General features: G+C 70.2%; 98 protein-coding genes, 4 pseudogenes and 1 riboswitch (1 of these 103 cut by a window edge). Of the genes and pseudogenes, 31 read left to right on the forward strand and 71 right to left on the reverse strand.

Going from position 1 to position 114,616, the window contains the following annotated elements; genetic code table 11:
* Window positions 1–333 precede the first annotated feature (333 nt).
* The 3 genes from AB0L71_RS20870 to thyX all read right to left on the reverse strand — a co-directional run bounded on the left by AB0L71_RS20870 (window position 334) and on the right by thyX (window position 3,938).
* Entirely contained in the window at window positions 334–2,019 is a 1,686-nt protein-coding gene (locus tag AB0L71_RS20870; RefSeq protein ID WP_365244899.1) for a ribonuclease J, read from the reverse strand.
* Window positions 2,020–2,148: 129 nt separating this feature from the next.
* Window positions 2,149–3,048 (reverse strand): 4-hydroxy-tetrahydrodipicolinate synthase, encoded by a 900-nt coding sequence (gene dapA, locus AB0L71_RS20875; protein ID WP_365244902.1) that lies wholly within the window; start codon window positions 3,046–3,048, stop codon window positions 2,149–2,151.
* A 152-nt stretch (window positions 3,049–3,200) separates the two neighbouring features.
* Window positions 3,201–3,938: an FAD-dependent thymidylate synthase gene (gene thyX, locus AB0L71_RS20880; protein ID WP_365244905.1), complete on the reverse strand. Its 738-nt coding sequence runs from the start codon at window positions 3,936–3,938 to the stop codon at window positions 3,201–3,203.
* A 185-nt stretch (window positions 3,939–4,123) separates the two neighbouring features.
* Here thyX and AB0L71_RS20885 point away from each other — a divergent pair, with 185 nt between their 5' ends.
* Window positions 4,124–4,363, forward strand: a complete 240-nt coding sequence (locus tag AB0L71_RS20885; protein WP_365244907.1) for a hypothetical protein — start codon at window positions 4,124–4,126, stop codon at window positions 4,361–4,363.
* A gap of 94 nt (window positions 4,364–4,457) precedes the next feature.
* Complete coding sequence (locus AB0L71_RS20890; protein WP_365244909.1) at window positions 4,458–5,009, forward strand: hypothetical protein; 552 nt, start codon at window positions 4,458–4,460, stop codon at window positions 5,007–5,009.
* Between the two features lie 68 nt (window positions 5,010–5,077).
* Here the strand turns inward: AB0L71_RS20890 and AB0L71_RS20895 are convergent, their stop codons facing one another.
* From AB0L71_RS20895 to eccD, 6 genes are all read right to left on the reverse strand, one after another.
* Window positions 5,078–5,566 carry a hypothetical protein gene (locus AB0L71_RS20895; RefSeq protein WP_365244911.1) on the reverse strand — a complete coding sequence of 163 codons (489 nt, stop codon included), beginning with the start codon at window positions 5,564–5,566 and terminating at the stop codon, window positions 5,078–5,080.
* A gap of 12 nt (window positions 5,567–5,578) precedes the next feature.
* On the reverse strand, window positions 5,579–6,331 hold the full coding sequence (gene dapB, locus AB0L71_RS20900; RefSeq protein WP_365244914.1) for a 4-hydroxy-tetrahydrodipicolinate reductase: 753 nt from the start codon (window positions 6,329–6,331) through the stop codon (window positions 5,579–5,581).
* Between the two features lie 21 nt (window positions 6,332–6,352).
* Window positions 6,353–7,732: a pitrilysin family protein gene (locus AB0L71_RS20905; RefSeq protein ID WP_365244917.1), complete on the reverse strand. Its 1,380-nt coding sequence runs from the start codon at window positions 7,730–7,732 to the stop codon at window positions 6,353–6,355.
* Entirely contained in the window at window positions 7,729–9,942 is a 2,214-nt protein-coding gene (locus AB0L71_RS20910) for a polyribonucleotide nucleotidyltransferase (RefSeq protein ID WP_365244920.1), read from the reverse strand. Before AB0L71_RS20910 ends, AB0L71_RS20905 begins: the two co-directional genes overlap by 4 nt.
* Window positions 9,943–10,274: 332 nt before the next feature.
* The gene (gene rpsO, locus AB0L71_RS20915; RefSeq protein WP_365245323.1) at window positions 10,275–10,565 is read right to left on the reverse strand and encodes a 30S ribosomal protein S15; all 291 of its coding nucleotides are present in this window, start codon (window positions 10,563–10,565) and stop codon (window positions 10,275–10,277) included.
* Between the two features lie 208 nt (window positions 10,566–10,773).
* The gene (eccD, locus tag AB0L71_RS20920; RefSeq protein WP_365244923.1) at window positions 10,774–12,255 is read right to left on the reverse strand and encodes a type VII secretion integral membrane protein EccD; all 1,482 of its coding nucleotides are present in this window, start codon (window positions 12,253–12,255) and stop codon (window positions 10,774–10,776) included.
* A gap of 185 nt (window positions 12,256–12,440) precedes the next feature.
* Here eccD and eccCa point away from each other — a divergent pair, with 185 nt between their 5' ends.
* Together eccCa and AB0L71_RS20930 are read left to right on the forward strand one after the other, a co-directional pair.
* Entirely contained in the window at window positions 12,441–16,400 is a 3,960-nt protein-coding gene (eccCa, locus tag AB0L71_RS20925; protein ID WP_365244926.1) for a type VII secretion protein EccCa, read from the forward strand.
* Between the two features lie 133 nt (window positions 16,401–16,533).
* On the forward strand, window positions 16,534–16,767 hold the full coding sequence (locus AB0L71_RS20930) for a DUF397 domain-containing protein (protein ID WP_329813693.1): 234 nt from the start codon (window positions 16,534–16,536) through the stop codon (window positions 16,765–16,767).
* Between the two features lie 70 nt (window positions 16,768–16,837).
* Here the strand turns inward: AB0L71_RS20930 and AB0L71_RS20935 are convergent, their stop codons facing one another.
* The 4 genes from AB0L71_RS20935 to eccB form a co-directional block, all read right to left on the reverse strand.
* Window positions 16,838–17,143 carry a WXG100 family type VII secretion target gene (locus tag AB0L71_RS20935; protein ID WP_365244929.1) on the reverse strand — a complete coding sequence of 102 codons (306 nt, stop codon included), beginning with the start codon at window positions 17,141–17,143 and terminating at the stop codon, window positions 16,838–16,840.
* A gap of 50 nt (window positions 17,144–17,193) precedes the next feature.
* The gene (locus tag AB0L71_RS20940) at window positions 17,194–17,544 is read right to left on the reverse strand and encodes a hypothetical protein (protein WP_365244932.1); all 351 of its coding nucleotides are present in this window, start codon (window positions 17,542–17,544) and stop codon (window positions 17,194–17,196) included.
* A gap of 275 nt (window positions 17,545–17,819) precedes the next feature.
* Window positions 17,820–19,055 (reverse strand): type VII secretion-associated serine protease mycosin, encoded by a 1,236-nt coding sequence (gene mycP / locus AB0L71_RS20945; RefSeq protein WP_365244935.1) that lies wholly within the window; start codon window positions 19,053–19,055, stop codon window positions 17,820–17,822.
* Window positions 19,056–19,099: 44 nt separating this feature from the next.
* The gene (gene eccB, locus AB0L71_RS20950) at window positions 19,100–20,650 is read right to left on the reverse strand and encodes a type VII secretion protein EccB (RefSeq protein ID WP_365244938.1); all 1,551 of its coding nucleotides are present in this window, start codon (window positions 20,648–20,650) and stop codon (window positions 19,100–19,102) included.
* Window positions 20,651–20,875: 225 nt separating this feature from the next.
* Between eccB and eccE the strand changes: the two genes are divergently transcribed.
* From eccE to AB0L71_RS20990, 8 genes are all read left to right on the forward strand, one after another.
* Entirely contained in the window at window positions 20,876–22,210 is a 1,335-nt protein-coding gene (eccE, locus tag AB0L71_RS20955; RefSeq protein WP_365244941.1) for a type VII secretion protein EccE, read from the forward strand.
* Complete coding sequence (locus tag AB0L71_RS20960; protein ID WP_365244944.1) at window positions 22,210–22,932, forward strand: hypothetical protein; 723 nt, start codon at window positions 22,210–22,212, stop codon at window positions 22,930–22,932. The genes eccE and AB0L71_RS20960 overlap by 1 nt, the downstream gene beginning before the upstream one ends.
* A 315-nt stretch (window positions 22,933–23,247) precedes the next feature.
* Window positions 23,248–25,821 (forward strand): SCO5717 family growth-regulating ATPase, encoded by a 2,574-nt coding sequence (locus AB0L71_RS20965; protein WP_365244947.1) that lies wholly within the window; start codon window positions 23,248–23,250, stop codon window positions 25,819–25,821.
* A gap of 196 nt (window positions 25,822–26,017) precedes the next feature.
* The gene (locus tag AB0L71_RS20970) at window positions 26,018–27,889 is read left to right on the forward strand and encodes an ABC transporter substrate-binding protein (RefSeq protein ID WP_365244950.1); all 1,872 of its coding nucleotides are present in this window, start codon (window positions 26,018–26,020) and stop codon (window positions 27,887–27,889) included.
* A gap of 99 nt (window positions 27,890–27,988) precedes the next feature.
* Window positions 27,989–29,071, forward strand: a complete 1,083-nt coding sequence (locus tag AB0L71_RS20975) for an ABC transporter permease (protein WP_365244953.1) — start codon at window positions 27,989–27,991, stop codon at window positions 29,069–29,071.
* Window positions 29,068–30,009: an ABC transporter permease gene (locus AB0L71_RS20980; protein WP_365244956.1), complete on the forward strand. Its 942-nt coding sequence runs from the start codon at window positions 29,068–29,070 to the stop codon at window positions 30,007–30,009. The genes AB0L71_RS20975 and AB0L71_RS20980 overlap by 4 nt, the downstream gene beginning before the upstream one ends.
* Entirely contained in the window at window positions 30,006–31,169 is a 1,164-nt protein-coding gene (locus tag AB0L71_RS20985; protein WP_365244959.1) for an ABC transporter ATP-binding protein, read from the forward strand. Before AB0L71_RS20980 ends, AB0L71_RS20985 begins: the two co-directional genes overlap by 4 nt.
* Window positions 31,166–32,161: an ABC transporter ATP-binding protein gene (locus tag AB0L71_RS20990; protein WP_365244962.1), complete on the forward strand. Its 996-nt coding sequence runs from the start codon at window positions 31,166–31,168 to the stop codon at window positions 32,159–32,161. The genes AB0L71_RS20985 and AB0L71_RS20990 overlap by 4 nt, the downstream gene beginning before the upstream one ends.
* A gap of 196 nt (window positions 32,162–32,357) precedes the next feature.
* Here AB0L71_RS20990 and AB0L71_RS20995 read toward each other — a convergent pair whose 3' ends face one another.
* From AB0L71_RS20995 to rimP, 9 genes are all read right to left on the reverse strand, one after another.
* Window positions 32,358–33,311, reverse strand: a complete 954-nt coding sequence (locus AB0L71_RS20995; protein WP_365244965.1) for a bifunctional riboflavin kinase/FAD synthetase — start codon at window positions 33,309–33,311, stop codon at window positions 32,358–32,360.
* Window positions 33,312–33,353: 42 nt separating this feature from the next.
* Window positions 33,354–37,076 (reverse strand): trypsin-like peptidase domain-containing protein, encoded by a 3,723-nt coding sequence (locus tag AB0L71_RS21000; RefSeq protein ID WP_365244968.1) that lies wholly within the window; start codon window positions 37,074–37,076, stop codon window positions 33,354–33,356.
* 194 nt (window positions 37,077–37,270) lie between these two features.
* On the reverse strand, window positions 37,271–38,224 hold the full coding sequence (gene truB / locus AB0L71_RS21005; protein ID WP_365244971.1) for a tRNA pseudouridine(55) synthase TruB: 954 nt from the start codon (window positions 38,222–38,224) through the stop codon (window positions 37,271–37,273).
* Window positions 38,221–38,673: a 30S ribosome-binding factor RbfA gene (gene rbfA / locus AB0L71_RS21010; protein ID WP_365244973.1), complete on the reverse strand. Its 453-nt coding sequence runs from the start codon at window positions 38,671–38,673 to the stop codon at window positions 38,221–38,223. Before rbfA ends, truB begins: the two co-directional genes overlap by 4 nt.
* 25 nt (window positions 38,674–38,698) lie before the next feature.
* Window positions 38,699–38,995 (reverse strand): DUF503 domain-containing protein, encoded by a 297-nt coding sequence (locus AB0L71_RS21015; RefSeq protein ID WP_365244976.1) that lies wholly within the window; start codon window positions 38,993–38,995, stop codon window positions 38,699–38,701.
* Between the two features lie 135 nt (window positions 38,996–39,130).
* Window positions 39,131–42,196: a translation initiation factor IF-2 gene (gene infB / locus AB0L71_RS21020; RefSeq protein WP_365244978.1), complete on the reverse strand. Its 3,066-nt coding sequence runs from the start codon at window positions 42,194–42,196 to the stop codon at window positions 39,131–39,133.
* A 147-nt stretch (window positions 42,197–42,343) separates the two neighbouring features.
* On the reverse strand, window positions 42,344–42,622 hold the full coding sequence (locus AB0L71_RS21025) for a YlxR family protein (RefSeq protein ID WP_365245326.1): 279 nt from the start codon (window positions 42,620–42,622) through the stop codon (window positions 42,344–42,346).
* Between the two features lie 163 nt (window positions 42,623–42,785).
* Window positions 42,786–43,826: a transcription termination factor NusA gene (nusA, locus tag AB0L71_RS21030; RefSeq protein ID WP_365244981.1), complete on the reverse strand. Its 1,041-nt coding sequence runs from the start codon at window positions 43,824–43,826 to the stop codon at window positions 42,786–42,788.
* A 2-nt stretch (window positions 43,827–43,828) separates the two neighbouring features.
* Window positions 43,829–44,326, reverse strand: coding sequence for a ribosome maturation factor RimP (gene rimP / locus AB0L71_RS21035; protein WP_365244984.1), 498 nt, complete (start codon window positions 44,324–44,326; stop codon window positions 43,829–43,831).
* A 177-nt stretch (window positions 44,327–44,503) separates the two neighbouring features.
* On the opposite strand from rimP, the gene AB0L71_RS21040 reads away from it, so the two are divergent.
* From AB0L71_RS21040 to AB0L71_RS21050, 3 genes are read left to right on the forward strand one after another with little or no spacing between them, the layout of a single operon-like run.
* On the forward strand, window positions 44,504–45,040 hold the full coding sequence (locus tag AB0L71_RS21040) for a hypothetical protein (protein WP_365244987.1): 537 nt from the start codon (window positions 44,504–44,506) through the stop codon (window positions 45,038–45,040).
* Window positions 45,037–45,555 carry a ferritin-like domain-containing protein gene (locus AB0L71_RS21045; RefSeq protein ID WP_365244990.1) on the forward strand — a complete coding sequence of 173 codons (519 nt, stop codon included), beginning with the start codon at window positions 45,037–45,039 and terminating at the stop codon, window positions 45,553–45,555. The genes AB0L71_RS21040 and AB0L71_RS21045 overlap by 4 nt, the downstream gene beginning before the upstream one ends.
* A 28-nt stretch (window positions 45,556–45,583) precedes the next feature.
* Window positions 45,584–46,489, forward strand: a complete 906-nt coding sequence (locus AB0L71_RS21050; protein ID WP_365244993.1) for an aminoglycoside phosphotransferase family protein — start codon at window positions 45,584–45,586, stop codon at window positions 46,487–46,489.
* A gap of 63 nt (window positions 46,490–46,552) precedes the next feature.
* Here AB0L71_RS21050 and AB0L71_RS21055 read toward each other — a convergent pair whose 3' ends face one another.
* The 8 genes from AB0L71_RS21055 to AB0L71_RS21090 all read right to left on the reverse strand — a co-directional run bounded on the left by AB0L71_RS21055 (window position 46,553) and on the right by AB0L71_RS21090 (window position 57,210).
* Window positions 46,553–48,253 carry a proline--tRNA ligase gene (locus AB0L71_RS21055; protein ID WP_365244995.1) on the reverse strand — a complete coding sequence of 567 codons (1,701 nt, stop codon included), beginning with the start codon at window positions 48,251–48,253 and terminating at the stop codon, window positions 46,553–46,555.
* 37 nt (window positions 48,254–48,290) lie between these two features.
* Entirely contained in the window at window positions 48,291–48,893 is a 603-nt protein-coding gene (locus AB0L71_RS21060) for a GNAT family N-acetyltransferase (protein ID WP_365244998.1), read from the reverse strand.
* A gap of 63 nt (window positions 48,894–48,956) precedes the next feature.
* Complete coding sequence (locus AB0L71_RS21065; RefSeq protein ID WP_365245001.1) at window positions 48,957–49,802, reverse strand: GNAT family N-acetyltransferase; 846 nt, start codon at window positions 49,800–49,802, stop codon at window positions 48,957–48,959.
* A gap of 185 nt (window positions 49,803–49,987) precedes the next feature.
* The gene (ispG, locus tag AB0L71_RS21070; protein ID WP_365245004.1) at window positions 49,988–51,142 is read right to left on the reverse strand and encodes a flavodoxin-dependent (E)-4-hydroxy-3-methylbut-2-enyl-diphosphate synthase; all 1,155 of its coding nucleotides are present in this window, start codon (window positions 51,140–51,142) and stop codon (window positions 49,988–49,990) included.
* 191 nt (window positions 51,143–51,333) lie between these two features.
* On the reverse strand, window positions 51,334–52,644 hold the full coding sequence (locus AB0L71_RS21075) for a site-2 protease family protein (RefSeq protein ID WP_365245007.1): 1,311 nt from the start codon (window positions 52,642–52,644) through the stop codon (window positions 51,334–51,336).
* On the reverse strand, window positions 52,641–53,894 hold the full coding sequence (gene dxr, locus AB0L71_RS21080; protein ID WP_365245010.1) for a 1-deoxy-D-xylulose-5-phosphate reductoisomerase: 1,254 nt from the start codon (window positions 53,892–53,894) through the stop codon (window positions 52,641–52,643). Before dxr ends, AB0L71_RS21075 begins: the two co-directional genes overlap by 4 nt.
* 236 nt (window positions 53,895–54,130) lie before the next feature.
* Window positions 54,131–56,077, reverse strand: a complete 1,947-nt coding sequence (locus tag AB0L71_RS21085) for an acyl-CoA dehydrogenase family protein (RefSeq protein WP_365245013.1) — start codon at window positions 56,075–56,077, stop codon at window positions 54,131–54,133.
* A 581-nt stretch (window positions 56,078–56,658) separates the two neighbouring features.
* Entirely contained in the window at window positions 56,659–57,210 is a 552-nt protein-coding gene (locus AB0L71_RS21090) for a hypothetical protein (RefSeq protein WP_365245016.1), read from the reverse strand.
* 245 nt (window positions 57,211–57,455) lie between these two features.
* On the opposite strand from AB0L71_RS21090, the gene AB0L71_RS21095 reads away from it, so the two are divergent.
* Window positions 57,456–58,820: a helix-turn-helix transcriptional regulator gene (locus AB0L71_RS21095; protein ID WP_365245019.1), complete on the forward strand. Its 1,365-nt coding sequence runs from the start codon at window positions 57,456–57,458 to the stop codon at window positions 58,818–58,820.
* On the opposite strand, the gene cutA is transcribed toward AB0L71_RS21095, so the two are convergent.
* From cutA to AB0L71_RS21115, 4 genes are all read right to left on the reverse strand, one after another.
* Entirely contained in the window at window positions 58,817–59,146 is a 330-nt protein-coding gene (gene cutA / locus AB0L71_RS21100) for a divalent-cation tolerance protein CutA (RefSeq protein ID WP_365245022.1), read from the reverse strand. The two genes, AB0L71_RS21095 and cutA, sit on opposite strands and share 4 nt — an antisense overlap.
* A gap of 283 nt (window positions 59,147–59,429) precedes the next feature.
* Complete coding sequence (locus AB0L71_RS21105) at window positions 59,430–60,875, reverse strand: aldehyde dehydrogenase family protein (protein WP_365245025.1); 1,446 nt, start codon at window positions 60,873–60,875, stop codon at window positions 59,430–59,432.
* A gap of 169 nt (window positions 60,876–61,044) precedes the next feature.
* Complete coding sequence (locus tag AB0L71_RS21110) at window positions 61,045–62,643, reverse strand: PucR family transcriptional regulator (RefSeq protein WP_365245028.1); 1,599 nt, start codon at window positions 62,641–62,643, stop codon at window positions 61,045–61,047.
* Between the two features lie 123 nt (window positions 62,644–62,766).
* The gene (locus tag AB0L71_RS21115; protein ID WP_365245031.1) at window positions 62,767–65,154 is read right to left on the reverse strand and encodes an ATP/GTP-binding protein; all 2,388 of its coding nucleotides are present in this window, start codon (window positions 65,152–65,154) and stop codon (window positions 62,767–62,769) included.
* Between the two features lie 299 nt (window positions 65,155–65,453).
* On the opposite strand from AB0L71_RS21115, the gene gabT reads away from it, so the two are divergent.
* From gabT to AB0L71_RS21130, 3 genes and pseudogenes are all read left to right on the forward strand, one after another.
* Window positions 65,454–66,794 (forward strand): 4-aminobutyrate--2-oxoglutarate transaminase, encoded by a 1,341-nt coding sequence (gene gabT, locus AB0L71_RS21120; RefSeq protein WP_365245034.1) that lies wholly within the window; start codon window positions 65,454–65,456, stop codon window positions 66,792–66,794.
* 149 nt (window positions 66,795–66,943) lie between these two features.
* Window positions 66,944–67,152, forward strand: a pseudogene (locus AB0L71_RS21125) (phosphoesterase); the annotation flags it as partial.
* A gap of 196 nt (window positions 67,153–67,348) precedes the next feature.
* Entirely contained in the window at window positions 67,349–68,065 is a 717-nt protein-coding gene (locus AB0L71_RS21130) for a phosphatase PAP2 family protein (protein WP_365245037.1), read from the forward strand.
* On the opposite strand, the gene AB0L71_RS21135 is transcribed toward AB0L71_RS21130, so the two are convergent.
* The 7 genes from AB0L71_RS21135 to AB0L71_RS21165 all read right to left on the reverse strand — a co-directional run bounded on the left by AB0L71_RS21135 (window position 68,016) and on the right by AB0L71_RS21165 (window position 77,292).
* Window positions 68,016–69,842 carry a glycoside hydrolase family 18 protein gene (locus AB0L71_RS21135; RefSeq protein WP_365245040.1) on the reverse strand — a complete coding sequence of 609 codons (1,827 nt, stop codon included), beginning with the start codon at window positions 69,840–69,842 and terminating at the stop codon, window positions 68,016–68,018. The two genes, AB0L71_RS21130 and AB0L71_RS21135, sit on opposite strands and share 50 nt — an antisense overlap.
* Window positions 69,843–70,123: 281 nt before the next feature.
* The gene (locus tag AB0L71_RS21140) at window positions 70,124–71,539 is read right to left on the reverse strand and encodes an FAD-binding oxidoreductase (RefSeq protein WP_365245043.1); all 1,416 of its coding nucleotides are present in this window, start codon (window positions 71,537–71,539) and stop codon (window positions 70,124–70,126) included.
* Between the two features lie 21 nt (window positions 71,540–71,560).
* Window positions 71,561–72,364 (reverse strand): ABC transporter permease, encoded by an 804-nt coding sequence (locus tag AB0L71_RS21145; RefSeq protein WP_365245046.1) that lies wholly within the window; start codon window positions 72,362–72,364, stop codon window positions 71,561–71,563.
* On the reverse strand, window positions 72,364–73,290 hold the full coding sequence (locus tag AB0L71_RS21150; protein WP_365245048.1) for an ABC transporter permease: 927 nt from the start codon (window positions 73,288–73,290) through the stop codon (window positions 72,364–72,366). Before AB0L71_RS21150 ends, AB0L71_RS21145 begins: the two co-directional genes overlap by 1 nt.
* The gene (locus AB0L71_RS21155; protein ID WP_365245051.1) at window positions 73,287–74,435 is read right to left on the reverse strand and encodes an ABC transporter ATP-binding protein; all 1,149 of its coding nucleotides are present in this window, start codon (window positions 74,433–74,435) and stop codon (window positions 73,287–73,289) included. The genes AB0L71_RS21150 and AB0L71_RS21155 overlap by 4 nt, the downstream gene beginning before the upstream one ends.
* A gap of 52 nt (window positions 74,436–74,487) precedes the next feature.
* Window positions 74,488–75,738 (reverse strand): spermidine/putrescine ABC transporter substrate-binding protein, encoded by a 1,251-nt coding sequence (locus AB0L71_RS21160; RefSeq protein ID WP_365245054.1) that lies wholly within the window; start codon window positions 75,736–75,738, stop codon window positions 74,488–74,490.
* Between the two features lie 39 nt (window positions 75,739–75,777).
* Window positions 75,778–77,292, reverse strand: coding sequence for a gamma-aminobutyraldehyde dehydrogenase (locus tag AB0L71_RS21165; protein ID WP_365245057.1), 1,515 nt, complete (start codon window positions 77,290–77,292; stop codon window positions 75,778–75,780).
* A gap of 205 nt (window positions 77,293–77,497) precedes the next feature.
* On the opposite strand from AB0L71_RS21165, the gene AB0L71_RS21170 reads away from it, so the two are divergent.
* A complete protein-coding gene (locus AB0L71_RS21170) occupies window positions 77,498–78,046 on the forward strand; it encodes an NADAR family protein (RefSeq protein ID WP_365245060.1) in 549 nt (182 codons plus the stop codon).
* Between the two features lie 107 nt (window positions 78,047–78,153).
* Here the strand turns inward: AB0L71_RS21170 and AB0L71_RS21175 are convergent, their stop codons facing one another.
* Entirely contained in the window at window positions 78,154–78,894 is a 741-nt protein-coding gene (locus AB0L71_RS21175; RefSeq protein WP_365245063.1) for a DUF4190 domain-containing protein, read from the reverse strand.
* 132 nt (window positions 78,895–79,026) lie between these two features.
* Between AB0L71_RS21175 and AB0L71_RS21180 the strand changes: the two genes are divergently transcribed.
* Together AB0L71_RS21180 and AB0L71_RS21185 are read left to right on the forward strand one after the other, a co-directional pair.
* Window positions 79,027–80,061 (forward strand): adenosine deaminase, encoded by a 1,035-nt coding sequence (locus tag AB0L71_RS21180; protein ID WP_365245066.1) that lies wholly within the window; start codon window positions 79,027–79,029, stop codon window positions 80,059–80,061.
* Window positions 80,062–80,082: 21 nt separating this feature from the next.
* Window positions 80,083–80,787, forward strand: a complete 705-nt coding sequence (locus AB0L71_RS21185) for a glycerophosphodiester phosphodiesterase (protein ID WP_365245069.1) — start codon at window positions 80,083–80,085, stop codon at window positions 80,785–80,787.
* A 61-nt stretch (window positions 80,788–80,848) separates the two neighbouring features.
* Here the strand turns inward: AB0L71_RS21185 and AB0L71_RS21190 are convergent, their stop codons facing one another.
* The 3 genes and pseudogenes from AB0L71_RS21190 to AB0L71_RS21200 form a co-directional block, all read right to left on the reverse strand.
* Window positions 80,849–81,394 carry a hypothetical protein gene (locus tag AB0L71_RS21190; RefSeq protein ID WP_365245072.1) on the reverse strand — a complete coding sequence of 182 codons (546 nt, stop codon included), beginning with the start codon at window positions 81,392–81,394 and terminating at the stop codon, window positions 80,849–80,851.
* A 275-nt stretch (window positions 81,395–81,669) separates the two neighbouring features.
* Window positions 81,670–82,008 carry a GNAT family N-acetyltransferase gene (locus tag AB0L71_RS21195; RefSeq protein ID WP_365245329.1) on the reverse strand — a complete coding sequence of 113 codons (339 nt, stop codon included), beginning with the start codon at window positions 82,006–82,008 and terminating at the stop codon, window positions 81,670–81,672.
* 36 nt (window positions 82,009–82,044) lie between these two features.
* A pseudogene (locus AB0L71_RS21200) lies at window positions 82,045–82,935 on the reverse strand (pirin family protein); the annotation flags it as partial.
* A gap of 172 nt (window positions 82,936–83,107) precedes the next feature.
* Between AB0L71_RS21200 and AB0L71_RS21205 the strand changes: the two are divergent.
* The 3 genes and pseudogenes from AB0L71_RS21205 to AB0L71_RS21215 form a co-directional block, all read left to right on the forward strand.
* Window positions 83,108–83,605, forward strand: coding sequence for a carboxymuconolactone decarboxylase family protein (locus AB0L71_RS21205; protein WP_365245075.1), 498 nt, complete (start codon window positions 83,108–83,110; stop codon window positions 83,603–83,605).
* 110 nt (window positions 83,606–83,715) lie between these two features.
* A complete protein-coding gene (locus AB0L71_RS21210) occupies window positions 83,716–83,949 on the forward strand; it encodes a hypothetical protein (protein WP_365245078.1) in 234 nt (77 codons plus the stop codon).
* Window positions 83,950–84,000: 51 nt separating this feature from the next.
* Window positions 84,001–84,192, forward strand: a pseudogene (locus AB0L71_RS21215) (IS701 family transposase); the annotation flags it as partial.
* 300 nt (window positions 84,193–84,492) lie between these two features.
* Here AB0L71_RS21215 and AB0L71_RS21220 read toward each other — a convergent pair.
* Entirely contained in the window at window positions 84,493–85,161 is a 669-nt protein-coding gene (locus AB0L71_RS21220) for an SDR family NAD(P)-dependent oxidoreductase (RefSeq protein WP_365245081.1), read from the reverse strand.
* Window positions 85,162–85,240: 79 nt separating this feature from the next.
* On the opposite strand from AB0L71_RS21220, the gene AB0L71_RS21225 reads away from it, so the two are divergent.
* Window positions 85,241–85,657: a helix-turn-helix domain-containing protein gene (locus AB0L71_RS21225; protein WP_365245084.1), complete on the forward strand. Its 417-nt coding sequence runs from the start codon at window positions 85,241–85,243 to the stop codon at window positions 85,655–85,657.
* Window positions 85,658–86,123: 466 nt separating this feature from the next.
* Here AB0L71_RS21225 and AB0L71_RS21230 read toward each other — a convergent pair whose 3' ends face one another.
* The 4 genes from AB0L71_RS21230 to AB0L71_RS21245 all read right to left on the reverse strand — a co-directional run bounded on the left by AB0L71_RS21230 (window position 86,124) and on the right by AB0L71_RS21245 (window position 89,364).
* Complete coding sequence (locus tag AB0L71_RS21230; RefSeq protein ID WP_365245087.1) at window positions 86,124–86,327, reverse strand: hypothetical protein; 204 nt, start codon at window positions 86,325–86,327, stop codon at window positions 86,124–86,126.
* Window positions 86,309–86,572, reverse strand: a complete 264-nt coding sequence (locus tag AB0L71_RS21235; RefSeq protein ID WP_365245090.1) for a hypothetical protein — start codon at window positions 86,570–86,572, stop codon at window positions 86,309–86,311. Before AB0L71_RS21235 ends, AB0L71_RS21230 begins: the two co-directional genes overlap by 19 nt.
* Before the next feature lie 10 nt (window positions 86,573–86,582).
* Window positions 86,583–87,770, reverse strand: coding sequence for a spermidine/putrescine ABC transporter substrate-binding protein (locus tag AB0L71_RS21240; protein ID WP_365245093.1), 1,188 nt, complete (start codon window positions 87,768–87,770; stop codon window positions 86,583–86,585).
* 154 nt (window positions 87,771–87,924) lie between these two features.
* Window positions 87,925–89,364 (reverse strand): gamma-aminobutyraldehyde dehydrogenase, encoded by a 1,440-nt coding sequence (locus tag AB0L71_RS21245; protein WP_365245096.1) that lies wholly within the window; start codon window positions 89,362–89,364, stop codon window positions 87,925–87,927.
* A gap of 180 nt (window positions 89,365–89,544) precedes the next feature.
* On the opposite strand from AB0L71_RS21245, the gene AB0L71_RS21250 reads away from it, so the two are divergent.
* From AB0L71_RS21250 to AB0L71_RS21265, 4 genes are all read left to right on the forward strand, one after another.
* Window positions 89,545–90,036 (forward strand): Lrp/AsnC family transcriptional regulator, encoded by a 492-nt coding sequence (locus AB0L71_RS21250; protein WP_365245099.1) that lies wholly within the window; start codon window positions 89,545–89,547, stop codon window positions 90,034–90,036.
* Window positions 90,021–91,406 (forward strand): aspartate aminotransferase family protein, encoded by a 1,386-nt coding sequence (locus AB0L71_RS21255; protein ID WP_365245102.1) that lies wholly within the window; start codon window positions 90,021–90,023, stop codon window positions 91,404–91,406. Before AB0L71_RS21250 ends, AB0L71_RS21255 begins: the two co-directional genes overlap by 16 nt.
* 174 nt (window positions 91,407–91,580) lie before the next feature.
* Window positions 91,581–92,318, forward strand: a complete 738-nt coding sequence (locus AB0L71_RS21260) for an ATP-binding cassette domain-containing protein (protein ID WP_365245105.1) — start codon at window positions 91,581–91,583, stop codon at window positions 92,316–92,318.
* A complete protein-coding gene (locus AB0L71_RS21265; RefSeq protein ID WP_365245108.1) occupies window positions 92,300–93,475 on the forward strand; it encodes a hypothetical protein in 1,176 nt (391 codons plus the stop codon). Before AB0L71_RS21260 ends, AB0L71_RS21265 begins: the two co-directional genes overlap by 19 nt.
* 42 nt (window positions 93,476–93,517) lie before the next feature.
* On the opposite strand, the gene AB0L71_RS21270 is transcribed toward AB0L71_RS21265, so the two are convergent.
* From AB0L71_RS21270 to rpsB, 10 genes are all read right to left on the reverse strand, one after another.
* Window positions 93,518–93,970, reverse strand: coding sequence for an SRPBCC domain-containing protein (locus AB0L71_RS21270; protein WP_365245111.1), 453 nt, complete (start codon window positions 93,968–93,970; stop codon window positions 93,518–93,520).
* Between the two features lie 234 nt (window positions 93,971–94,204).
* Window positions 94,205–95,233 carry an ABC transporter ATP-binding protein gene (locus AB0L71_RS21275; protein WP_365245114.1) on the reverse strand — a complete coding sequence of 343 codons (1,029 nt, stop codon included), beginning with the start codon at window positions 95,231–95,233 and terminating at the stop codon, window positions 94,205–94,207.
* Window positions 95,234–95,235: 2 nt separating this feature from the next.
* Window positions 95,236–96,849 (reverse strand): iron ABC transporter permease, encoded by a 1,614-nt coding sequence (locus AB0L71_RS21280; protein WP_365245332.1) that lies wholly within the window; start codon window positions 96,847–96,849, stop codon window positions 95,236–95,238.
* Between the two features lie 161 nt (window positions 96,850–97,010).
* Complete coding sequence (locus tag AB0L71_RS21285) at window positions 97,011–98,123, reverse strand: thiamine ABC transporter substrate-binding protein (protein ID WP_365245117.1); 1,113 nt, start codon at window positions 98,121–98,123, stop codon at window positions 97,011–97,013.
* 73 nt (window positions 98,124–98,196) lie between these two features.
* Window positions 98,197–98,313, reverse strand: a riboswitch (TPP riboswitch).
* A gap of 41 nt (window positions 98,314–98,354) precedes the next feature.
* Window positions 98,355–99,461: a 23S rRNA (adenine(2503)-C(2))-methyltransferase RlmN gene (gene rlmN / locus AB0L71_RS21290; protein ID WP_351083138.1), complete on the reverse strand. Its 1,107-nt coding sequence runs from the start codon at window positions 99,459–99,461 to the stop codon at window positions 98,355–98,357.
* 104 nt (window positions 99,462–99,565) lie between these two features.
* Window positions 99,566–100,651, reverse strand: coding sequence for a phosphatidate cytidylyltransferase (locus AB0L71_RS21295; protein ID WP_365245120.1), 1,086 nt, complete (start codon window positions 100,649–100,651; stop codon window positions 99,566–99,568).
* On the reverse strand, window positions 100,651–101,208 hold the full coding sequence (gene frr / locus AB0L71_RS21300) for a ribosome recycling factor (protein WP_365245123.1): 558 nt from the start codon (window positions 101,206–101,208) through the stop codon (window positions 100,651–100,653). The genes AB0L71_RS21295 and frr overlap by 1 nt, the downstream gene beginning before the upstream one ends.
* 181 nt (window positions 101,209–101,389) lie before the next feature.
* On the reverse strand, window positions 101,390–102,166 hold the full coding sequence (gene pyrH, locus AB0L71_RS21305; protein ID WP_365245126.1) for a UMP kinase: 777 nt from the start codon (window positions 102,164–102,166) through the stop codon (window positions 101,390–101,392).
* Between the two features lie 160 nt (window positions 102,167–102,326).
* A complete protein-coding gene (gene tsf, locus AB0L71_RS21310; RefSeq protein WP_365245129.1) occupies window positions 102,327–103,181 on the reverse strand; it encodes a translation elongation factor Ts in 855 nt (284 codons plus the stop codon).
* 99 nt (window positions 103,182–103,280) lie between these two features.
* Window positions 103,281–104,150 carry a 30S ribosomal protein S2 gene (rpsB, locus tag AB0L71_RS21315; protein ID WP_365245132.1) on the reverse strand — a complete coding sequence of 290 codons (870 nt, stop codon included), beginning with the start codon at window positions 104,148–104,150 and terminating at the stop codon, window positions 103,281–103,283.
* A gap of 437 nt (window positions 104,151–104,587) precedes the next feature.
* Between rpsB and AB0L71_RS21320 the strand changes: the two are divergent.
* Window positions 104,588–105,163, forward strand: a pseudogene (locus AB0L71_RS21320) (M23 family metallopeptidase); the annotation flags it as partial.
* Window positions 105,164–105,243: 80 nt separating this feature from the next.
* Here the strand turns inward: AB0L71_RS21320 and AB0L71_RS21325 are convergent.
* The 11 genes from AB0L71_RS21325 to lepB (AB0L71_RS21375) all read right to left on the reverse strand — a co-directional run.
* Window positions 105,244–105,810, reverse strand: a complete 567-nt coding sequence (locus AB0L71_RS21325) for a helix-turn-helix domain-containing protein (RefSeq protein ID WP_365245335.1) — start codon at window positions 105,808–105,810, stop codon at window positions 105,244–105,246.
* Window positions 105,811–105,927: 117 nt separating this feature from the next.
* Window positions 105,928–106,764, reverse strand: a complete 837-nt coding sequence (gene whiG / locus AB0L71_RS21330) for an RNA polymerase sigma factor WhiG (protein ID WP_365245135.1) — start codon at window positions 106,762–106,764, stop codon at window positions 105,928–105,930.
* A gap of 241 nt (window positions 106,765–107,005) precedes the next feature.
* Window positions 107,006–108,142 carry a DNA-processing protein DprA gene (gene dprA / locus AB0L71_RS21335; protein ID WP_365245338.1) on the reverse strand — a complete coding sequence of 379 codons (1,137 nt, stop codon included), beginning with the start codon at window positions 108,140–108,142 and terminating at the stop codon, window positions 107,006–107,008.
* 182 nt (window positions 108,143–108,324) lie between these two features.
* Window positions 108,325–109,947 (reverse strand): YifB family Mg chelatase-like AAA ATPase, encoded by a 1,623-nt coding sequence (locus tag AB0L71_RS21340; protein WP_365245138.1) that lies wholly within the window; start codon window positions 109,945–109,947, stop codon window positions 108,325–108,327.
* The gene (locus tag AB0L71_RS21345; protein WP_365245141.1) at window positions 109,947–110,306 is read right to left on the reverse strand and encodes a YraN family protein; all 360 of its coding nucleotides are present in this window, start codon (window positions 110,304–110,306) and stop codon (window positions 109,947–109,949) included. The genes AB0L71_RS21340 and AB0L71_RS21345 overlap by 1 nt, the downstream gene beginning before the upstream one ends.
* Before the next feature lie 127 nt (window positions 110,307–110,433).
* Entirely contained in the window at window positions 110,434–110,742 is a 309-nt protein-coding gene (locus AB0L71_RS21350) for a DUF2469 domain-containing protein (RefSeq protein ID WP_008745401.1), read from the reverse strand.
* A 63-nt stretch (window positions 110,743–110,805) separates the two neighbouring features.
* Complete coding sequence (locus AB0L71_RS21355) at window positions 110,806–111,294, reverse strand: NUDIX hydrolase (RefSeq protein WP_365245144.1); 489 nt, start codon at window positions 111,292–111,294, stop codon at window positions 110,806–110,808.
* Window positions 111,284–112,030 carry a signal peptidase I gene (gene lepB, locus AB0L71_RS21360; RefSeq protein WP_365245147.1) on the reverse strand — a complete coding sequence of 249 codons (747 nt, stop codon included), beginning with the start codon at window positions 112,028–112,030 and terminating at the stop codon, window positions 111,284–111,286. Before lepB (AB0L71_RS21360) ends, AB0L71_RS21355 begins: the two co-directional genes overlap by 11 nt.
* A gap of 51 nt (window positions 112,031–112,081) precedes the next feature.
* The gene (lepB, locus tag AB0L71_RS21365; RefSeq protein ID WP_365245341.1) at window positions 112,082–112,996 is read right to left on the reverse strand and encodes a signal peptidase I; all 915 of its coding nucleotides are present in this window, start codon (window positions 112,994–112,996) and stop codon (window positions 112,082–112,084) included.
* Window positions 112,893–113,963 carry a signal peptidase I gene (gene lepB, locus AB0L71_RS21370; RefSeq protein WP_365245150.1) on the reverse strand — a complete coding sequence of 357 codons (1,071 nt, stop codon included), beginning with the start codon at window positions 113,961–113,963 and terminating at the stop codon, window positions 112,893–112,895. The genes lepB (AB0L71_RS21365) and lepB (AB0L71_RS21370) overlap by 104 nt, the downstream gene beginning before the upstream one ends.
* Window positions 113,956–114,616: the 3' portion of a signal peptidase I gene (lepB, locus tag AB0L71_RS21375; protein WP_365245153.1), read on the reverse strand. It continues 110 nt past the right edge of the window; only the last 661 of its 771 coding nucleotides appear in the window; its start codon lies off the right edge, out of view; the stop codon is at window positions 113,956–113,958. The genes lepB (AB0L71_RS21370) and lepB (AB0L71_RS21375) overlap by 8 nt, the downstream gene beginning before the upstream one ends.

Below are 114,616 nucleotides of genomic sequence, written 5' to 3' on the forward strand. Positions count from 1 at the left end.
CGTGTCCGATTCCCGGTCGAAGCGGGTCAATCATTTTCCGCCTTCCGGTTCCTCGCTTTCGCGATTTCCCTTTCGGCGGCTCCAACCTTACCAGACTCTTTCCGTCCCGATTCCGGTCCGAATTTGAATTCTGATGGCTGTTGGAGTGGCCTTTGCCTTTCGGCGGGACCGACTTTATCAGAGTTTCTGAGTCGGAATTTCCGCCACCCCTGGGTGCCGCTGCACATGGATGCGCCGCGGTGCTTCCCTCTGAGGCGGAGCCGCCAACGTACTGGAGCGGGGCGCCCCGATGCAAATCGGGGCGCCCCGCTCCGGAGTTCAGACCTGCCGGGGTCAGACCTCGACGACGACAGGAAGGATCATCGGCCGCCGACGGTAGGTGTCGGAGACCCACTTGCCCATCGAACGGCGGATGAGCTGCTGGAGCTGGTGGGGCTCCAGCACGCCGTCCTGCGCGGACCTGTTGAGCGCGTCCTCGATCTTCGGCACGACGGCGTCGAACGCGGAGTCGTCGATACCGGAGCCACGAGCCTGGATGTAAGGGCCGCCGGTGATCTTGCCCGTAGTGCTGTCGACCACGACGAAGACCGAGATGATGCCCTCCTCACCGAGGATGCGTCGGTCCTTCAGGGAGGTCTCGGTGACGTCTCCGACCGACAGGCCGTCGACGTAGACGTAACCCGCCTGAACCTTTCCGACGATCTTGGCCCTGCCGTCGACGAGGTCGACCACGACGCCGTCCTCGGCGATCACGATGTGGTCCTTGGGCACACCGGTGAGGGCGCCCAGTTCGGCATTGGCCCTGAGGTGGCGCCACTCACCGTGGACCGGCATCAGGTTCTTCGGCTTGCAGATGTTGTAGAAGTACAGCAGTTCGCCGGCCGAGGCGTGGCCCGAGACGTGGACCTTGGCGTTGCCCTTGTGGACCACATGGGCGCCCCAACGGGTCAGCCCGTTGATCACGCGATAGACCGCGTTCTCGTTGCCCGGGATCAGCGACGACGCCAGGATCACGGTGTCGCCCTGGACGATGCGGATCTGGTGGTCGCGGTTCGCCATGCGCGAGAGCGCGGCCATCGGCTCGCCCTGGGAGCCCGTGCAGACCAGCACGACCTCGTCGTCCGGCAGATCGTCGAGGGTCTTGACGTCGACCACCAGGCCCGCCGGGACCCTCAGGTAGCCGAGGTCGCGGGCGATGCCCATGTTGCGCACCATGGAGCGCCCGACGAAGGCGACCCGGCGGCCGTACTCGTGTGCCGCGTCGAGAATCTGCTGGATGCGGTGCACGTGGCTGGCGAAGCTGGCCACGATGATGCGCTTTTGGGCGTTGGCGAAAACCGTGCGCAGGACGTTGGAGATGTCCCGCTCGGGCGGTACGAAGCCGGGGACCTCTGCGTTGGTCGAGTCCGAGAGCAGAAGGTCGATGCCTTCCTCGCTCAGCCGGGCGAACGCGTGCAGATCGGTGAGCCGGCCGTCCAGCGGGAGCTGGTCCATCTTGAAGTCACCGGTCGCCACGGCCATGCCCGCAGGCGTGCGGATGGCGACCGCGAGCGCGTCCGGGATGGAGTGGTTGACCGCGACGAACTCGCAGTCGAACACACCGATGCGCTCCCGCTGGCCCTCGGCGACTTCGAGGGTGTACGGACGGATGCGGTGCTCCTGGAGCTTCGCCTCGATCAGCGCCAGGGTCAGCTTGGAGCCGATCAGAGGGATGTCGGGCTTCAGGCGCAGCAGATACGGGACGCCACCGATGTGGTCCTCGTGGCCGTGCGTGAGGACGATGCCCTCGATGTCGTCGAGACGGTCCCGGATCGTGGTGAAGTCCGGCAGGATCAGGTCGATGCCGGGCTGCTCCTCCTCCGGGAAGAGGACGCCGCAGTCGACGACGAGCAGGCGGCCGCCGTACTCGAAGACCGTCATGTTGCGGCCGATTTCACCGAGGCCACCGAGCGGGGTGACCCGGAGGGCGCCCTTCGGGAGCTTCGGCGGGGCGCCGAGTTCGGGATGCGGATGGCTCAAAAGACTCTCCTTACCACGCACGCCACGTACCGCTTGGGCACGTGGCGCGCATGTCATTCGTGCACTTGCTGTTGTCTGTGATGTCGCTCTTGCGAGTGTTCTTCGCTTATTCAGTTGTGAAGTCTGTGGCTACAGCTCTACCCCGCCGGCGGCGAGATCGATCTTGAGCTGCGCCGTTTCCTGTGCGGTGAGTTCCACCAGGGGAAGCCGCAGCGGGCCCGCGGGAAGGCCCTGGAGGGCCAGTGCGGCCTTGGTGGTGATCACGCCCTGGGTGCGGAACATGCCGGTGAAGACCGGCAGGAGCTTCTGGTGGATCTCCGCGGCCTTCTGGACGTCGCCGCCGAGGTACGCGTCGATCAGGGCACGCAGGTCGGGGGTGACGACATGACCGACGACGGAGACGAACCCGACGGCGCCGACCGAGAGGAGCGGCAGGTTCAGCATGTCGTCGCCGGAGTACCAGGCGAGGCCGGAGCGAGCGATGGCCCAGCCGGCGCGGCCTAGGTCGCCCTTGGCGTCCTTGTTCGCGACGATGCGCGGGTGCTCGGCCAGACGTACGAGGGTTTCCGTGTCGATCGGTACACCGCTGCGGCCGGGAATGTCATAGAGCATCACCGGCAGGCCGGTGGCGTCGGCAATGGCCGAGAAGTGCTGGAAGATGCCTTCCTGCGGCGGCTTGTTGTAGTACGGCGTCACGGCGAGCAGGCCGTGGGCCCCGGAGCGTTCGGCCGTGCGCGCGAGCTCGATGCTGTGGCGGGTGTCGTTGGTGCCGATACCGGCGACGACGTGGGCCCGGTCCCCCACTGCTTCCAGTACGGCCCTGACGAGCTGGTCTTTCTCCGCGTCGCTGGTGGTCGGAGACTCGCCGGTGGTGCCGTTGATGATCAGGCCGTCGTTGCCTGCGTCCACCAGGTGGACGGCGAGCCGCTGGGCGCCCTCGAGGTCGAGTGCACCGTCCGCCGTGAAGGGCGTGATCATAGCGGTGAGGACCCGCCCGAAGGGGGTCTGCGGAGTGGAGATCGGAGCCATGGGTAACACGCTACTCGCTGCTCAGCGCCCAATGCCCCCTCGGGGGGACACGCCGTAGGAGCCCGGCACTGCCTGCTCGGGGGTTCAAGCAGTGCCGGGTCCGTTTGATCAGCCTAGATGAACTTCATGAAACGCCGCAATACGGACACCGCTCACGGGGCTACACGTCCGTTCCTGTTGAAGGCGGCGTGGGTGAGCGGCATGAGGCGGGCCCAGTGCTCCTCCATCTGCTCGCCGACCATCTCGATCTCCCGCTGGGGGAAGGACGGCACCTTCGCCAGCTCGTGCTGGGTACGCAGACCGAGGAAATGCATGAGCGAACGGGCATTGCATGTGGCGTACATCGAGGAGAACAGGCCGACGGGGAGCACCGCACGGGCGACCTCCCGGGCCACTCCGGCGGCGAGCATCTCCTGGTACGCCTCGTACGCCTGGCGGTACGAGTCCTCCATGACGCGGCCGGTGAGCTCCTGCTGGGCCCGGGTGCCCTCGACGAACTCGTACTTGCCGGGGCGGCCCTGCTGGACCAGCTTGCGCGACTCGCCCGGGACGTAGAAGACCGGCTGGAGCTCCCTGTAGCGGCCCGATTCCTCGTTGTACGACCAGCCGACGCGGTGCCGCATGAACTCGCGGAAGACGAAGATCGGGGCGCTGATGAAGAAGGTCATCGAGTTGTGCTCGAACGGGCTGCCGTGCCGGTCGCGCATCAGGTAGTTGATGAGCCCCTTGGAGCGCTCGGGGTCCTTGGTGATCTCGTCCAGGGACTGCTCCCCGGCCGTGGAGACACGGGCCGCGAAGAGGACGTCGGAGTCGTTCGCGGCGTGTTTCACCAGGTCGACGGTGACATCACTACGGAAGCTGGGCTTTGCGGGCTCGGGGGTCTCGGTCACCGGCGGGGTCCTTCCAATTGCGTCGCTCGGGCGGCGCCCACTCTACGGGCCGCCGCTGACAGCGAGGGCAGGACGGGGCGTCTGGGGACTTCTTCGACGAATTCGGCGTTTCGGGCACCGAACGGGGCTGTCGTACGTCTGACTCAACAGCAACACCCCTGAAAGAGTTCAAGGAGAGCTTCCTCATGTTCCGCCGGCGGGAGTCCGTCCCGTTCTCGTTCGTGGCCGAGGCCGACCGGTTCCGCAGCAACGTCACCCCGCCGCCGCGGGAGCGCGCCAGCGTCTCCCGCCTGGCCGGACGGTCCCTCGTCGGGCTGACGGTCGTCGCAGGTCTGGTCGGGGCGCTGGTTCTCGGCATGCCCGCGCTGAGCCCCGCCCAGGGGCCCTCGCACACCCAGCAGACCGAGGCCGCCCACGGTCACTGACTCCTACGGGCCCCCTGGAGTGGTCGGGGCGGTGGACTCCTCGGTAGCCTCACCGGGCACAGCAATCGAGCGTGTTTGTGAGTGAGGATCAGACGTGCCCCTGCCCTTCCTGACGGCCGACCGCGCGTTTCACGCGGGTGCTGAGGACGTTGCGCTGTCGTCCGACGACCACGCGAGCTGGCGGCGTCCGTACCGCCCGGGCCCCTGGCGGGTCGCAGCCGGGGCCTCCCTGCTGCTGCTCGCTTCGTTTGTCATGCTCGCGGGAATGGTGATCGCGTTGGCCGGCGCGGTGTCGGGCGCCGTCGTGTGTCTGACGCTCGCCGCCGTGCTCATCGGCTGCGCCCTGCGGCTGCTGCGGATGGGTGCCTGGGTGAGCCGGCACGGTGTGCGCCGGGTCGGCTTCTTCATGACGACGACCGTGCCGTGGCGACGGGTCACGGCCATCCGCACGGTGCAGCAGCCGGTGAAATGGCTCGGGTTCCCCCGCACGGTGCAGGGGCAGGCCCTGATCGTCGTACGCCAGGGAGGCGCGCCGATCGAGCCCCTGCTCACCGACAACAACGCGGATTTCCTGACACGGCGCGAGGCGTTCGACCGGGCGGCCGACACGGTCGAGGCGTGGGGGGACGAGTACCGGCGCCGATGAGGCACAGGGGTACCAGGACCGCCCGGCGGCCGTGTGTCGCCGGGCGCCCGAAGGGCCGGGGCGGGGTCTCAGTCGCCGGGCGGCCGTGATGATTCGGCCGACGCGGTCCGTCCCGGTACCGGCTTCGCGTGCAGGGCGATGGCGCGCTGCATGGCCTTGCGGGCGCGAGGGGTGTCCCTGGCGTCCTGGTAGGCGACCGCCAGGCGGAACCAGCAGCGCCAGTCGTCCGGCGCGTCCTCGGTCTCCTCACGGCGCCGTGCGAAGACCGCGTCCGCGGACTCACGGTCGATGCGGCCCGACGGGGTGCGGACGAGTTCGTCGACCGGCAGACCGCCCTCCGCGTCGAGCTCCGCGGCCAGCGCGTTGGCCCGTGCCACGAACTGGGTGTTCTTCCACAGGAACCAGACCCCGATCACCGGCAGGATCAGCACCGCGATCCCGAAGGCGACCGTCAGCAGTGTGCCGTGCCGGATGAGCAGGACGCCACGGCTGCCGACCAGGACGAAGTAGAAGACGAGGACGGCAGCGGTGACGAAGTACGTGATCTTTGCGCGCATGGCGGGGCTCAGTCAGTTCAGGTCGAGGAAGTGTTCCAGGCCGAACGTGAGGCCGGGAGTGGTCACCACGCGGCGTGCGCCGAGCAGGATGCCCGGCATGAAGCTGCTGTGGTGCAGGGAGTCGTGTCGGATGGTGAGGGTCTCTCCCTCGCCACCGAGCAGCACCTCCTGGTGGGCGAGGAGGCCACGGAGCCGGATCGCGTGGACCGGGACTCCGTCGACGTCCGCACCGCGGGCGCCGTCCAGGGCGGTGGTGGTGGCGTCCGGCTGCGGGGCGCAGCCGGCCTCCCTCCGGGCCTCGGCGATCAGCTGCGCGGTGCGGGTGGCGGTACCCGAGGGGGCGTCGGCCTTGTTCGGGTGGTGCAGCTCGACGACCTCGACGGATTCGAAGTAGCGCGCGGCCTGCTGCGCGAACTTCATCGTGAGGACGGCGCCGATGGAGAAGTTCGGCGCGATGAGCACGCCGGTCTCCGGTGAGCCGGCGAGCCAGGTGTTCAGCTGTGCGAGCCGTTCGTCGGTCCAGCCCGTCGTGCCGACGACGGCGTGGATGCCGTGCCGGACGCAGAAGTCCAGGTTGCCCATCACCGACGCCGGGGTGGTGAGTTCGACGACGACCTGGGCACCGGATTCCGTGAGGGTCTCCAGCCGGTCGCCACGCCCCAGGGTGGCCACCAGTTCCATGTCGTCGGCCGCCTCGACGGCTCGTACCGCCTCGGATCCGATGCGGCCCTTGGCGCCGAGAACGGCCACGCGCAGCTTGCTCATTGCTCTGTTTCCTTACGGGGGTTAGGAGACCGCTTCGTCGAGACGGCCGGCCTGCTTGTCCTTGAGCGGGCCGATGACGGAGAGCGAGGGACGGTGTCCGAGGACGTCGCGCGCGACCGCGCGGACGTCATCGGGGGTGACCTGCGCCATCCGGGCCAGCATGTCGTCGACCGACATCTGGTCGCCCCAGCACAGTTCGCTCTTGCCGATGCGGTTCATCAGCGCACCGGTGTCCTCCAGGCCGAGCACCGTGGAGCCGGAGAGCTGGCCTATGGCGCGCCCGATCTCCTCGTCGCTCAGGCCTTCGGACGCCACCCGGTCGAGTTCGTTCCGGCAGATCTTGAGCACGTCGTGGACCTGGCTGGGACGGCATCCCGCGTACACGCCGAAGAGTCCGCAGTCGGCGAAGCTGGAGGTGTAGGAGTAGACGCTGTAGGCGAGGCCGCGCTTCTCCCGCACCTCCTGGAAGAGACGTGAGCTCATTCCGCCGCCGAGGGCGGTGTTGAGTACGCCGAGTGCCCAGCGGCGGTCGTCGGTGCGGGCCAGGCCGGGCATGCCGAGGACGACATGGGCCTGCTCGGTGCGGCGGTTCTGCACCTCGACGCGCCCGGCGGCACGCAGGCTGCGGGAGCCCTGACGGGGGGCGACCGGGACGGCGTCGGTACGGGACAGGGCGCCCGCACGCTCGAACGCCTTGCGGACCTGGCGTACGACCGTGGCGTGGTCGATGTTGCCCGCGGCGGCCACGACCAGGTGCGTGGGGTCGTAGTGCTTCTTGTAGAAGCGGGCGATCCGGCCGCGGTCGAGCGCGTTGATGGTGTCGACGGTGCCGAGGACCGGGCGGCCCAGCGGGGTGTCGCCGAGCAGGGTGTGCGCGAACAGGTCGTGCACGCAGTCGCCGGGGTCGTCCTCGGTCATCGCGATCTCTTCGAGGATGACGCCGCGCTCGGCGTCGACGTCCTCGGCGGTGATCAGCGATCCGGTCAGCATGTCGCAGACGACGTCGATGGCCAGCGGCAGGTCGGTGTCGAGGACCCGCGCGTAGTAACAGGTGTACTCCTTCGCCGTGAAGGCGTTCATCTCGCCGCCCACCGCGTCGATGGCGGCGGATATGTCGAGGGCGCTGCGCTTGGCCGTGCCCTTGAAGAGGAGATGTTCGAGGTAGTGCGTCGCACCGTTCAGGCTGGGGGTCTCGTCGCGTGATCCGACGTTGGCCCAGATCCCGAAGGTGGCGGAGCGGACCGTGGGCAGCGTCTCTGTGACGACGCGGAGACCGCCCGGAAGGACGGTGCGGCGGACCGTGCCGGTGCCGTTGGTGCCCTTGAGAAGCGTTTGGGTACGGGCGACGGCCCGCGCCTTGGAGGAGGCGCGGGCCGTCGTCACGGAACTACGGGACGTCACTTGGCGGCGTCGTCCTTCTTCTCGTCTTCTTCGCCCTCGATGACGGGGACGAGGGAGAGCTTGCCGCGGGAGTCGATCTCGGCGATCTCGACCTGGACCTTGGTGCCGACGCCGAGCACGTCCTCGACGTTCTCCACGCGCTTGCCACCGGCGAGCTTGCGGATCTGCGAGATGTGCAGCAGACCGTCCTTGCCCGGCATGAGGGACACGAACGCACCGAAGGTGGTGGTCTTGACGACCGTACCCAGGTAGCGCTCGCCGACCTCCGGCATGGTCGGGTTGGCGATCGAGTTGATCGTGGCACGGGCGGCCTCGGCGGCCGGTCCGTCGGCGGCACCGATGTAGATGGTGCCGTCGTCCTCGATCGTGATGTCGGCGCCGGTGTCCTCCTGGATCTGGTTGATCATCTTGCCCTTGGGGCCGATGACCTCACCGATCTTGTCCACCGGGATCTTGACGGTGATGATCCGCGGGGCGTTCGGGGACATCTCGTCCGGGACGTCGATGGCCTCGTTCATCACGTCGAGGATGTGGAGGCGGGCGTCGCGGGCCTGCTTCAGCGCGGCGGCCAGGACCGAGGCGGGGATGCCGTCGAGCTTGGTGTCGAGCTGGAGCGCGGTGACGAACTGCTTCGTACCGGCGACCTTGAAGTCCATGTCACCGAAGGCGTCCTCCGCACCGAGGATGTCGGTGAGGGCGACGTAGTGGGTCTTGCCGTCGATCTCCTGGGAGATCAGACCCATGGCGATACCGGCGACGGCGGCCTTGAGCGGCACACCGGCGTTCAGCAGCGACATGGTGGAGGCGCAGACCGAGCCCATGGACGTCGAGCCGTTGGAGCCCAGCGCCTCGGAGACCTGGCGGATCGCGTAGGGGAACTCCTCGCGCGACGGCAGCACCGGCACGATGGCGCGCTCGGCGAGCGCACCGTGGCCGATCTCGCGGCGCTTGGGCGAGCCCACGCGGCCGGTCTCACCGACGGAGTACGGCGGGAAGTTGTAGTTGTGCATGTAGCGCTTGCGGGTCACCGGGGAGAGGGTGTCCAGCTGCTGCTCCATGCGGAGCATGTTGAGGGTGGTGACGCCCAGGATCTGCGTCTCGCCACGCTCGAAGAGCGCCGAACCGTGCACCCGCGGGATGGCCTCGACCTCTGCGGCGAGCGTACGGATGTCCGTGACGCCACGGCCGTCGATGCGGACCTTGTCCTTGATGACGCGCTCGCGGACCAGCTTCTTGGTCAGGGCGCGGTACGCGGCGGAGATCTCCTTCTCGCGGCCCTCGAAGGCCGGGAGGAGCTTCTCGGCGGCGATCTCCTTGACGCGGTCCAGCTCGGCCTCGCGGTCCTGCTTGCCGGCGATGGTGAGGGCCTGGGCCAGCTCGGACGTGACGGCGGCGGAGAGGGCCTCCAGGACGTCGTCCTGGTAGTCCAGGAAGACCGGGAACTCGCCGGTGGGCTTGGCGGCCTTGGCGGCGAGGTCCGACTGGGCCTTGCAGAGGACCTTGATGAACGGCTTCGCGGCCTCGAGACCGGAGGCGACGACCTCTTCGGTCGGGGCCTCGGCGCCGTCCTTGACGAGCTGGATGGTCTTCTCGGTGGCCTCGGCCTCGACCATCATGATCGCGACGTCGCCGTCCTCCAGGACGCGACCGGCGACGACCATGTCGAAGACGGCGTCCTCGAGCTCGGTGTGCGTCGGGAACGCGACCCACTGGCCCTTGATCAGGGCGACACGGGTGCCGCCGACCGGGCCGGAGAAGGGCAGGCCGGCCAGCTGCGTGGAGCAGGAGGCGGCGTTGATCGCGACCACGTCGTAGAGGTGGTCGGGGTTGAGCGCCATGACCGTCTCGACGATCTGGATCTCGTTGCGCAGGCCCTTCTTGAAGGAGGGGCGCAGCGGGCGGTCGATCAGACGGCAGGTGAGGATCGCGTCCTCGGAGGGCCGGCCCTCACGACGGAAGAAGGAGCCGGGGATCTTGCCGGCGGCGTACTGCCGCTCCTCGACGTCCACCGTCAGGGGGAAGAAGTCGAGCTGGTCCTTGGGCTTCTTGGAAGCGGTGGTGGCCGACAGCACCATGGTGTCGTCGTCCAGGTACGCAACGGCGGAGCCGGCGGCCTGCTTGGCCAGGCGGCCCGTCTCGAAGCGGATGGTGCGGGTGCCGAAGGTTCCGTTGTCGATAACGGCCTCGGCGTAGTGGGTCTCGTTCTCCACTAGCGTTTTCTCCGATACATATCGTCTTCCCGCCCCCACGCCCGTGTGGCGAGGGACGGTTGCGGAGAAGCCCTCCATCGGCGGGCCGGTCTTCGATCGAAGCACCCGGGTCGATGAGTCCGGGGGCCACTACCGAGGACCGGCGGCGGGGAGTCTTCTTCTCGCTCGTCTGTGGGATGTCCTTCGACCAGGTTACTGAGATTCGGCTCAGCTTGGCATTCCGGCCGTGCGGGCGGGCCCGCGACATCCCGCACATGCGTACGTACGCACAATCGTGCGTACACCAAAGGGAGCGGCCCCCTGGACGTGGGAACCGCTCCCTTCACGGCGTATTACTTGGCGCCGCCGGCCGCACCGCGGCGGATGCCGAGGCGCTCGACCAGGGCACGGAAGCGCTGGATGTCCTTCTTGGCCAGGTACTGCAGAAGGCGCCGGCGCTGGCCGACCAGGATCAGCAGACCACGGCGGGAGTGGTGGTCGTGCTTGTGCGTCTTGAGGTGCTCGGTGAGGTCCGAGATGCGGCGGGAGAGCATGGCCACCTGGACCTCGGGGGATCCGGTGTCACCCTCCTTGGTGGCGAACTCGGCCATGATCTGCTTCTTCGTAGCGGCGTCGAGCGACACGCGGTACTCCTCTTTGGTGTTCGATGCGTCCACGAGCGCCCCTGGTCTTGGCCTCAGGGGGTCTTCCGTTACTCGTGGGCGAAGGTCCGATGGGCGCAGCTCCCAGGATGATCCGGGAGCGCGTACACAAACGGCCGTCACACAGGGTACCAGTCCCTGCCGGACGGGCCTGCAGGGAGCCGGGCGGCCGAGGCCGGGACGGACTCCGTCAGCTGGTGAGGGCCCTGGCCCTGGCGAAGACGTCCAGCACGGCCAGACAGAGCGGGACCAGAGAAAGGAGCACAGTGCTCTCGGCCAGGTCGAGGAGGCGACCCCAGAACGGGGACAGGCCCTTGCTGGGAATGATCAGGCCGATCGCGGTGAGCAGGGAGGCCCCGGCTGCGACGGCCACGGAGAGCCAGATCGTACGCAGATCCAGGGAGCCGCGGTCGCCGTATCGGACCAGCTCGAACAGCAGATCCGACGGGGGGTTCAGGGAGAGGCCGAGGACCAGCAGGGCGACCGCGCCGATGCCCGCCACCAGGACGCAGGCAACCTGCGAGGTGTAGCGGAAGAGGCGGGCGCGCATCAGCATCGCGAGTCCGGCGGCCAGTGCCAGGAACTGGCCCCAGATGTTGTCCGAGAAGCCGAGGACGGCGGCGCAGCCCACGACGACCGCCGCGCACCCGCCGACCAGGCCGAGCAGCATCTCGTGGCCGCGGCGGGCCTGGGCCGCGATGCGGTCGGCGTCGACGGGCGTGCCCTGTGCCCGGGATTCCGCGTCCGCGTCGGCGAAGCTGTCGTCGTAGCCGCCGGGCGCGCTGCGCGGCGAGGCGTAGCCGATGGGCAGCCGGGCGAAACGGGCAGAGAGACCGGGCAGGAAGGCGACGAGGCCGAGGGCGACCGGGGCGCAGACCGCGGCGGTCTCGGTGGCGGAGGCCTCGGTGAGGATCGCGACGAAGGTCGCCAGGGTGCCGACGGTGGCGAGGAAGGTCGCCGCGACGAACGGGGCGTCGCCGCTCGGTGTGAGGACGACCAGTGCGACCGAGGCGACGAGCACGGCGACGCAGCCCAGCAGGAACTGCAGTCGGCCGGGCCCCTGCCCGGCGTCCGGACCGATGATGCCGGAGCCCGCGATCAGTACGAGAGGCAGTGCGCCGAGACCGAGGGCGACGGCGGTGGCCCGGTCCGCGTAGACCCGGGCACGCACGCCCGCGAACGCGGTCAGCAGCAGTCCGGCGGAGCCGGCGACGATGCCGGGCAGACTGTGCATGTCGTGCCGTACCGGGTCGGCGAACCAGAGCACGAAGCCCATCAGGACGAGCAGCAGCACCCCGCCGACCAGGCCGGCCGCGCGCAGCAGTTCGTCGCTCCACAGATGGCGGTCGCGGGTGACGGCCGAGGCCACGGCGTCCGAGACGTCGTCGAAGACGGCCGGCGGCAGCGACTGGGCGAAGGGGCGCAGGCTGAGGATCTCGCCGTCCAGGACCTGCTGGGCGGCCAGGGTGCGCGCACCGTCGAGGACCGTGCCGTCGCGGCGGACGAGATGGTATCCAGTGGGAGTTCCGACCGCCTCGGTCTGGCCGGTGAGGCGGAGGATCTCCGGATGGACATCCGCGACCGCGAGATCCTCCGGCAGAGCCACATCGATCCGACTGTCGGGCGCCACGACAGTCACACGGCAGAAGCCCGTCGCTGCGGTCGAACTCACCTGTCTCGTCCCCCTGGTTCGCGGTTGCGCACGGCACGCGCCACCCTACCGGGAGAAGGACGGGACCTTGGCAAGTAGGATCGCGGTCTCGCGGAGGGACCGTCCGCAGACAAAGGCAGCCACGGGGGCTTCGGTGCACCATCGGCCGGCCATGCGCCCATCCGTACCGAGGGATTGATGTTTCGGTGACCCAGATCGTCGTGAAGCGACCTCCGCGAGCCCTGCCGCCGGAAGTCCCCATGGACGAGTTGACGTTGGAGTCCCCGCCCGAACTGCCGCGCGGGCAGCAGGAGGGCATGCTGATGCAGATCCTGCCGGTGCTCGGCATGGGTTCGTCGGTGGTCTTCTTCTTCTCGCCGCAGGCCGCTCCGTTCATGCGGATCATGGGTGTTCTGATGCTGGTGTCCACCGTCGGAATGGTGATCGCCCAGCTGGTTCGCCACCGGCGCGGCACACAGGGGCAGATGGCCGATGTCCGGCGTGATTACCTCAAGTACCTGGCGCAGACGCGTCGTACGGTGCGCCGGACGGCGCGGCGGCAGCGGGACGCACAGCTGTATCTGCAGCCCGCGCCGGACCAGTTGTGGTCGGTGGTCGCCGAGGGCAGCCGGGTGTGGGAACGGCGAGTGGGCGACGGGGACTTCGGGCAGGTGCGGGTCGGGCTGGGGGCGCAGCAGCTGGCCACTGCCCTGATCGCACCCGACACCGCTCCGGTGGACGAGCTGGAACCGATGTGCGCGGGTGCGATGCAGCGATTCCTCGCGGTGCACGGGTCGTTGGACGGGTTGCCGATGGCCGTGTCGATCCGGGCCTTCTACCACGTGACGGTCTCCGGTCAGCCGGAGGCGGCCCAGTCGGCGGCGCGGGCGCTGGTCGCACAGCTGGTGACGCTGCACTCCCCCGAGGATCTGGTGGTCGCGGTGGTGGCGGCGCGGGGTGCGGTGCCGCGCTGGGAGTGGACGAAGTGGCTGCCGCATGTGCAGGCGCCGGGGCAGGTCGACGGGGCGGGTACGAAGCGCCTCTTCGGGGATGACCTGGGCGAGTTGGAGCAGCTGCTGGCGAGCCGGCTCGACGGCCGGCCGCGGTTCGCGCGGGAGGGGCAGCCGCTGCTGGACCAGCCGCACATCGTGGTGGTGCTGGACGGTGGGATGGTGCCGCCCGATTCGCGGTTCGCGGCGGCCGAGGGGCTGCAGGGTGTGACGGTCGTCGAAGTGGTGCCGGGGGAGCTCGGCGAGCCCCGCGGCGGTCTCTCCGTGGTGGTGCGGCCGGGACTGCTGCGGCTGGAGTCCGGCTCGGGGCTGGCGTACGAGGGTGTGCCGGACGGGATCTCGCTGCCGGTGGCCGAGGCGCTGGCCCGGCAGCTGGCGCCGCTCCGGATGGGCGGCGGCGACGATGACGAACCTCTGCTGGCCAACCTGGACTTCACGGATCTGCTGAACCTGGGCGATGCGGATTCGGTCGATGTGGCACGAACCTGGCGGCCCCGGTCGGTCTCCGAGCGGCTCCGGGTGCCGATCGGTGTCGGCGAGGACGGCCTGCCGGTGATGCTGGACCTGAAGGAAGCCGCGCAGGAGGGCATGGGCCCGCACGGGCTGTGCGTCGGTGCCACGGGTTCCGGCAAGTCGGAGCTTCTACGGACCCTGGTGCTGGGGCTCGCGGTCACGCACTCCTCGGAGACGCTGAACTTCGTGCTCGCGGACTTCAAGGGTGGTGCGACGTTCGCGGGGATGTCGCAGATGCCGCATGTGGCGGCCGTGATCACCAACCTCGCGGACGATCTGACGCTGGTCGACCGCATGGGGGACGCGATCCGCGGTGAGCTGCAGCGGCGACAGGAGCTGCTGCGGTCGGCGGGCAACTACGCCAACATTCACGACTACGAGAAGGCGCGGGCAGCGGGGGCGGCGTTGGAACCGCTGGCCTCGCTCGTGCTGGTCATCGACGAGTTCTCCGAACTCCTCACCGCCAAGCCCGACTTCATCGACATGTTCATCCAGATCGGGCGGATCGGGCGTTCTCTGGGCGTGCATCTGCTGCTGGCCTCGCAGCGGCTGGAGGAAGGCAGGCTGCGCGGGCTCGACACGTACCTCTCGTACCGGATCGGTCTGCGGACCTTCTCCGCCGCCGAATCGCGCACGGCCCTGGGGGTACCCGATGCGTACCATCTGCCATCCGTACCCGGCTCCGGCTACCTGAAGTTCGGTACGGACGAGATGACGCGATTCAAGGCGGCGTACGTGTCAGGGACGTACCGGACCGGCGGACCCGATCTGCCGGTGGGAGCGCTGCCGATCGAGCGGCGGGCCGCGGTGTTCAGCGCGCTTCCGGTGCCGGTCGTGTACGCGGCACCCGACCCGGCGCCTTCGGCGGCCGCCCGTACGGCCACGGAGGACGATGCGCTCGCCGACACGGTGCTCGATGTGATCGTGGGCCGTCTGGAGGGGCAGGGAGTGCCCGCCCACCAGGTATGGCTGCCGCCGCTGGACCGTGCGCCGGCGCTGGACCAGCTGCTGCCGGAGCTCGCACCGACCGCCGAGCGCGGTTTCACCGCGACGGAATACACCCGCCCGGGTGGGCTGGCGGTGCCGCTCGGACTGATCGACAAGCCTTTCGAGCAGCGGCGCGAGGTGCTGTATCAGGACTTCTCCGGTGCGGCGGGCCACATGCTGGTCGTCGGCGGGCCGCAGTCCGGGAAGTCGACGCTGGTACGGACCCTGATCTCGTCGTTCGCCCTCACCCACACCCCGCACGAAGTGCAGTTCTACGGGCTGGACTTCGGTGGTGGCGGTCTGGTCTCGCTGGCGGAGCTGCCGCATGTCGGCGGGATGGCCTCCCGGCTGGACCCGGAACGGGTGCGGCGCACGGTCGCCGAGGTCACCGGTGTGCTGAACCGCCGTGAGGAGTTCTTCCGTGCCCACTCCATCGACTCCATCGCCACCTACCGGCGCAAACGGGCGCTGGGTGAACTGCCCGGCGAGGCATGGGGTGACGTCTTCCTGGTCGTGGACGGCTGGGGCGGTTTCCGGGCCGAGTACGAGATGCTGGAGCAGGTCGTCACCGACATCGCCGCTCGCGGGCTCGGCTATGGCGTCCATGTCGTCATCACGGCCGCCCGCTACATGGAGGTGCGGGCGGCGCTGAAGGACCAGGTCCTCGGCCGGCTGGAGCTGCGGCTGGGCGACGTCATGGACTCCGAGTTCGACCGCAAGGTCGCGGCCAATGTGCCCGCGGGCGTCCCGGGCCGGGGCCAGGTGCCGCAGAAGCTGCACTTCATGGGGGCGCTGCCGCGTATCGACTCCTCCAGCAGTGCCGCTGATCTCTCCGACGGCACGGCCGCGTTCGTGGGGATGGTGAAGGCGCACTGGACGGGTCCCGCGGCTCCTGCGGTACGGCTGCTGCCGCGCAGGTTCCCGGCCGATCACCTGCCGAAGGGCTTCGAGTTCCCCCAGCGGGGCATCGCGATCGGCATCGACGAAACCGAACTGGAGCCGGTGTTCGTCGACTTCGAGACCGATCCGTTCTTCCTCGTCTTCGGAGAGAGCGAGTCGGGGAAGACCAATCTGCTGCGGCTGATCGCGAAGCAGATCGCGGAGCGCTACTCCCCCGACGAGGCGAAGCTCGTGGTCGGTGACTACCGGCGAGGGCTGCTGGGTGCGCTTCCGGAGAGCCATCTGCTGGAGTACGCGCCGATGGCGAGCTCGATGCAGATGCACATGGAGGCGCTGGCGGGAGTGTTCGCCCGGCGGCAGCCGCCGACGGATGTCACGCCGCAGCAACTCCGTGACCGCAGCTGGTGGTCCGGCCCGCAGATCTTCATCCTCGTCGACGACTACGACCTGGTGGCGACGAACGCGGGCAATCCGCTGGCCCCACTGGCGGAGTACCTTCCGTTCGCCCGGGACACAGGCGTCCGCTTCATCATCGCGCGCAACTCGGCGGGAGCCTCACGGTCGATGTACGAGGCGTTCATGCAGCGCATCAAGGAGCTGGGGGCGCAGGGCGTGGTGCTGTCCGGCGACCCGTCCGAGGGCGACCTGATCGGTTCGGTACGCGGGCACGCGATGCCGCCTGGGCGCGGTTACTTCGCCTCGCGGCGCCGGGGAAACCCGTTGGTACAGATCGGACGGCTGCCGGAGCAGAGCTGAGCCGGCGCAGGGGTCCTGCCGCCCGTACCACCGTGCACGGAAGCTGTAAACACCGGGCCTCGGGGTACGGGTGCGGGGATAGTCTGCTCGCGGGCGACGAACACGTTCCGCCGCAGGAGAGGAAAGGCAACTGATGGGCACGCAAGCCGAGAAGGACGAACTGTACGCACTCGACATCTCTGGGGTCGAGTGGCTGAGTGCGCCCGGTACCGAGGAGGCCGAGGAGCGTGTCGAGATCGCGCATCTTCCGGGCGGCGCGGTGGCGATGCGGTCCTCCCTGGATCCCGGGACCGTGCTGCGGTACACCGAGGCCGAGTGGCGGGCCTTCGTCCTGGGCGCGCGGGACGGCGAGTTCGACCTGAAGTAGTCGTTGCCGCAGGAAGGAAGAGGGGCACGCCCGTCGGTGCGTGCCCCTCTTTCGGTGCGTGTGCGGGCGGTCAGTACGCCTCGGTGAACGCGCGCGAGGCCTTGAGGTCCGTGGCCCGGTAGCTGTCCTTGCCGGACTCGACGATCTTCGCGACGTGCTCCAGGCGGGTCTTCATGTGTTCCGCCTTGCCCTTGTACTTCTTCTGCAGGTTCACGTACTCGCCGTGGGCCTCACCGTCCCAGGTGTCCGTGACGACCTTGAGGGCGGCGTCCATCTCCTCCAGGTCCTTGCAGATGTTCCGCGACACCGTACGAATACGGTTCGCCATCTCCTGGACGCTCGCGTACCTGACCTTGGTGTTCGGGTCCTGCCCCATGGGTGTTCTCCTCGTGCTCAGCGGATGCGGAAGGGGTGGTGCGGCGCGGCTCAGATGCTGTTCAGTCCGGAGGTGTTGCCCGACGACGCCTGCTCCTTGACCGCGTTGAAGGCCGCACGGACCTCCTCGTCGTTGGCGTTGCTGAGGTTCTTCGTGCTGCCCACGGCGTTGAGCAGCACGTTGAGGAGCCGGCGGATCTCGTCGTGGTCCTCATTGATCATGATCTGCGCGGACGTGAATCCGGAGGCACCGACACCGGTCCATCCGGCACTGACCGTGGCGAGGATGTCGGCCAGTTCCCGGGACTGACGGGACACCGCTTGGGCCGTCTCAATGATCTTGTTCTTCGCCTGGACGATAGGATCGTCGGCAAGTCCGAAACCACCTGCGGGGTTGGTCATCCGGAGGTCCTCTTCTCTCGGTTTCCGGCCTGTCCGCGCGTGCGGCCAGGCTTCTTCCTGTCCCCCGTGCGCTCCGGCAAAGGAGGGGCGAACTCGGAGCCACGGAGCGCTTCATCGGCGTTCCCGCTCCGGAACCGGACTCGGTCACTTCTCGTTCCCCCGTCACACACGTGAAGTCCGGGAACACCCTAGCCACTTCGTCGGAACGACCCAACTGCGGTCCGGACAGAGCGAGTCCGCGCGCACGGTGGATGCGGAACTCGCGGTGGATGCTGTCATCGGGGCGCACGCCGGCGTCGCGCGTCACGGACGACCGTCGCGGTTCCGGCGATCACACCGACCAGTACGGCCGCCACGGCCAGAGCGTAGGTGGCGTACCGCTCGCTGCGTTCCTGCGATGTCTCCGACAGGGAGAGCCGCGCGGGCTCGGGTGCCGGGGCCCGGGACGGTGCCGGGTCGGGATGCGGGGCGTCCTGCGGGGCGTCGTCGCCGGACAGGGCCCGGACCGGGTCGACGACGCCCCAGCCGACGAAGTCGTCGTGTCCGGTGACGGACCGTTCGGCGGTCTGCTCGATCCGGGCGACGATCTGGGCCGCCGTCCACTGCGGGTACTTGGCACGCATCAGGGCGGCGACCCCGGCCACGTACGGCGCGGAGAAGCTGGTGCCGTTGTCGGTGCACTGTCCGTTGCCCGGGACAGTGGAGACGATGTCGACGCCCGGTGCGGCGACGCCGACGAACTCACCGGCCTGGGAGAAGGGAGCGCGTTCGTTGTTGCGGTCGGACGAGGCGACGGCGAGGACCCCGTCGAAGGCCGCGGGGTAGGTGCGCTTCCGCTTGCCGTCCATGCCGTCGTTGCCCGCGGAGGCGACCACGACGATGTCCTTGGCGAGCGCCCTCGCCACTGCCCTGCCCAGCGCCGAGTTCTCCGTCAGGGGTTTCGTCGTGTCCTGGGAGATGTTGATGACATCGGCGCCCTCGGCGATCGCGTGGTCGATGGCGGTGGCCATCGTGGTGTCCTTGCCGCTGTTCTTCTCGTCGTTCTGGCGGATCGGGATGATCGTGGCCTCGGGAGCCAGTCCGACGAATCCGGTGCCCTTGCGGGGGCGGGCGGCGATGATACCGGCGACCTTGGTGCCATGGCCGACCTCGTCGACGGTGCCGTCGCTGCTGCCGCCCTTGAGGTAGTCGGCGCCCGCCGAAGCGTCGACGGCCGTCCTGAGCTGCGGGTTGACGTCGTCCACGCCGGTGTCGATGACCGCGACACGTACGCCCTTGCCCTTGGTGTCCTGCCACAGTTCGTCCAGCAGGACCCGTTGCAGCGGCCACGGGCGGCCCTCGTACTGCTGCTTCATCGGGAAGGTGCATTCACCGCCGCCGTCTATGCCCACCTCCGTGCCCACGTCCCCGGGGCTCCGGACGCCTTCGGCGGCGTTCGCCGTCCCGGCCCCCGTCAGTGCGGCCAGTGTGACGACGATCGTCGCCGCCAGGGCCGTCTCGCGGTACGACATCAGTTCCTCTCCCCGGATCCCGCGATGCGCGGGACGCCGGAACGTCATGAACCCTGGGGCTGCCGGGCGCTGTTGGTGTCGAGCCGGGGGCCCTTGGACAGGAACTCCGACCACGCGGCCGGTACGAGAGCGGGCGTCACCTTCTCGTAGCCGAGCCTGCTCTGCGCCTGGCTGGGCTCGGGGCGGCCGTCCGGCTGCTTCTGCTCGTCACCCGTTCCGATGCCGGAGTGCTGCGCATCGCTGTCGCCGTTCGCCTGCACCGCGTAGCGCAGTCCGGTGTCGGTCACCAGGAAGAGCGATCCGCCGGGGCTGGACTGCCGGCCCTGGACCTGGGTATAGAGCAGGCCGCTGCCGGGGGTCACATAGGTGCTGGTGCCGCCGGCGCTGATGGTGGCCGGGTAGGCGCTGCCCGCCCAGGTGCTCAGGGTCGGGCGGCCCGAGCCGTCGACCTCGCGCAGCACACTGCAGACGGTGTCGCGGCCGCCGGTGCCGCCCTCGACGGAGTTCACCTGGGTGGTCCTGCCGGCCGGCCAGTGCGCGGCCTGACCGGTGAACGTCGTGGCGTCGGGCACGAAGTCCTGCAGACCGACGGAGCGTGCCTCGCCCTCCAGGTTCAGACCGGCCGTCTGCGGGGCGTTGATCAGCAGCCAGGCGGTGAACTCGGACACCGGCTGGACCTTCCCGTCGAGCACGACGGAGTAAGCGATGCCCTCGCCGGTCCGGGTCCTGAGGACCATGCCGACCCTGTTCTCCTCGGCGGAGAGCTGTCCTTCGACATGGGCCGGGGCCCCGACGGTTCCGGGAATCCGCGGGAAGACGATCGGGCTGCCGTCGTGCAGGGTGGCCAGCCAGTCGTCAGTGACGGACTGCGGCTTCCTGCTGCCGACCAGGGCGCTGGTCAGATGACCGTGGTCGGCAGCGGTCTCGTCGATGCGGTACTTGGTCCCGCCCGCGTCGACGAGATAGCGGGAACGGTCCTGGCCCTGCACATACAGCACCTGTCCGCCGCTGAGCCGATTCCTGCCCTCGGTCAGCCCGTTGTCGCGTGCGGCGAAGACGAAGGCGGCCTTCTGCACGCTGTTGCCCTTGCCGCCGGGCTGTACGCAGACGGCCCACCGCTTGGCCGTCCCGGCGTCCTTCGCCTCGGGCAACCGGTCGGGGGCGTAGGGAATGCCGAGGATCGGTCCGCGCGGGGGCTTGCCCGCGTCCAGGACCTCGTCGGCCACCTGAATGACGTCGTAGTTCTGCGGGTTGAGGAGCAGCCGAGCCGAGGCAAGGTTCAGCACAGGGTGCAGCAGGGTCTTTTTCTTCTTGCCCTTGCCGGTGGTGAGCACGACATAGCGAGTGGTGGACTTCTTGCCGACGATCACCTTGGTGCCGGGCTTGTCCCAGTCCTTGGGCGCGGTGGGCTTGAACATGCCGAAGGCACCGAAGCCCGCGAGCACGAGCGCGCCGACGACCATGCTCGGCAGGACCGCGCGCAGCGGCCTTGGGGCGCCCTCGTCGGTACCGGTGGGCGAGGGTTGGAGAAATGCCGCCAGCGTGCGCTTCTTCGCAAAGGTATACGCGTTGAGCTCATCCCGCCGTGATGCCATGAGTCGTTCTTCTCCCCTGTCTCCCCGCGTGGCACCGGAGCGGTCGCGGCATCGGCCCGCCGTCGGGCCCGCGATGCCGGACCGGGGTGCCGGACCGGCCCCCTACTATGCCTGCTGACCGCAGGCGGTTGCGGGGCGGGTAGGGTGATGCAGCCGCCGAAGCCCCACACGGATCAGGCGGATTACGGGTGGAGTTGGGGACCGATGAACGGGGGGAATGCCGGAATGACGGCTTCCGCGACACGGACACGTCCGGCCGGGAACGCAACAGTCCCGACCGTCCCCCCGCCCGGTGGCCCACCGGCCTCCCGCACTTCGTCGCGGGGTGCCCGGGGACGGGCTTCCGCACGACCGGGCGGACGCCTCACCCAGCTCGGTTCGTTCCGATTGCAACAACTCGTCCTGCTGGAGATCGCCGCCGCGCTGCTGCTCGTGGCCTGGGTGGTCGAACCCCTGCTGCTGGTCCCGGCCGCCGTGGTCGCCGCGTTGCTGGTGCTGCTGGCTCTCCTGCGCAGACACCGCCGCTCGCTCCCCGAGTGGCTGGGCACCGTTTTTTCGCTGCGCGCCCGTTCCCGCAGGGCCGGTTCGCTGTTGCCGCCCGCGGGCACGGAGCCGGGACTCGCGCCCGTCGTCGAGTGCGATCCGGCGTTGCGTACGTACTCCTTCAGCGACCGCGACCGGCGGCCGGTCGGCATGATCGGTGACGGCACGTTCGTCACGGCCGTTCTCCAGGTCGAGTCGGACGCCTCGGCGCTCAGGCCCGACCGCTCCGCACGGCCACTGCCCTTGGCGCTCGTGAGGGATGTGCTCGAAGTCGACGGCATCCGGCTGGAGTCGGCGCAGGTCGTACAGCACACGCAGCCCGCACCCGCACCGCATCTGCCGCAGCAGTCCGTCGCCGCACGCAACTACGCACCGTTGCAGGCCCAGACGGGTTCGCCCGCTGTCCGGATCACCTGGGTCGCACTGAAACTGGACCCGGAACTCTGCCCGGAGGCCGTGCAGGCGCGCGGCGGTGGCATCACGGGGGCACAGAAGTGTGTGGTGCGCGCGGCCGACCAGTTGTCCAGCAGGCTGGCCGGGGCCGGTTTCCGCGCGACGGTTCTGACCGAACAGGAGTTGACCTCCGCGATCGCGACCTCGGTCTGCGCCAGTGTGTCGGCCATGGCTCAGGCCGGCCGGAGCGAGGCGCCGGTACGCCGTACCGAGGAGAGCTCGCGGGCCTGGCGCTGCGACGACCGGTGGCACACCACTTACTGGGTGGCACGCTGGCCGCAGTTCGGCGGCAGGGGCGGTGCCGCGATGCCGCAGCTCGTCGCCCTCCTCACCTCGATGCCGGCACTGGCCACGACCTTCAGCCTCACCTTGGGGCACGGCGAACGGCAGGGAGTCCGGGTCACCGGGCACGTCCGGATCACCGGCCGCAGTGACGAGCAACTCGTCCGGGCCCGCCACGAGTTGGAGCGCACGGCCCGTGGGGTCAAGACCTCACTGGTACGGCTCGACCGCGAACAGCTGCCCGGTGTGCTCGCCACGTTGCCGCTCGGGGGTACCCGCTGATGTCCGTACCCACACGTACGCGTGCCCGGCTCGGCTTCGGGCTGATCGGCCCGCGTCGCGAGCGGCAGTCGATCACACCGGACCAGTTGGCTTCGCTGGCCCTGCCGGTCGGTGACGACGGCGTGGTCATCGGTGTGGATGCCCAGGACCGTCCGGCCGTGCTCGGCATCAACCGCCCGACTCCGTACGACGTCACACTGATCGGCGGACTGTGGACGGCGCAGGTGCTTGCGCTGCGCGCAGCCGCGACCGGGGCGCGAATCGTCGTGGAGACGGCGCGCGCCCAGGCATGGACGACACTGGCGCACGCGGCGGGCGGCGGCCAGCCGTGCATCACCCTGCACGATGTGGGCCGGGTGCCGCCGCAGGGTCCCTCCGCGGGCTCCCCCGTGGTCGTGGTGCGGGACTGCGGTATGCGGCCGCCGCGTGGGCGGGTGGTGTCCGGGCCGTGGCAGTCCGTGCTGACGCTGCTGCCGTATCTGAGCCCGGTGGCTCCGAGGCTGATCGAGAAGTCCGCGCTGGTCGGCGTCCAACGGGTCTCGCCCGATGAAGCCGCCCAGATCGGCCGGATGATGCATCTTCCGGCCGGTGAGACGCAGGCGTTGTCCACGCTGGCGGACGGAGTGTCCCTCTGGTGCTCGGGGCGTGACCGGGAGTTCGTGATGACCCGGGCGACCGACGCGGAGACCGGGCTGCTCGGCGCCGCCCGCCGGGTGGACTGACAGGAACCGAGCCGGGGCGTACGAAGCATGCAGCGTTCCGTACACGGGTGTTCGGGTTTGACCGCTTCGCCCTTTCGTGTTGGGCCGCACTCGGTCCACTTGGAGAGCGTTGCGTGATGCAGGGGACATCTCTCACGGCGCCGGACGGCCTGCCGGAGCGGGGGCCATGACGATTATGGTGGGTCCGGGCGCGGCAGAAGAACCTGCGGGCAGGCGATGCGCGTCCCCAGGGGGAGAGCCGGGCGGATCGGACAACAGGAACGGTCGTCCCCACCCACCACGGCACAAGGGTGCTCGACCACACCAGGAGGCAAAGTGAACGGCGATCGGGACGAGATCCGCGGGGGCTGGAACAAGCCCGTCGACGAGTCGTCCGACGCGGATCCCGCCGAGATGACGGGTGAGTTCACCATCGACTACACCCCGCCCGCCTGGTACACGCAGAACGCGCCGGGAGACTCGTCGGGTGGTGCCGGGACACATCTGGCGCCGCCTGCGCCGCCGCAGGGGGCGCCGCTGTCCGTGCCCGCCGCCGCCCCCGGGGGCGGTTTCGACCCCCATTGGGCTCCGGCACCGCCTCCCGGCCCGGCATCGGCCGCCGCCCCTGAACCGGTCCCGGCTCCGGCCCCTGCCGGGTCCGACACAGGTGACGTTGCCGCGCCCGTGGCCTCTTCGGAGGGGCCGGTCGGCTCCGACGGGACGACCGATCCGTTCGGGGGCGGCGATGTGGAGAGCGGTGCCACCATGCGCTTCTCCGCAGCCGCACTGAAGCGGGAGATCGCGGAGCGCGAGGAGGCCGCGAAGGGCGCCGGTCTGGACGGCTCGGGCTCCGACACCGGCGAGGGCGAGGACTCCGGTACCGGTTCCGCGCCGACGGCGGACGCGGCGGAGAATTCCGAGAACGCTGCCGCCCTGCCGTCCGCTCCCGAGGCCTCGGCGCTTCCCGAGGCCGCGGACGGCACTTCTGACACCTCGTCCACCGCACCGGACAGCGCCGCTCCGGCGGACGCGACGCCCCAGGACACGACGTCCCAGGACGCACCGCCCGCGGCCCCGGCTCAGGGCGTCCCGGCGCCTGCCGTGCCGGCCCCCTGGATCCCGGCGCCCACGCAGGGCAGCCTGCCGCCCCTGCCGCCCGCCTTCCAGCCCGCCGCACCGCAGCCCTCCGCGCCCCAGCCGGCGCCGCAGTGGCCCGCCCAGGCTCCTGCCCCGGCCGACCAGGGGCCCGGTGGTTACGGGTTCCCGCATCCCGGAACACCCCAGGCGCCGCAGGGTGGTTACGGCTTCCCGCAGCAGCCCGCGCCCGCCGTACCGCAGGCACCGGTGCAGGGCGGTTACGGGTTCCCTCAGCCTCCGCAGAACCCCCAGCCTCCGCAGACGCCCCAGGCGCCCCAGACGCCCCAGACGCCCCAGTGGCCCGCGCAGCAGAGCGCACCGCTGCCGCCCCAGGTCCCTCGGACGCCCCACCAGGCCGGCCAGGGCACGCCGCATCTGCCCGCACCGGTCACTCCGCAGCTGCCCGCACAGCAGCAGCCCGCCCAGCAGCACCAGCAGCCGCAACAGCAGCCGCAACAGCAGCCGCTGGGACAGCCCGTCGACCCGCGCACCGGGGCCGCCTGGCCGGCCCCGGTCACCCATGACCAGCGCGAGCGTTCGGTGCCCGGCGCCCCGCTCGGGTACACGGCCGCGGTGGAGCTCTCCTCCGACCGGCTGCTCCGCAACAAGCAGAAGGCGAAGAGCAGCCGTACACCCTCCGGCGCGGCCCGTTTCAAGCTGGGCGGCAAGAAGGAGGAGGCCGAGCGGCAGCGCAAGCTCGAACTGATCCGGACGCCCGTGCTGTCCTGCTACCGGATCGCGGTCATCAGCCTCAAGGGCGGTGTCGGCAAGACCACGACGACGACCGCGCTGGGCTCGACCCTGGCCACCGAGCGGCAGGACAAGATCCTCGCCATCGACGCCAACCCGGACGCGGGTACGCTCGGCCGCCGGGTGCGCCGGGAGACCGGGGCCACCATCCGTGACCTGGTCCAGGCGATCCCGTACCTCAACTCGTACATGGACATCCGCCGGTTCACCTCGCAGGCCCCCTCCGGACTGGAGATCATCGCCAACGACGTGGACCCGGCCGTCTCCACGACGTTCAATGACGAGGACTACCGCCGTGCGATCGACGTGCTGGGCAGGCAGTACCCGATCATCCTCACCGACTCCGGGACCGGTCTGCTCTACAGCGCGATGCGCGGAGTGCTGGACCTGGCCGACCAGTTGATCATCATCTCGACGCCGTCGGTCGACGGCGCGTCCAGCGCCTCCACCACGCTGGACTGGCTTTCGGCGCACGGGTACGCGGAGTTGGTGCAGCGCTCCATCACCGTCATCTCGGGCGTCCGCGAGACCGGCAAGATGATCAAAGTCGACGACATCGTCCAGCACTTCGAGACGCGCTGCCGCGGCGTGGTCGTCGTGCCCTTCGACGAGCATCTGTCGGCCGGCGCGGAGGTCGACCTCGACATGATGCGCCCCAAGACCCGCGAGGCGTACTTCAACCTCTCGGCCATGGTCGCCGAGGACTTCGCGCGTGCCCAGCAGCAGCAGGGGCTGTGGACGGCGAACGGCTCCAACCCGCCCCCGCAGTACGCCCCGCCGATGCCCGGCGGACAGCAGTACCCCGCACAGCAGCCGTACCCGCAGCAACAGCCTCCGCAGCCCTATCCCCCGCAGCACGGATGGCATCAGCCGCTGCCCGCCCCGGGCCAGTCCCCGGCCGGTCCGCCGCCGTTCCCTCACCCGCAGCAGCCGGGGCAACCCGGTCAGCCGAACGCGCCTGAACTGCCGGGATCCATGCCTCAGGCCGGGTGGCAACAGCAGCCGCCAGCGCCTCAGCAGTAAGGCAACAGAGGTCTAAACCAATGAGGGTCCGCACCGTCTTCACGGTGCGGGCCCTTTCTGCATTCCCGCAGACCACACGCCATTTCGATGACCGTTGACGGGACTTGACCACCGCTGATAAACCTTCGCATCACTAGTTGGTGAACCACAGATCAAACCGCCCTCTCCGTGCGAGCATGACGCGAGGTCCCTGACCATGGTCCGAAGAGTTCCACCGTTCTCCCCCCAGCCACGCTCACGTCTGCGTGTCCTCCTGGCCTCCGGTGCCGCCGCTCTGGCGCTGGCTGCCGGTTCCGTCGTTCCCGGCGCGCCCCTGGGCGTCGCGCCGCAGCAGGCGCAGGCCGCCGACAGCGGCACGTCGACGCTGACCGTCGCCGTCTCCCAGAGTGTCGATTCCCTGAGTCCGTTCCTCGCGCAGAAGTTGCTCAGCACGAGCATCAACCGGCTCATGTACGACTACCTGACGAACTACGACCCCAAGGACAACCACGCGGTCCCCGGTCTCGCCACCAAGTGGGAGCCGTCCGCCGACAAGCTGACCTGGACGTACACCATCCGTTCGGACTCCACGTGGTCGGACGGGCAGCAGGCCACCGCCGAGGACGCGGCGTGGACGTTCAACAAGATGATGACCGACGAGGCCGCCGCGCAGGCCAACGGCAACTTCGTCGCGAACTTCAAGAAGGTGACGGCGCCGAGCCCGACGCAACTGGTCATCGAGCTCAAGGAACCGCAGGCCACCATGGCCGCGCTCGACGTGCCCATAGTCCCGAAGCACGTCTGGGAGAAGGTCGCCGACTTCTCCAAGTTCAACAACGACACGGACTTCCCGGTCGTCGGCAACGGACCGTTCGTCCTGACGGACTACAAGGTCGACCAGTACGTGAAGCTCAAGGCCAACAAGGACTTCTGGCGCGGCGCGCCGAAGTTCGACGAGGTGGTCTTCAAGACGTACAAGGACCAGGACGCCGCAGTCGCCGCCCTGCGCAAGGGTGAGGTCTCCTTCGTCGCCGGTTCCCCGGCGCTGACGCCCGCTCAGGCCGCGTCCCTCAAGGGCGACAAGAACATCAAGGTCAACGAGGGTCCGGGCCGCCGCTTCTTCGCGCTGGCCGTCAACCCGGGCGCGCAGACCAAGGACGGCAAGAAGTTCGGCAACGGCAACGAGGCCCTTCTCGACCAGAAGGTGCGCCAGGCCCTCTTCCTGTCGATCGACCGCAAGACCATCATCGACAAGGTCTTCCAGGGCCACGCCGTCGAGGGCCAGGGCTACATCCCGCCGCGCTACGAGACGTACTTCTGGCAGCCCTCCGCCGACCAGAGCCTCGCCTACGACCCGGACAAGGCGGCCCAGCTCCTCGACGACGCGGGTTACAAGCTCAAGGGCACCCAGCGCGTCGGCAAGGACGGCAAGCCGCTCGACCTGCGCATCCTGTGCCACGCCACGGACCCGAACGACAAGGCGATCGGCAAGTACCTCAAGGAGTGGTGGGGCAAGCTCGGCGTCGGCCTCAAGGTCGAGTGCCTCGACGACGTCTCGGTGCCCTGGGTCGCCGGTGAGTACGACCTCGCCTTCGACGGCTGGTCGGTCAACCCCGACCCGGACTTCGTCCTCGGCATCCACACCTGCGGCTCCCTGCCGACCAAGGCCGGGGCCAGCGCCGGCACCGACAACTTCATCTGCGACAAGACCTACGACGAGCTCTACGCGAAGCAGCTCGCCGAGTACGACACGACCAAGCGCGCGGACCTGGTCAAGCAGATGCAGTCGTGGATGTACGACTCCGGGTACATGAACGTCATCGCGTACCCGAACGCGGTCGAGGCCTACCGCACCGACCAGATCAAGTCGATCACGACCATGCCCGAGGCGGCCGGCAACATCTACGGCCAGGACGGGTACTGGAGCTGGTGGTCGGCCGTTCCGGCGGGCAGCGGCGACGCGGACAGCTCCGACGGGTCGAGCTCGACCGGCGTCGTCATCGGCATCGTCGCGGCGGTCGTGGTGCTCGCCGGTGGCGGACTGTTCATCGCGAGGCGCCGCCGCACCACCGCGGACGACCGCGAGTAGTCAGGCGGACCGACTGAGAGGGACCGGCCTGGGCGGCAGGCGATCCGCAGCCGCCCCGGCCCGTCCCTCCAAGTGCAGCACGAGTAACGAGAGTTCCCCATGACAGCTGAAAGCACTCCGGCGCTCGTGCAGGTCGCGGACGCGCACGCCGAAAGTCCGGCTCCGGCCGGCCCGGCGTCCGCCCGCGACCGACGCGCGCACAACACCAAGGCCTATCTCCAATACGTCGCGGCCAAGATCGCGGGAGCGGCCGTCTCCCTGTTCGCGGTCCTGGTCACCAGCTTCTTCCTGTTCCGGCTCATTCCCAGCGACCCGGTGAAGCAGATGACGGGCGGCCGCCCCGTCTCCACCGAACAGCTCGAGTCGCTCCGGCACCAGCTCGGTCTCGACCAGCCGATGTGGCAGCAGTTCACCAGCTACATCGGCGACGCCCTGACGGGCGACTTCGGCACCTCGTTCCAGTTCCACGCGCCCGTCATCGACAAGATCGTCGAGGCACTCCCCGCGACCCTGCTCCTCACCGGCACCTCGTACGTCCTGTACACGGCGATCGGTATCTGGCTCGGCACCCGTACCGCGTGGCGCAACGGTTCCAGGAGCGACCGCTTCAACACCGCGTTCGCCCTCACGCTCTACTCGGTGCCGTCGTTCTGGCTGGGCCTGCTGCTGATCATCGTCTTCGCGGTGGGTGTCGGGCCGATCCCCGGGATGTTCCCGACGGGCGGCATGGAGTCGGGCAACGAGAGCGGCCTCGCCTACGTCCTCGACGTGGTGCACCATCTGGTCCTTCCGGTGATCACACTCGTCGCGGTCGGGTACGCGCAGACCCTCCTGGTGATGCGCTCCTCGCTGCTGGACGAGATGGGCAGCGACTATCTGACGACGGCCCGCGCGAAGGGGCTGCGGGACGATGTCGTCCGCCGCAAGCACGCCGTGCCGAACGCGATGCTGCCGACCTTCACGCTGATGTTCGTGAACCTGGGGCACATGGTCGCCGGGCAGATCCTGGTCGAGACGGTGTTCTCCTGGCCGGGTCTCGGCGGCCTCTTCTACCAGGCTCTGAGCGTGCCCGACCTGCCCCTCGTACAAGGGCTGTTCTTCGTCTTCGCCACCGCGGTGATCCTGGCGAACACCCTTGCCGATGTGCTCTATCCGCTGCTCGATCCCCGGGTGGGCCGATGACGACCGAATCCATGCCCACGCCCACGCCCACGAAGGCCGGGGCGACCGAGAACCCGCGTGCTCTGGGATGGGCACGCAAGCGCCGGTCCCTGGCGCGTTTCTGGCGGGAGTACCGCCGTCACAGGGCCGGGCTGTGGGGGCTGGGCGCGCTCGTCGTGATCGGGCTCATCGCCCTGTTCGCGCCGCAGATCGTCGGCAGCAACTCGCAGAGCGTCACCGACGCACCCGGCGGCGCGCTGGAGTCGCCGAGCGGTGAATTCCCCCTCGGCACCGATCAGTTCGGACGCGGCGTGCTCGCCCTTCTGGTGTGGGGCGCCCGCGTGTCGTTGACGGTGGGGCTGCTCGCGGCGTTCCTGTGCGTCGCCATCGGCACCGTCGTCGGTATCGTCGCCGGCCACTTCCACGGCTGGTACTCGACGGTCCTGATGCGGATCACCGACTGGTTCCTGGTGATGCCGACCCTGGTTCTCGCGATCGCGCTCGCGACCGTGATGGACCGCTCGATGTGGACGGTCATCATCGCGATCGGCGTCACGACCTGGCCGACCACGGCCCGGCTCGTCCGTGCCCAGACCCTGGCCGTGGAGTCCCGCCCGTACATCGAGCGCGCCCGCGCCCTGGGCGGCGGCCACGGGCACATCATGATCCGGCACGTCCTGCCGAACGTGATGCCGCTGGTGCTCGCGCAGACCACCCTGGTGATCTCCGGCGCGATCCTCACCGAGGCCACCCTGGCCTTCCTCGGTCTGAGCGACCCGACCACCACCTCCTGGGGCGGCATGCTCCAGGACGCCCGCGAGGCGGGCGCGGTGAGCGCGGGCGACTGGTGGTACCTGGCACCGCCCGGCATCGCCATCGCCCTGGTGGCCCTGGCGTTCACGCTCTGCGGCCGCACCGTCGAGTCCGTCCTCAATCCCAAGCTGGGGGTGGCCCGTTGAGCACGACGAGCATCCGCAAGACACCGCTCCTGGAGGTGCGCGACCTCACGGTCACGTACGCCGGCGGGGCGCAGGCCGTCCGCGGGGTGGATCTCACCGTCGACGCCGGGCAGAAGCTCGGCATCGCCGGTGAGTCGGGCTGCGGGAAGTCGACACTGGCGCTCGCGCTGCTGCGGCTGCTGCCCGCCGGGACGAAGATCTCCGGCGAGATCCTGCTGAACGGCGAGGACGTCCTCGCCATGAAGTGGGGTCAGGTCAGGGCGGTGCGCTGGGCCGGGGCATCGATCGTGTTCCAGGGCGCGATGCACTCCCTCAACGCGGTGCACCGCATCGGCGACCAGATCGCCGAGCCGATCCTGCTGCACCGGAAGGCGACACAGGCCGGGGCGGCGAAGAAGGTCGGCGAACTCCTGGAACAGGTGGGTCTGCCGGCCGCCCGCGCCGCTGCCTACCCGCACGAACTCTCCGGCGGGCAGCGGCAGCGCGTGATGATCGCGATGGCGCTGGCCTGCGATCCGGGGCTGATCATCGCGGACGAGCCGACCACGGCTCTCGATGTGATGATCCAGGCCCAGATCCTGCGGCTGATCGAGCAGCTGGTGTCCGAGCAGGACCTCGGCCTGATCATGATCAGCCATGACCTCGCGGTGCTCTCGGACACCTGCGACCGGCTCGCGGTGATGTACGCGGGCCGGGTCGTGGAGGAGGGACCGGCGTCCGAGGTCTACGAGAACGCGCACCATCCGTACGGCAAGGCACTCTCCGGCGCCTTTCCGCGCATCGGCGACCCTGCCTCCCGGTTCGCCCCCCGCGGGCTGCCCGGCGACCCGCCGGACCCGTCGGCGCTGCCCGGCGGCTGCACCTTCCACCCGCGCTGCCCGGCCGCCCTGGAGACCTGCGCCACGCAGGACCAGGTGCTGCGGGACGCCGGGGCGGGGCGGCGGGCCGCCTGTGTGCTGGTGGAGCCAGGGCCCAAGGCGGTCGCGGAGACGGACGACGCAGCAGCGGTCGCAGAGGCAGGCGCAGCGGCGGTCACGGAGGCAGGCGCAGCGGCGGTCACGGAGGCAGGCGCAGCGGCGGTCACGGAGGCGGTCGCTGCGGCGGCCACGCCTGCGGTCGCGGCCGGGCCGGATGCCGAGGAAGCAAGGAGCACACCATGACCACCCCCACTCCCCTGCTCAGTGCGGAGGGGCTGAAGGTCACCTTCCCCGGCCGGCGCGGGGCTGCCCCGGCGCGTGCCGTGGACGGCGTCGACCTGGACATCCGGCCCGGCGAGATCGTCGCGCTGGTCGGCGAGTCCGGCTGCGGCAAGACGACGCTGGCGCGTTCGCTGCTGGGCCTGGTCCCGCCGACCTCCGGCCGGGTCACCTTCGACGGGCAGCCGCTCGACTACGCCAGCCGGGCGCTGAAGGCCTACCGCAAGCGCGTCCAGCTGGTGCTCCAGGATCCCAGCGGCTCGCTCAACCCGCGGCACACGGTGTACGACGCCGTCGCCGAGGGGCTGCGGATCCACGGGTACACCGGCGACGAACGGACCGCGGTGGCCGAGGCGCTGTCGCGGGCGGGGCTGCGGCCGCCCGAGCGGTTCTTCCTGCGCTACCCGCACGAGCTGTCGGGCGGCCAGCGCCAGCGCGTCGTGATCGCGGGTGCGCTCGTGCTGGAGCCGGAACTCATCGTGGCCGACGAGCCGGTGGCCTCGCTGGACGCCTCGGTGCGGGGCGAGATCCTGGCCCTGCTGCTGCGGCTCCGGGACGAACTGGGCCTGTCCGCACTGGTGGTCACGCACGACCTCGGCCTGGCGTGGAACATCGCCGACCGGGTGGCGGTGATGTACCTCGGACGGATCGTCGAGACGGGCGAGGTGGAGCAGATCCTGACGGCTCCGCAACACCCCTACACCCAGGCTCTGTTGTCGGTGCTGCCAGAGGCCGCGGGTGATCCGGTGATTCTGACCGGTGAGCCGCCGGACCCCTCCAGGGTGCCGTCCGGGTGCCGCTTCCACGCCCGCTGCCAGGTGCTGGCCTCGGGCGAGGCGGAGCGCGCGGGCGTCGCGGACGCGTGCCGTACGAAGGATCTTCCGGTGCTCGCGGGCGGCGGAGAGACCCAGGTGGCCTGCCACTGGGCGACCGCGGCGGCGAAGGCGCCGGCCTGAGGCGTGTTGTTCGGGGCCCGTCGGACGGCGATCCGTCCGACGGGCCCCTTCGCACGGGGCGGGGGCCGCACCGGTCATCCGCGGCGGTGGCCGCTCTGCTCCTGCGGTGACCGGGCAGGGTTCGCCCGGCAGGTACGGTGTCCGGCACGGGCTCCCGGCGGGCCGGAAGCCCTCGTACAGGGAAGTGCTCGGGCTCTCAGCCGCGCTCGTACGCGGAGATCAGTTCGCTGCACCGCTTCACATCGGCGGCCATGGCCACGAGCAGGTCGTCGACCGACTCGAACTTCAGCATCCCGCGCACGTACGCGAGGAAGTCCACCGCGACATGGAGCCCGTACAGGTCGAGGCCGACGCGGTCGATCGCGTACGCCTCCACCGTCCGCTCCGTGCCGTCGAACTGCGGGTTGGTGCCGACCGAGATCGCGGCGGGCATCGCCTCGCCGTTCACTTCGAGCCAGCCGGCGTAGACACCGTCGGCGGGGATCGCGGTGTGCGGCAGGGTCTCCACGTTGGCCGTGGGGAAGCCGAGCGCACGGCCGCGCTGCGCGCCGCGGACCACGATGCCCTCCACCCGGTGCGGCCGGCCCAGGATCTCGGCCGCGCCCGCGACGTCACCCGCCGCGATGAGCCGTCGGGTGAGGGTGGAGGAGAACGGCTCGCCGCCCCCGGCCTCACCGCTCACGTACAGATCGACGACCTCGACGCCGTAGTCGTACGTGGTGCCCAACTCGGTGAGCAGTCGCACATCGCCGGCCGCCTTGTGGCCGAAGCGGAAGTTCGGGCCCTCGATGACCAGCTGCGCGTGCAGCCTGTCGACGAGCACCTTCGCGATGAAGTCGGCGGGAGCCAGCTTCGAGAACTCGGTGGTGAACGGCAGGACCAGGACCGCGTCCACGCCCAGCTCCGCCATCAGCTCGGCCCGACGGTGGTGCGGGGCGAGCAGCGGCGGATGGCTGCCGGGACGTACGACCTCGCTGGGATGCGGATCGAAGGTCACCACGACCGACGGCAGGCCCAGCTCACGTGCCCGCTCCACGGCCCGCCCGATGATCAGCTGGTGTCCGCGGTGCACCCCGTCGTAGGAGCCGATGGTGACGACGCTGCGTCCCCAGTCCTGGGGGATGTCCTCCAAGCCACGCCAGCGCTGCACTGTGACCGCTCCTCGCCCGAACCTTTGTACGTCAGATTGCTATTACGCAGGTCTAAGAGTGCCATGCTCACGCTCCGCAACCCGCATCGGCATCGTCTTCGGCCTTCCCAGCGCCTCCACCGTCCGCCGCGCACTCGGGCCGACGAGCGTCGCCCACTCCTGCGGGGCGTCGGCCAGCCAACCGGTGACCAGTGCGGCGAATCCGGGCACGTCACGGGCGAGTGCGACCAGCCCGCGGTCGAAACGGACCGCGCCTTCGGGGGTACGGACCAGCAGCGTCCCGGCGCGATGGACCAGGGCACGGGTGCGGGCCGGTGCGCGTCGGCCGGAGCCGGTCGCGGCGGCCCGCAGCAGGGCGTCGAGCACGGCGGGGTCGTGGTGGGTCTGCTGCTCGAAGTCCAGCAGGACCTCCAGCAGCTCGGCCCGCAGCTGTCCGGACACGGGACTGCCCGGTGCGGCCAGCACCCCGGCGAGCGCCCCGCGTACCGGCGCCGGTACGGGGCGTTCCCGCAGCAGTCCGGTCAGCAGGGGCAGCAGCAGGGCGCGGGCGGCAGGGCCCTGCTCCAGCCTGCGGTCGAGGTACGAGGCGGCGTGGACGGTGTCCTCCGGGTGACTGTCGATGTACGCCCGCACGAGCCCGGCGGCATGCAGGGCCAGCGCGGGGTCGTCGATCCCGGCCAGCGCGCACAGCGCCTCTCCCGCCCCCGCGTCGGGCCGCACGAGCCGCTCCCGGAACGCGGTGAGCACCTGCTCCGGGTGCGAGGGCAGTGCGAGGGCCGGCACCTCGGCGGAGAGCGGCGGCTCCCCGGCCACGAAGGCCCGCAGTGCCTGCGGCAGGTAGCGGTCCCGGGTCCGCGGGTCCTGGAGGAGAAGGGTGAGCGCGGCCCCGTGCAGGGCGGTGTCGGACGGTCGGGCCAGCAGGGCGAGCGCGGCCCCGCGCAGCAGCTCACGGTCGCTGTCGTGGCTGGTGTGGTCCGCGGTGACCCGTGCGTACGAGGCGGCGGCGGTCCGACGGGCCTGCCGCTCCTCGTCCCGGGCCCAGCGGTGGACGGCCCGGCAGAGCGCGGAGGGCTCGTCCTCGGCCAGCGCGGTGAGCAGTTCCTCGGCCCGGGGATGGCCGGTCGAGACGAGCGCGTCGGTCAGGTCGTCGACGGCCAGGTCCCGGCGGGCGTAGAGGAGCGCCTGAGCGGCGGCTGCGACGGTCGGGCGCATCGTGCCGCCCTCCTCGGCCGTGAGGGGACGCTCGTCGGTGAACCAGGTGCAGAGCAGCGGCTGCACGGTCCGGGGCTGGGCGGCGAGCCGCTGTGCGACGGCGTCCAGGAACCGTTCGCCGTCGTCATCCGGGTGCCGGGCGCCGTCGCCGTCGGCACGGTGGGGGCCGCGGGGTGGGCCGTCCGCGGTCACCAGACGCCGGAGCAGATCGATCCGGTCCGCCTCGGGCAGCCTCAGCCGTCGCCAGAACCACGGCCCGAACTCGGCGTGCCCCGTGACCCGGCCCGGCCCGTCCGCGGCAGCCCGCCGAACGATGCCGTCCGCGAGCAGCCTCAGCACCCCGAGATGAGGCCGGGCGTCGGGCACCCGGAGCAGGGTCTCGGCGAGCAGGTGGACCGCCCACCAGCGGGCGTCATGCCCCAGGGCGCCGTGCTCGCGCTCGCGACCGGGGGCGGAGCGGGCCGCCCCGGCGAAGTCCGGGCGCACGGGACACGGCTCCGTCCCCGCCGCCGCGGCCTCGCCCGGGGACAGCCGGTCCAGGGCCTCGACGAGCCCGGCCAGCCGGTCCTCCAGCGCGGCAGGGCCCTCGCGGCGGCCCAGGAGCAGCAGTGCCTGGATCACGGGGCCGATCCGATGGCGTGGTACGGGCAGGGTGCGCGGTCCGGCCGACGCCTCGGCCGGTTCCACGGGGTCCTGGCCGCGCCCGATGCGCGGCCCCCTCTGGTGCGGTACGCGGGGCTCCTCGGCCTTCAGCGGCCCGTCCTGCGGACGGCGGCGGTGGACCAGGGCGTGCAGCGCCGCGTCCAGGGCCAGGTGGGCACCCTGCACCCAGTCCGCCAGCTCCTCGTGGGCAAAGCGGTAGCCCGCACCCGCCGGCACGAGGAGCCCCTCCGCGAGGACCGCCGACGCCCAGCCCGTGCGCCAGGGGAACACCTCCTCGAAGGCCGCGCCGTCCAGCTCCCCCTGTCCCGGGCCCAGACAGCGCCGGGCAGCCTCGTGGACCCGTCCCGCCACCCGGGCGGCCAGCCGGCGGACCGCGGTGCCGCCGGGCGGTCGGCCCGACACGGCCGCGATGCGGACGGCGATGCGCAGGCACATCAGATCCAGGTGGGCGCCGAAGACGTCCTCGGTGTCCGGCCGGCCCTCGACGTCCCCGGGCAGGGCCCGGCGCACGTCCGCGAGAAGGCGCAGGGTGAGCGGGTGCCGGTCGTGGCCCGGGGCGACGGCGTCGGGGCCGAGGGCATAGCGTTCCCGAGCCTGTGCGGCCTGGCTCGCGGTGAGGTCGCCGAGGCGGATCGCGGACGGCAGCCGGGCGGCCGGGCGGGCGGGGTGGTGCAGCGTGCCGGGCGGGCAGAACGCACCCGCGGTCTCCCAGTGCTCGGGCGTGCATGCGACCACGAGCCGTGCCCCGTACCGTCGCAGCCAGTCGACCGTGCCCGCGATCCATCCCGCCAGGCCGTGGGCCAGCAGCGGAGGCATCTCCTCCGGTCCATCCAGCAGGACGAGCAGCGGGCGTCCCGACGCATGGGCCAGCCCGGCGACCCGCTCGGGGGCGGCGCTCGCCACGTCGCCCGGTGCCCCGGCGGCGGTGACGATCCGCCCGGCCCGTCGGAGCGCACGGGCCAGCGCGTCGGCAAGGGAGCCGTCGTCGGGCAGCAGATCGGCGCCGCGCAGCCAGAGGGTGGGTGCGGGTACGGAGCCTCGGGCCCGGCGGGCGGCGGCCAGTTCGGTGCTGCGGCCGGTGCCCGGCGCTCCGACGAGGCCGAGGACCACGGCGGATCCGTGCGGTGCGCCGTCGGGGGCCGTGAAGGCGGTGAACTCCGCGGTGACGTCCGGACGCTCGACCGGTTCGGGCGGCCCGGCCGGCCCGCCCGCCGGGCCCAGCGAGGTCGCGGTGAGGTGGAGGGCGCCCGCGAGATTCAGGTCGCGCCCGTATCCGGGAACGGTCGCCCCGTTGCGCCGCAGGAGGTCCTCCAGCGGGCCGCCGGTGCCCGGGTCGCCGAGCGGCACGGCGAATCCGGCGGCCGGACGACCGGCGCGCAGCGCGGTGCCCAGCACGGCGATGACCGCGCCGCTCTCCGGATCGAGGACGGGCCCACCCACGACCGCGCCGCCGAGCCGCAGCGCGTCCGCGCCGTCCGTACCGAGAGCGAGCTCCGCCGCGTCGATCCGGTGGCAGCGGCCGTCCACGGTGTACGTCACCGGGGCTGTGCCGAGCACCCGCGCCTGGCGCCAGCCATGGGCGGCGATCACCACATAGGTACCGGCGTCGATGCGGTCCCGCGCCGCGATCGGTACCGGCTCGACGCCGAGCGCGTGCAGCCCTCCGGAGCCCAGCAGGGCGAGGCCACGTTCCGGCAGCGCGGTGATCCCCTCGGCCTCGACGGAGCAGCTGCGCCCGTCCGTGCCGTGCAGGACGAGCCGGGTGAGGCCGTCGACCGCTTCGTGGCTGGTCACCACCGTGCCCCGGTCGTCGGCGACGAACCCGGTCCCCCGCGGTCGGCCGACCGGATCGCAGATTCGTACCAGCGCTGCGCGGTCCCCGCTTCCCATGATCCGACGTTAGGTCGACGATGATCGGCAGGGACACCACTCGGAGTAAAAGCGCCCCCGAATGCACCCCCGATTCACTCCGAGCGCCTGCTCATAGGGGTGAATTCACTGTGTCCATTGGACAGAAACCCTTGGGGGATCGTGGAGCGGGCGAGGGGGCCGCCCGCTCCACGACGGGGTTTCCGGAGCGCCGGTCAGCCGAAGACGGCAAGGCTCTTGGCCTTGCCCTTCTGCTCCTCGACGAGCACCAGGAACCGCCCGTCGGGTCCGAAGACGCCGACGGGTCCGGGCGGGAAGGCCGGCATGTCCAGGCGGACCCCGTTCAGCAGCAGCCTGGCGCGCTTCTCGTCCACGTCCCAGCGCGGGAACGCCGCGGCTGCGGCCTCGGCCAGCGGCATGACGGTCAGCTCCTGCTGGTGCTGGTCGATCGTGCGCGCCGCGTCGAGGCCGTACGGCCCGACCCGGGTGCGCCGCAGCGCGGTCAGATGCCCGCCGACGCCGAGTCCGGCACCGAGGTCGCGGGCGATCGCGCGGATGTACGTCCCCGAGGAGCAGACGACGGAGACGACCAAGTCGACCACCGGCGTCCCGTCCTCGGCGACCTCCTCGCGGACGTCGTAGACCTGGAAGGACGAGATCGTGACCGGCCGGGCCGGGATCTCGAACTCCTCGCCGCCGCGCACCCGTGCGTAGGACCGCTTGCCGTCGATCTTGATGGCGCTGACCTTGGACGGCACCTGCATGATCGGGCCGGTCAGAGCCGCGACCCCTGCGTCGATGGCCTCACGGGTCACAGCGGACGCGTCGGTGGACGAGGTGATCTCGCCCTCCGCGTCGTCCGTGAGGGTGTTCTGGCCGAGCCGGATCGTACCGAGGTACTCCTTCTCGGTCAGCGCGAGATGGCCGAGCAGCTTGGTGGCCTTCTCCACGCCGAGCACGAGGACGCCCGTCGCCATCGGGTCCAGCGTGCCGGCATGACCGACGCGTCGGGTCCGGGCGATGCCGCGCATCTTGGCGACGACGTCGTGCGAGGTGAAGCCGGACGGCTTGTCGACGATGACCAGACCGCTCTCCGTCTGCCCGCCGGCCCGGTCGGAAGCCGCGGCGGTCCCGCGGCCCCGACCGGCTGTCCTGTTCTGCGATGTCATTCGGCGGCGGTGTCCTCGTCGTTCTCGTCATCCGCCTTGCGGTACGGGTCCGCGCCACCGGCGTACGTGGCACCCGAGGACGCCTCACGCACCCGCGCGTCCGAGGCACGTGCCCGGTCGAGGAGGTCCTCGATCGCCTTGGCGTTCTCCGGCAGGGCGTCGGCCACGAAGGTCAGCGTGGGGGTGAACTTCGTCCCCGCCGCCGCTCCGACCGCCGACCGCAGGATGCCCTTGGCGCTCGCCAGGCCGGCCGCCGCGCTCGCACGCTCCTCTTCGTCGCCGTAGACCGTGTAGAAGACCGTGGCCTCCCGCAGGTCACCGGTGACCCGGGTGTCCGTGATCGTCACGTGCGTACCCAGACGCGGGTCCTTGATACCGCGCTGCAGTTTCTCGGCGACCACCTCCTGGATGAGGTCCGCCAGCTTTTTCGCCCGCGCGTTGTCGGCCACTGGTCCGTCTCCTTCTTTGCCTTGCTCAATCGTCTTCGTCGCTGTGCAGCCGCCGTCGTACGGACAGCAGCTCCACCTCGGGCCGGCCGGCGACCAGCCGCTCGCACCGGTCGAGCACGTCTGTGAGGTGTCCGGTGTCCCCGGAGACCACGGCGAGGCCGATCTCGGCCCTGCGATGGAGATCCTGCCCGCCCACCTCCGCCACGCTCACCGGGTATTTCCGCTGGAGTTCGGCGACGATCGGGCGGACCACGGAGCGCTTCTCCTTCAGCGACCGTACGTCGCCGAGAAGCAGGTCGAAGGACAGTGTCCCCACATACATGTATGTCCGGATGTCCCGCCGGTTCGGGTTCGTGCCCTGCGCTTTTGGCAGGGACACAAGAACCGTACACGGAACGGCCGGGGCCGATCGACGGGAATACGACCCGTCGACCGGCCCCGACTGTTGAGGTACGGGTCAGCCTCGCGGCTTCTCGCGCATCTCGTAGGTCGCGATGATGTCGTCGATCTTGATGTCGTTGAAGTTTCCGAGGTTGATACCACCCTCGAAGCCTTCGCGGATCTCGGTGACATCGTCCTTGAAGCGACGCAGACCGGAGATGTTGAGGTTCTCCGCGACGACCTTGCCGTCGCGCAGCAGGCGCGCCTTGGTGTTGCGCTTGACCTCGCCGGACCGGACCAGCACACCGGCGATGTTGCCCAGCTTGGACGAACGGAAGATCTCGCGGATCTCCGCCGTACCGAGCTCGACCTCTTCGTACTCCGGCTTGAGCATGCCCTTGAGAGCCGCTTCGATCTCCTCGATCGCCTGGTAGATGACCGAGTAGTACCGGACGTCCACGCCTTCGCGCTCGGCCATCTGCTGCGCACGCCCGGCGGCGCGCACGTTGAAGCCGATCACGATGGCGTCGGAGCCGGTCGCCAGGTCGATGTCCGACTCGGTGACCGCACCCACACCGCGGTGCAGGACCCGGATGTCGACCTCGTCGCCGACGTCGAGCTGGAGCAGCGAGGACTCGAGAGCCTCCACCGAACCGGACGCGTCGCCCTTGATGATGAGGTTGAGTTCCTGGACCAGACCGGCCTTGAGCGCCTCGTCCAGGTTCTCCAGGGAGAACCGGACACCCTTGCGGGCGAAGTTGGCGTTGCGCTCACGGGCGGCACGCTTCTCGGCGATCTGACGGGCCGTACGGTCCTCGTCGACCACCAGGAAGTTGTCACCGGCACCCGGGACGTTGGTGAGACCGAGGACGAGGACGGGGGTCGACGGACCCGCTTCCTCGACGTTCTCGCCCTTGTCGTCGAGCATCGCGCGAACGCGGCCGTAGGCGTCGCCGACCACCATCGTGTCGCCGACCCGCAGCGTGCCTCGCTGGACCAGGACGGTCGCGACGGCACCGCGGCCGCGGTCGAGGTGGGACTCGATCGCGATGCCCTGCGCGTCCTGCTCCGGGTTGGCCCGCAGGTCGAGCGAGGCATCGGCGGTGAGGACGACGGCCTCCAGCAGCTGGTCGATGTGCAGACCCTGCTTGGCGGAGATGTCGACGAACATCGTGTCGCCGCCGTACTCCTCGGCCACCAGACCGAACTCGGTGAGCTGTCCGCGCACCTTGGTCGGGTCCGCGCCCTCGACGTCGATCTTGTTGACCGCGACCACGATCGGCACGTCGGCCGCCTTGGCGTGGTTCAGCGCCTCGATCGTCTGGGGCATCACACCGTCGTTCGCCGCCACCACGAGGATCGCGATGTCGGTGGACTTCGCACCACGGGCACGCATGGCGGTGAACGCCTCGTGACCCGGGGTGTCGATGAAGGTGATCCGGCGCTCTTCGCCGTTGACCTCGGAGGAGACCTGGTACGCACCGATGTGCTGGGTGATACCGCCGGCCTCGCCCGCGACGACGTTCGTCTTGCGGATCGCGTCCAGGAGTCGCGTCTTACCGTGGTCGACGTGACCCATGACGGTCACGACCGGCGGACGCGGCAGAAGGGCCTCTTCGCCGCCCTCGTCCTCGCCGAACTCGATGTCGAAGGACTCGAGAAGCTCGCGGTCCTCCTCCTCCGGGCTCACGATCTCCAGGACGTAGTTCATCTCGTCGGCAAGCAGCTTCAGAGTGTCGTCGGAGACCGACTGGGTGGCCGTGACCATCTCGCCGAGGTTCATCATCACGGCGACGAGCGACGCCGGGTTGGCGTTGATCTTCTCCGCGAAGTCGGTGAGGGAGGCACCGCGCGACAGACGGACGGACTGTCCGTTGCCGCGAGGCAGCATGACGCCGCCGACCGACGGGGCCTGCATGGCCTCGTACTCCTGGCGCCTCTGCCGCTTCGACTTGCGACCACGACGCGCGGGACCGCCGGGACGGCCGAACGCACCCTGCGTGCCACCACGGCCGCCGGGGCCGCCGGGACGTCCACCGAAGCCGGGACGACCGCCGAAGCCGCCGCCACCACCGGGACGACCGGCACCGCCACCGCCACCGCCGCCACCGGGACGACCGGCGAAACCGCCACCGCCGCCACCGGGACCGGCCGGACGGCCTGCGAAGCCGCCACCGGGACGACCTGCGCCGCCGCCGGGACGACCGCCACCGCCGGGACCACGGCCACCGGGGCCGCCGCCGGGACGCGGGCCCGCAGCGGGACGCTGCGGCATCATGCCCGGGTTCGGACGGTTACCACCGGGGCCACCGCCCGGACGGGGAGCCTGCGGACGCGGCATGCCGCCCGGGGTCGGACGGGCGCCGCCCTGACCCTGGGGACGCGGGGCACCGCCGGGACCGCCCTGCGGACGCGGGGCGCCCGGACGATCCTGACCGCCGCCGGGACGCGGGGCGCCGCCGGGACGGGGTGCCTGCGGACGGGCCATGCCCGTCGAGCCACCGGAGGTGAAGGGGTTGTTGCCCGGACGGGGACCAGCCGGACGGCCGCCGGGGCGCGGGGCGCCCTGGCCTGCGGGACGGGCCGGACGGTCGCCGCCGCGCTCGCCACCACGACCGCCGTCGCGCTGACCGCCGGCCGGAGCCGGACGGGCCGGACGCGGACCGGGGGTGGCACCCGTGGGTCGCGGGGCCTGCTGCGGGGCAGCGGGCTGCGCCGGAGCCGAGAACTCGGCAGCGGGAACCGGGGTCACCGGAGCGGGCCGGGGGGCGGGCTTCGGACCCGGGCGCGGGCCGGAAGCCGGCGCGGAAGGTGTTGCGGGGGTGCTGCTCGCCGGGGCGGCGGGGGCCGGCTTGGGGGCCGGGGCGCCGGGCTTCGGGGCAGCAGGACGTGCCGCGGCGGCCGGAGAGGGCGCTGCGGGCTTTGCGGGCGTCGCCTTACGGGGCGCGCCAGGCTTTGCAGCGGACTTGCCGGCGCTGCCGCCGGGCCCCTGCAGTGCGTCAGTCAACTTGCGTACAACCGGCGCCTCGATCGTCGAGGACGCCGAACGGACGAATTCACCGAGTTCCTGGAGCTTGGCCATGACGACCTTGCTCTCGACGCCGAACTCCTTGGCGAGTTCGTATACCCGGACCTTAGCCACTTCGCTCCTTTTAGGTCCGGGTTACCGCCGGACCGTCGCTACTTCATGGGCGTACTCATCGCGTACTCATCGAGTGCTCATCGCAATCTCGACCTACTTCCAACTCGCGAGGTACCTGACCGCACGGGGTCCCGTGCCGTTCATTTCTTACGGTGTCACCCGCTCGACGAACCGCTGCACTGCCACGGGGTCGAACGGCCCCTTGGCCTTGAAGGCCCGGGGGAATGCCCGGCGGCGAACCGCCAGGTCCAGACAGACGGAGACGGGGTGTACATAGGCACCCCGGCCGGGCAGCGTACCGCGAGGATCAGGGACGCATGCGTCCCCTTCCGCGACGATGCGCAGCAGCTCGCTCTTGGCCGCCCGTTCCCGGCACCCCACGCAGGTTCGCTCAGGGCAAGCTCGGGCGAGCGTCCGGCCAGACACCTTCAAGTCTACCTCCCCGTACCGACCTCACCCCTTTGGGGCAAAAATCGAACGGACGTTGTCGTGTTCTCAGCGGCAGGGCGCCCCGATGTATTCCCTGCCATCCGCTCGCACGGCCCCGGACGCATCGCTCCGGGGCCGTACTCGGTGGCCGGGCGCCGGATCAGCCGCGCTCCGAACGCTCCCGGGCCCGCTCGGCCCGTTCCCGGTCGGCGGTCTCGCGCTCGGCGTCGGTCTCGGTGTCCGGGCGGATGTCGATGCGCCAGCCGGTGAGGCGGGCGGCGAGGCGGGCATTCTGCCCCTCCTTGCCGATCGCGAGCGACAGCTGGTAGTCCGGGACGGTGACCCGGGCGGACCGGGCACCCAGGTCCACGACCTCGACCTTGCTCACCCGTGCGGGCGACAGGGCGTTGGCGACCATCTCGGCCGGGTCGTCCGACCAGTCCACGATGTCGATCTTCTCGCCGTGCAGTTCGGCCATGACATTGCGCACCCGGCCGCCCATCGGGCCGATGCAGGCACCCTTGGCGTTCAGCCCGGAGCGGGTCGACCGTACGGCGATCTTGGTGCGGTGACCGGCCTCGCGAGCGATCGCGCAGATCTCGACGGAACCGTCCGCGATCTCCGGGACCTCCAGCGCGAAGAGCTTCTTCACCAGGTTGGGGTGGGTCCGCGACAGCGTCACGGACGGGCCGCGGACCCCCTTGGCGACCCGTACGACATAGGTGCGCAGACGCAGGCCGTGGTTGTACTCCTCGCCCGGCACCTGCTCCTGCACCGGCAGGATCGCTTCCAGCTTGCCGATGTCGACCAGGACGTTCCTCGGGTCCTTGCCCTGCTGGACCACCCCGGTGACGACGTCCCCCTCGTGGCCGGCGTACTCGCCGAACGTCCGGTCGTCCTCGGCGTCACGCAGCCGCTGCAGGATGACCTGCTTGGCGGTGGTCGCGGCGATCCGGCCGAAACCGGACGGGGTGTCGTCGAACTCCTTGGGCTCCTGACCCGGTTCGAGGTCGGCCGGGTCCTCCTTCGCCCACACCGTCACATGACCGCGCTCGTCGAGCCGGACGCGCGCGCGGCGATAGCTTCCCTCGGTGCGGTGGTAGGCGATGAGGAGGGCCGACTCGATCGCCTCGACGAGCACGTCGAAGGGGATCTCCTTGTCCTGTGCCAAGCCCTTCAAGAGCTTCACATCGATGTCCACGGCTACGCCTCCTCTTCCTTCTTGTCCTTGCGGTTGAATTCGATCTCCACGCGTGCCCTGGCGATCTCGCCGAAGGCGATCCGGCGGGACGTGGGCTTGCGGCCCTTGACGCCCGGCACCTCGAGGTCGAGGCCGTCCTCGTCCACGGCGAGGATGCGAGCCACCAGCTCGCCGTCCTCGCGCAGGTGCAGCTTGACCAGGCGGCCCGTGGCACGCACGTAGTGGCGGTGCTCCGTCAGCGGACGGTCTGCACCGGGGGAACTGACTTCGAGAACGTACTCGTCCTCGCCCATCGCGTCGGTCTCGTCGAGCTTCTGGGAGATCGCGCGGCTCAGCTCGGCGCAGGCGTCCAGCTCCACGCCCTCATCGGAGTCCACGATGATCCGCAGTACCCTGCGGCGGCCTGCCCGGGACACCTCGATCTCTTCGAGATCCAGTTGTTCGGCGCTGACGAGCGGTTCGAGCAGCCCGCGCAGCCTCTCGCTCTGGGTGGTGCTCATCCGGGTGACTCCTCGGCCGCGTGTGCTGTTGTGGGGGATCTCGCGTGTCAGGTCAAAGGGTATCCGGTCCCCAGGGGTGTTGCCGTCCTCCTCCCCCGCAGCCGCGGGTACGCTCGCCAGCGTTGATCACTTCAGGACAGATCCAGTCACGGCAGGTCCAAGCCCGGAGGAGAGCAAGTGCGGCGCACGGGGACGACGCGCAGGGGGGCGATCACCGCGACCGGTGCGCTCGCCCTGGGGGCGGTGCTGGCCGGCTGCGGTGACGGCGGCGGGCACCAGAACGACTCCGGGCAGACCGGCACGGCATCCGCGGCCGCGGCCGAGCAGGCACGGGCCGCGCGGACGGAGCGGAAACTCCGGGCGAGTGCCGCCCGGACCAGCAGGGAGCTGCTCGCCCGGTACGACCAGGTGGCCAGGACCCACCCGGCGACCACCGCCGGGCTCGCCCCGCTACGGGACGCGGTGCGGGCCCACGCCACGGAACTGTCGCCCGACGACGGCGGGACGACGCCCGCGCCCGCGCCGTCCGCCGCGGCCGACGCCCGGAGCGCCGTCAAGGAACTGGCCGCGGCGGAGCGCCGTGCCGCGGACACCCACACGGCGACCCTGCTCCAGGCCCCGCCGGAGCTGGCCCGGCTGCTCGCGTCGATCGCGGCGGCCGACGCGGTCCACGCCCAGCTGCTGACCGAACTGGCCAAGGAGACCACGTCATGAGCGCCGGAACAGCGCAGGCCGCACAGGCGGCTCTCGCCGCCGAGCACGCGGCGGTGTACGGGTACGGGGTGGTCGGCGGCCGGGTGTCCGACGGGCGCCGGGCCGAGGCCACGGCCGCTCACCACGCGCACCGGGCCCGACGCGACGCCCTGGTGCGGACGGTGCGCGACCTGGGCGGTGAGCCGGTGGCGGCGCAGGCCGCGTACGCTCTGCCGTTCGCGGTGCCGGATGCGGCTGCGGCGGTGCGGCTGGCCGCCCTGCTGGAGGACCGGGTCGCCGGCGTGTACTCCGATCTCGTCCGGGCCGCCGAGGGCCGGCTCAGGAGGGAGGCCGCGGGTGCCCTGCGGGAGGCCGCGGTGCGTGCGGCCCGCTGGCGGGGCAGCGGCGTACCCTTTCCCGGGCTCGCCGAGCTGACCGCCGACGGGACCGGGACGGCAGCGGGACCGGACGACACGGCCGGGTCCGGCGCGGCCCACCGGGGCGGTGCGGCGAACGGGACCGGCGCGGCGCGCTGAAGCAGCTCTGGAAGGGAACCGAACACGTATGGGAGTCGAACCGCCGCAGCGTCTGGTACGAGCGCTCGGCGAGTCGGACGGGGACCCGGCCGCCGCCGACTGGCTGGCGCGGCTTCCCGCACTGACCGAGGAAGCGCTGTCCTCGACCGGGCAGGAACTGACCGTGGAACGGGTGGCGGCGCCTGGCGGCCGCAGCAGTCTGGTGCTGCTGGTGACGTGCCCCGACGGCACTCCGGCCGCGCTGAAGATCGCTCCGTCCTGGGCGGCACCCGACCTGGAGCGGGCGGCACTCGCCCACTGGAACGGCTGGGGCGCGGTACGGCTCCTCGACGGCGGTCCCGGGGTGCTGCTGCTGGAGCGGCTGCACCCCGAGGTGTCGCTGCGCTCGCTGCCGGAGGCGAAGGCGCTGCTGGAGGCCGCGGGGACGGTGCGCCGCCTCTGGGTCGAACCGCCGACGGGTCATGGTTTCGAGACGGTCGGCGAACGGACCGGGCGCGCCGCGGGGCCGATGCGGGCCCGCGCGGCGGCCGACCCGAGTCTGGAGCCGCTGGTGTCCGCGGCGCTCGCGGCGCGTGAGGAACTGGTCGCCCACTCCCCCGAACTCCTGCTGCTGCACGGCAACTTCCGCCAGAGCAAGGTGCTCGCCGGTGAGCGGGCGCCCTGGCTGGCCGTCGGACCGGAGCCGCTGGTCGGTGAGCGGGCGTACGACCTGGCACGCCTGGTGCGCGACCGGGTCGAGGATCTGATCGCGTCCCCCGGCGGCCCGGCGACGGCCCGCCGCCGCATCAGGAAGCTCGCGGACGCGCTGGAGGTGGACCAGGACCGGCTGCGGGGCTGGACACTGTTCCGTGCGGTGGACTCGGGGACCCGGGCGCTGGCGGCCGGCCGCCGCCAGGAGGGCGAGCTGTCGCTGGAGTTCGCCGGCTGGCTGTGACGTCCGGCAAGGCCGTGGGCCCCTGCGCGGTACGCAGGGGCCCACGGCCTTGTGCGGTACGGGTCAGACCTGGGCGGTCAGGCGGGCGATCGCCTCGTCGACCGTGAGCTCCTCGCGCTCGCCGGTGCGGCGGTCCTTGAGCTCCAGGACGCCCTCGGCCGAGCGGCGGCCCGCGACCAGGATCTTCGGGACGCCGATCAGCTCGGCGTCGGTGAACTTCACACCGGGCGAGACGCCCGCGCGGTCGTCGACCATGACCCGCACGCCGGCGGCGGCGAGCTTCTCGGCGACGTCGAGGGCCAGCTCCGTCTGGAGCGCCTTGCCCGCCGCGACGACGTGGACGTCGGCCGGGGCGATCTCCCGGGGCCAGCACAGCCCCTGCTCGTCGGCGGTCTGCTCGGCGAGTGCGGCGACGGCGCGGGAGACGCCGATGCCGTAGGAGCCCATGGTGACCCGGACGGGCTTGCCGTTCTGACCGAGCACGTCGAGCTGGAAGGTGTCCGCGTACTTGCGGCCCAGCTGGAAGATGTGGCCGATCTCGATGGCGCGGTCCAGCTTGAGGCCGGCGCCGCACTTCGGGCAGGGGTCGCCCTCCTCGACGACGACGACGTCGAGGTACTCGTCGACCTCGAAGTCACGGCCGGCGACGACGTTCTTCGCGTGGGTGCCGGGCTTGTTCGCGCCGGTGATCCAGGCGGTGCCGGCGGCGACGCGCGGGTCGGCGATGTAGCGGACCTTCTCCAGGCCCTGCGGGCCGACGTAGCCGCGTACCAGGTCGGGGCGGTCCTCGAAGTCCTCGGCGGTGACCAGCTCGACGACGGCGGGCGCGAGGTGCTCGCCGAGCTTGCCGAGGTCGACCTCGCGGTCGCCGGGCACGCCCACGGCGACGATCTCGCCGTCGACCTTGACCAGCAGGTTCTTCAGGGTCGCGGAGGCCGGGACGTCCAGGTGTGCGGCGAGCGTCTCGATGGTCGGGGTGTCGGGGGTGTCCAGCTCCTCGACGGGGCCGTGTGCGGCGCCGTCCACCGCGGCGGCCTTGAAGGTGACGGCCTCGGTGTTGGCGGCGTAGTCGCAGGAGGGGCAGTCGACGAAGGTGTCCTCACCGGCCGGGGCGGGGGCCAGGAACTCCTCGGAGGCGGAGCCGCCCATGGCACCGGAGACGGCGGACACGATGCGGTAGTCGAGGCCGAGCCGCTCGAAGATCCGGATGTAGGCGGCGCGGTGCTGCCCGTAGGCCTCGGCCAGTCCCTCGTCCGTGGTGTCGAAGGAGTACGAGTCCTTCATCTGGAACTCGCGGCCGCGCAGCACGCCGGCGCGGGGACGGGCCTCGTCCCGGTACTTGGTCTGGATCTGGTAGAGGATCACGGGCAGGTCCTTGTAGGACGTGATCTGATCCTTGACGACCTGGGTGAAGATCTCCTCGTGGGTGGGGCCGAGGAGGTACTCGGAGCCCTTGCGGTCCCTGAGCCGGAACAGCAGGTCGCCGTACTCGTCGTAGCGCCCGCTGGCCTCGTACGCCTCCTTGGGGAGCAGCGCGGGCAGCAGCACCTCCTGGCCGCCGATGGCGTCCATCTCCTCGCGCACGACGCGGGTGATGTTCTCCAGGACCTTCTTGCCGAGCGGCAGCCAGGTCCAGATGCCGGCCGCCGTGCGACGTACGTATCCGGCCCGGACGAGCAGCTTGTGGTTGAGCGTCTCGGCGTCCGCCGGGTCGTCGCGCAGTGTCTTGATCATCAATCGGGACATGCGCTGGACCTGGGCCATGATGAACTCCTGCTCGGAAAGGGTGATGTCCAGGAGGTTAGCCGGGCAGCACGGGTGGGCGGAAATCGTTTGGCCCGCGACGACGCAGCGGAAGCGGGGCTCCCATCACCGCGTACGGCTTGGGAGCACTGGGAAAGAGCACCTGTCGGGCCAGGTCCTGGTAGCCGAGACTGCGATACAGACCACGTGCCGGACTCTCGGTGTCGATCGCGGAGAGAATGGACCGCGGCTGGTCGACGGCGTCCGTGACAGTGGTGATCAGCGCGCGGCCGATGCCGCGGTTCTGGAACTCCGGCAGCACGTGCAGCTCGGTGATGACGAAAGCGTCGTCGAGCCAGTGAGCCAGACCGTTGGCGCGGAGGTAGGGCTCCACGACGGTGGACCACCACTGGCCGCGCTCGTTGGGCATGCCGTAGACGAAGCCGACGAGCCGGCCGCCCGGGGTGGTGGCGCCGAGTGCGCGGGCACACGGGTGGTCGAGGTGTCTGAGGACGATGTGGCGCCGCACCTCGATCTCTTCCGGGCCCAGGCCGAAGGCGACGGCCTGCACGGCGAGGGCCTCGTCCACGCGCGCGGCGAGATCGACCGGTCCGATCCGGACGCTGGGTGTGCGGGGGCCGTGCCCGGAAACTGCTGCCATGGGCCGACCCTACTGGCCCGGCGGGGCGGGTGGTACGGGTCGGTGGCACCGGCCGCCGGTCGGTCAGAACAGCACGCTCATGAACGCCCCGGTCTCGCGGAAACCGACCCGGGCGTAGGCCCTGCGCGCAGGGGTGTTGAAGTCGTTCACGTACAGGCTGACGACGGGTGCGACATCGGCCAGTGCGTAGCGCAGGACCGCGGCCATGCCGGTTTCCGAGAGTCCCTGGCCGCGGTGTTCCGGGGCCACCCAGACGCCCTGGATCTGGCAGGCCTGCGGGGTGGCCGCGCCGATCTCCGCCTTGAAGACGACCCGGCCGTCGTCGATCCGGGCGAAGGAGCGGCCGGCCCCGATGAGTTCGGCGACGCGGGCCTGGTAGAGGAGTCCGCCGTCACCCGCGAGCGGGGAGATGCCGACCTCCTCGGTGAACATCGCGACGCAGGCCGGCATCAGGACGTCCATCTCGTCCTTGCGGATCCGGCGGACGAAGGGGTCGGGGGTGATGTCGACGGAGGGGCTGTCGGTGACCATCAGCGGCTGGTGGGCCCGGACCTCCCGGGCGGGGCCCCAGCCCGGTTCCAGGAGCTGCCACAGCTGGGCGGTGGGCTCCGCGGGGCCGACGATCGAGGAGCAGCGGCGTCCGGCCCTGCGGGCCCGGTCGGCGAAGGCCCGGACGGCCTCGGGGGTGGCGCAGATCGGTACGAGGTTGGCGCCCGAGTAGCACATCGAACGCAGCCGTCCGTCGGCGTACCAGCCCCACATCTCGCCGCCCAGGCGCCAGGGATCGAGACCTGCGATCTGGACCCGGGACGTCACGAAAGCGTTGGCCACGGGGTCGCTCTCCAGTATGGCGAGAGCGGCGCCGAGTTCGCTGGGTTCGAGGACCCGGGTGGTGGTCTGCGTCAACACGAGGGGGCCTCACCATGCGGTCTGCTGATTTCCGCACTGTACCCAAAGAGCCTGTGCGCCGCCGTCCGGGTCCCGGATCCGGGGGCTGGGAGCACCGTGAGGTCGCTCACGACCGCGCCCCGCCGGGCGGTGTCCGTCCGGCGGGGCGCGGTGCTGCGATGCGGGGTCGACCGACGATGCGGGGGTCAGCTGACGGAGACCTCGGGTTCGCCCGAGGCGATGCCGTCCTTCTCCATCTGCTCGGCGAGCTTCATGGCTTCCTCGATCAGCGTCTCGACGATCTTCGACTCGGGGACCGTCTTGATGACCTCGCCCTTGACGAAGATCTGTCCCTTGCCGTTCCCGGACGCAACGCCCAGATCCGCCTCACGGGCCTCGCCGGGGCCGTTGACGACACAGCCCATCACGGCCACCCGCAGCGGCACCTCCATGCCCTCCAACCCGGCACTGACCTGGTCCGCCAGCTTGTACACATCCACCTGCGCCCGCCCGCACGACGGGCACGACACGATCTCCAGCCGCCGCTGCCGCAGGTTCAACGACTCCAGGATCTGGATACCGACCTTGACCTCCTCGGCCGGCGGCGCCGACAGGGAGACCCGGATGGTGTCCCCGATCCCCTCGCTCAGCAGCGCGCCGAACGCCACCGCCGACTTGATCGTCCCCTGGAAGGCCGGCCCCGCCTCGGTCACCCCCAGGTGGAGGGGGTAGTCGCACTGCGCGGCCAGCTGGCGGTACGCATTGATCATGACCACGGGGTCGTTGTGCTTCACCGAGATCTTGATGTCCCGGAAGTCGTGCTCCTCGAAGAGGGAGGCCTCCCACAGCGCGGACTCCACCAGCGCCTCAGGAGTCGCCTTCCCGTACTTCTTCAGCAGCCGGGCGTCCAGCGAGCCGGCGTTCACGCCGATCCGGATCGGCGTACCCGCGTCCTTCGCGGCCCGCGCGATCTCCTTCACCTTGTCGTCGAACTGCTTGATGTTGCCCGGGTTCACCCGTACCGCGGCGCAGCCCGCGTCGATCGCCGCGAACACGTACTTCGGCTGGAAGTGGATGTCCGCGATCACCGGGATCTGCGACTTCTTCGCGATGGTCGCCAGCGCGTCGGCGTCGTCCTGCGTGGGGCAGGCCACCCGGACGATCTGACAACCGGACGCCGTCAGCTCCGCGATCTGCTGCAGGGTCGCACCGATGTCCGACGTACGCGTCGTCGTCATCGACTGCACCGACACCGGCGCGTCCCCGCCGACCGCCACCGACCCGACCTGGATCTGACGGCTGACCCTCCGGTCGGCGAGCTTGGTCGGAACGGACGGAATTCCGAGAGAAATCGCAGTCATGCGCTGAGCATCCCCAAGGTGTGAATCGAGTTCCCGAGGTCGGCGGGCTCCGGGCTTCGAGGTTACGGCACCGACGGCGCCCCGGAGCACACCACGTCCGCGGGGCGCCGTACAGAGCGACGGCCCGGACACACACGGTGTGCCGGGCCGTCACCCGCAGTGCACGGGCCGGATCGGAGGAACGGGTCCGATCAGGAGATCTTGACCGGATTGACGATGTCGGCCACCAGCACCAGCAGCGTGAAGCAGATGAAGACACCTGCGACGACATAGGCGACCGGCATCAGCTTGGCCACGTCGAAGGGGCCCGGGTCGGGGCGCTTGAAGACCCGCGCGACATTGCGGCGCAGGGCCTCCCAGAGTGCTCCGGCGATGTGTCCGCCGTCGAGGGGCAGCAGGGGCAGCATGTTGAAGAGGAACAGCGAGAGGTTGAAGCCCGCCAGCAGGAACAGCATCATCGCGATCTGGTTCGTCGCCGGGACGTCGAGCGTCATCACCTCGCCGCCGATCCTGGCCGCGCCGACCACGCCCACCGGGGAGTCGGCCGCCCGTTCGCCGTCGCCGAAGGCGGCGTCCCACAGGGCCGGGATCTTGGACGGGAGGGCGACGATCGAGTCGACGCCGTTCTCGATCATGTCTCCCATGCGGACGACCGAGTCACCGAAGGAGAGCGGCACGATCTCGGTCTGGGCCGCGAAGCCGAGGTAGCCGGCCGGTACGAACTCCCCGGGGATGACCTCTCCCTTGGAGTCCTTCTTGGCGACCGAGTTCTTCTGCAGTACCGCGTGCAGGGTCTGCTCGTGGCCGTCGCGCTGGATCGTGAGCGTGGCGGGGCCGATGGTCGCGCGGATCCTGTCGGAGAGCGTGGCCCAGTCGTCGACCTTCTGACCGTCGAAGGCGACGATCTTGTCGCCCTTCTTGAGTCCTGCCGCCTGGGCGGGCGAGACCGGGTCGGACTTCTTGCAGGTGTCGCGGTTCTCGCTCTGGGCGATCACGCACTTCTGGACACCGGCCACCTCGGTGGTCTGGGTCTGGAAGCCGAAGGTCATCGCCACGCCGAGGAAGATGGCGACGGCCAGGACCAGGTTCATGAACGGCCCGGCGAACATCACGATGACGCGCTTCCACGGCCTGCGGGTGTAGAAGAGGCGCTTCTCGTCACCCGGTTCGAGCTCTTCGAAGGCCGCGGACCTGGCGTCCTCGATCATCCCGCGCCACGGGGAGGTGGACCGCGCCTCCAGGCGTCCGTCCGGTCCGGGCGGGAACATGCCGATCATGCGGATGTAGCCGCCGGCCGGAATGGCCTTGATCCCGTACTCGGTGTCGCCCTTCTTGCGCGACCAGATCGTCGGACCGAATCCGACCATGTACTGGGGGACGCGGATGCCGAAGAGCTTGGCCGTGGAGAGGTGGCCCAGCTCGTGCCAGGCGATCGAGAACAGCAGCCCGATGACGAAGACGGCGATGCCCAGAATCGTCAACAGGACCGTCGTCATACTCATGCGCGCGCCTCCGCTGTCGCCTTCGCCGAGAGTTCACGGGCCCGGGCGCGTGCCCAGGTCTCCGCTTCCAGGACGTCCGAGACCGTCAGCGAAGTTCCCGTGGCGGGGGTGCCGTGTTCGGCCACCACCGCGGAGACCGTATCCATGATTCCGTTGAACGGCAGCCTGCCCGCCAGGAAAGCGTCGACGCATTCCTCGTTCGCGGCGTTGAACACGGCCGGTGCGGTGGCACCGAGCGTGCCCACGTGCCGGGCCAGTCCGACGGAGGGGAAGGCCTCGTTGTCGAGGGGGAAGAACTCCCAGCTGGACGCCTTCGTCCAGTCGAAGGCGGGTGCGGCGTCCGGGATACGCGCAGGCCAGCCGATGCCGATGGCGATCGGGCCCCGCATGTCCGGGGGCGTGGCCTGGGCGAGGGTGGAGCCGTCGGTGAACTCCACCATGGAGTGAACGTAGGACTGGGGGTGGACCACGACCTCGATCCGGTCGAACGGGATGTCGTAGAGAAGATGTGCCTCGATGACCTCCAGCCCCTTGTTGACGAGGGTGGCGGAGTTGATCGTGATGACCGGTCCCATGGCCCAGGTCGGATGCGCGAGGGCCTCCTCGCGGGTGACGCCCACGAGATCGCTCCGGGTACGTCCCCGGAAGGGCCCGCCGGAGGCGGTGACGACGAGCTTGCGGACATCGGCGCGGGTGCCCGCGGCGAGCGCCTGGAAGAGGGCGGCGTGCTCGGAGTCGACCGGGATGATCTGGCCGGGCGCGGCCAGCGCCTTGACCAGCGGGCCGCCGACGATCAGCGACTCCTTGTTGGCCAGGGCGAGCGTGTGGCCCGCTTCGAGCGCGGCGAGCGTGGGGGCGAGACCGATCGAGCCGGTGATGCCGTTGAGCACGGTGTGGCACTCGCCGGCGGCGAGCTGGGTGGCGGCCTCGGGCCCTGCCAGGATCTCGGGCAGCGGCTCGCCCGCCCCGTACTGCTCGCGCAGCGCCTCCCGGAGGGCCGGTACGGCCTCCGGCGCCGCGACCGCGACGGTCCGCACCCTCAGCCGGCGCGCCTGCTCGGCAAGGAGGGCGACCCGGCCTCCCGCGGCGGAGAGCGCGGTGACACGGAAGCGGTCGGGATGACGCAGCACCAGGTCGATGGCCTGGGTGCCGATGGAACCGGTCGAGCCGAGGATGACGAGGTCCCGGGGTCCTTCCGTGGCGTCGAAGACGATGTGCGGGTCGGCGAGGGGGGCAGGGCTGTCGGTCATGCCCCCCATTGTGGCCGCTTCGGCTGTGCGCGTGGACAGGGTGTCCCGCGCGCCGCCCGGACGCGGGGCTCCGGGGCCGGGGTCGCTCCCGGGGGCCGGTGGGGCGGGAGCAGCCCCGGCACGGTGAGAAGAAGTGGTCTTCCCTGGACGGCGTGGGCGGCGGACGCCCAGGACCTGTTGTGCCGGGCCGGGGACTCAGGCCGGTGTGGACGCACTCCCGCCCACTGGTCCACGCCTCAGCCGAAAGGACGGCGGACGTTGTTCCTGACGGACGGTCCGGGGGTGGCGTCGGCGATCCAGGGGCCTTCGTCGCTGGGGTCGACGACGCCTTCCTCCAGCCAGGTGTACGCACCGGACAGGACACCGTCGACCACACGCCGGTCGAGGTCGTCGGTGTTGGACCACAGGCGCGTGAAGAGTTCCTCGACACGGATGCGGGACTGGCGGCAGAAGGTGTCGGCCAGCCGGTAGGCCTCCCGGCCGTGGTCGCCGGAGCTGCGCAGCAGTTCGGCGCGGACGCAGGCGGCGCTCATCGCGAAGAGTTCCGCCCCGATGTCGACGATCCTGCCGAGGAAGCCCTGTTTGGTCTCCATCCGGCCCTGCCAGCGCGACATCGCGTAGAAGGTGGAGCGGGCGAGTTTCCGTGCGGAGCGTTCGACATAGCGCAGATGGGTGGACAGGTCGGGGTGTCCGGGCGGATCGAACTCACGGTAGGTACCCGGGAGTTGCCCCGGACCGGCGACCAGCCCCGGCAGCCAGCGGGCGTAGAAGCCCGCCGCGTTCGCGCCCGCCTTCGCCTTGGCGGCCAGGGGCTTGTCGGGGTCGATGATGTCCCCCGCCACCTTCAGGTGCGCGTCGACGGCCTCACGGGCGATCAGCAGATGCATGATCTCGGTGGAGCCCTCGAAGATGCGGTTGATCCGCAGATCGCGCAGGAGCTGTTCGGCAGGGACGGCCCGTTCCCCGCGGGCGGCGAGCGAGGCAGCGGTCTCGAAGCCCCGGCCGCCCCGGATCTGGACCAGTTCGTCGGCCATCAGACAGCCCATCTCGGAGCCGTACAGCTTGGCGAGGGCCGCTTCGATACGGATGTCGTTGCGGTTCTCGTCGGCCATCTGCGAGGAGAGGTCGACCACCGCTTCGAGCGCGAAGGTGGTGGCGGCGATGAAGGAGATCTTGGCGCCCACGGCCTCGTGCCGGGCGACCGGCCGGCCCCACTGCTCGCGGACCGCGGACCACTCACGGGCGATCTTCAGGCACCACTTGCCGGCCCCGACGCACATGGCGGGCAGCGAGAGCCGGCCCGTGTTGAGCGTGGTGAGGGCGATCTTGAGCCCCGCGCCTTCGGGGCCGATGCGGTTCGCGGCCGGGACCCGGACCCGGTGGAAGCGGGTGACACCGTTCTCGATGCCGCGCAGGCCCATGAAGGCGTTGCGGTTCTCGACGGTGATGCCCGGGGAGTCCGCCTCCACGACGAAGGCCGTGATGCCGCCCTTGTGACCTTCGGACCGGGGGACGCGGGCCATCACGACGAGCAGGTCGGCGACGACGCCGTTGGTCGTCCACAGTTTCACCCCGTCGAGGATGTAGTCCGATCCCTCCGGCACCGCCGAGGTGGCGAGCCGGGCCGGGTCGGATCCGACGTCCGGTTCGGTCAGCAGGAACGCCGAGATGTCGGTCGTTGCCAGCCGGGGCAGGAAGGCGTCCTTCTGTGCCTGGCTGCCGAAGAGCTTCAGCGGCTGGGGCACACCGATGGACTGGTGGGCCGAGAGCAGCGCCCCGATCGCGGGGCTGGCGGAACCGACCAGGGCGAGTGCCTTGTTGTAGTAGACCTGGGTGAGGCCCAGGCCGCCGTACTTCGGGTCGATCTTCATCCCGAGCGCGCCGAGTTCCTTGAGGCCGTTGATCACCTCGTCGGGGATTCTCGCCTCGCGCTCGATGCGGGCGCTGTCGATCCGGGTTTCGCAGAAGTCGCGCAGCCGGGCGAGGAACGCCTCGCCGCGCCGGACGTCGTCCACGGCCGGCTGCGGATGCGGATGGATCAGGTCGAGCCGGAAGCGTCCGAGGAAGAGTTCCTTGGCGAAACTCGGCTTGTGCCAGTCCTGTTCGCGTGCGGCCTCGGCCACTTGCCGGGCTTCACGCTCGGTGACCCGGGGGGTGTTCTTGGGAGCGGATGGTGCGGACATGAGGAGCTCACCTCGCCGCGTTGTGGGGTGGGCGGACGCGGCCGGTCCGCACGGAGCGCGCGCGGCGCGTCTGCCGTGCCGTGACCGACCGGTGCTACGTGTCTGATGTACCCGGACACCGGCACCTCCACCATCCCCCGGACGCCGATCGGGTCGCGGGCCACTCCACTGGACAGCCGCGCCGTGACAGAGGGGCCGGGGCGTGCGCCGGGGACGCGGCTCGGCTGCCGGTTCGAGCCTGGGCGAAAACGGGAACCGGGTGGCGGTGGTCCCGGTTGTGCCTGCCTGATGGCCAGGCCTGATGTCTTCCGGGCCACCAGGAGGAGGTTTATGCGGCAGCCGCGTACGGCTGCCACTGCTGGGCCTTGCTGAGCACCCAGCGGAGCCGGTCGGGGGCGAAGGGCTGATCCACCTGTGGGCGCCGTGGTCATCGGCCGTGCCCTGGAGGCGTCCGGCTGTCGAGGTGGCAGGAGGATCTCCACGCGCGCCTCAGCGCACGCCTTCTCTCGCACGGCGCATCAACACGGCAGACCGCACACACCAGGGTGTGGCCCAGGAGCACGCGGTACGCCGTCTCCTCATCATCCACGGTCGTCTTGTCCATGACCGTCCTCGTCCGCCTCCGCGACCAGGTGCTCCCTGTGGGCTCGCCGAAAGCGGCCGTAGGCGACGAGCTGCGAGACCGCATCCGGGCTGCACAGAGCACCGGGGCCGCTCATCGGCACACACCAGTAGCACCGGGACTCCTCCGGTTCGGTCCGCTGCAAGCACGGGACACCGAGGAAGCAACCGGAGCCGAGGCACTCAGCGCCCGGCACCGCACAGCCGGCCCATTGCGGCAGCCGTGACGTGCTCGCCGGTACCAACGCGTAATACCGCCGGGAGGACCTGTCGATGAACACGGGACCGCCGTGGAGCGCCTCCGCGAGGAAGGCGTCGACGCGCTCGGGGTCCTCGGTGCCGGCGGCGGCCTGCACGATGTCGGCCTGGATACGGACCGCGGTGAACGCTCCGCCGCATCGCAGCAGCGCGATACCCGTCGTCGCCCACTCGGTGCGGGCCTCGTCCAGGTCCGGAGCTGCGCCGAGTAGCCAGTCGCCTACTACCGACTCCCGGTCCTTCCTGGTGCGCACGAACGCTCCAGGGCTCGGTTCGGGCGAAGCTCGTACGCCCCTCACCGCGCCGTCCCCGTGGAAAAGCGGTCGGCGTCTTCTTTGACCTCATCCGCAGCGCCCACGAGTTGGGTGCACTCAAACATGGCGGCTCCTCACCAGTCATCCATGCCCCGGGGTCGGCGAGCCTGGTCTCGGGGCCTCAACGCACAGAGTGACTTCTCCGCGAAAACGCCGCCTCCTGTCGCGGGGTATACCCATGATGGGTGCACACGCTGGACAACCACCGCGCAGGCTCAGGCCAGCAGGAAGGGTGCCGCATGATCTACCAGCCATCTACGGCCCTGCCGCGGGACCTCCTCGATGACGAGGGCATGCACCGTGCACTGACGGGCCACGACTTCGGGGCGGTTTTCCGAATCGCCCGCGAGCGGGCAGGAATCAGCTACTCGAAGCTCGCCACCGAGTGCGACATCAAACCTGACCGGGTCGGAACACTCGCACGGGGCCAAGGACGCATCACATCCTTCGAGAAGATCGCGCAGATCGCAGATGCTCTACGCGTCCCCGGGCGCCTACTCGGCCTCGCTCCCCGTCCTTGGGAGGCAAACGACGCTCCTGCTGGAACAGCCAGCACCAAGAACGGACCGCACCTCCGCCGCCGGACCGTCCTTCAGGCAGCGACCAGTACTGGTCTCGCTGCCGCCCTCCCCGCCCTCCACCGGCCAGACCAGCCGCGCCGCGTCACCGACGCCTACATCGACCGGCTCCACGAACGCACCACCCGCCTTCGGCGTCTCGACGACATCCTCGGCGGCGGCGATACCTACCGCACGTACCTCGGCGAAGTGCAGTACACCAAGGGCCTTCTACAGCGCGCCAGCTTCACCGACGACGCTCGTCGCCGTCTCACTGCGCTCCTCGCAGAGCAAGCCCAGCAAGCAGGTTGGGCGGCTTTCGACGGAGGGCGCACGAAGGACGCCGGATCCCTCTACGAGGAGAGTCGCGACTTTGCGCGCACAGCGCAGGACTCCGATCTCTACGCCAACAGCCTCGCGTTCCTCGCCTACAAAACCCTCGCGGACAACCGGCGCACCGCCGTCGCCCTGGCCGAAGACTCCTGCGCGACGATCACCGTCCGGACACCATCTTCGGTCCGAGCCCTCCTTTACGAGCGTCTCGCCTGGGTCTGCGCCGTCGACAACCAGCCAACAGACACAGAACGCGCCCTCGATGCCGCACGCGAGGCCCTTGATGGCGCACAGGACGGCGAGCCTCAACCCGACTGGTCTGCCTGGGTCGACCGCACTGAGCTCGACATCATGACCGGCCGCTGCTGGACCGAACTCCGGCGGCCCCTGCGCGCGGTGCCGGTCCTCACCGACGCCCTCGATCGGTATTCCGACGACCACGCCCGCGACAAGGCGCTCTACCTGTCCTGGCTTGCCGACGCCTACCTCACTGCCGGCGAGGTGGAGCAGGCAGCCGAGAAGGCCGGCCGCGCGCTCGAACTCGCATCAGGCGTCGCCTCCGTGCGGCCCCGGCAGCGCATCGACCCGCTCCTCACCAAGCTGCGACCCCACGCGGCTCTCGGCACGGTCCGGGACATCTTGGAACGCGCCGCCGATTAGGGCGCTTCTGGGGAGACCGACTCCCCGATCCACTGCTTGCACCGTTCGGCGCCCAGAACGATCGGTACGGCACACAGCTCGGGGTTGTCCCATGGGTGGCGCTCAAGCAGGTGCACCTCCAGCTCCGGGTAACGGTCGGTCGTCGTCTTGAGGAGGAGCCGCCACTCCTCACCGCTGCCGTACTCGCCCAGGTGCCAGAACACGCTGGTGACCGGCCCGATGATCTGGGCGCCTGCGGCAAGCCGCTGCTTCACCGCTGAACCCGCGAGGTCAATCGCCTGCTGTTTCGTCTCCGTGGCCGTGGATACCTGCACGTATTCAGTCATGGTCGGGAGCCTAACCAACAAGTGACGGCGGCCATTTGGAATTGCGGCCCCGCCTCCGGGGTGGTGCAGCTGAACCCTCGCTATGCCCGTGCGCCACTCGCCGCCTGCAACCCCCAGCGCCGCGAAAAGCGGATACGCAGAAGACGGCCTGAGCCCCCGCACAGTGGGCTCAGGCCGTCCTTCTGCCGCCTGCTGTCGTGCTGTCCGGGCGGTTGGCAGGCGGTGTCTGTCGGATCGGCCCGGATCGATCCGGGCCGATCCGGATCGATCCGGTTTCGCGGTCCTACAGGGCGAGGCCGGTCAGGACCAGCACGCGCTCGTAGGTGTAGTCGTCCATGGCGTAGCGGACGCCCTCGCGGCCGACGCCGGACTGCTTGGCGCCGCCGTACGGCATCTGGTCGGCGCGGTAGGAGGGGACGTCGCCGATGATCACGCCGCCGACCTCGAGGGCGCGGTGGGCGCGGAAGGCGGTCTGCAGGTCGTGCGTGAACACACCTGCCTGCAGGCCGTACTTGGAGGAGTTGACCGCGGCGAACGCCTCGGCCTCGCCGTCCACCTTCTGCACGGAGAGCACCGGTCCGAAGACCTCCTCGCAGGAGAGGGTGACGCCGTCCGGGAGTTCGGCGAGCACGGTCGGGGCGTACGTGGCACCGTCGCGCTTGCCGCCGGTGAGGAGCTGGGCGCCGGCCTGTACGGCCTCGTCGACCCAGGACTCGACGCGCCGGGCGGCGTCCTCGCTGACCAGCGGGCCGACGTCGGTGGCGGCGTCGGACGGGTCGCCGGTGACCTGGGCCTCGACGGCGGCGACGATCTTCGGGACGAGCCGGTCGTAGACCGCGGCGTCCGCGATGACCCGCTGCACCGAGATGCAGGACTGGCCGCCCTGGTAGTTGGAGAAGGTCGCGATGCGGTTCGCGGCCCAGTCCAGGTCCTCGTCGGAGGCGTAGTCGCCGAGGACGACCGCGGCGGCGTTGCCGCCGAGCTCCAGGGTGCAGTGCTTGCGCGGCACCGACTCCATGATCGAGTAACCGACGGGGCCGGACCCGGTGAAGGAGATCACCGGCAGGCGCTCGTCCTGCACGAGGGCGGGCATCCGGTCGTTGGGGACCGTCAGCACGGACCACGAGCCGGCCGGCAGGTTGGTCTCGGCCAGCAGCTCGCCCAGGATCAGCGAGGAGATCGGGGTGGCCGGGGCGGGCTTCAGGATGATCGGGGCGCCGACGGCGATGGCCGGGGCCACCTTGTGGGCGCTCAGGTTCAGCGGGAAGTTGAACGGGGCGATGCCAAGGACCGTGCCGCGCGGGAAGCGCCGGGTCAGGCCGAGGCGGCCGGTGCCACCGGCGTCGGTGTCGAGGCGCTGGGCGTCGCCGCCGTTGAAGCGGCGGGCTTCCTCGGAGGCGAACCGGAACACGGAGACGGCGCGGCCGACCTCGCCGCGCGCCCACTTGATGGGCTTGCCGTTCTCGGCGGAGATCAGCTGGGCGATCTCCTCGGTGCGCTCCACCAGGCGCCGTACGACGTGGTCGAGGGCGGCGGCCCGGACGTGGGCCGGGGTCGCGGCGAACTCCTCGCGCACGGCGTGCGCGGCCGCGACGGCCTCCTCGATCTGGGCGTCGGTCGGCACGCTGACGGTGCCGACGAGACGGCCGTCCCAGGGGTTGGTGACGTCGAAGCTGTCCTCGCCGGTGGCCTGGCGGCCGGCGAGCCAGAAGGCGTGGGTGGAAGTCATGGAGTCCGGCCCTTCGGAGTCGTTGGTGCGTTGCCCCCCACCGTAGGGCCGCACGGCGGACCTGATGTTTGTCCGGTGTGGAGCAGAGCGCCGGGGGTTCACGACGGTTTGTAAGGAAGCGTTGGTGGGTGCGGGGTGCGGGCGGGCCGGCAGACCGGCGGACCGGCCGCTACGCCTCCGCCGTCGGCGCGGAACCGGTGACCTTCAGGGCCAGCCACAGTTCCATCCGGACGTCCGGGTCGTCCAGTGAGCGGCTCAGGATCTCTTCCACCCGGCGCATCCGGTAGCGCAGGGTGTGGCGGTGCACGCCGAGGTCGGCCGCTGCCGCGTCCCACTGCCCGTGGTGGGCGAGCCAGGCCCGCAGCGAGGCGACCAGGTCACCGCGCCCCTTGGCGTCGTGCTCGTGCAGGGCGCGGAGCATCCCGTCGGCGAACGCCCGCACGGCGTCGTCCGCGAGCAGCGGCAGCACCGAGCCCGCGACGAGCTCCTCGTGCTCGACCAGGGTCCTGCCTCTTCGGCGGGCCACCGACAGGGCCTGTTCGGCCTGCTTGTACGCGGCGGACACGGCGATCGGGCCCGCGGGTGCGGACAGCCCCACGACCACCTCGTCCTCCTCCGTCGTCGCCGGTTCGTGCGAGGACCTCGCCGCCCGAGCTTCCCGCGCATCCGCGTAGGCCGTGCAGGCCGCGACCGCCGCGCCGCCGTCGGCGGCGAGGACGACGAGCCGTTCGCCGTCGGGCACGGCCAGCAGGGGCTCGCCGGTCCGGAAGGCCGCCGCCTCCATCGCCTCGCCCAGCGCTCCCAGCGCCGCCGCCGGTGCCGAGGGGGCCGGTGCCTCGGCGATGACCAGCCGGAAGGGGGCGTCCAGCAGTGCTCCGTACAGATCCCCGGCGACGGCCCGTGCGTGGTCCGGCTGGCCGGCGAGCAGCATGCGCAGCACTGCCGCGCCCAGCCGCTGCTCCGCGTCCTGGAGGGACCGGGAGCGGGCCGTGGTCAGGGTGAGCAGGGAGACCGCCGCGTGCACGGCGTACCGCTCCGCGGTGCCGAGCGCCGCGCCGGTGCCGACGGCGAGGGCGCCCCGGACCCGGCGGCCGCTGCCCAGGGACTGGAGCTCGACCCGGTCGTCGGTGTTGCCGACGACCATGCTGGCCGGTGCGGGGCGCTCCCGCAGGCGTGCGACGTCGGGGGCGAGCCGGGCGGCCCGGCGGGCGGCCCAGTCGGGGGCGGCGGCGACGACCGCGCCGGAGGTGTCGTACAGCGCCGCCCAGCCGTCGACGTGCGCGGCCAGCCGGGTGAGGAGTTCGCCGGGGCCGTCGCCCGCGAGTGCGGCCTTCGTCAGCTCCCGCTGGGCCTCGAAGCCCGCGGTCACCGCCCGGTACTGATCGGCGGCGATCTCCGACGAGACGGCCTTGGCGATGGCGAGGAACGGGGTGCGGCGCGGCACCTCGAGGAGCGGCAGCCCGGTCTCCTCGGCGGCGTCGACCAGGGCCTGGGGTATGTCGTCGTGGTGGACGCCGACGGCGAAGCCCAGGCCGACGACCCCGGCACCGGCCAGCCGCCGCACGTACCGCCGCATCGCCTCGGGGTTGTCGGCGTCGAGATTGGTGGCGGTGACGAGCAGGAGCTCACCGCCCTCCATGTACGGGACGGGGTCGGCCAGCTCGCTGGCGTGCGCCCAGCGAACGGGCGCGTCGAGCCGGTCCGCCCCCGCACGCACAGTGAGCTTGAGCGCCGAATGCTGGACGAGCGAGGCGAGAGTGGGGGGCATGGGGACTGCGGAACCTCGGGGAGTCGGTTTTCGCCGTCCCGTATGAACGGCTCCGGTCGATTCTGCCAGGGCGGCAGGGTTTGCAGGAACCGCTGTCCTGGTAGGGGGCACGTCCCGTGCGGTTCAGCCGGTCAGATCCACCAGCAGCGGCGGCGCGTGTTCGCCCCGTACGGTCGTCAGGGACAGCACCGCGTGCCCGGCCGGCACCCGGTGGGCCAGTTCGGAGGCCGACCAGCGTTCCCGCTCGACCTGGCGGACGGTCACCGCGTCCGTCGTGACGGCCTTCCCGGTGACCAGCTTGCGCAGGGCGTGCACGGCCCGGGTGAGCGGCTGGTCGGCGAAGACCGTGTGCTTGGCGACCTCGGTCGTCTCCACCCATTCGGTGCCCCACGCCTGCGCGAAGAGCCGTCCGTCCCAGGTCGTGACGCCGGAGAACGTCATGTGGCAGCCGACGGAGCCGAGCAGCGCCGTGTGCAGGCTCTCCGGTACGTCGCCCAGCCCGCGCAGGGTGAGCAGGACTCCGGCGTTGCAGTTCCGCAGCCGCTGCACGGCCCGTACGGACTCGCCGGTCACGGTGTGCGTGGCGTCGTCCAGGGCGAGGAAGGCGAACAGCGAGCGGTCCGTGCGGGCGGCCGCCCCGGTGGTGAACTGGGCGAGCACCAGCCGGGCGATCAGGCGCGCGGCCTCGGGGTGGGCGCGTTCCGGCAGGTCGATGCGGACCCGCAGCGGGTGTTCGAGGGTGCGTACCGAGAAGGGCCGGGTCGTGCCGGTGGTGTCGAAGAACCCCGCGAAGGCGGGCCGGTCCAGGACGGCGAGCCGGTCGGCGAGAAGGAGTCCCGGGTCGCCGGGGGTGCCCGTCTGCCGCGCCCGGGTGTCGAGTTCACGGAGATACGAGCGGTGCGCGTCGGTGTGGAGCAGGGCCCGGAGCTCGGCCAGGGCGCCGGGAGCGCCGTCGAGCAGTTCGCGCAGTACCGGGACGGACGGGAAGCGGTCGTGGACCGCCCGGTACGCGCCGAGCAGTTGGGCGAGTGCGGTCGTGGCCCGCCGCGCGTCGACGTCGGGCAGGTCGCCGGCGACCGCCTCGGCGAGCAGGGCGGCGGCCTCGTCGGCGTCGTCGGTTCCGCTGTACAGGTCGAGGTCGTGGGCGCTGGACGGGTCGCCCGGCCTGATCACCACGTCGTAGCCCTCGTCGGCCCCGAGCGGGGTACCTGCCGCGCAGACGGCCACGACGACGGCCTTCCCGGCGAGTGCCTGCAGGGCGAGCGACTCCACGACGGGCCGCACCAGGTGCCGGGTCTTGCCCGACCCGAAGGGGCCGACGGCCAGCAGCGAGGAGCCCAGGCACGCCGGGTCGACGGCGGCCCCGGCACCCCGTCGGGCCGCCGGGTTGCGGTCGAAGTCCGTGTAGCGGCCGAGCCGCACCTGCGAGGTGAGCAGGTCGTGGGTGGCGGTACGGGCCGGCAGGTCCCGGTCGCCCGAGGGGTGCGGACAGGCCCGTGCGCCCTGGCCGAGCACGGCGTCGGTGAACGGGCCGACGCGCGAGGGGTCGGCCTCCACGGATGCCCAGGCGCGCCGGATCCGTACCCAGTCGACGTCGTTCATCCGCCCGGTCCGCTCGTCCGCCACCAGCCGGTCGGCGGCCGCGTGCCGGCCCGCGGCGCGCAGCTGCGGCCAGTCGGCGGGGCTCTCTCCGGGCGCCCTCTCCGGTTCCGGCCCCTTCTTCGCACGGCCGCGCAGCTCGGTTACGAGGGTGAACCAGCCGCCGGCCCGGGCGATCGGCAGGAGGATCGCGACGGCGCCCACCACGTGGTACACGGTCTTGAAGGTCTCCACGCGATCCCGGGTCTCCATGGCCGTGCCGCCGTAGAGCCAGGAGTACGGCGTCAGGCCCAGGGCCAGGTCGTCGAAGGGCAGCAGGTCGTCGGAGTTCACGAAGCACCAGACCAGGACGGCCCCGACCAGCGCGGTGCGCACCGCCCGGCCCGGCTGGGGGTGGTCGGCGGCGTACCGGCGGAACACCTCCCGCCAGTTGCCCAGCCGTCCGAAGCCCACGATCACCAGGAGGGCGACCAGACTGTTGTAGACGGCGAGGGCGGTCAGGGCCGCAGCGGGGCGTTCGAGCCCCCACCAGTCGGACGGTGTGACGACTTGGAGCAGGATCAGGCGGTGCGGCACATATCCGTTGCGCCACAGCGACCACACCAGCAGGGCGGCGAGCAGCGCCACGACCGCACCGCCGATCAGTGCCCGGTCGGGCACCCGGTCGGGGTCGGCGTCGGGCCGGGGGGTGTGGCCGAATCGCCACAGGCCGGGTTCGGCCGCCGCGCGCGGGGTGCGGAGCCAGTCCCCCAGCGAGGGGCCGGACGCCGGGGCGTAGTTCCCCTGCGAGGGGCCGGACGCCGGGGCGTATCCCGGCCTCGGCGGCAGTTGGGGCGGTGGCGGGCCCGCAGGGCGCGGCACCGGACCACCGGAGCGGGTGTCGCGCGAGCCGTACGTGCCCTCGGTGTCCATCTGCTGTCCCTCGTCCCCTGACCAGCGCCGACCGGTAACTCCGGGCGCACGCGCCCGAAGTCATCAATCTAGTGCCCCGAACCACCCCGTCGGACGCCGTCCGGCCGGATGTCTCCGCCCACGCTCCGGGGTCTCCGGACCCGTCCGTGCTCCGCCGCGGCCCGGCCCGGATCCCCTCGCTATGTCCGTGACGGACAACGCCGCACGGCCATCACTCCCGAACGGAACATGCCGAACCCCGGGCCCCGCCCCTAGCCTGCAGAAAGAGAAGCGTCCGAAACACCCCACAGGAGCCCCTCATGACCGCAATTCCGCAGGAGCGCCGCGTCGTCACTGCCATTCCCGGCCCGAAGTCGGTGGAGCTGCAGACCCGCCGCCTCGCCTCGGTGGCCGCAGGCGTGGGCTCCACCCTGCCGGTGTTCACCGCCCGCGCCGGTGGCGGGATCATCGAGGACGTGGACGGCAACCGCCTGATCGACCTCGGTTCCGGTATCGCCGTGACGTCGGTCGGCGCCTCCGCCGAGGCCGTCGTGCGCCGGGCGTCCGCGCAGCTCAACGACTTCACCCACACCTGTTTCATGGTCACGCCGTACGAGGGGTACGTCGAGGTCTGCGAGCAGCTCGCCGAGCTGACGCCGGGCGACCACGCCAAGAAGTCCGCACTGTTCAACTCGGGCGCCGAGGCCGTGGAGAACGCGGTGAAGATCGCCCGCGCCTACACCAAGCGCACCGCGGTCGTCGTCTTCGACCACGGCTACCACGGCCGCACCAACCTGACGATGGCGCTGACCGCCAAGAACATGCCGTACAAGCAGGGCTTCGGCCCGTTCGCGCCCGAGGTCTACCGGGTGCCGGTGGCGTACGGATACCGCTGGCCGACCGGCGCGGAGAACGCCGGTGCCGAGGCGTCCGCCCAGGCCATCGACCAGATCACCAAGCAGATCGGCGCGGACAACGTGGCCGCGATCATCATCGAGCCGGTGCTCGGCGAGGGCGGCTTCATCGAGCCGGCCAAGGGCTTCCTCCCGGCGATCGCGCAGTTCGCCAAGGACAATGGGATCGTCTTCGTCGCGGACGAGATCCAGTCCGGCTTCTGCCGCACCGGCCAGTGGTTCGCCTGCGAGGACGAGGGCATCGTCCCCGACCTGATCACCACCGCCAAGGGCATCGCGGGCGGTCTGCCGCTGTCCGCCGTGACCGGCCGCGCCGAGATCATGGACGCCGCCCACTCCGGTGGCCTCGGTGGCACCTACGGCGGCAACCCGGTGGCCTGCGCGGCCGCGCTCGGCGCCATCGAGACGATGCGCGAGCTGGACCTGAACGGGAAGGCGAAGCGCATCGAGGAGATCATGAAGGGCCGCCTCGCCGAGATGCAGGCGAAGCTGCCGAACGGCGACATCATCGGCGACATCCGCGGCCGCGGCGCGATGATCGCGATCGAGCTGGTGAAGTCCGGCTCGAAGGACCCGAACCCGGAGGCCACCGCGAAGCTCGCGAAGGCCTGCCACGCGGCGGGTGTGCTCGTCCTCACCTGCGGCACGTACGGCAACGTCCTGCGCTTCCTGCCTCCGCTGGTGATCGGCGAGGACCTGCTGAACGAGGCGCTCGACGTCATCGAGGAGTCCTTCGGCCAGATCTGAGCCGTGCGATCCCCCGGCGGCTCCCACGGGCGTTCCGCCGGGGTTGCGAAGGGCCCGCGTGAGGGCCTGTGAAGAAGGTGTGGGGGGCCGATGGCGGGATCTGCTTCCGTCTGTCGGTTCCCCCTTCGACTGGCGTACGGTCGGGGCAGATGAGAGAAAGACCCCGCCCGCAGGGGACTGCCGGCGACGCCGGGCCGGAGCTCCCCCAGCACCGTCCTGGCCGTGCCCTCGCGCACACCACTGGAGCCTCCGGCTCCGGAACTCCTCACCGATCGGATGGCCGCTCGCCCCAGACCCCCCGGGGCGCGCGGCAACCGATCAGCCCGGCCGCCCCGGAACCACCCCCCCTGTTCCTGGGCGGTCGGCCTCCCCTTCCCCCTCCATGCCGACGCTTCGACGTCCCGGCCGGAGCACACCGTTGCCCCTCCATGTCCGCGCCCAGAACCTGAGCACCCAGCGCAGATTCGGCGCCGGCAAGGCTTCGGTGCGGAGCCCAGGACCCGGGGCAGCGCTCCGGCCGCCCCGCCCCGGCCGGATCTGCGACGCTGGACCCCATGTCGCCGACCCGCCCCGCCCCGCAGTCCGAGAGCGCCCCCACCCCGCCGGTCGCCGAGCGACCGGGCTCCCTCCGGCTCTCCCTGCGCGTGTTCCTCCTGCTGTGCGGCCTGTCGGTTCTCCTCTTCGCGCTGATCACCTGGCAGGTGCTCGCCGATGGCCCGCTGCTGGGCGTGGACGAACGGGTCAGCCATGCGCTGGTCCACCCGGACCGGTGGTCCGAGCTGCTCGCCGACCTAGGCAATGGTCAGATCGCCGTGCCCCTGCTGGCGCTGGTCGCGGTGTACGTCTCCTGGCGGGGCCACACAGACGGGGCGGGCCGCTGGTGGCTGCCGCCGCTCGCCGCGTGCGTACTCATGGCCCTGGTGCCGGCGATCATCGTGCCCCTGAAGGAGTGGACCGGCCGCCACGGCACCCCGGTCATGCCGCCGGGCGGCGACTACTACCCCTCCGGGCACACGGCCACCGCCGCCATCGCGTACGGCTCCGCGACCCTGCTCCTCCTGCCGTGGCTGCGTTCGGCCCTCGCCCGCCTCGCCCTTCTCACCCTCTGTGCCGTCCTCGTCCTCGGCGTCTCGTTCGGGCTGGTCCGACGGGGCTACCACTGGCCGCTGGACGTGGTGGCCAGTTGGTTGCTGTGCGGGCCGCTGCTGCTGCCGCTGGGCCTCAGCTACCGAAGTAGGCGTCAAAGTTCTTCGCGAACTCCCCGTTGTTGAAGCGGTCCCAGTTGATCGACCACGTCATCAGTCCGCGCAGCCCCGGCCATGTGCCGTGGGTGGCGTAGGAACCACAGTCGGTCTTCTTGGTCAGGCAGTTCAGTGCCTTGGTGACCTCGGCGGGCGCGGTGTAGCCGTTGCCCGCCTGGGTGGAGGCCGGCAGACCGATGGAGACCTGGTCGGGGCGGAGCCCCGGGAAGACCTTGGTCTGGTCGCCGGCCACCGGGAATCCGGTGAGCAGCATGTCGGTCATGGCGATGTGGAAGTCCGCGCCGCCCATGGAGTGGTACTGGTTGTCCAGACCCATGATGGAGCCGGAGTTGTAGTCCTGGACGTGCAGCAGGGTCAGGTCGTCGCGCAGCGCGTGGATGACCGGGAGATAGGCGCCGGCACGGGGATCCTGGCCGCCCCACGGGCCCGAACCGTAGTACTGGTAGCCGAGCTGCACGAAGAAGGTCTCGGGGGCCATGGTGAGCACGAACGTGTCCCCGTACTTGGCCTTGAGGGTCTTCACCGCGGAGATCAGGTTGACGATGACCGGGGTGGTGGGGTTGCGGAAGTCGGTGTCCCCGGTGTTCAGCGAGAGCGAGTGCCCCTCGAAGTCGATGTCCAGGCCGTCCAGACCGTACTCGTCGATGATCTTGCTGACGGAGGAGACGAAGGTGTCCCGGGCGGCGGTGGTGGAGAGCTGCACCTGACCGTTCTGGCCACCGATGGAGATCAGCACCTTCTTGCCCGCCGCCTGCTTGGCCTTGATGGCCGCCTTGAACTCGGCCACGGACTCGACGTTCGGGCATTCGGTGACCGGGCAGAGCGAGAAGCGGATGTCGCCCGAGGTGACCGAGGTCGGCTCGCCGAAGGCCAGGTCGATGACGTCCCAGGAGTCGGGCACGTCCGCCATCCGCGTGTAGCCGGAGCCGTTGGCGAAGCTGGTGTGCAGATAGCCGACGAGGGCGTGCGCGGGCAGGTCCCCGCCGCCTTCGCCTCCGCCGCCCGCCGTGGTGGTGGCGGAGACCGCGGCGGACTTGCCGGACTCGCCCGCGGAGTTGGTCGCGGCCACCTGGAAGCTGTAGGCGGTCGACGCGGCCAGGCCGGTCACGGTGGCGGAGGTGCCGGTGACGGCGAGGACCTTCGTGCCGTCCTGGTAGACGTGGTAGCCGGTGGCCCCGGAGGCAGCCGTCCAGGAGAGGCCGACCGAGGAGTCGGTGACCGTGGCGGTCTTCAGCCCGGTGGGGGCGGCCGGGACTGTGACCGGATCGCCGCCGGGTCCGATCAGGGTGAGGTCGTCGGCGTAGTAGGCGGGGGTGCCGTACCAGCCGTGGGTGTAGACGGTCACCGAGGTCGTGGACGGCCCGGTCGTGAACGTGGTCGTGAGCTGCTGCCAGCCGGCCGCCGACGGCGTCCAGGTGGACACGTCGGTCGTGCCGGTGCCCTCCGCGCCGAGGTAGACGTAGCTGCCCTGCACCCAGGCGCTCAGCGTGTACGTGGAGTCCGGCTTGACCGTCACGGACTGGGAGCACTTGGCGTGGTCACTGCTGGTCGGGGTCCCCTTCAGCGCCGACGTACCGCTGTGTACGGGCGTGCTGACGGCCGCTCCGCCGCCACCGGTGCAGCTCCAGCCGTCGAGACCGGCCTCGAAGCCGCCGTTGCGTGCCAGATCGGAGTCGGCGGCGGTGGCGGACGGTGCGGTGGCGGCCAGACCGCCGGCGGCGAGCAGGGCCGCCACCGAGGCGGCCAGAAGTCCGGTAAATCGGGCGGGGGGTCCCGTGCGTTCCACAACGGCCTCCGTGCAGGGGGGAATTGAGTGCGGCCGCCACAACATGGTCCAGACCAATCAGGTTGTCAAGGCTTCTGACAGTTCCTGGGCCTCGTCGAGGCAGGCCCGCCGCTCCCTCCTCACGGCCCCGCCACTCCCCCAGGGCGTGTGGACCGACCATCCATGGCCGGTCCACACGGGAGACAGGAGTGGCGACGACCCCTCGCGCGGATTCGTGCTACCCGTCGACAGGCGTCCGCGTCCTGCGTCGCGCGCCCGTGGGAGCGGGCGCAGCGCCGTGCTCAGCTGTCGAAGCCGAGCCCCAGCCGGTCCATCGTCCGCAGCCAGAGGTTGCGGTGGCCGCCGTTGCGGTCGGCCCTGGCCAGGGACCGCTTGGTGAGTTCGATCCCGGTCCAGGCGAAGGGCTCCGGCGGGAACGGCATCGGCTTGCTGCGGACCATCTCCAGAGCGGTCCGCTCGTTCTGTTCGCCCGCCAGCAGATCGAGCATCACCTCGGCCCCGAACCGGGTGGCTCCGACACCGAGTCCGGTGTATCCGGCGGCGTAGGCGACCCGGCCCCGATGGGCCGTACCGAAGAACGCGGAAAAGCGGGAACAGGTGTCGATCGCCCCGCCCCAGGCATGGCTGAAACGGAGCCCGGCCAGTTGCGGGAAACACTCGAAGAACTGGCCCGCGAGCTTGAGAAAGGTTTCCGGCCGCTGATCGAGATCGGCGTTCAGCCGGCCCCGGTACGGATAGATCGCGTCATAGCCGCCCCACAGGATCCGGTGGTCGGCGGACATCCGGAAGTAGTGGAACTGGTTGGCGCTGTCGCCCAGTCCCTGCCGGTTCCCCCAGCCGATCGAGGCGAGCTGGTCGGAGCTGAGGGGTTCGGTCATCAGCGCGTAGTCGTAGACCGGCACGGTGTACGCGCGTACCCGCTTGACCAGGGAGGGAAAGATGTTCGTCCCGAGCGCGACCTGGCGTGCGCGGACCCGTCCGTACGGTGTGCGGACCGCCATGTGGGAGGTGGACCTGGCCAGTTCGAGGCCCCGGGTGTGCTCGTACATCCGCACACCGAGGTCGAGGCAGGCCCGCTTCAGGCCCCAGGCCAGCTTGGCGGGATGCAGCATGGCGACGCCGTCCCGGTCCCAGAGACCGCCCAGGAAGGTGGGCGAGTCGACCTCGGCACGCATGGCGTCCTGGTCCAGGAACTCCGTCCCCGTGAAGCCGAGCCGTTCGGCCTCCTGGTGCCAGGCGTGAAGCTCTTCGAGCTGGTGGGGTTCGGTGGCGACTTCGATCTCACCGGTGCGCTCGAAGGCGCAGTCGATGGAGTAGCGGGCGACGGCCGCCTCGATGGCATCGAGATTCCGCCCGCCCAGCTCCTCCAGTTTCCCGATCTCGTCCGGCCAGCGCTCCAGGCCGTTGGGCAGACCGTGGGTGAGGGAGGCGGCACAGAATCCGCCGTTGCGACCCGAGGCGGCCCAGCCCACCTCGTTCCCCTCGATGAGTACGACGTCCCGGTCGGGATCGCGTTCCTTGGCGATCAGCGCGGTCCACAGACCGCTGTAGCCACCGCCGATGACGAGCAGATCGCAGTGCTCGTCGCCGGTGAGCGCGGGCAGCGCTTCGGGCTTGCCGGGGTCGTCCAGCCAGAACGCGAGGGGTTGTGCGTCGGAGAGTGATTGTGCAGCACTACGCATGGCAGCTGGGGCCATGGTTTCCAACTCCTTCAGAACCTACTGGGATGTGCTGTTCTTCCGCCGGTTCGCGATCAGCTGGCCGGCGACGACGATCAGCACGGCGATGACGAACATCGCGGTGCCGATCACGTTGATCTGCACGGGCGTACCGCGTTGCGCCGATCCCCAGACGAACATGGGGAAGGTCACGGTGGAGCCCGCGTTGAAATTGGTGATGATGAAATCGTCGAAGGAGAGCGCGAAGGCGAGCAGCGCTCCCGCAGCGATTCCGGGGGCGGCGATCGGCAGCGTCACCCGCAGGAAGGTCTGCACGGGCCCCGCGTACAGATCGCGGGCCGCCTCCTCCAGTCGCGGGTCCATCGACATCACACGCGCCTTCACTGCCGTCACCACGAAGCTCAGGCAGAACATGATGTGCGCGATGAGGATCGTCCAGAAGCCGAGCTGCGCGCCCATGTTCAGGAAGAGCGTGAGCAGCGAGGCGGCCATGACGACCTCGGGCATCGCCATCGGCAGGAAGATCAGCGAGTTGATCGCGCCACGCGCCCGGAAGCGGTAGCGGACCAGCGCGAAGGCGATCATCGTGCCCAGGACGGTCGCGCCGACGGTCGCCCACGCCGCGATCTGGAGGGACAGCGAGAGCGAGCCGCACATGTCGGCGACGCCGCAGGGGTCCTTCCAGGCGTCGAGGGAGAAGTGCTGCCAGGCGTAGTTGAAGCGGCCCTTCGGCTTGTTGAACGAGAACACCATCACGACGACGTTCGGAAGGATCAGGTACGCGAGGGTCAGCAGACCCGCGATGACGATCAGGTTCCGGCGAAACCAGCGCAGTACGGGCATCAGACCAGGTCCTCCGTCCCGGAGCGGCGGATGTAGACGGTGACCATGATCAGGACGACCGCCATGAGGATGAACGAGAGCGCGGCCGCCGTCGGATAGTCGAGGACGCGCAGGAACTGGGTCTGGATGACGCTGCCGACCATCTTGGTGTCGGTGGAGCCCAGCAGTTCCGCGTTGACGTAGTCACCGCTGGCCGGGATGAAGGTCAGCAGCGTTCCGGAGACGACGCCCGGCATGGAGAGCGGGAAGGTCACCTTGCGGAAGGTGGTCGCGGGGGTGGCGTACAGATCACCGGCCGCCTCGTGCAGTCTGCCGTCGATCCGCTCCAGCGAGGTGTAGAGCGGCAGGATCATGAACGGCAGGAAGTTGTACGTGAGGCCGCAGACCACCGCCATCGGTGTGGCCAGGACCCGGTTGGACTCCGTCCAGCCGAGCCAGCTGGTGACGTCCAGGACGTGCAGGGTGTTCAGCGCGCCGACCACCGCGCCGCCGTCCGCGAGGATCGTCTTCCAGGCGAGCGTACGGATCAGGAAGCTGGTGAAGAACGGCGCGATGACCAGCACCAGGACGATGTTGCGCCAGCGGCCGGCCTTGAACGCGATGAGGTACGCGAGCGGGTAGCCCAGCAGCAGGCACAGGATCGTGGCGGTACCGGCGTAGAGCAGGGACCGGACGAACTGCGGGTAGTACTCCTTCAGCGCGTCCCAGTACGTCTGGAAGTGCCAGGTGACCTCGAACCCCTTCTCCAGGGAGCCCGTCTGTACGGAGGTCGACGCCTGGTAGACCAGCGGCAACGCGAAGAAGACGACCAGCCACAGGATGCCGGGGAGCAGCAGCCAGTAGGGGACGAGACGCTTGCGGACGGCAGGCTTGCGCATCTGCGGCTCGGTGACGGGCGCGGCGGGCGGCGCCTGGGTGACGGTCACGCCGCGTCCTCCACCGTCTCCACGCCGGCGTCGATGTCCTGCGAGGCGTCCAGGCCGAAGGTGTGCGCCGGGTTCCAGTGCAGCACGACCTCGGCCCCCGGCGTGAGCCGGGCGTCCCGCTCGATGTTCTGCTCGTACACCTGGAGCGCCTTGCCCGCCGGGCTCTCCACCAGGTACTGCGTGGACACGCCGATGAAGCTGGAGTCGACGATCCGGCCAGTGACGCGGTTGCGGCCGTCGGCTATCGCGTCCGCCTCGTCGGCGTGCGCGAGCGCGATCTTCTCCGGGCGTACGCCGAGCAGCAGCTTGCCGCCAGAGGCGGCGGGCGCCGCGCACCGGTCGGCGGGCAGCCGCAGCTTCCCGCCGCCGGCCTCCACGACGACCTCCGGGCCGGCCGAGACGATCTCGCCCTCGATGAGGTTGGACGTGCCCAGGAAGTTGGCGACGAAGGTGGTCCTCGGGTTCTCGTACAGATCGGCGGGGGCACCGAGCTGCTCGACCCGGCCCGCGTTCATCACCGCGACGGTGTCGGCCATGGTCATGGCCTCCTCCTGGTCGTGGGTGACATGGATGAAGGTGATGCCGACCTCGGTCTGGATGCGCTTGAGTTCCAGCTGCATCTGGCGACGCAGCTTGAGGTCGAGGGCGCCGAGCGGTTCGTCCAGGAGGAGCACCTGCGGGTGGTTGATCAGAGCGCGGGCGACGGCGACGCGCTGCTGCTGGCCGCCGGAGAGCTGGTGCGGCTTGCGCTTGGCGAAGTCTCCGAGCTGGACGAGCTCCAGCATCTCGTCGACCTGCTTCTTCACGGACTTGATGCCGCGGCGGCGCAGACCGAAGGCGACGTTCTCGGTGATGTCCAGGTGCGGGAAGAGCGCGTAGCTCTGGAAGACCGTGTTGACGGGCCGCTTGTACGGGGGCAGGTCGGTGATGTCCCGGTCGCCGAGCGAGATGGTGCCGGTGCTCGCCTCCTCCAGGCCCGCGATCATCCGCAGAGTGGTGGTCTTGCCGCAACCGGACGCGCCGAGCAGTGCGAAGAAGGAGCCCTGCGGGACGGTCAGGTCGAGCGGCTCGACGGCGGTGAAGGAACCGTACGTCTTGCTGATCCCGGTGAGGCGGACGTCGCCGCCGGTCTGCTGCTGTGTCATGGATCGCAGTCCCAGTGGTGTCAGGGGGAAGTCGGGGGGCGGGGCGAGGCGGTCAGGCGCCGATGAGCTTGGCGAACTTCTCTTCGTACGCGGTCTCTTCCTCCGCCGACAGAGAGCGGAAGGAGTGCGATCTGGCCGCCATCTCCTTGTCGGGGAGGATCAGGGGATTGGAGGCCATGCCCTTGTCGATCTTGGCGAGTTCCTCGCGGACACCGTCGACCGGGCAGACAAAGTTGATGTACGCGGCGAGTTCCGCGGCGACCGGGGGCTCGTAGTAGTAGTCGATCAGCTTCTCGGCGTTGGTCTTGTGCCGTGCCTGGGCCGGGACCAGCATATTGTCGGTCGACGTGACGTACCCCGCGGCCGGAATGGCGTACTTGATGTCCGGGTTTCCGGCCTGGAGCTGGATGATGTCACCGGCCCAGGCGACGCAGGCCGCGATGTCGCCCTTGTCGAGGTCCGCGGTGTAGTCGTTGCCGGTGAAGCGGCGGATCTGCTTCTTGTCGACGCCCTTCTGGATCCGGCCGATCGCGGCGTCGAAGTCCGCGTCCGTGAACGAGGCGGGGTCCTTGCCCATGTCGAGGAGGGTCAGGCCGACGGAGTCACGCATTTCGGAGAGGAACCCCACCCGTCCCTTCAGCGCCGGGTCGTCGAGCAGCTGCGTGATGGAGTCCACCTTGCGTCCGCCGGTCGCCTTGGAGTTGTAGGCGATGACGGCGGGGATGCCGGTCCATGGATAGGAGTAGGCGCGGCCCGGGTCCCAGTCGGGGGTGCGGAACTGGGACGAGAGGTTGGCGAAGGCATGCGGCAGGTTCGTCGGGTCGAGCTTCTGGGCCCAGCCGAGCCGGATGATCCGGGCGGCCAGCCAGTCGGTGACGATGATGAGGTCGCGGCCGGTGTCCTGGCCCGCCGCCAGTTGCGGCTTGATCTTGCCGAAGAACTCGACGTTGTCGTTGATGTCCTCGGTGTACTTGACCTGGATCCCGGTGCGCTTGGTGAACGCCTCCAGGGTGGGCCGGCCCTTCCCGTCCTCAGTGACGTCCATGTACTCGGTCCAGTTGGAGAAGTTGATCTGCTTCTCCTGTGCCGAGTGGTCGTCCGAGGCCGCCGCGGCGTCGCCTTCCCGCTTCGCGGCCGGGATGCCGCAGGCGCTCAGCGTACCGAGACCGCCGATCGCGAGCGCCCCCATGCCGGAGGCGCGCAGCAGCGACCGGCGGGTCATGGCGCCCCGGCCATGGGTCAGGCTACGTCGGATGGCGGCCAGTTGGGCCGCGGAGAGACACTCGGGCTCGTACTGCTCCATGTGCAATGCCCTTTCGGGAGTGGGGCCGGGGCGGCCTGCTTATCGGTCCCCGAAGATCGTGCGGTGCCAGTCCTTCCGGGCGACCGCGGTGTTGTCGTACATGACGTGCTTGACCTGCGTGTACTCCTCGAAGGAGTACGACGACATGTCCTTGCCGAAGCCACTGGCCTTGTATCCGCCGTGCGGCATCTCGCTGATGATCGGGATGTGGTCGTTGACCCAGACACAGCCCGCCTTGATCTCGCGGGTGGCGCGGCCCGTCCGGTACACGTCGCGGCTCCAGGCGGAGGCGGCGAGTCCGTACGGGGTGTCGTTGGCGAGGCGGATGCCTTCGTCGTCGGTGTCGAAGGGCAGCACGACCAGGACCGGGCCGAAGATCTCCGACTGGACGATCTCGCTGTCCTGGGCGGCACCGGTGATCAGGGTCGGCCGGTAGTAGGCGCCGGCCGCGAGTGCGCCGCCGGGGGCCTCGCCGCCGGTCACGACGGTGGCGTGGGCGCGGGCGCGCTCGACGAATCCGGCGACCCGGTCCCGCTGGGCGTGGCTGATCAGCGGGCCGAGGTCGGTCGACGGGTCGAAGGGGTCGCCGAGCCGGACGGTCTCCATCAGTGCGGCGACGTCCCGCACGAAGGCGTCGTACAGCGGACGCTGGACGTAGGCGCGGGTGGCGGCGGTGCAGTCCTGGCCGGAGTTGATGAGCGCTCCGGCGACCGCGCCGTGGACGGCTGCTTCGAGGTCGGCGTCGTCGAAGACCACGAAGGGGGCCTTGCCGCCGAGTTCGAGATGGAGCCGCTTGACGGTGGAGGTGGCGATCTCCGCGACCCGCTTGCCGACCGCGGTGGAGCCGGTGAAGGAGGTCATGACGACGTCCGGGTGGCCGACGAGGTGTTCGCCGGCCTCCTTGCCCGCACCGGTGACGATGTTGATGACCCCGTCCGGGACGCCCGCCAGGGTGGCCGCCTGGGCGAACATCAGCGAGGTCAGCGGGGTGATCTCGGCGGGCTTGAGCACGATCGTGTTGCCCGCGGCGACGGCCGGGAGGATCTTCCAGGCGGCCATCTGGAGCGGATAGTTCCAGGGGGCGATGGAGCCGATGACACCGATCGCCTCACGGCGTACGTACGAGGTGTGGTCACCGTCGTACTCGGCGGCCGATTTGCCTTCCAGATGACGGGCCGCGCCCGCGAAGAAGGAGGTGTTGTCGACGGTGCCGGGCACGTCGAACTCGGTGGAGAGCTTGATCGGCTTGCCGCACTGGAGCGACTCGACGTGGGCGAAGTCGTCGGCCTGTTCGGCGAGCACGGCGGCGAAGCGGTGCATCACCTCGGCCCGCTCGGCCGGGGCCAGGCCCGACCAGCCGGGGAACGCCTCGCGGGCGGCGGCGACGGCCGCGTCGACGTCGGCGGTGCCTGCCAGCTCGTACGTGAGGACGGTCTCGCCCGTCGCCGGGTTCACCACTGCGTGCTGTCGTCCCGACGTGCCGGATCGCAGCTTTCCGCCGATGTATTGTGCACCGTCCGCGAAGCGGTCCTGCACCTGGATGCCGTTGCCCATCACGCTCTCCTCCGCCGCAGCTCCCGGAAACCCGGGCGGCGTAGCTTCTGCCCGATTTGAGTGACGATCCTGACAGAGTGGATCGGTCCCAACAAGTGATTCCGTTGTTGCCTTTTGGTTACGCGACGGAATCTGTCGACTATGTGTCGCGTCACCGCGGAATTCCCGTACGGAGTGTCCGTGGCGGATGCCAGACTCGGCTGCCATGAAACCCATGGACGATCTCCTGGCGCGGACCGCACGCGGCCAGCGGGTGAAGTACCTGCGCTTCTGGGGACACCGTCCTCGGCCCGACGGCCGCATCGGTGCGAGCTGCCTCAGTCAGTGGTGGCCCGCTCCCTTCACAGTCGACGGCGTGACGTACGCGTCGGCGGAGCACTGGATGATGGCCGGCAAGGCGCGGCTCTTCGGCGACGCGGAGGCCGAGGACCGCGCGGTGGCCGCGAAGAGCCCGGCCCAGGCGAAGAAGGTGGGCCGACTGGTCCGCGGTTTCGACGAAGCGGTGTGGGAGCGCGAGCGCTACGCCCTGGTGGTGGCCGGCAGCATCCACAAGTTCGGCGGCCATCCGCAGCTGCGGGAGTTCCTGCTGAACACCGGGGACCGGGTCCTGGTCGAGGCGAGCCCCATGGACCGGATCTGGGGCATCGGGCTGGCGGCGGACGACCCGCGCGCGGAGAATCCGGCGACCTGGCGGGGGCTGAATCTGCTGGGGTTCGCGCTGATGGACGCCCGCACGGCGCTGCGCGCCCGATGAGACGCCCCGGGGAACGGTCCGGTGGCCGGGGCCAGGGTCCGGCCCCGGCCACCGGGAGGGATACGGCGCGGTGCCCGCAGAGGCGGGGCACCGGTGCTCGGCGCCGACTATCGCGTGACGTCGACGACCAGGGACGTGGCGTACGGGTCGTCCATGTAGGGGTCGTCGTCGAACTCGTCGGCGTGGGTCGCGAACAGCCAGACGAAGAAGCCGATGATCACCACCCCCAGGACGATGCCGATGGATCCCATGATGATTCCGGCGAGAGCCTGACCGCTGTTGGTCGCCTCACCGCGCTTCACCCGGCCGCGGCCCAGGATGCCGAAGATCAGGGCGAGGATGCCCAGGATCAGGCTGGGTATCCCGTAGACGCAGAACATGCAGAGGGCCAGGATGCCCAGCACCATGGCCGCCGTACCCATGCCGTTCGACGGCGCGGGCCCGCCCCAGGGGGCCTGGCCGTAGCCGGTGTATCCGGGGTAGTTGACGTACTGCGGAGCCGGGGCGGCCGGGTAGCCGTACTGTCCCGCGGCCGGCGGGACCTGCTGCCCCGGTCCGTTCGGCGCGATCGGCGGCGGCGGCACCTGCGCGCCCCCGAACCCGGGGCCGAACCCGGCCGCCGGCCCGCTCTGCGCTCCCGCCCCGGACTCCGGTCCCGCGACCGGGGCCGGGGCCGGGGCCGGGGCCGGACCGTCCTCCCCCGGTATCGCCGCGACCGTCGGCTGATCATGCACAGCGGGCGGCCGGGGATCACCGGCCGGCTTCTCCAGCGGCACCCTGCTGTCCGGCGGGGCCCAGGGATCGCGCGGCGCGGCCCCGCTCTCGGGCTGCTCTTCGTTGTGTGACATGGGCCTCCCCCATCGTGATCCCGTCATGCTACGGCCCGCCCTCGCCCGGCCGGACCCGGCCTACGATGATGCCCGTCCCCTGCCCGGCCGTCGCGTGCCCGGCACCGAACCGTCCACGCCCCGGAGCATCCGATGACCGATCTGAACCCCTTCATCGCTGGGCTGCCCAAGGCGGAACTGCATGTCCACCATGTCGGTTCCGCCTCGCCCCGCATCGTCGCCGAGCTGGCCGCGCACCATCCCGACTCCAGGGTCCCGACCGATCCCGAGGCCCTGGCCGACTACTTCACCTTCACGGACTTCGGTCACTTCATCGAGGTCTATCTCTCCGTCGTGGACCTGATCCGCACCCCGGAGGACGTCCGGCTGCTGACCTACGAGGTCGCCCGTGACATGGCCCGGCAGAACATCCGTTACGCGGAACTGACCGTCACCCCGTACAGCTCGACCCGTCGCGGCATCCCGGAGCAGGGGTTCATGGAGGCGATAGAGGACGCCCGCAAGGCCGCGGAGGCGGAGCTCGGGGTCGTCCTGCGCTGGTGCTTCGACATTCCCGGCGAGGCGGGGCTCGAATCGGCCGCGGAGACAGCCCGGCTCGCGGTGGACCTGCGGCCGGAGGGGCTCGTCTCGTTCGGGCTCGGCGGCCCGGAGATCGGTGTGGAGCGACCGCAGTTCAAGCCCTATTTCGACCGGGCGATCGCCGAGGGCCTGCACTCCGTGCCGCACGCCGGGGAGACCACCGGACCGCAGACGGTCTGGGACGCGCTGACCCATCTGCGGGCCGAGCGCATCGGCCACGGCACCAGCTCCGTCCAGGACCCGAAGCTGCTGGCCCACCTCGCCGAGCACCGCATCCCGCTGGAGGTCTGCCCGACCTCGAACATCGCTACCCGGGCGGTGGCCGACATCGAGCAGCACCCCGTCAGGGAGATGGTGCAGGCGGGCGTCCTGGTCACCATCAACAGCGACGACCCGCCGATGTTCGGCACCGACCTCAACAACGAGTACGCGGTGGCGGCCCGGCTCCTCGATCTGGACGAGTCCGGTCTCGCCGCGCTCGCGAAGAACGCGGTGGAGGCGTCCTACCTCGACACCGCCGGCAAGCGCGCGCTGGCCGCCGAGATCGACACGTACACGGCAAACTGGCTGGAGCGCGCGGGCCGCTGACTCCGGCGCCACAATGGGCGCATGGTCACCACCGTCACCGCCGTGGCCCACCGCGGCGATCCCTACCGTGTCCGCGAGAACACCCTGCCCTCGATCCGGTCCGCCCTCGAACGGGGCGCGGACGCGGTGGAGATCGATGTGCGCGTCACCCGCGACGGCGTACCCGTGCTGCTGCACGACGCCACCCTGGAGCGGCTGTGGGGGCATGACGTGCGCCTCGACCGGCTGACCCTCGAGGAGCTCACCGAGCTGACCCGAGGCGGTGTACCCACACTGCGCGACGCGCTGCAAGCCGCCGGGACGCACCGCGTCATGATCGACCTGCCGGGCTCCACGGATGACTCCGTACCCGGGATCGTGGGTGCGGTGCACGAGTACGGGGCCGCCGAGCAGGTCTACTACTGCGCGGGCGCCGATGCCATGCTGCGGGTACGCGCCGCCGATCCGCACGCCGAGATCTCGCTGACCCGGACGACCCTCGCGCCGCCCCGCGCCGCGCTGCTCGACGCGGTGCGGCCACGGTGGCTGAACTACCGGTTCGGCCTGGTGGACCGTGACCTGACGGACCGTCTGCACCGGGACGGACTGCTGGTCTCCGTCTGGACGGTGGACACCAAGCGGACCATGCGCCGTCTGGTGCGGGCGGGCGTCGACTCCGTCACCACCAACCGGGTGGACGCCCTGCGCAGCGTCCTCGCCGACTCCCCTGCCGCACCGGTTCGTTGACGGTCCGGCATCACGGGAATGCTCGTGGTGGCCGCCTTCGGCGCCCCGTCGGCCCGGTGACTCAGACCGTCACTGGGGCCGCAGGTCCGTCCACCGGGTCCGCCGTCCGCGGCATCGCCTCCAGCCGCTTGATCATGCGGCGGACGACGAGCAGCGGGATCACCCCGAAGACTCCGAACGACATGTCGATGACGGACCACCAGAAGGGAATGTCGCGGATCGGTCCGCAGATCAGGGCGAGCGGGATGATCCCGGCGCAGGCGATCATGCCGAACTCGATGACCCAGATGTTGCGGACCGGGTCGCGGTAGGGGCCGTAGAAGGCGACCGCGATGACGAGGTGCGCGAAGGCCAGCCAGTCGGTGCCGTACAGCACGAAGGGGTACGTCGCGTCGGCCTCGTCGAGACCGGTACGCACACGCGTGATCCACTCCATCAGGGCAGGGAAGTGCTCGGGCACAGGAGAGACCGATGACCTCAACAGATCCTCGACCCAGTGGAGTTCATGAACAAGCGGGAAAGCGGTCACCCCGCTCAGCACCAGACAGACGACAAAGCCGGCCAACCACACGCGTATGCGCCTCAGCAAGGCTCTTCGCTCGCTCATGCCCGCAGCGTACGCCCGCGTTCACGGGCTCTTCAGGCCGCCCCGACTGAGGGAGCGACGACACCAGGACCTTCTCCTGACGGGGCATCAGAACCAGGGAACTGCGGCGCGGTTACTGGCCGATCACCTGATCGAAAGACCACTGGTCCGGGCCTGGGGAGCGCGGGACGCCGGGGCGGCCGGGCCGCCGCGGGGCCGCATCCGCCCGGCATCCCGCGAGGACGTACCACCGGGCGGCACTCAGCGCGTGATGGCCGACGCCATGGCGCACACCGTCACTTCAGCTCCGCGTCGAGCCACTGCAGGATCTCGGGCGTCACCGCGTCCGTGATGTCCGCGAACTCCTCGTGCTTGGACAGAAATGCCTTCACGTACGGGCAGACGGGAACCACGCGCTTCCCGGCAGCCCGTACGTCGTCCAGGGCCTCGCGCACGAGCTGGGAGGCCAGTCCGCGGCCGGAGAAGGCCTCGTGGATCTTGGTGTGGTAGAAGACGCGCTGCGCGCCGCGGTCGCGGTAGGCCGTGAAGCCACCGGACTCACCGGCGACCAGGATCTCGTAGCGGTGCCGGTCGGCAACGTTCCGGACGAGGGGTGCAGGGGTCTGGTCCGTCATCGGGGTTCCTTCGTGGGCGGGGGCTGGGGCGGGGGCGGGGTTCTTCCGCGGGGTGAGGATGGAGTTGGGCAGCACAGGTGCGGGAAGCCGCTCGCCGGGGTAGCCCTCGACCCGGCCGAAGCGGTCCGACTCGGCCTGCCAGGCCTCGCGGGCCCGCACGATGTCCTCGTGGCTGCGGCCGATGAAGTTCCACCACATGACGATCTCCTCCTGGAACGGCGGCCCGCCCAGCAGGATCAGTCGCGCATCCGCGTCGGAGGCGTTCGTCAGGGTGAGCGTCGACTGCCCGGGGGCCGCGTAGCCCAGTTCGGCCGGCCGCAGCGGCGTACCGTTCATCCGGATGTCGCCACTGTCGACGATGACACCGTGCTCGAAGCCCGTGTCGACGTCGAGGGTCAGGCCGGCGCCCGGACGCACGATGAGTTCCGCGCCGAGCAGGGGCGTGAAGGTGCGTACGGGAGAGGTGTCGCCGACGAGCGAGCCGAGGAACACACGGGCCTCGCCGCCCGTCAGTTCCACGGTGTCCGGGACGTAGTGCTGGAAGTCCCGGTCGGCGTGGCGGTGCGCCTCGGGCAGGGCCACCCACAGTTGCACGCCGTGCAGCACCGTGGTCTCCGGGGTGGAGGTCTCGGAGTGACTGATCCCCCAGCCTCCGGTCATGAGGTTCAGCTCACCGGGCCTGACGATCGCATGGCTGCCCAGGCTGTCACGGTGCTCGATCTCGCCACTGAAGAGCCAACTGACCGTCTGCAGACCGATGTGCGGATGGGGCGCGACATCCATGCCGCCGGTCTCGGCGACGTCGTCGGGACCGTAGTGGTCGGCGAAGCACCAGGCGCCGATGAACGTCCGGGCCCGCTGGGGCAGGGTGCGACGCACCGTCATCGCCCGGGGGCCGCCCAGCGGGACGTTCCGCGCGGTGAGCACGTGGGTCCCCGGTCGCGACGGGCTGTTCGCAGGTGCTCCGCCGTCCGGACCGGCGGGACGGGTTTCCGTGTTGCTCACTGGGCAGCTCCCCCTCCACCAAGAAAAGTTACACTTTCAACATTCACTGGTAGATGATACGAGCAACGAGAGACCGCGCGATGAAGGAGTTCATGTGACGGAAACCGCAGTGGCAGCCACCAGCGGGCGCGTGTTCATCGACAAGCAGAGCCCCAAGGCCTACCGCGCGCTGACCGCTACGGCCGAGGCGGTTCGAGGGGTCGCCGCCGAGGCCGGACTCGACCGGACGCTCGTCGAGCTGATCAACATACGGGTGTCCCAGCTCAACGCCTGCGCGTTCTGTCTCGATCTGCACACCCGGCAAGCACTGCGCGCGGGCGAGACCACGCAGCGCCTGGGAGTGCTGCCCGCCTGGCGCGACACCGCGCTGTTCACCGACCGGGAGCGGGCGGCGCTCGCGCTGGCCGAGGCCACCACGCATCCCGAGGATGCCGGCGCGCAGGAGACCGCCTACGCAGCGGCGCGGGCCGCTCTCTCCGACGAGGAGGTCTCGGCGGTGATCTGGGTGGCGATCACGATGAACGCCTTCAACCGGGTGTCGATCATGAGCAAGCACCCGGTGCGCCCCGCCGCCGCGAAGCCCTCGGTGTGACCGGCGGGGCTGGCCGGCCGCGGATGCGCGCGGGAAGGCCGGCCGCCTCGCGCGCCCTGTGACCGGGATGTCCTGGGCCCCGCCCCTCGACCACTCACCAAGGAGCCATCTTGAGCACTCTCCAAGTGATCCTCGGCATCCTGTGCCTCCTTCTCACCGCGAAAATTGTCGTAGCCTCAAAGGGCACTTCAGATCGCACCCTGCGGGCCGCCGCAGCCGTGCTGCTGGTCGGCGGCTTCGCGATTCCGGCGGCCTTTCCCACAGCGGGATGGCGACTGCTCTCCACTGTCTGCTCTCTCGTGGTTCTGCTGTTCATCGCGCAGCAACAGCGCCGAAAGTCATAGCGGCCCGAAGCGAGAAGCTCGGACGACTTGATCCTCTTCCCCATGGGCGGCGTCCGAATCGCCAAGCTCCGCTGGCGCATCGAGCACGACTACCGGGAGATGAAACAGGCCCTGGGCCTGACCCACGTCGAGGGCCACACCTGGAACGGCTGGCACCACCACGTCACCCTCTTCTCCGTCGCCCACGCCTTCTGCACCCTGCAGCGACTGGCCAGAGCACCAAAAGACGTGGCTCCGGCCTGAGCCTCTACCAAGTCGTCCGCGAGCTACAGACCCTCCTCGCGGTATGGACCGGCGTCTGCCCCACCTGCCACCGCGACATACCAGCCCTCACACCGAGCTGACCAAGCCCTACTAGGGACCCTCCAGCGTCTGGGGCCCCGTCGGGGCGGCCGACGGCGGCATCGGCGCCGGGGAGTACATCTCCGGGGGCGATGCCCCGCCCGGTGAGAGTTGCTCGCAGGGCAGAAACCTGATCGTCAATGGTGATCGCGGGTTCGTCAGAGGTCGGCATGGGGTGCTCCCTCGGAGTCGGGGCGGCGGTCATGCGGAGATGACGTGCTCGGCCTTCTCGCGCTGGGTATGCAGCTCCCAGTACTCCTGGGCAATGTCGTCCGCGGTGCGGTGCGGCACGCCCTCCGGTGCCTGATCGCCGATCATGACGCCGATGGCGACGTTGGCGACGTAGATGCCTTCGTCGGCAAGGGTCTGGTGCAGGTTCAGGGCCCAGTTGCGCTGTCCGGCCTGGGCGATGTTGATGCTCGCCAGCATCGGGACGGGGTCGATGGCTCCTGAGCCGGTCGTGAACAGGAGCGTTCCTGATCCTGCCTCCCGCATGCCGGGCAGCACCGCCTGAGCCGCGGTCACGGCACCGTAGAGCAGTGCATCGGTCTGCTGCCGCAGGTTCTCCACCGTGACGTCCTGCGGCTGCACCACCTGCAGGCCCGGGAGCGGGGAGAACTCCAGCACATCGATCCGGCCGAAGCGCTCAGCCGCCTGCTGCAGAGCGTCCGTGAGCTGGACCGGATCAGCGGTGTCGGCAGGGAACGCGGCCGCACTGATCCCGTCCTCGGCGAGGTCCTTGACCAGGGCGGTGAGCTTTTCCTTGGTGCGGGCGATGAGAGCGACGTCGAAGCCGTGACCGCCGAAGACCCGGGCCACTGCCAGCCCCAGGCCCGGGCCGGCACCGACCACTGCGATGACGGGAGCCATGCGAAACACCTCCTGATACTTACGATGAGTAAGTAGCCCACGGTAGGGACAGGAAGCGACGTCTACAAAAGGCACTTTCATGTCAGCAACGCACATCGACGACACCAGCCAGGCCCCGGACGACCAGCTTGCAGCGGACGCGTGCGCAATATGGCCGGACGGGGGACGCAACATCCGCCAGACCCTCGACCGCATCGGCGACAAGTGGACCGTCCTCGTGATCGGAGTCCTCGCAGCCTCCGCCCCCTTGCGCTTCGGCGCCCTGTACCAGCGCGTCCCTGGCATCTCTCAGCGCATGCTCACCCTCACCCTGCGCCGCCTCGAACGCGACGGCCTGGTCACTCGCACCGCCTACGCCGAAGTCCCGCCACGCGTCGAATACGCACTCACCCCACTCGGCGAGAGCCTTCGCGTCATCGTGACCGCACTCGCGCAATGGGCTACCGACCGCAACGACGAGATCGAGTCCGCCCGCCGCGACTTCGACGCCCGCTGACATGCACGGCGCTCGGCGACGCTCAGTCACCTCGGACCAGCTTTCCCACAGACCGCTGCGGACGAGCTTGCGTGCCAAGAGCACACTGAGTGTCCAGGCGGGACTGTAGCCAGCGGTGATCACCGTGCCCAGGTGACGGTGTTCGACGCGTCGATGCCGGCCCTGGTCAGGCTGGCATGACACTGTTCCAGCAGTGACGGCTCACCGTTGACCTCGCCGGTGCCTGCCCATCCGCTTCGCTGGGGGCAGGCGCGAGCTCGGCGTCAACGGAGATCCTTCACTACCTCCCCCTCTTGATCACCAGCGGGATGTGCGTCGAGCCCTCGGCCGGCAAACCGATATCGGCGAGCGGATCACCGTCGACGGCGATCAAATCGGCTGCCGCGCCGGCCTCGACCACTCCGAGTCCTCTCCAGTGATGGGCACGTGTTCTGTCGTGCGCTCGTCGATTTCGTCATCAGTCGTGTCAGCCGTCGAAGCGTGAGATCTGGGCGCTCATGGCGCCGGAGGCCCAGGCTTGTTCGGCCGCGGCCGTTTCTCGCGCGAATGCGCTGCGCACCGCCGCGAGGTCGGGGCGCAGAAGTGGGAGGTGCAGGTGGGCGGTGTTGCCCTGAGGGGTCCAGCGGTCGATGGCACGCAGACACGACGTGATCAGCGAGCTCGGTTCCACGACCTCGTCGAGCAGACCGATGCCCAGGCACGTGGTTGCGTCGAGTTCGGTGCCGCTGAGGATGACGTCCAGGCGGTTGGTGCTCCGACGAGTCTCGGGAGCAGGATCGAAGAGGCGTGGGAGATGGTGAAGCCCATCGCGTTCTCGGGGAAGCGGTAGGAGGTGTCGGTGGAGCCGACCCTGCGATCGAAGCAGAGGGTCAGCTCCGCGGCCCCTCCGATGGCCAGTCCGTTCACGGCCGCCACGCACGGCGGCTCACAGGCCGACGACGGAGTTCCACTTCTTCGCGAACTCGGTGCGCTCCTCGGACGTGATGTCGCGGGCGATCGCCAGACGCTTGCGCATCGCGTCGTCCGGGAAGATCAGCGGGTCCTCGGCCAGCGCGGCGGTCTCCTCGTCCTTGGAGGAGGCCAGTACCTCGCGGGCGGCGGGGACGGGGCAGACGTAGTTGACCCAGGCCGCCAGCTCCGCGGCGACCTCCGGCTCGTAGTAGTAGTCGACGAGTTTCTCGGCGTTGCGCTTGTGGCGGGCGAGGTTGGGGATCATGAGGGACTCCGCCCAGAGTTCGGCGCCCTCCTCGGGCACCACGAACTCGATCTCCGGGTTGTCGGCCTGGAGCTGGATGACATCGCCGGAGTAGGCCTGGCAGGCGAGCACATCGCCGGTCGCCAGGTCCTTGATGTAGTCGTTGCCGGTGAAGCGGCGGATGTGCTTCTTCCTCACCAGCTTCTCCACCTGCTCGCACATCTCGTAGAAGTCGTCCCGCTTCCAGCGGGTGACGTCGACGCCGTTGCCCTGCATCAGAAGCGCGAAGGACTCGTCGAGCCCCGACAGCAGGGTCACCTTGCCGCGCAGGTCGTCCGCCCAGAGATCGCTCAGGTGCTGGATCTCCCGGCCGAGCTTCTTCCGGTTGTACGCGATCCCGGTGATCCCGGACTGCCAGGGAACACTGTGCCTGCGCCCCTCGTCGAAGGCGGGCGAACGCAGCTGCGGGTCCAGGTACTTGGCGACATGGGGCTGCTTGGCCCGGTCCATCTCCTGCACCCAGCCGAGCCGCACGAACCGGGCGGCCATCCAGTCGCTGATGACGATCAGGTCCCGGCCGGTCTCCTGGTGGTTCATCAGGGCCGGGCTGATCTTCCCGAAGAACTCGTCGTTGTCGTTGATCTCCTCGGTGTACGTGACCGAGATCCCGGTGCGCCGGCCGAACGCGTCGAGGGTCGGCCGCTTGGACCCGTCCTCGTCGTCGGTGTCGATGTACAGCGGCCAGTTGGCGAAGTGCAGCGTGTGGTCGGTGGCGGAGAAATCGCGTCCGCTGCGGTCACCGGGCTGTACATAAGCGGCGGGCACTCCACAGCCGGCCAGGGTGGCACCGGCCGCTCCAGCCCCGAGGGCACGCAGCAGGGACCGGCGGGGTATCGGGGGCTTCGGGGTCGCTCGCATCTGCGAAGCATGCCGGTCGGGTGACGGCGCGGGCAATCGACCAACCGTCCAGCGGCGCACGCTCCGTCCGCACACCCTGTCCATGACGGTGTCCGGTGCCGGGAACGGAGACGGCCCCGGGCAGCTGCCCGGGGCCGCGCACCCTGCCGAGGGGTCAGTCGTCGAGCGAGGTCATGACGTGCTTGATGCGGGTGTAGTCCTCGAAGCCGTACGCGGAGAGGTCCTTGCCGTAGCCGGACTTCTTGAACCCGCCGTGCGGCATCTCGGCGACGAGCGGGATGTGGGTGTTGATCCACACGCAGCCGAAGTCGAGGCTCCGGGACATCCGCATGGCCCGTGCGTGGTCCTTGGTCCACACCGAGGAGGCGAGGGCGTACTCGACGCCGTTGGCGTACTCGACCGCCTGGGCCTCGTCGGTGAACTTCTGGACGGTGATGACGGGGCCGAAGACCTCGTTCTGGACGATCTCGTCGTCCTGCTTCAGACCGGAGACGACGGTCGGGGCGTAGAAGTAGCCCTTCTCGCCGACCCGGTGGCCGCCCGCCTCGACCTTGGCGTGCGCGGGGAGGCGGTCGATGAAGCCGCTGACCTGCTTCAGCTGGTTGGCGTTGTTGAGCGGGCCGTACAGCACGTCCTCGTCGTCCGGCAGACCCGTCTTCGTCTCGGCGGCGGCCTTGGCGAGAGCGGCGACGAACGCGTCGTGGACGGACTCGTGGACCAGGACCCGGGTGGCGGCCGTGCAGTCCTGACCCGCGTTGAAGAAGCCCGCGACGGAGATGCCCTCGACCGCCTTGTCGATGTCGGTGTCCTCGAACACGACGACCGGGGCCTTGCCGCCGAGCTCCAGGTGGACCCGCTTGACGTCCTTGGACGCGGACTCGGCGACCTGCATACCGGCCCGGACCGAGCCGGTGATGGAGGCCATCGCCGGGATCCGGTGCTCGACCATCGCGCGGCCGGTCTCGCGGTCGCCGCAGATGACGTTGAACACGCCCTTGGGCAGGATGTCACCGATGATCTCGGCGATCAGCACCGTGGAGGCGGGGGTGGTGTCGGACGGCTTGAGCACGACGGTGTTGCCCGCGGCGAGCGCCGGGGCGAACTTCCACACGGCCATCATCATCGGGTAGTTCCACGGCGCGACCTGCGCGCAGACGCCGACCGGCTCGCGCCGGATGATGGAGGTGAGCCCCTCCATGTACTCCCCGGCCGAGCGGCCTTCGAGCATCCGCGCGGCGCCCGCGAAGAAGCGGATCTGGTCCACCATCGGCGGGATCTCTTCCGTACGGGTGAGCTCGATCGGCTTGCCCGTGTTCTCCGACTCGGCGGCGATGAGGTCCTCGGCGCGCTCCTCGAAGGCGTCCGCGATCTTCAGTAGGGCCTTCTGGCGCTCGGCGGGCGTGGTGTCGCGCCAGGCGGGGAAGGCGGCCGCGGCGGCGTCCATCGCGGCATCGACGTCGGCCTGGCCGGAGAGCGGCGCGGTCGCGTAGACCTCTTCCGTCGCCGGGTTGACCACGTCGGTGGTCCGCCCGTCGGCGGCGTCCCGGAACTCTCCGTTGATGTAGTTGCGCAGACGGCGCACCTCGGTGGTCACAGCCACCCCTCCTGTCGACACGTCCAATGGGTGAGACACATCCAGCCTAGTGGCTCGGGTATCGCTTTCGACATGCCTACCCGCCGCGAACTTCGGATTCAGTTTCTTCAGGTCCTTCAGACAACGAATTTCATTGATCCAGGGTTGCCAGACCGACGAGTCCCGGTGCAGAGTGGACCCGTGGCCAGTCGCAGCGCAGAGTCCAGGACCGGGAACGGACCGTCCGCAACGGTCGATTCCGTATCCCTCGCGATCATCGAGCAGCTCCAGGAGGACGGACGCCGTCCCTACGCCGCGATCGGCAAGGCCGTCGGCCTGTCCGAAGCGGCCGTACGGCAACGCGTCCAGAAGCTGCTCGACCAGGGCGTGATGCAGATCGTGGCGGTCACGGACCCGCTCACCGTGGGCTTCCGCCGGCAGGCGATGGTCGGCATCAGCGTCGACGGCGACCTCGACCCCGTCGCGGAGGCGCTGTCGGCCATGGGCGAGTGCGAGTACGTGGTGATGACCGCGGGCTCCTTCGACCTGATGGTGGAGATCGTCTGCGAGGACGACGACCACCTGCTGGAAACGATCAACAAACGCATCCGGGCCATCCCCGGGGTGCGCTCCACCGAGAGCTTTGTCTATCTGAAGCTCAAGAAGCAGACCTACATGTGGGGAACCCGATAGCCGTGAGCAAGGACCTGAGCCGAACCGCGTACGACCACCTGTGGATGCACTTCACCCGCATGTCGGCCTACGAGAACGCGCCCGTTCCCACCATCGTGCGGGGCGAAGGCACCTACATCTACGACGACCAGGGCAAGCGCTACCTGGACGGTCTGTCCGGGCTGTTCGTGGTCAACGCCGGTCACGGCCGTCACGAGCTCGCCGAGACGGCCTACAAGCAGGCCCAGGAACTGGCCTTCTTCCCGGTCTGGTCCTACGCCCACCCCAAGGCCGTGGAACTGGCCGAGCGTCTGGCCGACTACGCACCGGGCGACCTCAACAAGGTCTTCTTCACCACCGGTGGCGGTGAGGCGGTGGAGACCGCCTGGAAGCTGGCCAAGCAGTACTTCAAGCTCCAGGGGAAGCCGACCAAGTACAAGGTCATCTCACGGGCGGTCGCCTACCACGGCACCCCGCAGGGCGCCCTGTCGATCACCGGCCTGCCGGCCCTGAAGGCCCCCTTCGAGCCGCTGGTCCCCGGCGCGCACAAGGTGCCGAACACCAACATCTACCGCGCCCCGAGCCACGCTCACCCCGATGATCCCGAGGCCTTCGGCCGCTGGGCCGCCGACCAGATCGAGCAGCAGATCCTCTTCGAGGGCCCGGACACCGTCGCCGCGGTCTTCCTGGAACCGGTACAGAACGCCGGCGGCTGCTTCCCGCCGCCGCCCGGTTACTTCCAGCGCGTGCGCGAGATCTGCGACCAGTACGACGTACTGCTCGTCTCCGACGAGGTCATCTGCGCCTTCGGCCGCCTCGGCACGATGTTCGCCTGCGACAAGTTCGGCTACGTACCCGACATGATCACCTGCGCCAAGGGCATGACCTCGGGCTACTCCCCGATCGGCGCCTGCATCGTCTCGGACCGCGTCGCCGCGCCGTTCTACGAGGGCGGCAACACCTTCCTGCACGGCTACACCTTCGGTGGCCACCCGGTGTCCGCGGCGGTCGGCCTCGCCAACCTCGACATCTTCGAGCGCGAGGGCCTCAACCAGCACGTCCTGGACCACGAGAGCGCGTTCTTCTCGACGCTGCAGAAGCTGCACGATCTGCCGATCGTCGGTGACGTCCGGGGCAACGGCTTCTTCTACGGCATCGAACTGGTGAAGGACAAGGCCACCAAGGAGACCTTCACCGACGAGGAGACCGAGCGCGTCCTGTACGGCTTCCTCTCCAAGGCGCTGTACGACAACGGCCTGTACTGCCGGGCCGACGACCGCGGCGACCCGGTCGTCCAGCTCGCACCGCCGCTGATCTCCGACCAGTCGACGTTCGACGAGATCGAGGGCATCCTGCGTTCCGTCCTCACCGAGGCGTGGACCAAGATCTGACCCACCGTCCACCACGGCCCGGATACGCCCATTCGAGTGGGATGGAGCGTACCCGGGCCGTGTGCTGTGCCCACACCACGGTTCGAATCCCTACCGTGCCGAGTGACCGATCGTCCTCCTCTTCGTTCCCCCGCAAGGGGGACGGGACATACGATCTGAACCGAGGTGTACGCCATGGTGGCCCCGCCGGACAACGACGTGATCTGGGCGCGTTCCCTGCATCACTCCCACGACGGCTCACTCGCGCTCGGCGGTGTCTCCGTGGGCGTCCGCGACGGCGAGATCCTTGCCGTGACCGGCCCCCGAGGCAGCGGCAAGACGACCCTGCTGCTCTGCCTCTCCGGTCAACTGGTGCCTCAGCAGGGCGAGGTGTGGTTCAACAGTGTGCCCGTCCACACCATGGGTCCCCGGCTGCGCGAACGGCTGCGCCGCGACAGGTTCGGCTGGATCGCCCCCGAACCGCAGCTCGTACCGGAGCTGAACGCCTGGGAGAACGTGGCGCTTCCGCTGCTGCTGCGCGGAGCCTCGCACCGGGAGGCGAAAAAAACCGGCCTGGAGTGGCTCGAACGGCTCGACATCGACGGGTGTGCCGGCAGCCGGCCACACGCCCTGCTCCAGGGGCAGCGTCAACGGGTCGCCGTGGCCCGCGCGCTGGCCGCCTCTCCCTCGGTGATCTTCGCCGACGAGCCGACCGCGACCCTGCACCGCACCGACCGGGCCCACGTCCTGCGCACCCTCACCAGCGCGGCGCGTTCGCACGGCATCACGATCGTCCTCGCCACGCACGACCCGGAGGTCGCGGCCCTCGCCGACCGTACGGTCCCGCTGCTGGACGGCCGTTGCGTCACCACTGTCGCCCTGCCCGCCCTCTCCGATGCGGAGGGCCGCGCGGCGTGCTCGCTCTCCGTCTAGCCCGGGGCTCCCATCCGCTGGCCCTGATGCGACGGCTGCTGGTCGCGGCCGCCTCCGCCGGGGTCGGCTTCCTGATGCTGTGCACCCTGGGTTACGCCTCGGGCCACCCGGCAGAGTCCGCCGAGGCCACGCTGCGGCTGCTGTGGTGCTTCGTACCGCTGGCCGCCACCGTGCAGTTCGCGGTCGCGGTGGCCCGTACCGATCCGAGCACCCGGCCGCACTCCGGACTGTCCGCCGTGGGCCTCGGACCGGTCCGGCTCGCCGTGCTCGCCACGATCTCCACAGCCATCTCCTGCACCCTCGGTTCGGCGGTGGCGCTGCTGGTCTTCCTGCATCTGCGCGGCGATCTGACCGGGCTGCCGTTCGACGGAGCGGCCGCCGGGCTGCTCGGCGCGGACGCCCCGCTGCCGATCGCGGCCGTGCTGGTGCTGCTGGCCCTGGTCCCGGTGAGCGCGGCGACGGCGAGCGGGCTGTCGCTCCGCGCCCGGCCGGTCCCGGACACCGGCTCCTCCCCGGACCCCGCACCGCAGGACCCGGCGCCCACCGCGCCGACGCCTCCGACCGGGCTGCCGTGGGGCGTGGCGCTGACCACGGCCGGCCTCGCCATGGAGGCGTACATGAGCCGGGGCGACGGGCACACGCTGCTCCCGCTCCCCGGCAGGCTCGACGCCACCCCGGTCGGAGTGCTGGTGGGGTGGACCCTGACCGCGATCGGCCTGGCCGTGGCCGGGCCCGGCCTCGCGTACCACTGCGGGCGACTGCTGCAGGCGGTGCGCCCCGGTGCGGTGCGCCTGCTGGCCGGACGGGTGCTGATGAACGAGGCGCGCCGGATCGGCGCACCGCTCGGTGTGGTCTGCGCGGTGCTCTCCGCGACGGTCGCCGCGTACGCGTTGTACGGAACGGAGCCGCGCCCGCTCGGCCCGCTCACGGCGCTGGGCGCGGTGCTTGTCATCGGCTGCACGACGGCCACCCTGCTCACCTCGGCGCTGGAGGCGAAGCAGGACCGGGCCCGCACGACGCAGGAACTGCGGCAGATGGGCACGCCGGCCACGGCCCTGTGGGCCGCGACGACCCTGCGCGGCGTCGCGCTGCTGATCGTCTTCGTCCCGCTGACCTGGCTGGTCGCCGAACTGGCCGCGCTGCCGCTGACGGCCTGACGCGGCCGCCCCCGAGGCGCCGGCCCGGCTACCCGCGCCGGTTCACCGGGACGCGAGGCGGGCCGCGAGCGCGTCGAAGAAGGACTCCCAGCCGTCCCCCGCCGCCGCGTACTGCTCGGCCGTGAGATTGCCGCCGCGTTGCCGGAAGACCATTTCGGTGGTCCGGTCCCCACGGTCGGTGAAGGCGACCGTGACGGTCTCGCCCTGGATGTCGGCGGGCGCGGTGGTGTCCTTCAGCGTGAACACCAGCCGCTCGGGGGCGACGACCTCACGGTATTCCCCGTGGAAGGGCAGCTCGGTGCCCGGCAGGACGATGACCAGGCTCCAGTCGCCGCCCGGCCTCACGTCCATCGACACCCGGTCGAGCGGCACCTCGGCGTCGCCGCCGTACCAGGCGGCGAAGTCCTCGGGCGTCGTCCAGGCCGCGAAGACACGTTCCCGCGGGGCATCGAGGACACGGGTGATGTCGATGCCCTCACGTGCTGACTCGGTCATGATTCCGGTCCCTCTCGGAGTCGTCCGGACCCGTCCGTCCCCGAACCGTTCCGGATCTGCCGCATGTCCTGCCCCAGTGTGCACGGACATCACGGCACCGGCCCGCCGCGCGTGATCGGGCACGGACGGGCCGGCGGTCCGCGGCGTCGGGGTGGGGCGTACGGCGCCGTTGGGCGCGGTTCGACCGTTTCGGTGAACGCGCCCGCGCCCCTCTGCCCGACCCGCGGGGTCCGGTCAGCGGGCGGCGGGCAGGACGACGGTCTCCGTCGCGTCGAAGCCGACCCCGACCGTCGCGCCCTCCTGCGGTACGTCCCCCAGCGCGCACTCCGCCTCCAGGACCGGGCCGCCGCCCACCGGGGTCAGCCGCACGGCGACATGGTTGCCCCGGAAGGTACGCGTCCCGACCGTGCAGGGCAGCCCCTCGTCCGGGGCGACGATCCGCACTCCGGCCGGACGCACCAGCAGATGGCACGCCCCCTGGGGTGAGCCCTCGGGCACCGGCACCCTGCCCCACACCGTGTCGGCGGCAGGGCCTGCCACCGTCGCCTCCACCACGTTGTCGAAGCCGAGGAACCGGGCGACGAAGGAGGAGGCGGGCCGCTGCCAGACCTCCAACGGGGTGCCGACCTGGGCGATCCGTCCCTCGCGCATCACCACCACCCGGTCGGCGAGAGCGAACGCCTCGCGCTGGTCGTGCGTGACGGCGAGCACCGTCGTGCCCAACCGCCCGAAGAGCGTGCGCAGTTCGACGACCAGCCGTTCCCGCAGGCCGCGGTCGAGCTGGCCGAGCGGCTCGTCCAGCATCAGCAGCTTCGGGCTCGGCGCGAGGGCCCGTGCCAGGGCGACCCGCTGCTGCTCGCCACCGGACAGCGCGGCGACGGCCCGCCGTTCGGAGCCGGGCAGGCCCACCAGGTCGAGGAGTTCACCGACCCTGCGCCGCTGATCGTGGCGCGACACCCCGCGCATCCGCAGTCCGAAGGCGACGTTGGCGCCGACGTCCCGATGCGGGAAGAGCTGGTGGTCCTGGAACATCAGGCCGAGCCCGCGCCGATGCACCGGCACCCCGGCCTGGTCCGCGCCGTCCAGCAGCACCCGGCCGCCGTCCGGCCGTTGGAGTCCGGCGACCACCCGCAGCAGCGTCGACTTGCCGCTGCCGCTCGGGCCCAGCACACACACGATCTCGTGCTCGGCAACCTCCAGATCCACCGCGTCGAGCGCCTCCCGCGCACCGAAGCGCACCGTGGCCGATTCCAGTGTCAGCATCTCTAGAACTCCCCGGATCGGTCCGTGCGGATACGTTCGAGCAACAGCAGCGAGACCGCGCAGACCACCATCAACATCGTGCTGAGGGCCATCGCCTGCCCGTAGGGGAGCTCCCCGGCCCGCCCCAGCAGCCGGGCCACCGCGACCGGCAGCGTCGGGCGGTCGGGTCGGGCGATGAACACCGTCGCACCGAACTCGCCGAGCGACACCGCGAACGCGAAGCCGGCCGCGACCAGCAACGCCCGCCGTACCAGCGGGAGATCGACCTCTCGCCAGGCCCGCAGGGGTGACGCCCCGAGCACCGCGGCCGCCTCCCGCAGCCGGTCGTCCACGGCCCGCAGGACCGGCAGCATGGTCCGTACGACGAAGGGCACACCGACCAGCGCCTGGGCGAGCGGCACCAGGATCCATGACGTCCGCAGATCCAGTGGTGGCTTGTCCAGGGTGATCAGGAAGCCGAAGCCGACGGTGACCGCGGACACTCCGAGCGGCAGCATCAGCAGGGCGTCGAAGCCGCGGACGAGCCGGCCCGCGCGCCGGGTCAGCGCCGCGGCCGCGAGCCCTCCGACGACCAGCGCGATCACGGTCGCGACCAGCGCGTACTGCAGTGAGTTCCCGACCGCTTCGAGCGGTGCGACCAGGAACGTACCGCCGGTCGCGTCGGCGGACCCGAGGGTGCGGTAGAAGTCGAAGCCATGGCCGCCGGTGGTCTCCAGCGAGCGTTCGACCAGCACCCCGAGCGGCAGCAGTATCAGCACGAGCACGCTCAGCAGCACGCCGCAGAGCAGCGCCCACTGCCCGGTGCCGCGGGGCCGGTGGACCGTCCGCTCCGGGTCGACCAGCTTCAGCGCGGTCTCCCTGCGCCGTACGGTCCAGGCGTGGACGGCGAGGATCGCCCCCACCGCGGCGAACTGCACCAGGGTCAGCACAGCGGCTGTCGGCAGGTCGAGCAGCTGGGCGGTCTGCCGGTAGATCTCCACCTCCAGCGTGGAGAACCCCGGACCGCCGAGGATCTGCACGACGCCGAAGGAGGTGAAGGTGAAAAGGAAGACCATCAGCGCGGCGGCGGACACGGCGGGCGCGAGGGCCGGCAGGGTGACGCGCCGCCAGGCCGCGAACCGTCCGGCGCCCAGCACCCGGGCGGCCTCCTCCTGGCGTGGGTCGAGCTGCGACCACAGCCCGCCCACCGTGCGGACGACCACGGCGTAGTTGAAGAAGACATGGGCGAGGAGGATCGCCCAGACGGTGGTGTCGAGGCGTACGCCCCAGAGTTCGTCGAGGAACCCGCCCCGTCCCAGCAGCGCCAGGAAGGCGGTCCCGACGACGACGGTCGGCAGGACGAAGGGCACGGTGACCACCGCCCGCAGCAGTTGTTTGCCGGGGAAGTCCAGGCGGGCGAAGACATAGGCGCCGGGCAGTGCGATCAGCAGGGTCAGGGCGGTCGAGGCGAACGCCTGCCAGGTGGTGAACCAGAGGACGTCCCGGATGTCCGGCCGGGTCAGCACCTCACCGATCCGGCCGAACTGCCAGACGCCGTCCGCCTTCAGGCCGCGGCCGACGATCGCGGCCACGGGGTAGGCGAAGAACAGCGCGAAGAACGCGACGGGCACGGCCATCAGCCCGAGCCGCACCGCGCTCCCGCGCCACGCCTTCGCGCGCGCGGAGTCCGCGGGCCCGGAGAGGGCGCGCGGCGTCCTGCCGCGCGGCCCCTCCCCGTGCGCACGCTTCCCGTTCGCGTCCTTCCCGTCCGCGCCCGGTCCGCGTACGGGGGACTTCGTTACTTCACGACCAGCGAGGACCACGACTGGACCCACTGCTCACGGTTCTTGGCGATGCTGTCGGGGGTGACGGTCGCCGGACTGTCCACAGTCGCGCCGAACTTCGTGAAGAGTTCCGGCAGCTTCGCGCTCTCGGTGACCGGGTTCACGAACATGTTGAGCGGCATGTCCTCCTGGAACTCCTTGCTGATCAGGAAGTCCAGCAGGGCCTTGCCGCCCGCCTCGTTCTTCGCACCGTCCAGCAGGCCCGCGAACTCGATCTGCCGGAAGCAGGTCCCGGTGGCGACCCCGGTCGGGGCCTCGGTCGGCTGCGGCTTCGCGTAGAGCACCTCGACGGGCGGGCTGGAGGCGTACGAGACGACGAGCGGCCGGTCGGCCTTGGCCTTCTTGCCACCGGCGGATCCGGAGAACTCCTCGTTGTACGCCTGCTCCCAGCTGTCGACGACCTTGACGCCGTTGCTCTTCAGCTTCTTCCAGTAGTCCTGGTAGCCCTGCTCGCCGTAGGTGCCGACGGTGCCGAGGAGGAAGCCGAGTCCGGGCGAGGAGGTCTGGGCGTTCTCGGTGACGAGCAGGTTCTTGTACGCGGGCTTCGCCAGGTCGTCGAAGGACTGCGGCGGCGCAAGCTTCTTGTCGGCGAAGTACTTCTTGTCGTAGTTGATGCAGATGTCGCCGGTGTCGACCGGAGTGACCCGGTGCTTCGCGGCGTCCAACTGGACATCGGTCGCCACCTGGTCGAGCCCCTTCGCCTCGTACGGCGTGAAGAGCCCGCTACCCAGAGCGCGGGAGAGCAGGGTGTTGTCGACGCCGAAGAACACGTCGCCACGCGGGGACCCCTTGGTCAGGATCTCCTGGTTGAGGGCGGTACCCGCGTCGCCGCTCTTCAGCACCTTGACGGTGTATCCGGTCTGCGCGGTGAACTCCTTGAGAACCTCCGCGGAGGCGTTGAAGGAGTCGTGGCTGACGAGGGTCACGGTCTTCGAGCCGGAGCCCTTGGTGCCGCCGGAAGCCGAGTCCGACGAGTCGGAACTCCCGCATCCGGCAAGGGTCGTGATACCGAGCGCGGCGGCGATGGCCGCCGTCGCACACTGCTTGGTTCTGCGTGTGGTGCTCATTGTTGATTCCTCCTGGGTTTTGGCCAGGAAGAGACGCGGCCCTGCCCGCAGAAAGCGGGCAGGGCACAACAGCATGAGTTGATGTCCGAACTTCCTACCCGGAATGACCCGGGCGAGGTTCAGAGGGTCTGCGGCCCATCCGTTACCGGTGCCGCACTCTCAGCGCTGTGGCGCTCCCCTGTCGGAATATGAAGTTGATTTCAGGCCCAGGTTACACGGGCCTTCCCAGCCTCAGCGCTCGGCTGCCGCCAACTGCCCGCAGGCTCCGTCGATCTCCTGACCCCGGGTGTCCCGCACGGTCACCGGAACCCCGTGTGCCGCAATCGCCTCGACGAACGCCTTCTCGTCCTCGGGCCGCGAGGCGGTCCACTTGGAGCCGGGCGTCGGGTTCAGCGGGATCAGGTTGACGTGCACCCGCTTGCCCTTGAGGAGCCGGCCGAGCAGGTCACCGCGCCACGCCTGGTCGTTGATGTCCCGGATCAGCGCGTACTCGATGGAGACGCGGCGGCCGGACTTCTCCGCGTACTCCCACGCGGCGTCCAGCACTTCGCGCACCTTCCAGCGCGTGTTCACCGGGACGAGCGTGTCACGCAACTCGTCGTCGGGTGCGTGCAGGGAGACAGCCAGGCGGCACTTGAAGCCCTCGTCCGCGAAGCGGAGCATCGCGGGCACCAGGCCCACGGTGGAGACGGTGATCCCGCGCTGCGAGAGCCCCAGACCATCGGGCTCGGGGTCGGTCAGCCGGCGGATCGCGCCGACCACCCGGTTGTAGTTGGCGAGCGGCTCGCCCATGCCCATGAAGACGATGTTGGAGAGCCGCGCGGGGCCTCCGGGGACCTCGCCGTCGCGGAGCGCGCGCATGCCGTCCACGATCTGGTGGACGATCTCCGCGGTCGACAGGTTGCGGTCGAGCCCGGCCTGTCCGGTGGCGCAGAACGGGCAGTTCATCCCGCAGCCCGCCTGTGACGAGATACACATCGTCACGCGCTCGGGGTAGCGCATCAGAACGGACTCGACGAGCGTCCCGTCGTGCAGCTTCCACAGCGTCTTGCGCGTGGTGTCGTCGTCGCAGCTGATGTGGCGGACCACCGACATCAGGTCCGGGAACATCGCCTCGGCGAGCTTGTCCCGCGAGCCAGCCGGGATGTTGGTCCACTCGGCCGGGTCGTGCGCGTACCGCGCGAAGTAGTGCTGCGAGAGCTGCTGCGCACGGAACGGCTTCTCGCCGATCGCGGCGACAGCCTCCTTGCGCTCGGCAGGCGTGAGGTCGGCGAGGTGCCGCGGCGGCTTCTTGGCTCCGCGGGGCGCGACGAAAGTGAGTTCTCCGGGCTTAGGCATGGTTCTTCCAGTGTCGCAGACAGAACGATGAGGGCCCGCCGCCCTGTGGACAACGGACCCTCATTCGCAAAAGACCAGGTCAAAGCGGTACGGCGAGTAAAGGATCAGCCGGAACCGACGAACAGCTCCATCAGCAGCCAGACCACCGGCGCGGTCGGCAGCAACGAGTCCAGCCGGTCCATGATGCCGCCGTGGCCCGGCAGCAACGTGCCCATGTCCTTGATCCCGAGATCCCGCTTGATCATCGACTCGCCCAGGTCACCGAGCGTGGCGCTGGCGGCGACCGCGAGCCCCAGCAGCAGCCCCTGCCACCAGGAACCGTCGTCGATCAGGAACTGCATGCACAGCGCACCGGCGACCATCGCGAAGGCAACGGCGCCGAAGAGGCCCTCGCGGGTCTTTCCCGGGCTGATGCGCGGTGCGAGCTTGTGCTTGCCGAAGCGCCACCCGACGGCGTACGCACCCGTGTCGCTGACCACGGTCAGCAGCAGGAAGGTGATCACCCGTTGCGGACCGTCGTCCGCGGTCAGGAGCAGGGCGACGAACGTGGCGAGGAACGGCACGTAGAACGCGGCGAACACACCGGCCGTGACGTCCTTGAGGTAGCCCTCCGGAGGTTCCGTCATCCGCCAGACGAGCACCGCGAGAGCGGTCAGCGCCATCGCCGCCCACGCACCCACGGCGCCCTGTGCGTAGCCGGCCACGACCATCGCCGCCCCACCGACCGCCAGCGGGATGAGCGGGGCCTTGATGCCCTTGCGCTCCTCCAGGCGGGAGGTGAGCTCCCACAGGCCCACGACGACGGCCACGGCGACCACGCCGACGAAGACGGCCTTCACGATGAACAGCGAGGCGACGACCAGGACGCCGAGCCCGACACCGACCCCTATGGCGGATCGCAGGTCACGGCCCGCACGTTTCTTCTGCGGGGGCGGCGGCGCGGTGGACATGGGCTCCTGCGGCTTCTCGTCACGGAACAGGGGGCCGCTGCTCAGGCGGACGGCCCCCCGGCCCCGGTCATCACGGTCGTCAGCGTCTCTGCCTGCGCCGGGAACGTCCGGCACGACGGGCATGGGCCGAGTCTGCTGGGCATCATGCACATCGTAGGCAGGACCCGCCGAAGGGGTCTGCATCTCGGGCGCACCCCAGTGGCCGGCTCCCGGATGGGCGCCCCAGGAAGAGTCGTTCATCAGACTTCGAGCAGCTCGGCTTCCTTGTGCTTCAGCAGCTCGTCGACCTGCGCGACGTACTTCGCGGTGGTGTCGTCGAGCTCCTTCTCGGCGCGCCGCACCTCGTCCTCGCCCGACTCCTTGTCCTTGACCAGCTTGTCCAGGGCCTCCTTGGCCTTGCGACGCACGGCCCGGATGGAGATCTTGGAGTCCTCCGCCTTGCCCTTCGCGACCTTGATGAAGTCGCGACGACGTTCCTCGGTCAGCTCCGGGAAGGTCACCCGGATGATATTGCCGTCGTTGCTCGGGTTGACGCCGAGGTCCGAGTCGCGGATGGCCTGCTCGATGTTGCGCAGCGCGCTCTTGTCGAACGGCGTCACGACGGCCATGCGCGGCTCGGGCACCGAGAACGAGGCGAGCTGGTTGATCGGGGTCAGCGCGCCGTAGTAGTCGGCGACGATCTTGTTGAACATCGCCGGGTGCGCACGGCCGGTACGGATCGCCGCGAAGTCCTCCTTCGCGACCACGACGGCCTTCTCCATCTTCTCCTCGGCCTCGAGGAGGGTTTCTTCGATCACCACGTGCTCCTGCGTGTCTTGAGCGGGCCCGGCGTGCTCGGGCCCGGCGGGTCCTGCGTCGCGTCCTCACCTGCACGGTGTCCGACCGGCAGGCCGTTGTCCATCCTTCAGGACCTGCCGGGGAAGCGCTCCCCCGCAGGTCCCGGACCTTCCCTGTGCTCCTGGGAAGGTCTCCCGGTTCTCAGACCCGGGTGCCCTGGTCACTCACGAGCGTGCCGATCTTCTCACCCTTGACCGCACGGGCGATATTGCCGGTTGCGGTCAGTTCGAAGACGAGGATCGGCAGCTGGTTGTCGCGGCAGAGCGTGATGGCGGTGGCATCGGCGATCTTGAGATCGCGGGCGAGCACCTCGCTGTACTCAAGGGCGTCGAACTTCACCGCGTCGGGGTTGGTCTTCGGGTCGGAGTCGTAGACCCCGTCCACCCCGTTCTTACCCATTAGCAGCGCCTGGGCGTCGATCTCCAGGGCCCGCTGGGCGGCGGTGGTGTCGGTGGAGAAGTACGGCATCCCCATACCGGCACCGAAGATGACGACGCGGCCCTTCTCCAGATGGCGCACGGCGCGCAACGGAATGTAGGGCTCCGCGACCTGCCCCATGGTGATGGCGGTCTGGACGCGGGAGTCGATGCCCTCCTTCTCCAGGAAGTCCTGGAGCGCCAGGCAGTTCATGACCGTGCCGAGCATGCCCATGTAGTCGGAGCGGGCCCGGTCCATGCCGCGCTGCTGGAGCTCGGCACCACGGAAGAAGTTGCCGCCGCCGATGACGACCGCGATTTCCGCACCGCCGCGGACGACTGCCGCGATTTCCCGGGCGATGGCGTGTACGACGTCGGGGTCGACGCCGAGCCCCCCGCCTCCGGCGAACGCCTCGCCGGACAGCTTCAGCATGAAGCGTCCGGGTACCTTGCCGTCGTCGCGCTTGTGGTCACCTTTTGCGGCGTCCGCGCCCTTGTTCATGGAGATTCTCCTCGTGCACATACGAAGAAGGCCACTGCCGGCGGGTCTGGTGTCCCTCAGCGGCAATGGCCTCCTCGTCAGTTCTGCGGTCGTACGGCATGTGTGCGGCCGACGACTGCACCAGACCCTATCCGGGGTCCACCGTTTTTCGCGGACGGACTCAGATGCCGACCTTGATGCGCGAGAAGCGCTTCAGGGTGACACCGGCCTCGTCCAGGACCTTCTGGACGGACTTCTTGTTGTCCTTGGCGAAGGCCTGCTCCAGGACGACGACGTCCTTGAAGAAACCGTTGACGCGACCCTCGACGATCTTCGGAAGGGCAGCCTCGGGCTTGCCCTCCTCACGCGAGGTGGCCTCGGCGACACGACGCTCGTTCTCGACCGTCTCGGCCGGGACCTCGTCGCGGTTGAGGTACTTCGGGGCGAAGGCGGCGATGTGCTGCGCGACGTCCTTGGCGACCGCGGCGACTGCCTCGTCCGAGGCGTTGCCCTTGTCGAGCTCGACCAGGACGCCGACCTGCGGCGGGAGGTCGGGCATCGTGCGGTGCATGTACGCGGCCACGTAACCGTCGGTGTACTGCGCGAAGCGGTCCAGGACGATCTTCTCGCCGAGGTTCGCGTTGGCCTCGTCGACGTACGCCTGGACGGTCTTGCCGGCCTCGATCTCGGAGGCGAGCAGCGCGGCCAGGTCGGCCGGGGAGGTCGCGGCGACGTGGGCGGCGAGCGTGTTGGCAACGGTCTGGAACTTCTCGCCCTTGGCGACGAAGTCCGTCTCGCACTTCAGCTCGAGCAGAACGCCGGAGGTCTTGTCCTCGGAGATGAGGGAGACGACAGCGCCGTTCTCGGCAGAACGGCCCTCGCGCTTGGCGACGCCCTTCTGACCCTTGATACGGAGCTCCTCGACAGCCTTGTCGACGTTGCCGTCGGACTCGTCGAGCGCCTTCTTGCAGTCCATCATGCCGGCGCCGGTCAGCTCGCGGAGCTTCTTGACGTCAGCGGCGGTGTAGTTCGCCATGAGTCTGTATTTCTCTCTCGAAGTCTGAAAGATCTACGGGTGAACGGCGGGGGCGGCGCTTGTGGCACCGGCCCCCGCCGTCATCAGCCGTGACGGGTGTCAGGCCTGCTCGGCGTCCGCGGCCGGAGCCTCGGCAGCGGCCTCGGCCGGCTTCTCGGCGTCGGCGGCCTTCTCGGTCTCGGCGGCCTTCTTGTCGCCCTCGAGCAGGTCGCGCTCCCACTCGGCGAGCGGCTCGCCGGCGGCCTTCTCGCCCGGCTTCGAGTCACCGGTGGCGGCACCGGAGCGGGCGATGAGGCCCTCGGCGACGGCGTCGGCGATCACGCGGGTGAGCAGGGTGACGGAGCGGATCGCGTCGTCGTTGCCCGGAATCTTGTAGTCGACCTCGTCGGGGTCGCAGTTGGTGTCGAGGATCGCGACGACCGGGATGTGGAGCTTGCGCGCCTCACCGACGGCGATGTGCTCCTTCTTGGTGTCGACGATCCAGACGGCGCTCGGCACCTTCTGCATCTCGCGGATACCACCGAGGGTCTTCTCCAGCTTGGCCTTCTCGCGGGAGAGGACCAGGAGCTCCTTCTTGGTGAGGCCGGAGGCGGCCACGTCCTCGAAGTCGATGAGCTCGAGCTCCTTCAGACGCTGAAGGCGCTTGTAGACGGTGGAGAAGTTGGTGAGCATGCCGCCGAGCCAACGCTGGTTGACGTACGGCATGCCGACGCGCGTCGCCTGCTCGGCGATGGCCTCCTGGGCCTGCTTCTTGGTACCGACGAACATGATGGAGCCGCCGTGCGCGACGGTCTCCTTGACGAACTCGTAGGCGCGGTCGATGTACGACAGCGACTGGAGCAGGTCGATGATGTAGATGCCGTTGCGCTCGGTGAAGATGAAGCGCTTCATCTTCGGGTTCCAACGACGGGTCTGGTGACCGAAGTGGACGCCGCTCTCCAGCAGCTCCCGCATCGTGACGACGGCCATGGCCGTACTCCTTGAGGTGCTCGGTTGTCGCGACCGCAGGATTGCTGTCGCGCCTGACGCCCCGACGCGCCGTGCCACAAGGGACCGAGGAGCGCGGCCACCGTCCGCTGAGAGGGAGGTGGCGGGGCGTGCGAAGTCGACCCGGTGACCCGGATCGCCATAGGAAGTGTACGGGACGGGTCGGGTGCCGGGTGACGGCGCTGTCCACAACGGGCCGGTTGTCCACAGATCCGGTTCATGATCCCCGGGATTCCGGGCCGGTGCGGGACGGTTCTGCCATGCGATGCACACCTGATCCGGCCGCTTCTCTTCCCGCTGTTTTCCTTCCCGCTGTTTTCCTTCCCGGGCGCGGGCAGCGGCGCGGAGGGCGCCGGGACGCGGTCGCTGCCGGGCGCAGTGCAGGCTTCGGCACGGCCGCAGCCGTCGCGGCCGTCGCGGTGGTGGTGCTCCTCGCCGCGCTGTACGGCGCGCCGGGCGCGGCGGCCGAGGGGCCCGCGCCCCCGCTCCCTGCGCCGGCGCCCGCCTCCTCACCCCTGCCCGCTCCTGCGCCGGCGCCCCGGCCGGACGGTGCCCGGCTCTGGCCACTGGCGGGGCTGCCTGCGGTCGTACGGGGGTGGGAGCCGCCGGGCAGCGCGTACGGGCGGGGCCACCGAGGGGTGGATCTGGCCGCGGAGCGGGGCGCGGTGGTGCTCGCCGCGGCCTCGGGCCGGGTCTCGTTCGCAGGGCGTGTGGCGGGGCGCGGGGTGATGTCGATCGAAGTCGCCGGAACCGGCGATCCGCCGTTGCGGACCACGTACGAGCCGGTGCTGGCACTGGTCACGAAGGACGACGAGGTGGAAGCGGGCCAACCCGTGGCAGTCCTGGAAGCGGGGCCCTTCCACTGCGCATCGGGCTGTCTGCACTGGGGGCTACGACGCGGTGACACGTATCTGGACCCGCTGTCGCTGCTGCCTGGGGAACTGCTGCGCCGGGGACCGTCCCGGCTGCTGCCGGTGTTCGGTGTACCGGAGCCCCGGTCCTCGGCCGCGGGAGCCGGGGACGGACTCGCCGCCCCCGGCGTGCTGCTCGTCGTGGCCGCCGCGCGGCGACGACGTCAGTCCGGTGCGCCCTGTACGCCGCGCAGGACCATGGCGACCGTGGTGTCTGCGATCACGGCAGGCTCCTCCGCCACACCGAGCTCGAGACGCCGCACCGCAGCGTCGACCGAGCCCTGCAGCAGCATCGCCGCCAGCCGCGGCTGTTCGTGGCCGAGGTCGCCGAGAGCTTCGACGATCATGGCGATCAGCCCGCCGTGCGCGGCCCGGATCTTCTCGCGTGCACCCGCGTCCAGCTCGCTCGCCGAGATCGCCACGACCGCCCGGTGGCGGCGGTCCGCGACGAGATCGAGCTGCCGTCGCACATAGGCCTCGATCTTCGCCTCGGGTGTGGTGGCCTGCTCCATCGCGTTCTCGACCTCGGCCGCCCAGACGGGGAAGTCGACGGCGCACAGCTCTTCGACGACGGCTGCGCGGGAGCGGAAGTACTCGTAGACGGAGGACCGGGCGAGGCCAGTGCGTTCGGCGAGAGCGGGGAAGGTCAGCGCCTCCGTACCGCCCTCGGACAGCAGGGAACGAGCGGCGTCCAGGAGGGCGCCGCGCTGCATGGTCCTGTGCTCGGCCACCGAGGCCGCTCGAATCCTGGGCACCCGTCCACTGTACGGCGACCGGTCCTGGAGCGGGAGCGCGCTGCCCCGATCGGTGGCCGAAGTCGCCCTTGCCGGGGCGGGCCGCCGGCCGGCTCAGCGGCCGGCATCGGCCAGCTTCGCGCGCAGCTGGAGCACCGATTTGGTGTGGATCTGGCTGACCCGGCTCTCGGTGACCCCGAGCACATTGCCGATCTCGGCGAGAGTGAGGCCCTCGTAGTAGTAGAGCGTGACGACCGTCTTCTCGCGCTCCGGAAGGGTGTTGATCGCCCGCGCGAGCAGCCGTCTGAGCTCGCGGTCCTCGGCGACCTCCACCGGATTGTCGGCGGCGGTGTCCTCCAGCGTGTCCATCAGGCTGAGACGGTCGCCGCCCTCGCCGCCGACATGCAGCAACTCCTCCAGCGCGACCACGTTCGCCAGCGACAACTGGCTGAAAACCGCGTGCAGTTCCTCCAGCGCGATCCCCATCTCCGCGGCGACCTCCGGCTCCGATGGGGTGCGCCGCAGCTTCGCCTCCAGCGTCGCGTAGGCGCGTTCCACGGCTCGTGCCTTCTGACGCACCGAGCGTGGAATCCAGTCCAGCGCCCGGAGTTCGTCGATCATCGCGCCACGGATGCGGGTGATCGCGTACGTCTCGAACTTGATCGCGCGCTCGATGTCGTACTTCTCGATCGCGTCGATCAGTCCGAACACCCCTGAGGAGACGAAGTCCGCCTGCTCGACGTTGGAAGGCAGGCCCACACTCACCCGGCCTGCGACGTACTTGACCAACGGCGAGTAGTGCAGGATCAGCTGCTCACGCAGTCGCCCGTCACCCGTCGACTTGTACGAACGCCACAACTCGTCGAGCGAGGAGGGGGCAGGGGGCCGCACAGTGCCACGCGCAGCCGGTGGTGCTGCCGCACGGTCAGACCCGGAGGTGTGCTGGGGCATGTCGTGCCTTGAGCCGTTCTGCTGTGAAGTACTGGGGACGTGTGCCTGAACCGGTTTCCTTGCGAGCGTAGCGTGACTGGGCCGTCGCTTTCCGCGCAGGGCGGTCGATCGGCGCTGTGCTGTCCCGGCCGATCGAACACGACTGCGGTCCGGGGCCGTCGCCGCGTGCGCCGGCCCCGGAGGCGTCGCTGAAGGATCCGCCGAGGTCATCGGCATCACCTTTTCACCCGAATGCTCCAGGTCAAGTACCGCCTCGCCGCGCGTCGTCATTGCATCTTGCTCTCGACGTCAATCGCCATCCGTCGCCATCGCGTTCGACGAACCCCAGTGAGAGCAGTTCGTACAACTTGCCGAGCGCTTCGTCGGTGCTGGTTCCCGCGGAGCGGGCGGCATCGCGCCCGCTGACGGCGCCGCGGTACGGCAGCGCGTCGAGAACCCTGGCGGAGACCGCTTCGAGCTGGTCCCTGGGGTACACAGGACCGCGTCTGGCCGGAGCGAGTTCTCCGATCCCACCCACCAGTTCGACGACCTCCGAGGCGTCCGTCACCAGGACGCCCTCTTCACGGAGGAGTTCATGGACCCCTGACGACAACCCACTGGTGGCGGGGCCCGGCACGCCCATGACGAAGCGGCCGAGCCGCTGTGCGTCGCGTGCGGTGACCAGCGAGCCGCTGCGGTACTGGGCCTCAACCACGACCGTGCCGCGTGTCAACGCGGCGATGACTCGGTTCCGGAGAACGAATCTGCTGCGGGTCGGATGTTCGGACGGAGGCAATTCACCGATGACGAGTCCCTGTTCGGCCATGCGTCCGATCAGTTCGGCATGTCCGCGGGGGTAGGCGACGTCCACCCCGCAGGCCAGGACCGCCATCGTCGCCCCGTCGACGGCGAGCGCCCCACGATGCGCAGCGCCGTCCACCCCGAACGCGGCGCCCGAAACGACCACCCACCCCAGCTCGGCAAGGTCCGCGCCCAGACTCGCCGCCATGTGGGAGCCGTACGGGGTGCAGGCGCGGGCACCGACCACGGCGACCGAACGCAGCGCCCAGAGGCGCAGATCGCGAGGCCCGCGCACCCAGAGACCGGTCGGCCTGGCGTCCGCCAGGTCGTCGAGCTGACTCGGCCATTCCCGGTCACCCGGGCACACGAACCGCCCGCCGAGCTCGGCGACCGTGGCAAGGTCCCGCTCGGGCTCCACGCCCTCGGCCCGCAACCGGTAGCCGTCGAGGCGTCTCGGAGTCATGCCGCGCAACCGCTCCGCGGCTCCGTCCCTGGAAGTGATCCGGCGTAGCAGTTCGACGGCGCCGCACTCGTGCAACCAGCGGCCACCGCGCTCGTCCCCCGGTTCCAGGATGCGGGTCAGCGCGGCTCTCGCCAGCCTCTCCCCCTCACGCGCCGCCGTACCCGGCCCCGCGCCAGGATCCGGGGCCCGCCCCGGAGGACACCCCGCCTCCGGCCCCGTGCCGCCGCCCGTACCCCGCTCGATCTCCGCCCCTGGCTCCGGCACCGGTACCGGCGGGTGCCCCGGTCCCCGTACCTGCCCGGGATCTGCCTGCGGAGTCATGACACCCCGGCCTTCGTCAGGCCGCCGCGCGGGATACCGGTGCGCAGTTCCAGCGCCACGGCGATGTCGGAGGCGTCGGGGCGGTCCGCGCCGCGCAGGTCGGCGACCGTCCACGCCACTCTGAGCACCCGGTCCAGGCCCCGCGCGGTGAGCAGGCCCCGCTCCATGTCCCGTTCGGCCTCCGCGAGCGCCCCCGGGGCCGGGACCAGCCGGGTACGCAGCTCGTGTCCGGGCACCTCGCTGTTGGTGCTCCACGCGGTGCCCGCCAGCCGCTCCGCGGCCCGCGCCCTGGCCTCCCTGACCCGGGCGGCGACGACGGCCGTCGGCTCTCCCCTGCCGCCCTGCCCCATCAGGTCCTTGCGCCGGACCGGGTCGACGGCCACCCGCAGATCCACCCGGTCGAGCAGGGGCCCGGAGAGCCTCGACTGATAGCGCCGGACCGTCGACGGCGCACATTCGCAGCCGGCGCCGGTGAGGGAGTACCGACCGCACGGGCAGGGATTGGCGGCCAGCACCATCAGGAATCTGGCGGGCAGCCGCACCACCCCGGCGCTGCGGGCCACCACCACATGTCCCGATTCCAGCGGCTGGCGCAACGCGTCCAGCACCCGCATGGAGAATTCCGGTGCCTCGTCCAGAAAGAGAATCCCCCGGTGGGCCAGGGAGACGGCACCGGGCCTCGGCAGCCCGTTGCCGCCGCCGACCAGTGACTGCATCGTCGCCGAGTGGTGCGGCGCGCAGTACGGCGCGCGGGTGATCAGTGGTTCCCCCGGTGGGAGGACGCCCGCCACCGAGTGCACCGCGGTGACTTCCAGGGACTCCTTCCTGGTCAGCGTCGGCAGGATCGCCGGAAGCCGCTCCGCCAGCATGGTCTTGCCGGCGCCCGGAGGTCCAGTGAGCAGCAGATGGTGGCAGCCCGCCGCCGCGACCTCCAGCGCCTTGCGGGGCCGCTCCTGGCCCGCCACGTCCATCAGATCCGACGGGTTGCCACCGCCCTGCCCGGGCCGGGCGAGCCCGGTGCCGATACCCGTGCCGGGCATCACCAGCCCGGACGGCATCGCGTCGGGGCGCCTCTCGTCGTGAGCCTCCGGCTCGTCCGGCACCGGCTCGTCGCAGAGCACCGCGATCAGCTGCCGCAGGCTCCGCACCCCGAGAACCGAGACCCCGGGCACCAGCGCGGCCTCTCCCGCGGTCTCCTCGGGCACGACGACCTGGCGGCACCCGGCCTCGGCCGCGGCGAGCACGGCCGGCAGCACGCCGCGCACCGGCCGCACCCTGCCGTCCAGCCCGAGTTCGCCGATCATCACCACATCGGCGATGGCGGCCGGGTCGATACGCTCGGCCGCGCCCAGCACCGCACAGGCGACCGCCACATCGAATCCGGAGCCGCCCTTCGGTACGGAGGCCGGTGACAGACCCACCGTGAGCTTCTTCTGTGGCCACTCGGCCCCGGAATTCACGACCGCGGCCCTCACCCGGTCCCGGCTCTCGGTCAGACTCTTGTCCGGCAGCCCCACCAGGGTGAACGCGGCCACCCCAGCCTCCAGGTCGGCCTGGACCTCCACGACCACGCCCTCGACGCCGACGAGCGCAACCGAACACGCGCGTGCGAACCCCATCAGGCCACCCCCCGCGCGTGCTCGGCGAGAGGTGCCCCGCGCCGGGGCAGCACCACTCCCACCAGGTCGATCCTGACCCCACCGGGCGGCGGCCCGCCGTGCCGGTCGAGCCAGATCCCGGCCAGCCGCCGCAGCCGCTCCGCCTTGGCGGGGGTGACGGCCGCCATCGGATGCTCGAAGGCGCTTGTCCTGCGGGTCTTCACCTCGCAGATCACGAGTGCGTCGCCGTCCATGGCGACGATGTCGATCTCACCGGCGCGACAGCGCCAGTTCCGTACCAGTACGGACATGCCGGCGTCGGTCAGCAGCCGTGCCGCCAGATCCTCGCCGTACCGCCCGAGTGCCCCCCGTGCGTTCATATCGGCACCACCTCCGGCACCGACTCTGCCGCGTCGGGTCCGGACTGGTGGATCTTGGTGGACAAGCTCGGAATTGTGGATAACCCGGCCACCCCAACGGGGGAATCACTCCCCCGGCGGAACGTCCTCAGCCACCCGGGAGTTCGAGATCGGTCTTGTTGAGCTCCTCGATGTTGACGTCCTTGAACGTCAGTACCCGTACCTGTTTGACGAACCGTGCGGGCCGGTACATGTCCCAGACCCAGGCGTCCGCCATCGATACCTCGAAGAACACCTCGCCCTGGACCGAGTGCACCTGCATCTCGTAGTCATTGGTGAGGTAGAAGCGCCGTTCGGTCTCGATCACGTATTTGAACAGACCGACGACGTCTCGGTACTCCCGGTAGAGCTTCAGCTCCATCTCGGTCTCGTACTTTTCGAGGTCCTCGGCGCTCATTGGCATGTTCCCCTTCAGCCGTGCGTGCCCCCATTGTGCGCCAGGCTTCGGTCCCCTGGGCACTCAAGCGATTTCGGGGTCCAGAAGCAGTGGCGTGCGAGGCGGGCCCTCGTCGAGCAGCGTGCGCAGCAACTCGGCGAGCCTGGTCGGGTACACCGTCTCACGTGCCGCCGACAGTTCGGCGGAGGTCCACCACCTCATACCCATGACACTTCGCTGCTCCAGCGCGGTCAGCCCCCTGGTGTCGGTGACGGTCTGCGTCGTACGCGCCAGGAAGTACCACTCGTCCTGGTTCCAGCGGCGCCCGTCGAACGGGAACGAGCACATCCGCTGCCAGAGGAGCGGTCCCAGTTCCACGTCGGTGATCCCGGTCTCCTCGGCGAGCTCGCGCAGGGCGGCCTGTTCCCGGGTCTCGTCGCCCTCCAGGCCGCCACCGGGGGTGAACCACCAGGTGCTCCCCGGGTCCTCCGGTTCGTACCCGTGCAGGAGGAGAATGCGGTCGTCGGGGTCCAGGAGCACCAGGCGGGCGACCTTCCGCTGCTCAGTGCCCACCGGTGGACACCTTTTCCCGCCTGTTCGGTGCCGAACGCCTGAACCGGGCCGCGATCGGCCCGTATGCCGTACCACCGAGGATGAGGATCAGTCCCGCCACCACGGCCCCGAGCTGGAGGCGCAGCGGCCCGGGCGAGGACACCCCGCCGGGGAGGGAGGCGAAGGTCTGCGGCCGCCCGATCATGCCGCTCAGCGGCCAGGCGATGGCGTCCACCCGGGCCTGCACCGCGCTGCGGGGTACGGAACCGTGCCCCGGGTCGTCCAGATGGATCCGGGAGTCCAGCGAGGCGGTGCGGTCGTCCCCGAGCAGGAAGAGCTGCCCCTGGGGCACATCGGCGGTGAAGTCGTTCCCCGAGGCAAGGCCCTTGGTCTGCAGATACGGTTCCTCAAGAGGTGTGCCGTTGAGGGTGAGCCGGCCCTTGTCGCAGCAGACGATCTTGTCGCCGCCGATGCCGACCACCCGCTTCACCATCGGCATGTCGCCCCACCCGGAGTCGGTGAAGACCACCACGTCACCCCGGCGCACCTCGCTGCCGTCGATCCGCTGTGCGAGCACTCGGTCACCGGCGTGCACCGTCGGTGTCATGGACTCGGTCGGCACGGTGTAGGGCTTGTAGACCACGGCCCCCCAGGCGAAGCCGCCGAGGAAGAGCACACAGCCCACGGCCACGGCCAGCCCCGACAGCATGCTGCCGAGCCGACCGTGGCCGTTGCCCGTACGTCCTGTTCCGCTCATCCCAGCGTCCCCCACCTCGGAGATCGACAATCGCTGATCCGAGTCGGCACCCTACCCGGCGGTACGTCCGCTGGTCAGCCTCCTGCGGCGCCAGAACACGAGCGGCAGCGCACCGGCTACGCCCAGTGCTCCGGGGGCCAGGGTCATCGCTGTGTTGACCATCGACTGGTCGTTGATCCCCGCCTGGTCGAAGGTCTTCGGGACCGGCAGGGTCGCCCAGCGGTTGACGGGCCAGGCCACCACGATGGCCCGGCCGACGACCTCGTCGTTGGAGACCGTGCCGCCACCCGGCAGTTCCTGGTGGTAACGGGAGTCGAGGGAGTTCTGGCGGTGGTCACCCATCACCCAGATCCGGCCCTCGGGCACCTTGATCGGACCGAACGGCTCGTCGTTGCAGGGAGTGTTTCCCGGGAAGATGTACGACTGGTCGTCCAGGGCCTTGCCATTGACCGTGACCGGGCCGTTCTTCTTGCACTCCACCGTGTCGCCGCCGATCGCGATGACCCGCTTGATCAGGTCCTTCTCCTCGACGGAGGGCATCAGCCCGATGAAGCTGAGGAACTTCTGCACGACGTTCGGATTCGGTGTCTGGGTGGTCTCGAGCCAACCGCCCGGGTCATGGAAGACCACGACCTCGCCCCGCTTGGGCTCCGCGCCGAACCAAGGAGTCAGCTTGTCCACCAGCACCCGGTCACCCCGCTGGAGGGTGTCCTGCATCGAGTCCGAGGGGATCGAGAACGCCTGGACGAGGAATGTCTTGATGAGCAGCGCGAGGACCAGGGCGATACCGATGAGGAGGGGCAGCTCCTTCCAGAAGGAGCGCGGCTTCTTGTCGGACGTGCCGCCGGTGCCGGAGGAGTCGTCATCCCCCTCCGCCCGGTCCGCCGCCCCGGCGGACTCCACGGCCTCCGGTTGGTCCGGCCGGTCCTCGGGTTCCTCGTGTCCGGATCGTGCGCCGACCGCCAAATCCCCCACATCCACTCCTTATTCCGTGCGTCCGCCTGCGCCCGAGCCGGTGCAGGCCCACCACTCCCATAACGAGCGGGAGTTCCGCAGGGGTCGGGAGAGGGATCGTTCTGTTGGGATCCTGGTACGACACACTATTCGACCGGCCCGACGCAGCAGGCGACCCGGCGCGCGCGTCAGAAATCGAGTCGAATGTTGCCGGTATCTCCAGTTTGCCCCAGTGGCCGAAGGGCCAGGCGATCACCACAGCGCGCCCCACGACCTCATCCTCGGAAACCGTGCCGTGTTCGGGCTCGTCCAGGTGGTAGCGCGAATCCGCCGAATTGGACCGATGGTCGCCCATCACGAAGATGCGGCCCGCCGGAACCTTTACCTCGAATTTGACGAGGGAGGGCGGATTACCGGGATACAGATAGGGCTCGTCGAGCGGCTCGCCATTGACCGTGATCCGGCCGTCCTTGTCGCAGCACTTCACCGTGTCGCCGCCCACTCCGATCACCCGTTTGATCAGATCCTGTTCGTCGTCGGACGGCAGCAGTCCGATGAAGGTCAGCACCTCCTTCACCTGCTTGACGACGACGGGCGACTCCTTCGTGCCGGTGTTCTCCTGCTGCAGCCAGCCGCCCGGATCCTTGAAGACGACGACTTCGCCGCGCTGCGGCCTGGATCCGAACCAGGGCGTCAGCTTGTCCACGAGCACCCGGTCGCCGATCCGGATGGTCTGCTCCATCGACCCCGACGGGATCACGAAGGCCTGCACCAGAAAGGTCTTGAGCACGAGCGCGATCACCAGTGCCACGGTGAGGAGAAGCGGAATCTCCCGGATCGCCGACCTGCGCCGCCGCCGCTTCACCTTGCGGGCCAGCTTGCGCCGTTCCGCCCTGGTCGGCAGTGAGCGGCCGGCCGGTCGGCCGCCGCTCGTCGGCGGTATCCCGGAGTCGCCCTGCCGCCGACCGCGGCTACCCACCGGACCCGCCCGTCGCCCGTGCGCCGGCGACGGCCGCGCCGTCCGGCAGCGAGCCCATCCTGCCCCACGGCAGGCCGATCCAGTCGACCCTGCCGATCACCTTGTCGACCGGAACCATGCCACCGCCCGGTTCTCCCAGGTGGTCACGCGAATCGCGGGAGTTGCCGCGATGGTCGCCCATCATCCACAGCGTGCCCTGGGGGACGATGACGTCGAAGCGCACCTCGGACGGGGCGTCTCCCGGGTACAGATAGCCCTCGTCGACCGCCGTGCCGTTCACCTCGATCCTTCCGCGCCTGTCGCAGCAGACGACCCGGTCGCCCCCTACCCCCACCACCCGCTTCACGTAGTCGGTCTGGGCAGGCTCTGCGAGTCCGACCGACGCTGCCGCCTTGTGCAGCAACCCGGTGACGGGGTTCTCCTCGGGGGCTTCCTGTACGAACGATCCGGTGCCGTCGAAGACCACCACATCGCCGCGCTGCGGTGCGGAGCCGAAGTCGTACGCGAGTTTGTTGACCAGCACCCGGTCCCCCACACGCAGCGTGGGCTCCATCGATCCGCTGGGGATCAGGAAGGGCTGCACCACGAAGGCGCCGAGGAGCAGTACGAAGACCGAGCAGATGGCCCCGGCCACGGCGGTGCGCCGCCACGAC

Source organism: Streptomyces sp. NPDC052052 (assembly GCF_040680455.1).
GTDB lineage: Bacteria > Actinomycetota > Actinomycetes > Streptomycetales > Streptomycetaceae > Streptomyces.

Bases quoted from the DNA above. Each gene is read 5' to 3' on its own strand.
- dapA (WP_365244902.1), bottom strand. From the start codon at position 3,048: ATGGCTCCGATCTCCACTCCGCAGACCCCCTTCGGGCGGGTCCTCACC.
- AB0L71_RS20885 (WP_365244907.1), top strand. From the start codon at position 4,124: ATGTTCCGCCGGCGGGAGTCCGTCCCGTTCTCGTTCGTGGCCGAGGCC.
- AB0L71_RS20895 (WP_365244911.1), bottom strand. From the start codon at position 5,566: ATGCGCGCAAAGATCACGTACTTCGTCACCGCTGCCGTCCTCGTCTTC.
- dapB (WP_365244914.1), bottom strand. From the start codon at position 6,331: ATGAGCAAGCTGCGCGTGGCCGTTCTCGGCGCCAAGGGCCGCATCGGA.
- AB0L71_RS20930 (WP_329813693.1), top strand. From the start codon at position 16,534: ATGGGCACGCAAGCCGAGAAGGACGAACTGTACGCACTCGACATCTCT.
- AB0L71_RS20935 (WP_365244929.1), bottom strand. From the start codon at position 17,143: ATGGGGCAGGACCCGAACACCAAGGTCAGGTACGCGAGCGTCCAGGAG.
- AB0L71_RS20940 (WP_365244932.1), bottom strand. From the start codon at position 17,544: ATGACCAACCCCGCAGGTGGTTTCGGACTTGCCGACGATCCTATCGTC.
- mycP (WP_365244935.1), bottom strand. From the start codon at position 19,055: ATGTCGTACCGCGAGACGGCCCTGGCGGCGACGATCGTCGTCACACTG.
- eccB (WP_365244938.1), bottom strand. From the start codon at position 20,650: ATGGCATCACGGCGGGATGAGCTCAACGCGTATACCTTTGCGAAGAAG.
- eccE (WP_365244941.1), top strand. From the start codon at position 20,876: ATGACGGCTTCCGCGACACGGACACGTCCGGCCGGGAACGCAACAGTC.
- AB0L71_RS20960 (WP_365244944.1), top strand. From the start codon at position 22,210: ATGTCCGTACCCACACGTACGCGTGCCCGGCTCGGCTTCGGGCTGATC.
- AB0L71_RS20970 (WP_365244950.1), top strand. From the start codon at position 26,018: ATGGTCCGAAGAGTTCCACCGTTCTCCCCCCAGCCACGCTCACGTCTG.
- AB0L71_RS20975 (WP_365244953.1), top strand. From the start codon at position 27,989: ATGACAGCTGAAAGCACTCCGGCGCTCGTGCAGGTCGCGGACGCGCAC.
- AB0L71_RS20980 (WP_365244956.1), top strand. From the start codon at position 29,068: ATGACGACCGAATCCATGCCCACGCCCACGCCCACGAAGGCCGGGGCG.
- AB0L71_RS20990 (WP_365244962.1), top strand. From the start codon at position 31,166: ATGACCACCCCCACTCCCCTGCTCAGTGCGGAGGGGCTGAAGGTCACC.
- AB0L71_RS21000 (WP_365244968.1), bottom strand. From the start codon at position 37,076: ATGGGAAGCGGGGACCGCGCAGCGCTGGTACGAATCTGCGATCCGGTC.
- truB (WP_365244971.1), bottom strand. From the start codon at position 38,224: ATGACATCGCAGAACAGGACAGCCGGTCGGGGCCGCGGGACCGCCGCG.
- AB0L71_RS21015 (WP_365244976.1), bottom strand. From the start codon at position 38,995: ATGTATGTGGGGACACTGTCCTTCGACCTGCTTCTCGGCGACGTACGG.
- rimP (WP_365244984.1), bottom strand. From the start codon at position 44,326: ATGAGCACCACCCAGAGCGAGAGGCTGCGCGGGCTGCTCGAACCGCTC.
- AB0L71_RS21045 (WP_365244990.1), top strand. From the start codon at position 45,037: ATGAGCGCCGGAACAGCGCAGGCCGCACAGGCGGCTCTCGCCGCCGAG.
- AB0L71_RS21050 (WP_365244993.1), top strand. From the start codon at position 45,584: ATGGGAGTCGAACCGCCGCAGCGTCTGGTACGAGCGCTCGGCGAGTCG.
- AB0L71_RS21055 (WP_365244995.1), bottom strand. From the start codon at position 48,253: ATGGCCCAGGTCCAGCGCATGTCCCGATTGATGATCAAGACACTGCGC.
- AB0L71_RS21060 (WP_365244998.1), bottom strand. From the start codon at position 48,893: ATGGCAGCAGTTTCCGGGCACGGCCCCCGCACACCCAGCGTCCGGATC.
- ispG (WP_365245004.1), bottom strand. From the start codon at position 51,142: ATGACTGCGATTTCTCTCGGAATTCCGTCCGTTCCGACCAAGCTCGCC.
- AB0L71_RS21075 (WP_365245007.1), bottom strand. From the start codon at position 52,644: ATGAGTATGACGACGGTCCTGTTGACGATTCTGGGCATCGCCGTCTTC.
- dxr (WP_365245010.1), bottom strand. From the start codon at position 53,894: ATGACCGACAGCCCTGCCCCCCTCGCCGACCCGCACATCGTCTTCGAC.
- AB0L71_RS21085 (WP_365245013.1), bottom strand. From the start codon at position 56,077: ATGTCCGCACCATCCGCTCCCAAGAACACCCCCCGGGTCACCGAGCGT.
- cutA (WP_365245022.1), bottom strand. From the start codon at position 59,146: ATGACTGAATACGTGCAGGTATCCACGGCCACGGAGACGAAACAGCAG.
- AB0L71_RS21105 (WP_365245025.1), bottom strand. From the start codon at position 60,875: ATGACTTCCACCCACGCCTTCTGGCTCGCCGGCCGCCAGGCCACCGGC.
- AB0L71_RS21110 (WP_365245028.1), bottom strand. From the start codon at position 62,643: ATGCCCCCCACTCTCGCCTCGCTCGTCCAGCATTCGGCGCTCAAGCTC.
- AB0L71_RS21115 (WP_365245031.1), bottom strand. From the start codon at position 65,154: ATGGACACCGAGGGCACGTACGGCTCGCGCGACACCCGCTCCGGTGGT.
- gabT (WP_365245034.1), top strand. From the start codon at position 65,454: ATGACCGCAATTCCGCAGGAGCGCCGCGTCGTCACTGCCATTCCCGGC.
- AB0L71_RS21130 (WP_365245037.1), top strand. From the start codon at position 67,349: ATGTCGCCGACCCGCCCCGCCCCGCAGTCCGAGAGCGCCCCCACCCCG.
- AB0L71_RS21140 (WP_365245043.1), bottom strand. From the start codon at position 71,539: ATGGCCCCAGCTGCCATGCGTAGTGCTGCACAATCACTCTCCGACGCA.
- AB0L71_RS21145 (WP_365245046.1), bottom strand. From the start codon at position 72,364: ATGCCCGTACTGCGCTGGTTTCGCCGGAACCTGATCGTCATCGCGGGT.
- AB0L71_RS21155 (WP_365245051.1), bottom strand. From the start codon at position 74,435: ATGACACAGCAGCAGACCGGCGGCGACGTCCGCCTCACCGGGATCAGC.
- AB0L71_RS21160 (WP_365245054.1), bottom strand. From the start codon at position 75,738: ATGGAGCAGTACGAGCCCGAGTGTCTCTCCGCGGCCCAACTGGCCGCC.
- AB0L71_RS21165 (WP_365245057.1), bottom strand. From the start codon at position 77,292: ATGGGCAACGGCATCCAGGTGCAGGACCGCTTCGCGGACGGTGCACAA.
- AB0L71_RS21170 (WP_365245060.1), top strand. From the start codon at position 77,498: ATGAAACCCATGGACGATCTCCTGGCGCGGACCGCACGCGGCCAGCGG.
- AB0L71_RS21175 (WP_365245063.1), bottom strand. From the start codon at position 78,894: ATGTCACACAACGAAGAGCAGCCCGAGAGCGGGGCCGCGCCGCGCGAT.
- AB0L71_RS21180 (WP_365245066.1), top strand. From the start codon at position 79,027: ATGACCGATCTGAACCCCTTCATCGCTGGGCTGCCCAAGGCGGAACTG.
- AB0L71_RS21185 (WP_365245069.1), top strand. From the start codon at position 80,083: ATGGTCACCACCGTCACCGCCGTGGCCCACCGCGGCGATCCCTACCGT.
- AB0L71_RS21190 (WP_365245072.1), bottom strand. From the start codon at position 81,394: ATGAGCGAGCGAAGAGCCTTGCTGAGGCGCATACGCGTGTGGTTGGCC.
- AB0L71_RS21195 (WP_365245329.1), bottom strand. From the start codon at position 82,008: ATGACGGACCAGACCCCTGCACCCCTCGTCCGGAACGTTGCCGACCGG.
- AB0L71_RS21220 (WP_365245081.1), bottom strand. From the start codon at position 85,161: ATGGCTCCCGTCATCGCAGTGGTCGGTGCCGGCCCGGGCCTGGGGCTG.
- AB0L71_RS21225 (WP_365245084.1), top strand. From the start codon at position 85,241: ATGTCAGCAACGCACATCGACGACACCAGCCAGGCCCCGGACGACCAG.
- AB0L71_RS21240 (WP_365245093.1), bottom strand. From the start codon at position 87,770: ATGCGAGCGACCCCGAAGCCCCCGATACCCCGCCGGTCCCTGCTGCGT.
- AB0L71_RS21260 (WP_365245105.1), top strand. From the start codon at position 91,581: ATGGTGGCCCCGCCGGACAACGACGTGATCTGGGCGCGTTCCCTGCAT.
- AB0L71_RS21270 (WP_365245111.1), bottom strand. From the start codon at position 93,970: ATGACCGAGTCAGCACGTGAGGGCATCGACATCACCCGTGTCCTCGAT.
- AB0L71_RS21275 (WP_365245114.1), bottom strand. From the start codon at position 95,233: ATGCTGACACTGGAATCGGCCACGGTGCGCTTCGGTGCGCGGGAGGCG.
- AB0L71_RS21280 (WP_365245332.1), bottom strand. From the start codon at position 96,849: ATGGCCGTGCCCGTCGCGTTCTTCGCGCTGTTCTTCGCCTACCCCGTG.
- AB0L71_RS21285 (WP_365245117.1), bottom strand. From the start codon at position 98,123: ATGAGCACCACACGCAGAACCAAGCAGTGTGCGACGGCGGCCATCGCC.
- rlmN (WP_351083138.1), bottom strand. From the start codon at position 99,461: ATGCCTAAGCCCGGAGAACTCACTTTCGTCGCGCCCCGCGGAGCCAAG.
- AB0L71_RS21295 (WP_365245120.1), bottom strand. From the start codon at position 100,651: ATGAACGACTCTTCCTGGGGCGCCCATCCGGGAGCCGGCCACTGGGGT.
- pyrH (WP_365245126.1), bottom strand. From the start codon at position 102,166: ATGAACAAGGGCGCGGACGCCGCAAAAGGTGACCACAAGCGCGACGAC.
- tsf (WP_365245129.1), bottom strand. From the start codon at position 103,181: ATGGCGAACTACACCGCCGCTGACGTCAAGAAGCTCCGCGAGCTGACC.
- rpsB (WP_365245132.1), bottom strand. From the start codon at position 104,150: ATGGCCGTCGTCACGATGCGGGAGCTGCTGGAGAGCGGCGTCCACTTC.
- whiG (WP_365245135.1), bottom strand. From the start codon at position 106,764: ATGCCCCAGCACACCTCCGGGTCTGACCGTGCGGCAGCACCACCGGCT.
- AB0L71_RS21340 (WP_365245138.1), bottom strand. From the start codon at position 109,947: ATGGGGTTCGCACGCGCGTGTTCGGTTGCGCTCGTCGGCGTCGAGGGC.
- AB0L71_RS21345 (WP_365245141.1), bottom strand. From the start codon at position 110,306: ATGAACGCACGGGGGGCACTCGGGCGGTACGGCGAGGATCTGGCGGCA.
- AB0L71_RS21350 (WP_008745401.1), bottom strand. From the start codon at position 110,742: ATGAGCGCCGAGGACCTCGAAAAGTACGAGACCGAGATGGAGCTGAAG.
- lepB (WP_365245147.1), bottom strand. From the start codon at position 112,030: ATGAGCGGAACAGGACGTACGGGCAACGGCCACGGTCGGCTCGGCAGC.